Origin of the sequence: Ochrobactrum sp. EDr1-4 (assembly GCF_049199085.1) — a bacterium.
In the GTDB taxonomy this organism is placed as follows: domain Bacteria; phylum Pseudomonadota; class Alphaproteobacteria; order Rhizobiales; family Rhizobiaceae; genus Brucella.
In genome coordinates this window covers 1-111,855 of sequence record NZ_JBLZOF010000001.1, presented here as the reverse complement: position 1 = coordinate 111,855, position 111,855 = coordinate 1, and the positions used below count along the sequence as shown (strand labels likewise).

The following is a 111,855-nucleotide window of genomic DNA, read 5'->3' as shown; positions in this document are numbered from 1 at the left end:
GCACGATACGAGGCATCTATGCGCCGCATAGAGGCGTTGGGCCTCACATATCGTTCATCGCATGCGCTGGCTGCAAACTCTTCACTGGAAGAGATTGTGACGCGATTGGAAATGGTTGTCTCACAAAGGTTGCCGCAGGAGTTGGCGCAAGGTGTTGCCGGTATGGTGCCGGTGCCGCTTGTGACCGTTAGCAAGGCATTCGAAATTTATTGTGATGAGATCGTTCCGGATGAGCTGGTCAATAAAAGTGCTGTGCAGAAAGCGCAGTGGAAAAAGGTAAAGCTCCGCGCGGTGAATAACTTCGTACAGATCGTCAGTGACAAGGCTATGACCGACATCACACGCGATGACGCCATGAAGCTCTATCGCCACTGGCTGGAGCGGATCGCGCCGAAGGATGGCAAGATTACGCACTCTGCATCGTCTGGAAATCGCGACATTGGTAACATGCGCGTGCTGTATGATGCGTATTTTAATTACATTGGCGAGGAGGGAAAGCAGAATCCGTTCGCGCGTCTCAACTTCTCGAACAAGAAAAAGCGTTCTCGTCCTCCTTTCCCGCGTGAATGGTTGATCAACACGATTATGAAGCCAGGCAATCTCGAAACACTGAATGATGAGGCGAGGGGTATTGTGCTGGCGCTCATCGAAACTGGTGCACGGCCAAGTGAGTTGGCAAACTTGTCGCCTTCCTCGATCCGTCTGTCGCATAAAGTTCCTCACATAGCCATTGAACCGCGTGATGATCCGGATGATCCACGTGAGATTAAAACCTCATCATCGGAGCGTATCGTGCCACTGGTGGGCGTGGCGTTGGCTGTGTTCCAGAAGCACAAAGTAGGTTTTCCGCGTTACAAGAACCGCGAGAATGACCTGTCTGCGACCTTGAATAAGTATTTCAAGGAAAACAGTTTGTTCCCAACGCCAAACCATAAGATTTATTCGTTTCGCCATTCCTTTGAGGATCGCATGAAAGAGGCGAACATCGATGACGAATTGCGCCGGATACTTATGGGGCACACAATAGAACGCCCACGTTACGGAACGGGCGGTTCGCTTGATTGGCGTCGTGATGAGTTGAAGAAAATTGCGCTGCCTTTTAGTCCTTTAATTATTTAACCATCTCCTGATGATTGGGTTGACCCGTTGTGAATATTATTCAATTAATCTGATATCTATGGGGGTAAAATGGTACCGTTCTTAAAATGGGCTGGTGGAAAGCGTTGGTTATTTACCAGCGAGTTTATAGCGTCTCTTCCTAAATTTGATCGTTATGTGGAACCCTTTCTTGGTGGAGGTGCGGGCTTCTTTGCTTTGGAACCAAAGAGTTCGTTGTTGTCTGACGTTAATCCTGAACTCATAAATCTATACGAGGTTGTTCGAGATTATCCAGACAGAATAGAGGAGCTGTTAGCTTTCCATCAATCTAAGCATAGCAAAGACCATTTTTATACCGTACGAAAGCTTGTTCCGGACAACAAAATCGCATGTGCTGCTCGTATGTTGTATTTAAATAGGACTTGCTGGAATGGTCTCTATCGATTGAACATGAAGGGTGAATTTAATGTACCTATTGGAACGAAAACTTCGGTTCTATTGCCCTCTGACAATTTTATCCGAGCATCAGATTTACTGAAAGAAGCTGATTTAAATATCTGTGATTTTCAAGCCACGATAGATAGTTCAAAAGAGGGTGATTTACTGTTCGTTGACCCACCTTATACTGTAGCTCACAATATGAATGGTTTTGTGAAATATAATGAGAAAATTTTCACTTGGGATGATCAACTGCGTCTTCGTTCATCACTGGCTGCTGCCCACTCAAGGGGTGCATGCGTAATTCTTAGTAATGCAAATCATGCCTCGATATCCGAATTATATGCAAATTTAGGTGAACATTTGGAAGTAAGTCGACATTCTGTGATTAGCGGTACATCAGATGCGCGAGGTCGTACCACTGAACTGCTGGTGAGGCTGCAATGATATACTGGTTAAAAGTCTTTTTCTCGCAACCTGATAAACATAAAAAGGCCTTCACAGAGGTACTCATTACAACTTTATTTTCAATAATGCCGTTTATTTTTTTGTATTTATCTAATGCAGTAGAAAGGCAAGAATTTTTTAGTCCAGTATTTTACGACCTCTTTGGAAGAGGACAATTATTTCTATTAGCATACAGTTTATTTGGTACAGTATTCTGGTTAACTATTGTCCAGTGGGATAATAAAAGGCACGGTCCGCGAATAACAATTGGTGTTATTATGGTTATAATAGTTTGGCCCCTTGTAGGCTATATGGGATTTGATCCAGCATTTAACAATTTGTTAAATCCAAATTTTATTACTTTAAGCTATGTATATTATTCTTTTGTTATATTTATATACTACTTGTCTCTGTTTTTTTCAAAGATAGATGCACCTGAGCCTGGTTCTTCCATCAAGCGAGATAAGAATACAATGAGAAGCAATTACGAGGAACTCAAGAATGGCCAATAGGAAATCTTTAAACCTTGAGTTCGTTGAGGTTACTCAGAATGTTGGGCGCTTTTACTCCTGCGTTATTAAGGCACAAGAGTTACTGGAAATATGTCAATTTGATTTCCGTCAAATTCACGATAACAACGGCGTTAAAGAGTTTTTGGGAATTCAGAGGCCCCTCAATAACAGCCGTGTCAGTGAAATCCAAAAGTATATTTCTACTGAAGATGCTTGCTTCCCTACCTCGATTGTTATTTCCGTCGATGAGAGATGTGCTAAAATCGTAGGAACAGATGGTCTTCGGCGGCTCGAACTGTCAGCTTATGTTGATGATAATACCTCTGCCACGGAAGTAGCTTTTGATTCAATTGCACGCATTATCGATGGCCAACATCGACTTAAAGCATTCGAGGGACTTTCTATTAATTGGGATTTAACAGTTAATATTTTTGTCGGCATCGATGAGGGGACACAGGCCATGATCTTCTCGAAGGTAAATTTGGCTCAAACTAAAGTTAATAAAAGCTTAGTATATGACCTATTTGCACTAGATCGTGATCGCAGTCCCGAAAAGACATGTCACGAAATCGTTGTTAATTTAAACGATATAAATGAAAGTCCATTCTTTCAGAAAATTAAACGACTTGGTTCTGCTACCGAAGGTGTTTATGGGGAAACATTATCGCAGGCAACTGTGGTAAAAGGTATACTGCCGTTAATAACAAGAGACGCGATGGCGGACCGTGATCAGGGGCGGCGTTTTGGTATTTGGCCGGAGCGTGGAGATAAAGACTTTAGGTCTCGTATATTTTATCCATTCTTCCGAGATAATGAAGACCATAAAATACTGGCAGTAGTGATCAACTATTTTGATGCTGTTAGAGAGCGTTGGCCAGATGCGTGGGATTCTCGTGACAAGGGAGCAATTTTGTCACGCACAAATGGCTTCAATGCTCTGATCAGATTTTTAAAGGATGCATATTTAGTTCTTACGGATAAGCCGACTATCATCAGCAAGGGGGAGTTTCTAAATTTATTAATAAAATCCAGTTTGAATGATAATGATTTTACAACTGACCGATTCCCGCCAGGGTCAAGTGGCTCTGCGCTACTTTATCGAGAACTATATGACACAACGATTGCTCAGCAAAGTAATCTCACATTATGAATATCAACTGTTGAGTAACGATATGTGTAAGTGGTTTTTTACCATTGCTTCGGTGATTTTAATTTCATGTCTGCCTTATTTCTTTTATTACTTAACTGAAGAGGTGGAATTTAATTATGCATTAATGTTATCTGTTGCATTTAGCTTCACTTGTGGCGCCATATCTTTGATAAACCTCACGGGAATTAAAGACAGTAGATTACTATTTTACTCATCCGTGTTATTGGCTTCTAGTTTAATATTTATATCCTATATATGTTATAGAATATTACATTATGGAGAATATTTTTTTAATTGGATTAGTATTACAGTAATATTATCAGGTTTATTGGGTTCTCTTGGTTTGCACTTATATATTATCCGAAGTGAGGATCGGTTGAATGCACGTAGAGAAGTTATTGGAATTGTCTTTAGCGTACTGGGAGTAATAGGTGGATTTATTATAGGAATTTCTACTTAGATTAATTTTTGACATAAGTTAAACATTTTTAATAAGACGTTCAACGCGTTTGATAGCTTTTGCGACGATGTCATCTACGTCTCGCAATCCCTCCAGCTCGCTTTCCAGCCTTTGCCAAAGTGGGGCACCAAGGGCCGCTTCACCATTGCGCGCACCGGCCATGATGTTTGCCAGTATATCGAGCGCGTTTTCCACGCGCTCTGCTGTCATTGTTGGTTTCTTACGAGATCTGGCCATTAGTCAGTCTCGACAGGCTGTCCGCTTTTAAGCGTGTAGTATGTGTCGGCTTTAATGCCTTCGCGGCCTACAATGCCTGACCAGACGGAAACAATTTCCATAGTGTCATTGCGCTCGACCAAAAACAGGGCGCAACCTTCCTTGCCGCGCACCTTGCCCTCGTAACCTGTTGCGGTGGCAGCGCTCCGATTACCCGATGCCGTGGCATTTCCTCCTCGCCATCCGCCATTCGTTTAAGGGTATTGTGAAAGGGGCGAAGATAGATGACGAGCTGCGCCGGATAATGATTGGACACACAATAGAACGCACGCGCTACGGCACGGGCCGGTCGCTCGATTGGCGTCGTGATGAGTTGAAGAAAATTGCGCTGCTGTTCAGCCCGATGATTGTTTAACGCCATCAAAAGGCCGTCATAAAATGAAATGGAAATATACCTTTACATATTCTGAGGCACACTCGCATTTTATCGGATAATTTTTAAATGATGTTTTAATAGTTTCTTTGTCTATTTACTTAAATAAAACATTGCAGTTAGCTGGTTTTGGTAAATCGGTGTCTGTGTATAAAAACCCAACAATTATAAAAAAAGGGGGGGCTATGTTAAAGCGTTTTGTGCGTAAAATTCGTACCTTGCGTAAGTTGGCGGAGATAATTGCGGCGCAACCAAATAGACTGGATGAAGTGACGCAAAAATTGGATTTTGTTGCCGAAAAGATAAATGATCTTAATGCCAATCGAGGCGCTCATTATCGCGATGAAGTAATACCTAAATTAGATTTCGTTGTTGAACAAATTAATGCTTTAAATGTCAGTCACAGTGCTAATTATACTGAAATTTTAAATTACATTAATCAGGTTAACGGTAAGATTGATCAGATTACAGATGAATCAAGAGAAATAAAAAGTATTAATTTTGCTAATAATTCTAACTTTGAATCAAGTATAGATAGAGTCAAGCAAACGGTAAATATGATAGCTGCCAACCGCAAACCGGAGGGCAGGATTAAAGTAGTTTTTCTTATTCATAATTTCTCTGCATGGGATTCATTGAGTGATGTCTATGATGCCATGCTCTCTGCAGAAGATTTTGAACCCTTAGTAATTAGCATAAAGAGACGTTTTCCGGGGGATACTGAATACTCTTTTGAAGAAGAGACTCATGAAAAATTGACGCAATTTGGTATCAATCATATTCGTTTTTCTATGGATGATGACTTCGAAGGCCTCGATATACTGAAGGCAATCGCCCCTGATATAATTTTCCGCCAGTCTCAATGGGATAATGATATTCCGTCAGCATATCATGTACGCGAGTTACGTTTTGCTAAATTATGTTACGTACCGTACGCGATCTTAAGCCCGATAGAGACTAGAAGCAGCAATACCGATCATAATAACGATTCAATGCTGCATAGGTCAGTTTGGCGTTATTTCACTTCTTCATCAGAGGAAAAAAATAGACTTCAATATTATAATCGAACGGAGAAGAACAGGGTGGTTGTGACCGGGCACCCAAAGGTTGAGCGTCTTGTCAGAGTTGGTGTTGAAAATCCTCATTGGCCTATTGAGGCTAGAAGTTCTGAAGCTGCCTTTAGGCTAATCTGGTCACCGCACCATACTGTCGATAATAAATGGCGTCGGTTCGGAGTTTTCCACCAGATCTATAATGAGATGTTAGAGTGGGCTCAGTTTGATAAGTCGATAGACTTTGTGTTGAGCGCTCATCCTGCCACGTTTGCAAAATTGCGCGAGCCCGGCGGCGTGCTACCTGCTTCCGAATTTGACCAATTTCTAAATTCTTGGTCTAATTTAGAAAATACAGCAATTATTGAACCGGGAAATTACGCCGGAGTTTTTGCCGCTTCTGACGCTCTTCTTACTGATGGTATTAGCTTTTTGACAGAATATCAGTTTTTTCAAAAACCAATAATTTTTCTGGAAAGACCTGACCACGTTCCGTTTAATGAAATTGGCGAACGCGTAGTGCTTGGTACGAACAGGTTTTCCAAGTTCATCGACGCAAAAGAAATGGTATATAAATTGAAAAATGGATTTGATGATGAGCATGAAATCTACCAATTGCAAAATAAGCTATGGCTTTCGAGCAATGGAAACTCAGTTTCTAATATATTGAATTCCATACGTGATGGTATTCGAGCATCATAAATACTGTTGCTTAGATGTATTATCCATTACTTACATTTCTTGTTCTGAGGCTTGCGCTCGTGATTTGACACGCTGGAGGGCTTTGGTGACTATGTCGTCAACATCGCGCAGTCCCTCCAGCTCGCTTTCCAGCCTTTGCCAAAGAGGGGCGCCGAGGGCCGCTTCACCATTGCGCGCACCGGCCATGATGTTTGCGAGAATATCGAGCGCGTTTTCCACGCGGTCTGCTGTCATTGGAGGTTTCTTGCGAGATCTAGCCATTAGTCAGTCTCGACAGGCTGTTCGCTCTTAAGCGTGTAGCACGCGTCTACTTTGTTGCCATCGCGGCCTACCATGCCTGACCAGACGGAAACGATTTCCGTGCTGTCGTTACGCTCGACGAGGAATAGTGCGCAGCCCTCCCTGTCGCGCACCTTGCCTTCGTAGCCTGTTGCGGTGGCAGCGCTCCATTCACTTGTCACGGTCGCAATAGATCTGTCGCCGCTCACTTTGATAAGCTCGCGCTCTTCGGTCGCATGATTGCCGTCCACGCGCTTCGTCCGGTCGATGATGTAGCGGACGGCAGCGGCGACAAGCTCCGGGATTTTCAACTCACGCTTGATGGTGATTTCTGCGGTGGCGATCTTGGTATCGCTGCCTTCTTTGCTCGTTTCCCCCGAAAGCTCGACCTCGCCAAAGCGACTAGTCGAAGGTGGATAATATCCAAAAATATCAAGAGGATATTCGCAAGCGTGAAAGCCTTGCTCGCACGCGATGACTTGACCGTTATGCGTGTAGCTTTTATTCAATTCAAACTGGAAGTTGAGGCACTGAAGCTGAGCGTCAAAGCCCTTGAACGCCAATGTCTTGGTCATCACGGTTTAATTCCCTCTCGCGGGTGGATTTGAATGTCTGGATAAGTCTGTCTGCCGCTATTCGCGGGATTGCTTCGCGTCTGTTCGGCGCGACGGTGTATGTAATCAAATCCGCTGTGGCTCTCATTAGGCCGTCAATTAGGGCGTCTAAGATTTGCTCTGGCTTTAGCTCGACCTCGCGAGCATCACGCCATTGCAGATAGATCGTGTCTAAAAGTGCTTGCCTTACATCGTCTGAAACGCCTTGCTTCAGATTGGGCAGAGCCTTCCTTTTTGACACTTGATTTGATCAGCCGAAAATATTGACAGCTAAGATTGCAGCGCATGCGGTGCCAGAAAACAGAGTGGCAATCGCCAAAATCTGCTTTAGCTGTCCGTCATGTGACTTGTAGGCCGCTGGCAAGTGGAAACCGCCGTCAACTTCGGTGTGAAAACGGATCTCGTTATGCATGGCTGGCGACCTGACGCACAGAAAGGCGGCGGGCGAGTGCGACAGCGCGTTCGCCAAACTTCTCCACGATGTCGTGGGTGAAGCCATAATTGGCCAATGTATCGGGGGAGACGTTTTCGCCTGAATATGCCATTTCGCGCATCGCATCAGCCATTCTGACGACGACGATATCGCGGCAAGTCTGGGCAGGTTTTGAAATAGGCTTCTGTTTAAATTTAATCATGGCTTGCTCTCCATCGTGCATAAATTGGCAGGAGTGGATGCGCTGTAACTCAAAACTCAATCAGCGCATCCATCTGTTCGGGGTAAGCAAATAGTTATCGGTAAAATAACCGATATGCAATAGCATCCGGTAAAAAAACCGATATTAGAAAACGAGAACGTGCGATGAAAATTTGTAATTGATTGTTCTGATTTGAAAATTCGGTCAAAAAAAACCCCGCCGTGGCGGGGCTTATGGCTGTTGAAATCGATCACATATCAATAATCGATCTTTTAACTCGGCCTATTATTCGAATTGCACCTTCCAAATATGGCGGTTCTATTTCTTCGTAGGAAGCGGGCTGAAACTGAGGGTCTTCATTTGGGCGATATCGTTTGTAAGTCGCTTTTCCACTTTCATCGCAGATAACGTAGCACCCGTTAGCGACTAGCCGCTTATCGTTCATGTTTACAAAAATTATGGAATCCGGTGGGCTGATCTTATTCATCGACGGCCCGTCAACGCGCAGCGCTATCCAGTCTCCTTCGGGCAAATTAACTGCGGGAATAGTTGGATGATCATCTAAACGCCCGACAGGATCTTGGTGAGTAAGCTCACCTGCGCTAATCCATGAAATCATCGGCACGTCTGAAATTGATGTCGGCTCGACCGAACCTTCTTCGTTGCCGGTTCCTTCTAACAACCAAGTTACGTTTGTTCCTAAGACAGGCGCTAGCTTCTCAAGCGTTTTGATGGAAGCGCCTCTGTCCTTACCAGCCTCGACGGCTCTGCGCATGTTCCGAATAGCTGAATCGCTTAGACCTGCAATCGTCGCAGCGCGTGATTCTTTTAGCCCGACAGCGTCGAGTCTTTTTTGGATACGATTTAAAACTTCTGCTAACATAGTGGTAATATTACCGAATTTCAGATCCTGAGGGTATCGATAAGAAAACCGAATAGCTTGGTTGACATTATCGGTAAAATAACCGATTTTCTTTTCATGTTGGAAATCGAGCACCTTCTGATCCTCATTGATGGCTATAAGAACGCGATTGGCTTGCAGGACAAAACTGTCAGCAGTCGTATTTTTGGCGACAGCAAAAAAGTTACATCGCTTCGCAGTGGTGGAGACCTTACGGTTTCGCGACTTAATGCAGCGATGCGGTGGTTATCGACTAATTGGCCTGATGGTTTGGTTTGGCCGGTTGCGATTTTCCGACCTGAATCTGTATCGCCTGATTACCTCCCATCAGGCGTTGCTGGGGCGCGGCATTCTTCGGCTAGCTGCGCCCCAGCGTCTAATTCCGGCAATGCGGTGGCTCCATGAGTTCATCGTTTAAAGCCTCTCGTGTGCGTTGGGCCTGCGGTCCGCCCTTTTAGAGTTGATGGCTAAGCTGTAACGGCGCGGCCTGAGAGTTTCACCGAATCCTTTGTCGATATTTTTTCCTTGAAACTTTCAGGGGGTGTTTCGTGCGCACTATTTCCGAGCAAGAACAGCGTTCGCTCAAGTCTGCAACTGATGGCGCATATGCGTTGGCAGGCGGTATCAGCAATATACTTCCATTCACCCGCGTCGGGACTTCCACGCTGTCAAAATACGCATCATTCAATGATGAGCATCACGACAGTTTCATGCCTTTGGATGTGGTGATCGAAGTCGAGCGCAAGGCAAAGTCGCCGACAATCATAAAGCAGGCCGCTGAGCTTCTCGGATATGAACTCGTGCCGATGGCAGCGCGTGAGGACGGAGGCGACAACCACGCATTGACCGCGATGGATGCTCACCGCGTCATGTCTGAAACCATGGATGTTTCGCAAGCAGTACTCACGGCTCTTGAAGATGGTCGCATTGATGCAGGCGAGCGAAAACTCATCGCAAAAGAAGCACGTGAAGCGCTGCGCGCTTTGGAAGATCTGTTGCGCAAAGTTGAGGCGCGGCGATGAGAAAATTCATCCTTAAACACGACCTCTTTTTCTCACTCCTTCTCGCCGTGGTCTGTGTTCTGGCTGCGGCGTCTCCTTTTTTTGCTGTCGTCTGGCTCGCGGAGGCTCGCTGATATGGACACCTCAAGTTTTAAACTCCCTGTTCGTATGAATGCCAAAGCATATGCCAGCCTTTCGGCAATGGCTGAGCGCAAGGGCTATAAACCAAGCGTTTTTGCGCAGATGCTTTTTGATGCCGCATTTGCTGCTCGCGTCGGACAGGAGCGTGGTGCACCAACATCAGACCGTGAACTGGATCTGCATGTCCGCTTTGCCACTGCAATTGCAGATGGCGTCGGGCCTGAGACCTTGGAAAGGGCGGTGCTTCTACTTGAAAGCCATCGCGCCAAGGCTGCTTCATCTGCACGCAAGGTTCGGAAAAGTGAGGTGCGGTTATGAGTTATCCTGCGCACCCCCTTGCTGATATGTTTCCGATGATCCCTGAAGCGGAGCGGAAGCTGCTTGCCGACGATATTGTCACCTACGGGCAGCGTGATCCCATTATTCTGCTTGATGGCATGGTGTTGGATGGTCGCAATCGTCAATGGGCCTGCGGGTTCGCTGAAATTGAGCCGATCTATGAGCAATATGCTGGCAACGATCCTCTTAATTATGTTCTGTCCAAAAACCTGCACCGCCGCCACCTGACGGAAAGCCAGCGCGCCATGATCGCGGCGGCAATTGTCGATTGGGAGCGGGGTGTTAATCAGACGACTGCCGGGCCTGCAAATTTGCAGACCCGGCGCGCCGCCGAAAAGCTGTCGATCTCTGAACGCGCCGTTTATTCCGCCAAACGCATCCATGAAAAGGGTGCACCGGAATTGCTTGACGCGATCCGCGCTGGCAAGGTGACAATCCACGCAGGTGAGGCGATTTCGGAGCTGCAACATTCGGAACAAGCCAAGGTCATTCGCGAAGAAAAGAAAGCGATTGTCGCTAAGGCCAAGGCAATCCGTTCTGATCAAGCGAAGATCAAGCATGCAACCCGCATGACAATCGCTGTTGAGATTGCCAAGCGGGGCAGGGCGACCGCACCGGGTAGGATCCAGAAGCTCTATCCGATCATCTATGCTGATCCTCCGTGGAAGTTTGAAACCCACTCGGAAATCACTGGCGGCGAAAAGAGCGCGGAAAATCATTATCCGACGATGGAATTTGACGCCATTTGTCGTCTGTTCAAGGAAATTGGCGATCCAGCTACGCCCGATGCAATGCTCTATCTTTGGGTGACTACGCCTTTGAAGGGCCGTGTCATGACTGAGTTGCTGCCAGCGTGGGGCTTTGAATACGTAACGGAGCAAATCTGGAACAAAGTCGATATTGGTACGGGTTATCAGGTCCGAGATCAGCATGAAACTGTGTTGTTCGCCAAGCGCGGACGCGGATTTGCGCCACTCCTCGGCGAAGCTCCGCCTAGCCTTTACACCGAAAAGAAGGGACGGCACTCGGTAAAGCCTGCGTGGTTCGCGGAGCAACTCGAACGCATTTATCCCGATTTGCCAAAGCTGGAAATGTTCTGCCGTGATCCGCGTCCGGGTTGGGATGCTTGGGGCTATGAAGCTGCTGGGAGGGCTGCGTAATGCCAGCTTATCGCTCTGAAGCTGAGGGTGAAGTGCGTCAGGCTGTTGTGGAATATATCCGGAAACAGCGTCCTAATGCCCGAATTATCCATGAAATTAATACGTCACTTGGCGGCACGCGGATCGACGTACTTGCTGTTGATCGTGCAGAAATAATCGCATTTGAAATCAAGTCGGCGAAAGATAAGCTTGATCGCCTTCGCGACCAGATGGACGGCATGAAAGGCGTTGCTCAACATGCCATTGCAGTTCTGCATGAAAAATTCCTCTCGCAAGAATACGTCACGAACCGGTGGGCTGCACACTTCGAGAGCGAAGGCACTTACTATCAAATGGATCTGCCCGGTGAGTACCGGCATATGCATCGCACTTGGATTTATCCGCAACGCAACCGCGCCATGCATGAAGATGGCCACGACAGCCATGCACGTTGGCCGGATCTGGCTTCCAGCTTGCAAAAGCCGTTGCCTGACAGTGCTCTTTGGATGCTTCACCACGCAGAGCTGCTAGCCCTTTGCCGTAATTTGAATATTCAGAGCGGCAAGAGGCCCACTTGCGAGGGGATGATTACCGCACTCCGTTGGAATGCGAGTGGTCGCGATATTACCCGTGGATTGTGTGCAGCATTGCGGGCGCGGCACTGTATTGAGGCGGACGCACCTATCCTTGATTGTGTTGAGGAGGCTGCGGAATGACTGACACTATGTTGCCGATCCTTCGCGCCATGCACGACGCAGGTACCGACGCCGAGCGCGCCGAAATTCTGCTGACGTGCCCGATTTCGATCATGTTGAAATATCGGCAGGTGCTGGAAAGCTCCTGCGAGCGGCACGGCTTTAAAGCTGGCAGTGAGTATCTGACCTGTTTTTATGCGGCAATGCACCAGACACGCCATCGTGGCGCTGTAAAGGGTGCTGCGTTGACGCATGCGCAGGGTAATTTGCTGTTGTTATGTGGCGAGGTGTCGTCATGAGTGCAGAGGGGGCCGAACTTCGCCGCATCCGGCAAAAACTGGCAGCGCTAAACGGCGATGACTGGCAGCTGTGCTGTGAGGGCGATGTGTCGTTTGTGGAAGCGAAAACGCGCGACGGCGAACTCAATAGGATCGCCACGTTTCATCCCGGCACAACGCCTGATGAGATTGACATGGTCGTCGGCGCGCCGCGCATGGCGGCATTTATGCTCAAGCTGGTGGAGCGCGCGATTGTAGCTGTACAGCAGGGCACACCACGACAAAACACCCCGCGACAGAGCCGCCAGAACAAGAGGCGTGACTTTGCTGCTGAGGCGGCAATGAAATGTGAAGACGCTGTTTTCAAGGCGTTTCTCGAAGAACAGCACGGCCTTGAGCGGCCATTAACATCGGATCGAGTGGCACAACGGCTGCGCTCAATCCTCAATATCAAATCCAGAAAAGAACTGAACGAAAGCAGCGCTGCCGCTGAACGCTGGCAGAATTTCCGCGCTGCTTTCGAAGCATGGAAGAGGGCGGGGCGATGAGCGTTACCTTTTGTATTATATCGAGTGCGCAGCTGCGCTGGATTGGAGGCTTGGGATGAGTAATCCACGCCTATCAATCATCCCTGCACGAGCTGCTACCGATTCCGCCTTGAAGCCGCGAGATTTGCAGGTGCTATGCGTCCTTGGCCGTCATACAGACGAATATGGATGGTGCCGTCGCAGTCAGGTCAAAATGGCTACTGAGATGAATTGCGGTCGCGCTACGGTGTTTGATGCCATCAACCGCCTGATCGGTGCTGGATATTTGGAGCGCCACGAGCAGGAAAGTGACAGCGGGCGCGATAGTGCGCATGTCTATCGCGTCATTCTCGATCCGAAACATCCTGATGTCTCATCGGTTCAAGATGCTGATACCCCCTGCCGGTATATCGGCACCCCTGCCGGTATATCGGCACCCCCTGCCGGTCATGAACCGGCACCCCCTGCCGCCTCTGGACCGGCACCTATTAACGACCCTTATTTAACTTCCCCTTCTAACGAAGAGAAAAAAGAGCGCCCGAGCGAAAATGAGAATGGGAATGAAAATCTGAATTCGACATCGCAGGATGATGACCCGAAAACAGCCGCATTCGAGAAACGGGTGATCCATTTCGTCAATGGCGTCGGTTACCATGCAGGTATTTGGCCAAAATGGGACAACAACACGACGCTGGACTGGATCAAGCGGCAGTTTTCTGGATTGTCAGTTGCAGAGCGTAAGGAAGCTGAGCGCTGGCGAGATGCTTATTTGCTGGATGCTGCTGAGCGCAAAGTGAAGCCGCAGCCGGTGGGTGCGTTTTTCCGTGATCGCCTTTGGAATGCTCTTGATCCAGAAATTCTGAAAAAGGCCGAAAGTTCAAAGGCGCAAGCTGCTCGTGCTGATGAAGCTAAACCTGATGGTTGGGCGGCTGGTTATGGTCCGGTTGGTATGTCGAGGATGTTTGCACTTCTGTTGGATGGGCCTACTGATCCAGTATTGGCGAAGAGTTCATTCTTACCGCGCTCAATGCTCGCAAAAGCATGGCCAGCACTGATGCGGTACCGCGACGTTCAACAGCAACGATCAGGCGCTGTGCTTCCAAAACAGTGGCATTTGGCTGGTGAGTTGATGGAGCCGGTACCGCAGGGAACAATCATACTTGCAGCGTGGAAAGATGAGTTCAAGCGCCGGGCTTGGCCATGGCCCTCTGAGTTCGATCGTATGCAGGTTGTATTCTGTCCGCGTGGTGGACCTTCATCAATTTATGATTTTGAAACGGCTTTGAGGGGATTGGGTGAAAATGATGGCAATTGATCAACGTCAGATCGACCACGCTATAGCATCTGCACCCAGTGAGGAGCATTGCCGGGCGATTGATAAGGTGCTTGCAGAGCGTCGTCGCATCGAGCGCATGAGATCAGCAGCAGCGATTCGCATGAGCGATGATTCTCCTTGGCTGATCATCAGGGTATCTGGAAATGAATTATCCATACGTGATGCGATGCTGGCTGCTGGCGTTGAAGTAAATGTCCCCATGAAAATGGGGAAAGAAAGGCGCAGGAGGAACGAAAAAATACCAGCTCAACCTGAGCCTGTTTTGGTTGGCTACATACTTGCCAGATGCAATATTGTTGCTGAAGCTTTGGCGGGTTTACTTACATTTACGGGCACGGTTTCCATTCTTGGTGGTTATGAAAATCCATTTCTTATGAGTGCTGAAAAAGCAAAGCAATTCAATGAGAAGGCTGAAAAAGGTGAATTTGATCATGAACGCCCGGCGACACTGTTTGTTGGTGTGAAAAAGGTCAAGATTATCGAAGGCCCATTTGCGGGCAAGATTGGTGACGTTGTTTCCAGCATAGGGGTAGGAAAGGGGACTGCCGTCATCGAGATTGACTTATTTGGTCGCCCTGTTCCCATGATTATGCCTCTTGCATTTCTCTCTCGGTTATGACGGTAATCTGTCCACGGATGATCCGGCTAGTACAGCGAACCTCGTTACACGGTAGCACGTGGGGACATAGTCCCGAGGCGACGCGCTCGGACCCAGCTTTGACAGTCTCAATCGCGAGACACCGATTCAGGGCCAGTGCGTAAGCTATGTTTGCAATTCACTAAATACACTGAGCGCCCAATGTGGCGCTCTTTCCGTATCTGTAGGGTAGAGGCGATGAAGCTAGATGTTTCTAGTACTCCGGGCAGTTCGTCTGCCGCCTTCCTGAACTTCGACACGAGCAGCTTTGATGAGATGCTTACTTCGCTAGAGCGTGAGGTGATGCCGAATGCTGCTGTTGCCGCACTCAATCGCGTGGCAGCTGTTGGTCGGCTACAAGTGCAGGAAGAAATGGAGCTGAAGCTCGACCGGGTTACGCCTTTTGCAAAGCGCGGCGTCATCTTTGAGCGAGCAAGTAAGGATCGGCTGTCCGCTACGGTTATGATCTCCGGGCGATCTTGGGCATCAAAGAATGCGACACCTCCGGCAAACTTCCTGACGCCTCAATTCTTTGGTGGTCAGCGAAACTTGAAATCCTTTGAGCGTCAGTTCCAATCAGCTGGTTATCTCAAGGCTGGCGAATATGCTGTCCCTGCAAGGGAAACACCGCTTGATCAATATGGCAATGTTCGGGTGGCCCTTATCGTCCGCATACTTGCGGACCTGAGAGTTACGCCGAGAACCGAGGGGTATAACCGCAAGCGCAGTGAGGCTTCAACGAAACGCAATCGGAACTATCGCTTCGCTCGTTTCTTTGTTGCTGATCGCAATTCGCACCTCCACCCCGGAATTTGGCAGCGGGATCCTCGTGATAACAGTATCAAGGCGGTATTCCTGTTCGTTCGAATGCGGCCTTACGCGAAGCGTATCGATTTCTTTGGTGTTGTGAAGGGCGTGGCCGAAAAGCGGTTCGGTCAGTTCATGGCGGAAGAGATCGGCAAGCGGATGAGACGATGACCGACCCGAAATCGATCTGAGCCTCAAAATGTTTCGGGTCCTTCCCCGCCGGGTCTGACTGCGGGTATTTCGCACGGCTGCATCGGGTCAGTCTGAGCCGGAAAACAAAGCCTAAACTCAAGGCTAAACTCCTAAACTCAAACGCTAAAGTTGGAACATTGAGCGCGGGATCAAGCGCCGCCGCTGCTTTATCCCGAGGTTGAGAAATGACAGCAACGCAATCGTTGCCCACGATGACGAAGGGCGAGTTTGCCCGATTGATCAATGTCACGCCGGGCCGTGTGTCTCAGTACATTGCTTCGGGCCAGATCGGACCGGATGCCTTGGATGGCACAGGGCGCAGCGCGCGCATCATCGTTGATAAGGCGCGCCGCCATCTGAATGGTCGGTTGGACGTTGCGCAGCGGCTTGGTCTGAATGGGATCGCAACACGCGCTGCGCCTTCAGAAGAACCGAAACAGGAGCTTGATCTTTCAAGTGCGCCACCAGTCACGCTTCCTCGCACAGATGCGGTTGCGGACCAGATTGCACTCGAAAAACTTGAGCAGGCGAAAATGCAAACCGCGCGGGCACGCCGCGAGGAAGCGCTTGCAGAGGGCCGGTTCATTTATGCAGACGAAGCGAAAGCAGAAATCACACGTGCCGTTGCGATGGCCTATCGGGTGATGGAAGGCGGGCTGGCCGATATGGCAACATATCTGGCTGGTCAGTTTGAGGTGCCGCAACGCGATATCCTGCATCATTTGCAGAGGTCATTTCGCGATGTGCGCGCCCGCGCTGCCCAAGGCTTTCGCGAGGCTGCTGAAAATGAACCGGCCCATGTGTCTGATGGGGGCGCTGAAACGGATGAGGATGAGGAATGACACTTCTCTGCAATCCGCGCCAGCTGACCTATCAGGTGCTGATGCAGCAGACGGAACCGCCGCCGCCCGTTGATTATCTCAAATGGGCGAAAGGTAATATCGTCTTTTCAGATCGTATCACGCAGTTTCCGGGACCGTATAACGAAGCGTTGTTTCCGTTCTTCTCGGAGATACTTCGCGCACTCTCGCCGGAAGATGCTTGCCGTATGGTGACGATCTCAAAATCGGCGCAGGTGGGCGGCACGGTTCTCGCAAATATCTTCACGCTCGGCACCATGGATATGGATCCGTGCGATTTTCTATATGTGCATCCAACTGAGGAAAACGCCTCACGTTGGTCCAAGCAAAAGCTGATGCCGCTGTTGCGTGAAACGACTTCACTTGCAGCACTCTTCCCGGAAAAAAGCCGGGATGGCAGCAATTCGATCCACTATAAGGAACGCGCAGACGGTCGCGGGGCTATTCAGGCAGCGGGTGCAAATTCGCCGTCTGGCTTGTCGATGATTTCGCCACGTAAGCAGGTGCAGGACGATCTGTCTAAGTGGCAGAACAATGAAGCAGGCGATCCAGAAAGTCAGGCCGAAAGCCGGTCGAAGGCTTTTATCTCGGCGAAGATTCTTAAAATCTCAACGCCACTGATTGCTCCAGGCTGTCGGATATCGAGTAACTTTGAACAAGGTACGCAGGAACGTTACCATGTTCCATGTCCGCATTGTTCGCATCTGCATGCTCTCGAATGGGAGAACATGCGCGATCATATCAATGTCGAGCATCCAGAAAAAGCTGGTTTCTTCTGCCCGAAATGCGGCGGGGAAATCAGAGAGCATCATCGCGCTTGGATGGTTGATCCGGCCAATGGCGCAAAGTGGGTTGCTAAATATGCTGAGCGGGCGCGTTATCATCGCTCGTTTCATATCTGGGTGGCTTATTCGCCGCTTGAAAGCTGGGAAGCACTTGCACGCGCATATCTCAATGTGCAGCGCGGTGGGCCTGATGATAAAGGCAAGAAATCCGGTGCCGAGCAGGTGTTTTTCAACGACTGGCTAGGCCAGCCATTTGAAACCGATGGCGAGGCGATTGGCTGGGAATTGCTGCGCGACCGTGCAGAACTGGGCAGCGTCATTCGTGGTGTTATCCCGCCACGTGCTTTGATCCTCACCATTGGCATTGATGTTCAGGGCGACCGTGTTGAGTGGCAGCTTCTGGGCCATGGCAAAAACCGATATCGCGTTGTTATTGATCGCGGCATTTTTGATGACACGGCAGGCCGGTCATTACCGGGCTATGTTGCGCATTCCGGTCATATCTCAGAGCCGCAGGTGCAATATGCGCTCTCGAAACTGATCCAGCGCGAATGGCCCGATTCATGGGGCAATAAGCGCCGCGCTGATCTGACCGCTATCGACGGCAACGCCTACACTGAGGATGTCTGGGAATGGGCGCGCAAGCATCCGATTACTGATGTCATCATGGTGCGCGGTGATAATCGCGAAGCGGCTCCCATGCTGGCACAGGTCAAGAAGGAAAAGGACAAGCGTGGCAAGCCGCTTCGGTATCAGCGCCGCTTCTTTAACTTCAACGCGTCGGTGATGAAGGCTTCGCTCTATCGATCCTACAAAAAGGAAGATCCGGAACAGACCGGCTATTTCGAGTTTGCTAAAGGTCTGGGCGATGACTTCTTTCAGCAGGCAACATCTGAGCGACGTGTGCAGCGTAAAAGCCGCGCTGGCCATCCCTATTACGAATGGGAGTTACCTTCTGGCATCCGCAACGAAGCACTCGATATGATCAATCAGGCACAGGCCGCAGCCCTTCGCCTCGGCATCAATTATTGGACCGAGGAAGAATGGGACGCACTGGCAGAGCGCCTTGCTAACGAGCCGCCACCTGCGCAGCTCGACCTTGAAGAAATGATGTTTCAGCCGGTGACACAAGCGCCGTCTGTAACAAAGCCTGTAACTCAAGAAAACAACCCGCTTGTAGCGGCAGCAATTGCCAGAGCGCGGGCACGAGCCTCACGCCGAGGCTGACAGGAGAAGTCATGGCCAGTCGTGAGATTATTCAGCAACGTCTCACCGAGGCACAGAACGCGTTGCATCGGTTGCTGACTGGTACCGCCACCGTGCAGCTGAGCTATCAGGGTGAAAGCGTCACCTATACCACTGCCGATGAAGGCAAGCTGCGTGGGTACATTAGAGAACTTGAGGCACAGCTGGGTATTGCACCTGCACGCACACGTGCGCGAAGGGTGGTGTTCGGATGAGCGAAACAGTCATTCTGGATGGTTACGGCAACCCATTGCCCGCAGCCGTTCGTACCGCAGCCCGAAGGCGTTATGCTATGAGTGCTGCCTATAGTGCAGCAAGTAACGAACATGCATCCATGGCAGCATGGAGGCCCGGCACATATTCCGGTCATTCAGCCCTTGGCCTTAACCGTGATGTTGTTGTTGATCGCATTAATGACGCGGTTCGTAATAGTGGCTGGGCTTCGGCTGGCGTGACGCGGCTGGTTGACAATGTGGTCGGTTCTGGGTGGCGCCTGTCATCAAAGCCGAACGCCCGGACGCTCAATCTCACAGAAGATGAGGCTGATGAGATTGGCGACCAGATCGAGGCGCTCTGGTCTGATGTGGCAACGGATCCCCGTAACTGGTTTGATGCCGAGCGCACAAAGTCGGTTTCAGGCATTCTTGGTCTTGCTGCCCGACACCGCTTTACGGATGGCGAAGCCTTCGCCGTGCTACCCTATCGTATGGGCGGCAATGGTTACGGCACATGCGTGCATGTGATTGACCCAGCGCGTTTGTCAAACCCGATTGGCCAAATGGACACCGAGACGCTGCGCGACGGTGTTGAACTCGACGAGTATGGCGCGCCGATTGGCTATCACGTTCGTAAGGCGCACGCAGGTGATGTTTTTGGGCGCATGCGCGATACCTTCATCTGGGATCACATTGAACGTGAAGATGAATATGGGCGACCACTTGCGGTACATTCTTATGAGGCAACCCGCGCAGGCATGACCCGTGGTGCATCACGATGGGCACCAATCTTGCAGCAGCTGAAACAGGTGTCGGATTACAACGATTATGAATTGCAGGCAGCATCGCTCAATGCTGTGATGGCAGCATTCATCAAAACGCCGTTCGATATGGACCAGTTGGCGGATTCTCTGGGTGCTTCCGATATCGGAAAGTCTATCAATTCGCTGGGTGCTGCGCAGGCAGCAGCTTATGCGGCTGATCCGATCCGGCTTAAGGGTGCGCAGATCAACTTCCTTAATCCCGGTGAGGATGTCGTATTCACGAAATCCGAGCATCCGAATGCTGCTTTTGAAGTGTTTGTGAATGCTGGGCTTCGCAATATCGCCTCGTGTGTGGGGCTAACATACGAGCAGCTCACGATGGACTGGTCGAAGGTTAATTATTCCAGTGCGCGTGCAGCGTTGCTCGAGATCTGGCGCGGCCTTTCATCTGAGAAATCTAGTTTCGCTCATTCCTTTATGCAGCCGATTTATTGGGCATGGCTGGAAGAGGTGTTTGATCAAGGTCGCATTCGTCTGCCGGCACGCGCAGTTTCATTTGAAGCCAATCCGGCTGGCTGGGTGCGTGCTGCATGGATTGGTAGTGGTCGTGGCTGGGTTGATCCTGAGAAGGAAGCCAAGGCCGCAGCCATCCGCCTTGCAACAGGACTGACCACTCAGGAATCGGAATCAGCCGAACAGGGTCGCGACTGGAAGGAAGATACAATCCAGCGTGCACGAGAACTTCGGTTTGCTCGTAAGCATGGTGTCACGCCGGGCGAAGCCGCAAGTGCGGGGGTTGTTTCGCGTTTCGTCAATGACCCAAGCAAGCCGGGCGAAGGCGATGAGGAAGAAAACAAATGATGCCATATGCGATGCCGGAAGTTGCGGCGCGCCTCTTCAATACGCCGCTTATGCTGCATGAGGGGAAAGCCAACATCATAGCGCGGGCCTTTGGTCCGCGTGTTCTCGGAAATGAGGTGAATGTGCGGGCTTCACCTGAGATGGGCGTTCTCACACAGGACATGCGTGAATTGCGCGACGGCTGGACTGGTGAGAAAACATATAACGGCCCCAAGATGGTCGGCTCAGTCGCCGTGATCGAAGCTGAAGGCTCTCTCGTCAATAAGGGTGCGTGGGTTGGTAAGTCCTCCGGTGTCACCTCTTATGAAGGTCTGAACATTCAGATTGCAGATTGCCATGATCGCGATGACATAAAAGGGGCTGTGTTTGAGATCGACAGCTTTGGCGGCGAAGTGGATGGATGCTTTAACTGTGCAGAGGATTTGTATCTCCTGTCGCAGAAAAAGCCGACGATTGCCATTCTGACTGATCATGCGTGTTCTGCCGCTTATCTGATCGCCTCCGCTTGTCGTCAGATTGTAATCCCTGCCACGGGTTACGCCGGTTCTATCGGAGTGATCTCGATGCATGTTGATGCATCTGAATGGGCAAAAAAGCAGGGGCTTGGCGTTACGATACTTCGAGCTGGTGAGCGCAAAGCGCGTCCCGGCATGTTTGAAGCCATGTCTGATGAAGAATACAGCACCGCAATTGAGGATCTGGAATCCATGCGTGTGTTGTTTGCCGAAACCGTTGCCCGATATCGCAGCGGTCGCATTTCTCTTGATGCCGCACTCGCAACCGAGGCGGATACGTTTCGCGGCCAGAAAGCAGTTGATCTTGGCATTGTCGATGCTGTTGCTCGGCCCAAAGATGCCTTCAACGCTTTTCTGGAAGCGATAGGCGCGTAAGCGCAACGCCTGACCCACTCCTACAATCACATAAGGAATTGAGCCGATGTCGCTTTCACGCGCTATCCGGGCTGCCGTCACTGGCCGCTCCCTGAAATCACGTCTTGAAGAAGATAAGCCAGAGGAACTTGAGGACGATGAACGTCCGGAAGAAGCCGAAGGCGACGAAAACAACGATCCGGCAGCGGAAGGCGATGAAGATACAAAGCCTGAAGCCGACGAAGACGAACCGGTTGCGGACGAAGACAAAGACGAAGGCGAGTTTGCGCGCGGTCGCCGTGCTGAACGCAAGCGCATGTCTGCCATTTTGAGCTGTGAGCAGGCGGACGGCAATCCTTCGCTCGCTGCGCATCTCGCATTCAGCACCAATATGAGTGCTAAGAATGCGATTGCCACGCTGAAGGCATCTGGCCCGGCTGCATCGGCAAAGGCTCCATTATCTTCGCGCATGAATGGACGCGTTCCAGCCCTTGGCAGTGGCGGCGTTGTTACCCAGCCAAAGACCGCTGATGCGAAGCTTGTGGCCTTTGCCAAGAACCGGGCGGCGGCGCGCAAGGCATAAAGCCTAAGCCCGAGCTACCTTTCACACATTCATAGGGGAGAGCTGCAAATGCAGACCCAAAATTACACGCCGGGCGATCTGCTCGTTGGCGATTATCCTGTTGCTGTGCGCACGGCCACAATTGGTGCAGGTCAGGTTTTAAAACGTGGTGCCGTTTTGGGTGATGCCGCTGGCACATTCAAATTATCGGCATCTGCTGCAAACGATGGATCTGAAGTCCCGTCAGCAGTTCTCGCCGTCGATGTCGATACCTCTGCTGGTGCCGTCCAGGCCCGCATTTATGCATCTGGCGGTTTTGATAGCTCCAAACTCATTCTGGGTGCGGGTCACACTGTCGATAGTGTTGAGAAAGCTTTCCGCGAAGCATCGGCACCGCTCTTCACCCACAAGCTCGCTTAACCGCAGTAATCCACCACATGCGTTTTTGAACGCTAACTTCAAGGAATTTCCGGAATGGAAAACTATCTTTTCAGCACGGTTGCGCTGACTGCGGTTATCGAATCCCGCGACCGTCCGACCGCATGGATCCGCGATACATTCTTTCCGAATGGCTTCCAGTCAGATTCGGAAGAAATCGCATTCGATAAGCTCAAGCGCCGTCGCAATGTCGCGCCGTTTGTTTCGCCACTGGTGCCGGGCCGTGAGCGCGCCATTCGTGGTCGTCAGACCACAACGTTCAAACCGGCTTACGTAAAGCCAAAAAATACTATTCGTCCAGGCGAAGGTTTCCGTCGCCGTCCGGGTGAGCGTATCGGCGGCGAAATGAGCGCCGAGGATCGCTACCTCCAGACCGTTACCGATACGCTCTTTGATCAGGATGATGAAATCACCCGTCGCGAAGAGATCATGGCAGCGGAAGCCCTGAAGCTCGGCAAGATCACTGTGAGCGGTGAAGACTATGAAACGCAGGTCATTGATTATGCTCGCAAGGCAGAATTGACCGTTGCTCTGACTGGTGCAAACCGTTGGGGCGAAAACGGCGTTAAAGTCCGCACATCCATTCGGGATTGGGGCACGCGCGTGGCTAAGGCTTCGGGTGGCGCTGCAACTGAAATTATCCTTGGTGCGGAAGCCGCTGAATTGCTTCAGACCGATGAAGAAATGCGCCAACTGCTCGATAATCGTCGTCAGGCTGATGGCATCATGCAGCTTGGTCCTATCGCGGCTGGCAGCGAAGACATGGTTGCGGTTTATCTCGGCTCGGTCGGTCAGTTCAATTACTGGCAGTACACGCAGCTGTTTCAGGATGACGCCGGGAACGACATTGAAGTGTGGCCGAGCCTTGGTGTTGGCGTGATTTCGCCTTCTCAGTTGCAGGGCTTCATGGCGCACGGTGCGATTCAGGATGTTGGTGCTCGCCTGTCGCCGCTCTCACGCTTTGCCAAAATGTGGGAACAGCAGGATCCATCGGCAACGATGCTGATGACACAGGCCGCTCCGCTGCCGGTTCCCGGCGACGCGAATGCGTCCTTGTTCGCCTTGGTTCGTTAATCGAACCAGCTCAAACGGAGAATTAATTCCATGGCTAAGAAATTGATCACGCAGGCTTATGGCGCGACACTCGTTGTTGGGGGCAAAGATATTGCTCCCGGCACGCCAGTGCCATTGCCAGAAGATGAAGCCAACCGCATTGCGCAGCTCTTCGGCGTCGTTGAAGCTGTGAACGAGGCTGTCAAACCTGCCCGTTCGCAGTCTTCCTCGCAAAAGCCTTCCGAAATCGATCTGCTCGCCAAAGCAGTCGAGCAGGCGCAGCAGACCTTTGATGCTGCGAAGGCAGCATTAGAAAGTGAAACTGCGGGTGATGATGAGCTGAAAGCTTTTGAGGCAGCGGAAGCGGCACTCAATGTAGCTGAAAACGCGTATCAGGACGCGCAGGGCTGATGTCTCGGCCCGCTGTGTTTGCCGGTATGGGAGGCGCGTTTGTCGCCTCCCTCGGCAACGTCGATATCGAGCTGACGATTGGTGATGATGCACGCGAACCGATGCGAGGTATATTTCGCCGGGTTCGCGACACCGATCTTCTTGACCTTGAAGGGGTTGCGGCGGAAGGCATTCGTTATACGCTCGCCCTTGAAGGATATGGCATTGACGACGTGCGGCAGGGCGACACGGTTAAAATCCTTGCCAGTGATGACGGCAAGAACATCGGTGACGTGTTCGAAATTGCCAGTCATGTTGATGACGGTCGCGCTATGAAGCGCTTCTTTTTACGGAATTACTGACCATGCACCTGCGCTATCAGATCCTTGAAAAGATTAAGACCGATCTCACCCCTGTTGTTGCGGGTAAAGCTGGCAAAGTCTCCCTCATGCGCTCCAATGCCGTTGAGCAAGAGGATATGCCATTTTTCACGGTCATTCATACCGGCGAAACTTCGACACCTGATGGCGTCATTTACGACGATATTACGGGTCAGGAACTGGCACGCATCAACCGTCGTCTGATGGTCAATGTGATCATCCACTTTAAAGGGCGATCCAACCCGCAGCGCGAATTTGATGATCTGGCAGCGCTCGTTGAAGCCGCGTTGCCGCCCTCACATCTGGGTGGGCTGGTGATCGACATGCTGCCCACCGCTTCCGAAATGTTCATCGATCCGCAAACTGCGCAGAGCCTTGGTTCGGGGCGCGTCGTCTTTGAGGTGACTTATCGCACCTTCGCGGGCATTCCCGACCGGGCTGCCTAAACTTCTCGTTCAATTTACAGGAGAATTTGCCATGGCTCAGTACATGGGGCGTGAACTTGTCATCAAAAGATACATGAACGCCGATCAGGAATTTGTTTCAGTATGTGTTTCGGAAGCCCGTTCCATCGAAATCAATAACGAAGAGATCGATATTACGAAGCCGGATTGTGCAAATCCCGGCAGTAAGCTTGTTCGCTCGTTAATGTATGGCATGCAGAGCATCGGCTTGCAGTTGGATGGCGCGTATGTGGGAAACGCTGCACAAAAGGCAATGACCGCAGATGCAGTCAACCAGATCGTCACTGCTTATCAGATTGTCGTTCCGGGTGTTGGTACTTTTGAGGCAGATTTTCTTGTCTCAATGACACTCTCTGGTGACAAGACTGGCGAGTTGCAGGCGCAGGGACGGATGTCCGCAACAGGCGAAATTGGCTTTACGGCGGCAGTATGATGGACCCAATTTTTAATCCGGCACGCGGTGAGGCATCTTGCCAGATCGGCATGACAAAAATTGTCATGGTCGTTGAATTTGCGCGTCTAGCGCAGCTTTGCCAGTTGGCTGACTGTGATGACATGCAGACGCTCTATAAGCGTCTCATTGGCTTTCACCCGAAAACCGTAATGGCTGCGATCCGCGTTTTGACCACCCATGTCGATGGGGATGAGGAAGCGCGTAAGCTCGCCCATCAAGCCATGCAGCAGTTGAGCGGCGCAGACGAACCAGCATTTCGAGACGCAATTACCAAGGCGCTGTCTGGTCATATTGCTGAAGGTCGTAAGAACCGCGGTGAACCGAACCCTATCGCTGATCTTGATCGTGCTTTCGATAGCCTTGATCCGGGAAACGCCCCAAGCCCTTCAGTGTAAAAGATCGCATACGACATATGGAGCGCATCGCTACCGGCCAGCTTGGGTGGGAGCCGCGCTCATTTTGGCGATCAACTTGGCCTGAAGTACAGGCCGCAATTGAAGGGCGGACAGGTCGAAAATTCGATGATGTCATTACGCCAGAGCGGGCACGTGAAATTGCCCGTTCCCATCCCCCTACAAAATCTATCCGGAGTAAGCCTCAATGAGTACACGCGCCGATATTATGGCCTTTATCGGCGCGAATGCTCGTGGCTTTCACGATGCTATGCGTCGTGTGCGGGGCGATGCCAAAGACACGGCGCAAGATACACAGCGCGAGTTTGCAAGTCTCTCCGCTGGAATGGACCGCAGTTTCAATTTCCTGAAAACATCCCTTGCTGGATTAGGTGTCGGCATTAGTTTGGCCGGCGCGCAGCAGGTCATCAGCGATATTGCTTCGATTGATCGTGAAGCCCGGCGCGCTGGCGTCTCCATCAAAGCATTTCAGGAAATGCGATATGTGGCTGAGAAAAATCGCATTGATGTTGATGCGATGATCGATGGCTTGAAGGAATTAAGTCTTCGCGCTGATGAGTTTGCAGTGACCGGCAAAGGGTCCGCGTCAGAGGCGTTTAATCGCTTAGGCTTTGATGCAAGCGATGTTGCAAAAAGGCTGAAAGAACCGTCCGAGTTGTTTGTTGAAATCATCGGGCGTGTAAAGCAGCTCAACAAAGCCGCACAGATCCGCATCATGGATGAGCTTTTTGGCGGTAGTGCTGGCGAGCGGTTTGTTGAACTTATTGCGCAGGGTGAAGATGGAATCCGTCAAGCGATACAAGAGGCGCATAATCTGGGAATTGTGATTGAAGATGAGCTTGTCAAAAAAGCCGCCGATCTTGATCAGGAATTTAATACGGTCGTGACGACCGTTGGCAACAATCTTAAACAGGCTGTTGTTAGTGTCGCGTCTGAAGTTCGCTACATTCTCGACCTATTTAACAATATCGAAAATCGCAGTATCTCCACGCTTGAACAGCAGCTTGCAGAAAAGCGGCGTGAGCGCGAATCCATGGATGCAGGCGGCTTGCGCGGCTTTGTGGCTCGAGGACGCGATGGCGGGCGCATTCCGGTCATTGAAGAGGAAATCGCAGCCCTTGAAAAGCTGATTGCAACTAAGAAAGAAACGGTTAAGCCTCCGGAGCCAGCCTCTGGAAAGCTGACATTTGATCCCATTGAAACGCCGGAGAAGAAAAGCAAGGCCAGCAAGGCGGCAGTTACAGACGCTGAACGGCAAAAGAAGACCGCAGACGAGCTTATTCTGTCTCTTGAACATGAACTTTCCATCATTGGTCTGACAACAGAGCAGCAAAAGCTCTCAAATGAACTGCGCAAACTTGGTGCCGGAGCCACGCAAGAGCAAAAAGATCGCATTACAGAATTGATCACCGTCATCGATGCGCAGAAGGCTGCACAAGAGCGCTCTAACAAAGCGCAGCAGGATTTTATCGATGGCCTTGACCAACTTGGTTCCGATGCGGTTGACGCCCTTGGCAACGTGATTGCCCGTACTGAAGATGCCGCCGATGCCTTTAAGAAACTGGCCATTGAGATTGTGAAATCAGCTCTTACAGGTAAAGGCGCTTATGCCGATTTCTTCAACGGTTTATTTGGTGGCAGCGGTGGTGGTGGCTTAGGACTTGGTGGCATTGTCGCCGGACTGTTCGGTTTTGGTGGTCAGAAGTCCATTGCCATGAATGGCGGTATTGGCCTCTATGCCAATGGTGGCATTAGTGACAAACCTGCGATCTTTGGTGAGGCTGGTCCAGAAGCGGCTGTTCCCTTGCCTGATGGCCGCAGTATTCCTGTCGACTTGCGGCTATCTCAGTTGCCGACTATTCGCGATAATTCTTCTTCAAATAATCAATCATCCGGCCCCGTCACCATCATTGTTGATGTGAAGGGTGCCAACGGCAACTCGGAAATTCGCGAAATGGTGGCATCTGGCGTTCAGGAAGGTCTCACTCAATTTGATCGAGAGATTCTGCCACGACGCTTTAAACAAATCGCTCAAGATCCATATGCGGTAGGTTAAAATGGCAGATACACTACAGCTTTCTGAGCTTGCCGATCATCTGCCAGTGCTAAGCGCGCCTTGGGTCATTCAAGAGCAGATGGAATATTCGGGTCTTGGCACAGGGGAAGTGTTAGCGGCAAAACTTGCTCCAAGCAGATGGGCGGCTCAAGTTAGCTTGCAGCCGGTCAACCGTCTGGTTGCTCGCAGTTTGCAAGCTCGATTAGAGGCTTTGGGCGGGCCGATTGGTAATTTTTACTTTGCCAGCCCAACCAATCTCTACCCTGCGAAAGATTCTGGTGGTTCAATTCTTGGCTTAATAAAGCCCTCGATTGATCTTGTCGGCACAAACAATAAATCATTGTCGTTTAAAAGCCTGCCTGCGCACTATCAGCTGACAGCGGGTGATATGCTGGCAATTGATTATGGTTCGCAGCCCGTCCGCCGTTACCTCGGTCGTTTGACAGCAGATGGCATAGCATCGGCAAACGGCACCACGGCTCCAATCGGCATTTATCCTCATCTTCCTGCCGGTATCACATCTGGGCTGATTGTGAATTTCATCAAGCCAGCCGCCAAGGTGTTCATTGCGCCGGGAACTTTGCAGGTGCCTTCGACTGGTAACTTCCCAGCCATCACATTTGAAGTTGTGCAACGCCCATGAAAGGAAGCGGTATGGATATGTCGATGCAAAGTAGCGTCATGAAATGTGGCACCACAGTTATTGCGAGCTGTGGTGACCAATCGAGTGTTTTACTGTTTGCCGACGATGCTGGCGCGAGTAGCGCCTATAACGCCTTCAAGAACCTGAATGGCGACTCCAAAACTTTCCGCCTCCGTCTCAATGGATATGCCGTCGGTGACGAAGCTCTTGGCGTTAAACATTAGTTCTTTGCCAATGGTATCGAGCCATTCGACCCCTTGTTCCTCTGATGCCTTCTGCAGTGTTACGCGAAGTGCATCAATCATAACGGCGCTAATTGCTTTGTATGTCGGCACATCCTGCTTAATACGCAGATGTAAGAACGGTTCTTTTTCGCTCATTTCCAGCCGCCCATTGTTGAACTCAGCCAATCAATGCGAGTCTCAGGCGCTTGTCGATCATCCGAAGGTCTAAATCATGAAAGCTTACGATCAGGCGACACTTACGGCCTTGCAGAACCGTGAGGCAATCGCGCCGTTTAATCTGCTGTGGATTGAGGCCAAGAACCGCGACAATGGTGGGCTTGAAGCAATTGGCTTCTGGAATGGTTTGGACGTTCAAGACGTAACCGTAATCAATCCAGAAACCAATCTGCCTATTGTGCGGACTTATTACGGCGCAGGCTCATTACTGGATATTCCTGCCATCCCGCAGGAAAGCGATTTGACCATTCGCTCGATCCGCATTCTGCTTAGTCAGGTTGATGCTGTCACGCAGTTGGCCGTTCGCGGTTTTGAAGTGCGCCATGCACCAATCCAAATCCATCGCGGCTATTTCGATGTTGATACCATGCGTCCGGTCGCTCCTGCTCGATCCCGGTTTATTGGCTGGGTCAATAATATGAAAATCAATACGCCTGCTGCGGGTGGTTCGGGCAATATCGAGCTTACCTGTGTGTCTCACACGCGCCAGCTCACAAAGACCAATCCACTGCGCCGGTCAGATGAACAACAGAAGCGCCGCCAAGGTGATCGGTATCGTAGGCATACCGATGTGGCTGGCGAATGGCTGCAAAACATATTCTGGGGGGAGGCAAAGAAATGACGATCAAGCGTTATCACGACTGGCGCACGCGTCTCTCAGTCTATCTTCATGAAATCGCACATGAGCCTTTTCAATGGGGTGTGCATGATTGTGCCTTGTTTGCTGCTGGTGCAGTCGAGGCCATGACCGGCGAGGATTTTGCAGCCGGTTATCGTGGAAAATACAAAACGCTCATAGGCGGGCTTCGCAAGCTTAAACAATCAGGTTTTGACGATCATGCCGCTATGGCCGCATCGCTTTTTTATGAATGCCACCCTTCATCCGCTCATGTCGGCGATCTTGCTGCGATAGAGACAGATCAGGGCGTTGCGCTTGGCGTGGTGCAGGGGCAGCGCATTTATGTGCTTCGCCCTGATCAAGCCGGTATTGGCACGGTGGCGCTTTTAGACGCCAAGCGGACGTTTCACGTTCCATTTAACTGACAGGTAATCAGCATGAAAATCTTGCGCATTGCGGCGTGGGTGGTTTCACTCACGCTGAGCATGATGCTGCCTGCTCACGCGGGGCCGGTTGCCGCCGCTGTTGGTGCGGTAGTCGGATTGCTCAAGGCTGGTGGCATTGCTGCGACCCTGATTAAGCTTGCGTTCGGCATCGCGTTTCAGTTGGGTTCGAGCCTGCTTGCGAAAATGTCTGCAAAAAAGCAGACGCAGCCCGGCATTGTCGGTCAGGTCCAGATGGGTGGCGACAAGTCGCTGTCGTTTATCGTCGGGACTTATGCCACAGCCGGTCATATGGAATATGTCAATTCCTTTGGCAAAGTCGACGATGTTGAAAACGCTGTTCTGACGCAGGTTATCACGCTTTCTGACTTGCCCGTGCAGAGCATCGGTAATCGTGTGTTCGTCAATGGCGAAACATGCAATCGTGATCCGAGCATTGTTACAAGTTCGGAAGCTGCCAAGCTTGGCGCAACCAGCTACCCCATCAAGGAATATAAGTATTCGCGTTGGTGGTTTACGTTTCTCAAATACTATTTGGGTGACCAGACTACGGCTGACGCAAATCTTGTCGCAAAGTTTGCAGGTGATGAGCGTCCATGGTTCTCAGACATGGTCGGTCGTGGTGTTGCCTACGTCATCGCAACGGCTGAGTTTGAGCGCCACCTGATGACGGCTATTCCTGCTTTTCGTTTTGAAGTGCAGGGCATCAAACTTTATGACCCGCGCAAGGATAGCCGCGTGGGTGGCAACGGCTCACACCGTTGGGGCAATGAAGCAACATATGAGTGGACCGATAATCCTATTGTTATCGTCTACAATATTCTGCGCGGCATTCATTATCAGGGTGAGTTCATCTGGGGTGGAACGGTAAAGCTTTGGGGCTTGCCGCTATCCGGCTGGATGGCTGCAATGAACGAATGCGATATTCTCGTGCAGATCGAGAATGGCCAGTTCGAAAAGCAATTCCGCTGCGGCTATGAAATCCGCACTCTTGATCAAGATCCAATGGACGTGATCGAGGAGCTTCTTAAATCCTGTAATGGCCGTATCTCTGAAAGTGGTGGCATTTATAGTGTCCGCGTCGGTCCACCCGCATTGCCGGTAGCGTTTCTGAGCGATGACGAGTTTGTCATTACGAAAGAGCGCGAGTTTGACGCTTTCCCCGGTCTGGAAAACACCTTTAATGGTGTGACCGGAACATGGCCAAGCCCTGATGCTGCATGGGAAATGAAGGATGCGCCACAGCGTCGTTTCCCTGAATATGAAGCTGAGGACGAAGGCCGCATTCTGCTGGCTGATGTGGAGTTTAATGCTGTACCGTTCGCAAATCAGGTGCAGCGATTAATGATGGCGCTTGCAAAGTCAAATCGTCGTTTCCGCAAGCACATTGTGACATTGCCGCCTTGGGCTGCTGTTCTTGACCCTTTCGACGTGATTGCGCTGACCAGCCCGAAAGAAGGCTATCAGAACAAGCATTTCGAGATCATGGGGATAGATGATCAGCCGAATGTCACACAGGTGGCGTCAATCAACGAAGTTGACCCTTCGGATTATGATTGGAATGCCAATCGTGACACGTTGCCTTGGTCGGTCGGTCCACTTGTTCCGAATTGGCCTGCGCCGCAGATGATGTTTGGCTGGAATGCGCAGCCAGCAGAATTGAAAGACGCAACTGGAACTTCACGGCGACCAAGTATTGAGGTGTTTTTTGCAGCCAATTTTACGGACGTGAGGGCGGTCCGGGTTGTCGCAAAGCACGTTACTACTCAGCAAATCTCCTTTGACGGGGAGTTGTCTTATGGTGATCCAGACTATGACAATCCAAGTCGGTCTGTAATTCTCAATGGTGTATTCCTGAACGACGAGGAATACCTGGTTCAGGGCATTTATCTGCCATTTTCTGGTCGTCAGACGGAATGGTCGGAATGGATACCCGTTAAAACGCCTGATGTTCGCCTCGGTTCAAAAGATCTTTATCCATTCGATATTCCAGCGTTCAATCAGAGCCTTCAGGATCTGTGGCGCAATCAGAATGAGAATGTTCGACGTGTCGAAAATGAAGTGACGCGTATGACAACGGCTCTATCTGATCTTGGGGCTGACAGTGAGTTCGAAATGGCCGGTATCCGTGAGGAAATCGGTGTTCAGGGCGCAAACTATCGGCGCCTTGTGCTGGTGGAAGCGAACGAGCGAAAAGCGCAGGTTACAAGGCTTGAAGAGCTTGATGCTCAATTGGCGGGCAATATCGCCAATGTGCAGGAGTTTGCGCAGGCGACTGCAACCGAAGTGGAAGCTATTTCACAGACAGTCACGCAGACACAGGCGCAAGTCGGTGCTGTCTCGGCAAATGGCTATTTTCAGGTTTATTCTGAAGCTGCCAGCAGTGGCGCATTGTCACGTATCGTTCTAAGCGTTTCGACCTCTCAAGGCGGCGTAGCCGTTCAAGGTGCTATCTTTCTTGAAGCCATGTCGAATGGCAAATCCCGTGCCATCTTTGATGCTGATGAGGTTTATTGGACGAACGGGGCGGCTCGTGACCGTCCAATGGCCTACATTAATGGTGAGTTGACACTCACGGTCGCAAATATCGGCACTGCATTCGTGGACAACATCAGATCGCGCAACGGAGCTTTGTGGCTTCGGGGTTATGACAATTACGGCGATATTCGGATTTTCACAATATGAGCCACCTTGCAATCGGTCTTAAACCGGGCTTCGGCCCGGTGGTCGCTGTCGTGCGTGACGACAACGCGGAATGGACGGCGATACCTGTCACAGACTACTCGAAATTCTTCATCAGCACCGAAGGGCAAGATTTATCTTATATCTTTGATAAGTATTTCTTTTCGAATGGATTCAATGAGAGTGATTACCCAGTCGGGTCGTCAAGCGTTCAAGGAAATGCTTATTCCATTGATGGCAATCCATTAGCAACGTCAAAACGTGGCGTGACTGGTATGCCGGTACAGTTTGTTAGCTCGTCAAGAAATTGGGGCTATTGCGAAATATTCGAGCGGTTTCCAGAATTGGGCGGTATAATCCCTATTTTTGAAATCAAACTTATCGATCAAAATGGCCGAGTTAAGATTTTTGATTTCGACGGTGCAGATGGCAACAAGCGGCTTTTCTCAATCGGCACCATGTATAACTCAGTCATAAATTACGTGGAGCCGGTGAATAACAACGCCGTTTACGCAGGTAACGCTTATAATAAACTGCATAACGCTTTTAATTTTACTGGATGGTGCGGGAGAGCTACCAATTATTCCGGACCGGCCAACTCTTATGTAGTGCTCAATGTAGGCGACACTTATCGACTATTGTCATGCCAGTGGGATTTGCCTGCTAATAATGCGCCGTTACCTTTCCCCAACGCAGCGCCTGTACCGGGGCAAGAAGTTGTCAGAATATCTGGAAGTGAAGTTAAGATCGCGCGGCGCGGTCTGACGGTTGATACCACCAATCCGCGTGGATTACAGATCAATTCCAATAAAGCGCCAATCATGTGCGTCATGATGGGAACTGTGCCCGTGATGCAGCCTGGAGCGAGTTACTATTATCCAAATACATCGCCAATTCCGCTTCATGAGACGATGTTTCTTGACCCGCTCCTGAAGTATGACGGCTTTGAATATTCGATCCCGCCTGTTGATCCTTCTGTCAGCAGATCAGGCAAGGAATGTCGCTTTTACTATCGGATCGACCCGAATGGCATTACGTTCTGGAATGAAGGGAATTACGCTGTCGGCTGCAAATTCATGGTCTACGCCACGAGCATTGCTGGCAATACATCGGGCGGCAATCAGGTGCTGCGACGTGTCTTTAATGACGTGCAGATCAAGCGTCCCGGTTCGAATGATGTTAATCCGAGCAGTAATGACATTCTGCTTGATACCCGCTTCCCATCGGTGAGGATATTAAAACAAGATTGGATACCAATCTCTGCTTTCTCTCCTGCCAATAGTCTGAATAATCTATTCGGAACACATGCTGCCATCGTTCCATTTGAGAACCATGCGGGTATGTTTGTGTTTCCGAAGGTTGTCGGCAACTGGCCGAAAATGATGGCGCAGGGCTACTACAGATCGCTGCGACCGCCAAATGTCGTGCAATGGCGAACATCGAATTATTGCATGACAACCGTTGTCGAAGCTAACCGCATGGTCATCCACATGTCTCCCGGCGCTCCTACGGACGTTAGGGCCGACACTGGATTTGAGTACTCCATGCCTGATCCAACCGGCGTCCGATATTACGTCTTGGGCGCGACCCAAATCTAACCACTCAGGAAAATTAGCCATGACAGAAACGACGGTAACTCAACCGGCGCAACCTCAACTTATCCAAATTAGCCCGATTGCAATGGCGAATGAGGCGCGCGCGATGAATGACTTCCTGACTGACCGCAGTTTGCGCAACGCGAATGACGTGGTGATGCTCATGGGCAAAATACGCGAACTTGAAGCGCAGATCGCCGATCAATCGAAAGCTTATGCTGACGAGGTAGACCGGATCACAAAAGAACGTGACGAGACCGTTCAACGCCTTGCATCTGCCAATGCCAAGATCATCGAAATCCAGAACGCGCAGGCCTCTCCTGTCTCGCGATCCAAGGTGAAAACCAATGGCTGACAATTTTGATAAGTTCCTTCCTGACTGGCAGATCGGGACGTTGACGCTTGCCGCCAACTCAACTGGTTTTACTGCAACCAATGCGCTTCTGACATTTGGCAGTATTCAGCAAGGTGATTTCATTATCTCGCCTGATGGTCGTATGCTGATCATTGAGAGCATCACGGACGATAATAACGGGGTTCTGTCGTCGCCATGCCCGCCAGAGGCTGCTGGAACCTTCCAGACGCGCATTCGCTACCAGTCGGATAATTCGCGCTATACAGGGCAGACGGCAGCGTTACGACGCCTTATGTCAGGCGGCAATTTGTTTGCACTGGCAAAACTCGCTGGCGATGCAGAAAAGATTGTCCGTTTCTTAGGAAACGGTGCTTTTGATCTGGTTGACCCGTCCGAATTCGGCATCCAAGACCCTAACGGCAGTCTGGCGAAGCTGGCAGCGCTTACGTTGGCGGCACGGCAGATATTGCAGACAGATGAGAATGGTGCATTAAAAGCTATCGATCTGACCGCAAACAAAGCGCTTGTTACTAATGCCAGCAAAGACGTTGAATTGGTTGACCTTGGAACCCTTGGCCGCGCTCTACTGGCTCTGTCGAACGGTACATCATCGCAATATGTCCGCGCCGATGGAATATTGCAGACATTAAACGCATCTGCGGTTGGGTTGGGAAACGTTAATAATACATCAGACGCCAATAAGCCTGTTAGTACAGCGCAACAAACGGCACTGAACACTAAAGCGACGTTAAACTCTTCACCTACTTTCACAGGGATTGTGACCAGAACCGCACCTTCCACCGAACCGGGGGCGTGGGCGTTTGTTGCATCGGGAAACAATCAAAGTGTTCCCGCTGGGGAATATAGTGTAGCAGGTAAATTTGTATCACGGTTCACTGGCGTTAACGCATGGAGTGAGTTCTTCTTTCAGGATCGAGTTCAGAATTACTCTGAGGCGGCGATCCACCTTAACGGATATGGAACATCATTTTATTGGTTTTTTAGAGCGGGTGGCACGTTCCATTCGCCCGGATCGATTAACGCTCCATCTAAGAACTTCGAAATCGATCACACAGTAGACCCTGATAATTACGACCTTCGGCATTGCGCCACGGAAGCACCAGAGATGCTTGTCGAGTATCGCGGTATTGCAAAGCTCACAAATGGCCGGGTGACAGTGAACGTCGAAGATCATTACGGTGTAATGACAAATACATTTAAAAATCTTTGGGCTGATGCTCATGTCCACGCACTGCAAAATCAGGATGGATTTGCCCGTGTCAGGCCGTCTCCTGTCAATGGAGCGACATTTGACATCATCTGCGAGGACGAGACCTGTTCTGACAATGTGGCGTGGTTGGTGATGGCTAGACGCAATGACCCTTATGTTCGTTGGAATGGCTGTCTTTCCACTGGTGATGATGGTCGCTTAATCATTGAATTTGAAAAGCCGGAGTAACCAATATGAGCGAAGCTACAAAGGTTATCGTAGATAATCAGGCAATTGGACGAAGAGGAATGCCGCGTTATCCCGAAGCGCACGGGCGAGTGCTGCCCATGAAGACCGTTCCTGTTAATGCAGGCGAACCTGTCACCAGTCACCCCGGCCTTGATCCAGTTGATGTTTATCGTCTTGAAATTCAGGTGATGATTGACGCTAAAGCAAACGAACGCCAATACGACAGCGGCGCAACCTTGGCGAGCTATGTCAACTCGACAATCCCAGAATGGGCAATGGAAGCACAAGCGTTTGTCGCATGGCGTGATGCTGTCTGGCTATATGCGCTGGCTGAATTGGATAAAGTGCAGAAGGGTGAGCGCGTTCACCCAAGTATCGCTGACTTGTTGGCTGAATTGCCAGTGTTCGAGTGGGCTGAAACCCTGCAACCATCAAGATAAGAGTACTGAATTATTTATTTTGATCGGGTATTTTCTTAATCTGTAGTTGGTAACCGAGACGATGGAGAACCAATGCTGTGTATCGAATGGAAGGGTTAGTGTTAGGACCAAGAAGCTGAGTAGCGCGAACCCTTGATACTCCTAAAGACGCAGCTAAATCAGCATGTGTCATTTTTTTTTCAACTAACATTGCATTCAGAACCTTATGAAATTTATCAACTGTATTCTGTGCAATTCTTTCCTCTGTATCGCTCCATTCTCTCATGATTCTGGTCATTTTACGCCACTTATCGTTTAATCTCATTTTCCCATATCACGAATGCGAATTGAAACAGTTAACTTGAGCAAAATCTGAGTAACCAAAACCGCCTTTATGGCGGTTTTTAAATGGCATTTCACACCATGAAACTTGTCTCTGACTGGAGGCGGGTGCTTCGCTATGCGTGGAGCATCCGCTTATTGCTGGCTGCTGCAATTTTGTCCGGCTTCGAAGTGGTGTTGCCCTATCTGGGCGACTTTTTCCCTATCCCAACTGGCGCATTTGCAGCCCTCACTTTCATTGTGACGGTGTTGGCCTTTGTCGTGCGCATTACATCACAGAAGGTTTTTCGCAATGAGTAAACGTGCAAAGGCGGCTTTGGCGTCCGGTCTTGGTCTGGTTGCATTAACCGCCACATATCTGACGGAGCCATGGGAAGGCATGGAAAATCATGCCTATTACGACAAGCTTGGCAAGGTATGGACCGTGTGCCTGGGGGAAACCAAAGGTGTCAAAAAAGGCGATAGCTATACTGATAAGCAATGCCGGCAAATGCTGATCAAGCGTCTCGAAGCTGACTTTAGACAACCTCTCCGCAAGTGCATACGGACCTTTGATCAGGCTCCCATCAGTGTTCAAGCCTCGATGCTCGATCTCTCCTACAATATAGGAACAGGCGCTGCTTGTAAGTCTACCGCTGCGAAGCGACTGGCTGATAAGCAATGGCGTCTCGCTTGCAATGCTATGACCGCATTTAACCGCGCTGGCGGCAGGGTTGTGGAAGGTTTGCGCAAGCGTCGTGAGATGGGCGATGTACAACGCATCGGTGAGCTTGAGCTTTGTATGGCTGGTCTGAAATGACCCAGATATTTGACGCCATTAAAGTGGCAGCCGGTATCGCAATCGGAATCGTTTTTGCCTCAATCTATTACAACGGCGTTCCGTGGCTCAAAGATATTCCGGTTGTCGGCGTTGCCTTCGAGGGGCAGGCGAAAAAAGGCTTGGTGCGAGAGTTTCAGATCAACGCTCTGCAAGCCCAGTTCGACGCTGACGTACAACAGCGCCGTGCAAATTCACTAGTTATCGAATCTTACCAAGCCCAGTTGCGCAATGCTCGCGCAGCTGAAGCCGCACGCATTGAGCAAACTGAACAGGAGATAGTGGATTATGAAAAGCGGCTTGCTGATGCGGGGCGGGTTTGCCTGCTTGATCGCGATGATATTGAGTTCCTGCGCAAGTATTAGGCTTTTGCATGAGGCTGCACAACAGCAAGGGCAAGCTTTGGCTGATAGGTCGCTGCCAGTTTATCCGGATGACTGCCGGACAAAGGAAGCTCACGCGCCATTATCTGACGGTGTTGAAATTCGCTCAATCCTGAAGCGTGAACGGCAGGCTCTGGATCGACAGAATGCGCGTACAGATCGATGTATTGAATTCTACGAAGGTGTATCCAGGGGAGTGAGGTGATGTCAATGGATCCTGAAGCACCTGTTGTAGCCAAGATGATCGAGCTTCCAGAAGAAACCCGCGAGTTCCTCTCGCAGCTCGGCAAGGATGATATCGTGCTGATGAAAGACGGCCTCGATCTAATCCGTTCGTTACGCACGATTGGCCGCTTTATGCGGTGGTTGATCCTTGGCATTCTCGCCATCATGCTGGGCGTGGTGACGCTCTATGAAAATACAGTGAAGCTGATCAGCTACATCCAAAAATAAAGACACCTCAATTAGGCGGGGTTTTTTCATATGTGCGGTGGGGCAGCACTGGGCGCTGAGTTGGATTGATTGTTACACCTCATTCGCTCTTAATTAGGATTTAATAAAAGTACGAAAGGTCAATTTAGAAGGCGAATCGAGGGGGATAGTAGAGAAGGCACCTGCATTTTCCCCGATAGTGTTCCTAATAAGGTTTACTCAAAGGTGACTAGGATGTGTTCAAACTCTTTGACAAATGTTAACCTTCACTGTCTGCCGATATTATAAAGCGTCTCCAAAAGAAGTGCTTTAATCTGTGAGTCGAACTTGCTCTGAGGCGAGTCGCACAAATGCTGCTTCGCTTCCCGATCTATACTGTCAAGGATGGCTAACCTTGGTTTGGCTCTTTGATAAAAGTTTTCAGATTTTCTACTTAGCGATGAATCTAAGACTCTTCTATAATATATATCAGTTAGGGAGGGGGTTTTAACTGTTATAGGCATAAATTCATTAAAAACGCGGCGCCAAAATTGTAAATCTTCACTATGAGGAAGATCCTCCTCAAATTTTACACGTTTCAACATATAGGTAGGCGCCGATTTGATGGCGTTTAGGGTGTATGCACGATAGCAAATAGAGATATCATCTGCACTATGAACTAAAGAATCCTTAAATCCAGCTTGAATAACGCGCTGCGCATAATCTTCATGTGGAAGATGATCAATCATTTTTACGATGTTGGACACTACTACAGAGCGGTAGTCGCCAAGAACAAGGAACTCTTCAAGATAATTACGGGAGATAAAATCATCATGATCGATGAATGTGCAAAAACGAAAGGATGCTAGCTGAATTGCCGAGTTCCGAGCTTTCGCAACATTAGCGAAAGTGCTGTTAATAATTTTTGTACTAACGCCACTTTTAGCGGAAAATTCCTCAATTAGATTTAGCGATTCATCGTTACATCCATTAAGCGCAAATATAGCCTCATATAGAGATTTATCGATCGATTGATTGCGCAGTGAGATCAAAAGATCTTCTAATTCTTGAGCGCCGTTGTGGACTGGAACAATTACGCTGATCCCGTGAGGTTGAGATGAGAATTCCTTCTCAAACCGGTACAGATGTTTATACTCTGTGGAAGCGCGTTCTACAGCTACGATTACAGCTTGTAGAGCAATTATCTCTTTATGATGCAATGCAGCCTCCATTACTTCACGTACTTTCGGAATTTTGCCCGGATGCCAAACGCCCATCTCGCCGCTTTTGAATTAAGCTGACGAAGATATTCATCTTGCAACCGCAAAATACGGTCGCGTTCAGTGCGTAGCTTTTCATTATCAGAACGCAGTTTTACATTATCAGAGCGCTGTTTTTCATTATCATATCTGAGTTCGATGCTGAGACGTTTGAGCCTCGAAATTTCTGTCAGGCAGTATCCCAAGTCAGTATCGATATCCTGATTGTTATTCTGTATCGGATTTGAATTAGGTTCTTTACTCATTGTTGGTGTGTCCCACAATTTCCATGTTTGCACGCCGGTATTTGGTTCAATGCACGCCGCGCCCGGTTTTATCATACCAATGAATTTGACATGTTCGCGCAAAAGAGAAGAGTAAGCGTTTGGAGAAGCGATCCTCAACATCCAATGTGAGACATCATAATAGAATGCCCAAAATGTATCTTTTACACATTTAGATGGATGTTGCTCCACCAATTCAAATGTCTCACGGAGGGCGGTGAAGGCTTCGAGCCGTCTTTTATCTCCTGTGTTGCTGATCCGCCGACCCTTACTATGCTGTACTTTTGTACATTGAATAAATTTGCTTACCAAAATACGATTCGCACCGAGCAATGATTGCCAGTGTCCGTAAATATCATTCTGCGTCGCAGTGTGTGAAAACCGTAATCCCAGGCGTTTTATATAGTCCGTTCGATAAATCTTGTTCCAAGGATAGTTGGTAAATCTCAATAACGTCTCGTTGCCATCTATCCCGACCAAACTGTGCGTTTTTCCGCTCAGAATCCGACTGATGATGTGTATGTCTTTAGGGTTTGCACCAATTCTTACACCGTCCTGTTGAACATCATACAATGAGACTGCGAGATCTGCCGATGGAGCAGCATCAAGAAGCTTTATCAACTGATCGACGACACCCCAATCCATAAAATCGTCATCATCCAAATACAGAGCGTATTCTGTTTCGAGCAGCTTGGACCCAATATTTCGGCTGGCACCTGCGCCTTTTGGTGATGAGTTTCTTAAAATCTTCAGGTTGCTGTGTTCTGCAAAAAAATCCTGAATGGGTGTTTTAGAGCCATCATCAATGATTATCACTTTCCAATCTCTGCCTGAAACAAGCAGTCGATTGATCTGACCGATAAAGTATGTCTCTGGATTTCGCGAGGGAACAATTATTGTAAGTGACATAGGTTTTCCAGGTTATTCAAATGTAGAGTTCTGCATGCCGACCATTATAAAACTTGTCGAATAATTCAGCTTCGAAGCCTGGTAATAGAGATTTGACGTTTGCCCGCAGGCCTTCTTTGCCCCATACTTCATCAAAAGAACGGTATAAATTTATGAAAAGCGTAAATTGATAATCTTCCCGGACGCGCTTTAGGAACCAAACAAGCCTCCGGAAATAGAGCGCATAAAAATAAGGTTTCGACTCATCATCGAAGTTATTATTACGAACAAGGTTATCTTTAATGAATTCGAAGATATCAACTATCTCATTTCTTCGATTCTTAACATGTCTCGACGCGTCCTCTCTGTCGATGCGATACATATAGTAATGATCATTTAGCCAATAGTATCGAAGTCCATTGAGAAATGACAATGTCGAAAAACATGTATCTTGATATGCTGCGCCAGGTGTTTCGGGTAACCGAATTTTCAGTTGCTCAAAAGATGATCGTCGATAGACGCCCGCCCAAATCGCTGGTGGTGTGAAACAAAGCTCATCGTGGAGAAAGTCGGTTGGCTTAATTGATTTCGATTTATCATTCAAAACGTCTGATGCGGATAAATTAATGCGTGGTGCAGCAATTATCGGGTTCTTGCCCAAATCTGTGAATGGCTGGTAGGGCGTTTTAACAAAATCGACTGAGTGATCATTACGTAGAATCTCAACCAACTTGGTATATGCGTTATCTAAAATCACGTCGTCGGATTCTACAATTGTAAATAGAGATCCCGCGGCTGCATTTAGTCCTGTGTTAATCGCTTTCCCGTAGCCACCGTTCCTTTGATTTATTAATCTAAATTGTGGGTACTGGGCCGAATATTGTTCAGCAATCTGCCGTGTACTATCGGTGCTTCCGTCGTTGATGCAAATAACTTCTGCTCTGAAGTCAGGTTTTAATGAATTTGCAACACTATCTAAACATTCGCGCAGGTATAACTCCACGTTATACATTGGTATAATGATAGAAAGATCCATAGGTAACCCCAAGTTCCAATTATTCCAGCAGAAGTTATTTGGAATAGATCGTCAAACGTTCCGATGAGAGCTGTCCCTATAGGCTACTGAAACATAACTGGCAAGGAACAAACGATGGTCATTTTAATGCACTCGAACCCCGATTGGCTAAATCATTTAAGGTTTTTCAATTTTTCGTACGTAATGTGACACGAATATCAGTTTTGACTGGTAGTATGATTCAATTTTATTTCTATGCAATAACGGAATTCACGCGATTGAGTGATTCGTTATAGTCATACTTTCTATTGCTGGAAGCACTGCGTTCCAAAGCAAGTCAAATGGGAAATTGTTATGAAAATTGCCGTGGCCGGTTTGGGGTATGTGGGGCTATCTAATGCTCTGATATTGTCTCAGAACGATGAAGTGGTGGCTTATGATCCTGTTGATAGTAAAGTTGCTTTGATTAATCATAAGCAACTACCTATCGTCGACGCTGATGCCGCCGATTTTTTGACAACCAAAATCCTTGATATTCGGGCAACTAACGACAAGGTCGATGCATATCAAGGTGCGAGTTTTGTTGTCGTGGCCACGCCTACCGATTACGATATTGAAACGCAGTTTTTCGATACTAGCTCGATTGAACAGGTGCTTGACGATGTTCAGTCAATAAATCCGTTATCTACCGTCGTTATAAAATCTACGGTTCCTGTAGGCTATACAAACGAAATATCAAAGCGATATCCTACGTTAAAAATATTATTTTCTCCCGAGTTTCTCCGAGAAGGTAAGGCTCTCCATGACAATTTATATCCATCGCGCATAATTGTAGGGCCACCTTCAGACGAGGCGGAGGCGTTTGCAAGTTTGTTGTTAGGCGGATCGGTTAATCGAAATGCGCCTATCATCGTAACGGGCACGAGCGAGGCCGAAGCAATTAAGTTGTTTGCAAACACGTATCTTGCAATGCGTGTCGCTTTCTTTAACGAGTTGGATACTTACTCGGCCGTTCACGGATTAAATGCACAGCAAATAATAGAGGGCGTAGGTCAGGACGCCCGCGTTGGCAATTTCTATAATAACCCATCATTTGGGTATGGCGGATACTGTCTACCGAAGGATACCAAGCAGTTACTAGCCAATTATGCTAACGTGCCGCAAAGCCTAATCGAAGCTATTGTATCGGCGAACACAACACGCAAGGAATTTATTGCAAACGAAATAATTGCGCGAAACCCTAGGGTTGTGGGAATTTATCGGCTCACTATGAAAGCAAACTCTGACAACTTTAGAGTTTCGAGCGTTCAGGGAGTAATGAAAAGGCTTAAAGCCAAGGGTATCAAAGTGATAGTTTATGAACCTACGCTCAGTAGTTCATCTTTTTTTGGTTCTGAGGTGATTGAGCAGCTAGCAACTTTCAAAGAGCGCTCGGAAATTATCGTAGCAAATAGATGGGCTGACGATATTAGGGATGTAGCTGATAAAGTTTATACACGAGACCTGTACGGCTCCGATTGAAAATTTACTTGCACACATAGTGTGCCAGTACTTATGACGGCAATTGAACAAGGCGCGCAATAACAATGATGATGCCAAGAACGGCACTTATTGTCAGGCCAACTGGAGACAATCTTACCAGTGTGCTAACGATGCGTTGGTATCTTGGTCGCAGGTCAATGGTCATACGTTCTGTTTGACTGATATTGAGGAGCATAGATATATAATACCCTATCAACGTAACTGAAAAGGCATTGTTAAGAACAATAGATTTAATCATCTTTAATCATCCACTTAGTTCTCATAGCATCAGATTATTTGTAATAGATTTTGGCTTTTGCATGGCAAACCGATCCAGAAATCCTTCATCGAAAGCTTCGATGGACGGCTACGACACAAGCTCCTGAATGAAACGCACTTCTCGTCACTCACCATGCACGATTAGCGCTTTTAAACTGGCGCAGCGATTACAACGATCATCGACCACACTCTGGACTCGGCTGGATGACGCCTGCCGAGTTCGCTCAGACAATCAACCCGCGACGTGATGCGGTGCTGCGCAGCCGGAACGGCTCCGCACCGCATCCCGCCGCTACCGCCCCGAATACAGCAACCCAAAACCGCTGGAGCGAACACAAAACTGTATAAAACTTGGGGCAACGTCAGCAACGTCAGAATCTTTGGGACGTCTGAAGCTATGGTATGATCCGGTAATTCTACGTAGCCGGAAGTGTGATTTATGGCACTCTTATGTAGTGAAAAATCGGGGTTGAAAACGCTCTGTTTGATTACGATCTTGTCTTTTGGTCGTTGTAATTGTAGTAGGTGCCGCAACGTGTGATTTTGCAGCGCCTGATGTGCGTCACGCAATGTGACACAAAATGGGATACAGTAATGCCTTTTAGGTAGATATTGTGTAACGAAATCAAGACGAGGGGTTGGGTGCGGCTGCTCTCTATCCGCACCATCTGCCTCTAGGCAAAAGAATTTCTCTCCCGCAACGAGGCACAAACGCCAGTAACGGCGGGACAATGATAGAAGTGAAGGTTTGAACATGCAGGTTACCGAAACGCTTAATGAAGGACTGAAGCGCGAGATTAAAGTCGTGGTTCCGGCCCAAGATCTTGAAGCTAAGCTCTCTGAGCGGCTCGAAACTTCGCGTGGTCGCGCTAAGATCAACGGTTTCCGTCCAGGTAAGGTGCCAACATCGCACCTGCGTAAGACCTACGGCAAGTCCTTCATGGCTGAGATCGTGAACGAAATCCTCAACGATTCGTCGCGTTCGATTCTTGCTGACCGCAACGAAAAATCGGCTACGCAGCCAGTTGTTTCGATGTCGGAAGACGAAAAAGAAGCTGAAAAGGTTCTGGACGGCAAGGCCGATTTCGTTTTCTCGCTGACCTACGAAGTTCTGCCAAAGATCGAAGTCAAGGATTTCAGCAAGATCGCTGTAACCCGTGAAGTTGTCGATATTTCGGAAGAAGAAGTTGACGAACAGGTTAAGCGCATTGCTTCATCGACCCGTACTTATGAAGCGAAGAAGGGCAAAGCTGAAAACGAAGATCGTGTAACGATCGACTATCTCGGCAAGCTCGACGGCGAAGCATTTGAAGGCGGCGCGGACACAGATGCGCAGCTCGTTCTCGGTTCGAACCAGTTCATTCCTGGCTTCGAAGAACAGCTCGTTGGCCTGAAGGCTGGCGATGAGAAGGTTATCAACGTAACTTTCCCTGCTGAATACGGCGCAGCTCATCTTGCTGGCAAAGAAGCGACCTTCGACATCACTGTTAAGGGCGTTGAAAAGGCTGGAGAACTTGTTCTCGACGACGAAACTGCAAAGAAGCTCGGTATCGAGTCGCTTGAGCGTCTGCGTCAGGTCGTTCGTGAGCAGATTGAAAGCCAGTACGGCCAGATCACCCGTCAGAAGGTAAAGCGTCAGATTCTCGACGCGCTCGATGGCGATTATGCTTTCGAAACCCCTGAAAAGCTGGTTGAAGCCGAATTCAACAACATCTGGCAGCAGATCAACTTCGACCTGCAGCAGGCTGGTCGTACGTTTGAAGACGAAGAAACAACTGAAGAAGCTGCTCGCGAAGAATATCGCAAGCTTGCTGAACGCCGCGTTCGTCTCGGTCTGGTACTCTCCGAAATCGGCGAAAAGGCTGGTGTAGAAGTAACTGAAGAAGAATTGCAGCGCGCAGTTTACGATCAGGTACGTCGCTATCCAGGTCAGGAAAAGGAAATCTACGAATTCCTGCGCAAGACGCCGGATGCAGTTGCTAACCTTCGTGCACCGATCTTCGAAGAAAAGGTCGTTGACCATCTGCTCGCAAACATCAACGTGACCGATAAGAAGGTCTCGAAGGAAGAGCTGACTGCAGAAGACGAAGACGGTCTGGAAGCAAAGCCAGCCAAGAAGGCAGCAGCCAAGAAGAAGGCTGCTCCTAAGAAGAAGGCAGAAGAAAAGTCCGACGAGGCTTAATTCTCTCTTTGATATGAATATGGAATTGGCCGCGCATTGCGCGGCCTTTTCTGTTTGACCACGGCTGATTGACTGGCCGAAAAGCTTGCATCCTATGGGGGTTTGCTCTAGCCAGTAATCAATCAGTTTTTAGCTCAATCCGAATATTTGCGAGCCAGCATGACCCTTATTGATACGCGCACACCAGAACCGAAACGCTTTATCTCTGGCGCCACTGGCGACTGGGAAGTCGTCATTGGCATGGAAGTCCACGCACAGGTCACATCCGAATCGAAGCTCTTCTCCGGTGCTTCCACATCGTTCGGTGCAGAGCCGAATGCTAATGTGTCGTTGGTCGATGCGGCTATGCCGGGCATGTTGCCGGTTATCAATATTGAATGCGTCAAACAGGCAGTTCGTACCGGCATTGGCCTTAACGCGCAGGTCAATCTGAAGTCGGTTTTCGACCGTAAGAACTACTTCTATCCTGATTTGCCGCAGGGCTATCAGATTTCGCAGTTCAAGCAGCCGATTATTGGCGAAGGCAAGATCATGATCTCGGTCGGCCCCGACAATAAGGGTCAGTTCGAAGACGTTGAGATTGGTATTGAACGTCTCCATCTGGAACAGGATGCGGGCAAGTCGATCCATGATCAGCATCCGACCATGTCCTATGTCGATTTGAATCGTTCTGGCGTAGCACTGATGGAAATCGTCTCCAAGCCAGACCTGCGTTCGTCTGACGAAGCGCGTGCTTATCTGACCAAGTTGCGCACGATCGTCCGCTATCTCGGTACGTGTGACGGCAACATGGACGAAGGCTCGATGCGCGCTGACGTGAACGTTTCGGTTCGTCGTCCGGGTGGTGAATTTGGCACGCGTTGCGAAATCAAGAACGTCAACTCGATCCGTTTCGTTGGTCAGTCGATTGAATATGAAGCACGTCGCCAGATTGCTATTCTGGAAGATGGTGGCTCTATCGATCAGGAAACACGTCTATTTGATCCGGTGAAGGGTGAAACCCGTTCGATGCGCTCTAAGGAAGAAGCGCACGATTATCGTTATTTCCCGGATCCTGATCTGCTGCCGCTTGAATTCGATCAGGCATTCGTTGATGCACTTGCTGCTGATCTGCCGGAACTGCCAGACGTCAAGAAAGACCGTTTTGTCGAAAAGCTCGGCATCTCGGTTTACGATGCGTCGATTCTGGTGAGTGAAAAGGCGATTGCCGACTATTACGAAGTCGTTTGTGATGGTCGTGACGGCAAGCTAGCTGCAAACTGGGTCATCAACGATCTTCTTGGCGCGCTGAACAAAGCAGGCAAGGACATTGAAGAATCGCCTGTTTCGCCTGCGCAGCTCGGTGCGATTATTGATTTGATCAAAGACGGGACAATTTCCGGCAAAATCGCCAAGGAACTGTTCGAGATTGTCTGGAACGAAGGCGGTGACCCGAAAAGCCTCGTTGAAGAACGCGGCATGAAGCAGGTTACCGATACCGGAGCGATTGAAAAAGCTGTTGACGACATCATAGCAGCCAACCCCGAAAAGGCCCAGCAGGCCAAGGAAAAGCCAAGCATGGCTGGTTGGTTTGTTGGTCAGGTCATGAAGGCAACGGGTGGCAAGGCCAACCCGCAGGCTGTTAATGATCTGGTTAAATTCAAGCTTGGGATTGAAGAATAATGTGGGTTCGCAGCGCCAGTGAAGCCGATCTGAAAGCCGTGCACGAGCTGCTGGTTTTAACCTGGCATGCGACCTTTGATGATATTCTTGGTCAGGAGACGGTGAATGCCGTAACTGGCAAATGGCACTCGGTTGCAGCTCTTAAAGCTAATCTCAAGAAGCCATATTCTGAATTCATCGTTGCAGACAACGGCGAGGGCGGTATCGACGGTATGGCTTTTGCAAGCCAGACCGGAGAAGGCAAAGCGTCGCTGCATCAGCTTTACGTTCGGCCTGAGGCGCAGGTTCAGGGCATCGGTACGATGTTGCTTGCTGAAATTGAAATGGCTTTTCCGGGTGTGAGCACCATGCGGCTTGAAGTTATCGAGCGCAATGCAAAGTCTATTCGCTTTTACGAGCGTAAAGGTTATGCGCAGGTTGGCCGCAACGAAGATTGGGGCGATCCCAATTGCAAAGAACCTGTGCTGATTATGGAAAAGTCTCTCGAAGGCTGGAGCATGTAGCAACTCTTTGCTGTTGCATCATACTCTTGTGACAGCGGCAACTTGCCCCTTGCCTTGTGCCTTTGATGGGGCCATAAGCGTTCAAAACCCGGCAGTTATTCTGCCTGTGGCAATAACGGATCTGGATAGGTCATGAAAACATTTATTACGCAAGTCTTCACATGGTGGAATAGCCAGACGCTTGGCACCCGCCTTCATACCTGGCGCAAGGGCGAACGGGTTGGCGAAGATGAGTTTGGTAATATCTACTATCAGGGTGGTAAAGACTCTGAAGGTCGTACTCGTCGTTGGGTCATTTTCAATGGCTATGCAGAAGCAAGTGCTATCCCTCCGGGCTGGCATGGCTGGATGCATCACCGCGTTGATACACCACCGACCAAAGAAGATTACAAGCCGCGTGACTGGCAGAAGCCACATTTGCAGAACCTGACCGGCTCACCGCTGGCTTATCGTCCAAAGGGTTCGATTGCTATTCCTGGAACTACGCCGGGCGAACGCCCACGCGTTACGGGCGAATATGATGCCTGGACACCGGGCAACTAATTAAGCAGAAAAAACGGCATGAACATTCATGCCGTTTTTTGTTGCGCGCGGTTTTCTTAAAAGGGTGAGGATATTTGCCTCTGGAGTGCGACGATACGGCATTGTTGCTTGCGACTGGGCAACGAATCGTCACATTTGATCCCTAGGAATTACTAAGGCGCTATAATTAACCAGATTGATACGGATATCCGTTTTGACGAAGTACTCTCCCGGCACTGCTATTCGTGAAAAGAACTGGATCAAGAAGGCAGCGAAAGTGGCTTTTCTTACAGTTCTTGCCGGTACATTCAGCTTTAACGCAGCCTTTGCAGAACGTATTTCAAATCCCGTTGCAGAGTTTTCTGGTTTGGATAAGATCACGGGTCGTATCACGTCATTCGATGTCTATATTAATGAGACCGTGCAGTTTGGTGCGCTTCAGGTGACGCCGAAAGTCTGTTATTCGCGCACAGAAAATGAAGCGCCGCGCACAGATGCTTTTGTCGAAGTCGATGAAATCACGCTTGATCGTAAAATACGTCGTATTTTTACGGGCTGGATGTTTGCGGATAGTCCAGGTTTGAACGCCGTCGAACACCCGATTTATGATGTGTGGCTTAAAAATTGTAAGCAGGCATCTGATGTTCCGCCGCCGAGCCAGCGTAACTAATCAAGCTTTCAGAATATCGCGTTGCCCTGAAGCGCTTCATCAAGAAGAACTTCATATTTTTTGCGCTTAACTTCAATTGCGCCAAAACGCTCCAGATGCGCTGTCGTAAATTGCGTATCCAGCAGCACAAATTCCTGTTTCTTCAGATGCTCGACCAGATATGTAAGACAGACCTTTGATGCATCGCGCTTGCGTGTAAACATGCTTTCACCGAAGAATGCACGTCCGAGTGTCACACCATAAAGGCCGCCGACGAGCTGACCTTCATGCCATGCTTCAACAGTATGGCAGTGACCAACTTCAAAAAGCTTAGCATAGGCCTCGCGAATTGGCGCGTTGATCCATGTCCTTGCACGCTCCCCAGAGCCATTAGCGCAGCCGTCGATAACGCCCTCGAAATCACTGTCGAGCTTAATTTCAAAAACGGCTTGTCGGATGGTTTTTTGCAGGCTTTTGGGAACATGAAAGCCATCAAGCGGGATGATACCGCGCTTATCAGGTCGAACCCAGAAAATCTCGGGATCGTCTGCTTCTTCTGCCATTGGGAAAACCCCGGTGGCATAGGCACGCAGGAGCAATTCCGGGTCGATTGTATAGTCGTCCGGGGAAGCTCCTGCGGTCACTTTATTTATGCACCCATATTCTTATGCATTTGGGGTTTCTGACTGCTTGGCCAGATATTTTTCAAGCCAATGAATGTCATAATCGCCATTTGCAATGTCCTGATTGGAAATCAGGTCCTGAAACAGGGGCAGGGTTGTCTTGACGCCATCAACCACAAATTCATCAAGCGCACGACGCAGACGCATCATGCATTCAACACGGTTGCGGCCATGAACAATGAGCTTGCCGATAAGGCTGTCATAGTAAGGCGGAATGCGGTAGCCGGAATAGACGCCCGAATCCACGCGAATGCCAAGGCCACCTGGTGTGTGGTAATGGGTGATCAGGCCCGGTGAAGGCGTGAAATTGCGCGGGTCTTCAGCATTGATGCGGCACTCAATGGCATGGCCAGAGAAACGCACGTCATCCTGTTTGACCGAAAGACCGAGACCAGCTGCGACACGAATTTGCTCGTGAACAAGATCGATGCCGGTGATAGCTTCGGTGACCGGATGCTCCACCTGGAGACGGGTGTTCATTTCGATGAAATAGAACTCGCCGTTTTCATAGAGAAACTCGATCGTGCCTGCACCGCGATAGCCCATATCGGCAACAGCATTGGCACAGATCATACCGATTTTGTGGCGTGCTTCTGCGTTCAGCGCTGGCGAATTGGCTTCTTCCCAGACCTTCTGGTGACGACGCTGCAACGAGCAGTCACGTTCGCCCAGATGGATTGCATTGCCTGCACCGTCGCCCATGACCTGAACTTCAATGTGACGTGGCTTTTCGAGATACTTCTCGATGTAAACGGCATCATCACCAAAGGCTGCACCAGCTTCAGTACGCGCTGTTGCGAGCGCTACGGCCAGATCGTCTTCGGTCTTGGCAACCTTCATGCCGCGACCACCACCACCGGCGGATGCCTTGATGATAACCGGATAGCCGATTTCTTTTGCGATGCGCTTGGCTTCGCCTTCGTCGGTCACGCCGCCGTCTGAACCTGGAACGACTGGAATGCCAAGGCGCTTTGCGGTGCGCTTGGCTTCGATCTTGTCGCCCATGGTGCGGATATGTGCGGAGGTTGGTCCGATGAAGGTAATGCCGTGTGCTTCAAGAATTTCAGCAAATTTGGCATTTTCCGAAAGAAAGCCGTAGCCCGGATGAATTGCATCCGCGCCGGTGATTTCACAAGCGGCAACGATTTGATGAATATTCAGATAGCTGTCGCGTGAAGGAGGCGGTCCAATGCAAACGCTTTCGTCCGCAAGGCGAACATGCATCGCATCGGCATCTGCCGTCGAGTGTACTGCAACCGTCTTGATGCCGAGCTCTTTACAAGCCCGGAGCACACGAAGAGCGATTTCGCCACGATTGGCTATGAGTATCTTTTGAAACATTGCGCTTGTCTGCCTGTTCATTGAATAAGCCGAAATTCTAAAGCATGTCTCCCAAAAGTGGGAACCGGTTTTGGGATAAAGACATGCTTAAAAACAAAGAGATAGAGCGAGCGTTGTGGAAAGCTTCAGGTGCGACACGCTCTAATGACCAGATGGTCATCTTATTCGATGACGACAAGCGCTTCGCCAAATTCTACAGGCGCTGCATCTTCAACCAGAATAGCCTTGACCGTACCGGCGCGTGGTGCCGAAATCTGGTTCATGGTCTTCATGGCTTCGATGATCAGAAGAGTTTGGCCTTCTTTTACCTGCGTGCCAACTTCGATGAAGTTGCGTGCGCCGGGTGCTGGGGCCAAATACACTGTGCCGACCATTGGCGAAGGAACAGCATTTTTGCTGAGTTCTGCCTTGGTTGGCTCTGCTGCTACAGTCGCAACAGGTGCTGCAACTGCAACAGGTGCCGCCTGCATGACGGTGGCCGCAGCCTGAACCGTTACATTGCGCGAAACGCGAATGCGGAGTTCACCATGTTCGACTTCGATGTCGGTCAGGTCGGTTTCATTGAGAATGTTCGCAAGATCGCGAATTGTTTCTTTATCGATGACGGAAGTTTTGCTGGACATATAAGGCCCCTTTACGCTTGCCCGTTGTTTTCTTCTTCTTTGGCAATTGCCGCGAGTGCGCGCAGGCCGAGCAGGTATCCTTCCGCGCCAAAGCCGCAGATAACGCCTTTGGCGACTGCGGAGACATAGGAGTGATGCCTGAAAGCTTCACGCGCATGAATATTCGACAGATGCACTTCCACGACCGTGACCTTGGCCGAGCGGATGGCATCGTGAATAGCAACCGAAGTATGACTGTAAGCAGCAGGATTGATCAGGACATAAGCGTTTTTATCGCCCGCTTCCTGAATCCAACTCACCAGATCGCCTTCGTAATTCGTCTGACGAAAATCGACAGTAAGGCCCAGTTGTTCAGACTCGCGTTTGCAGCTCGCTTCGATATCATCGAGCGTTGCCACACCGTAGATGCCCGGCTCGCGCTTCCCAAGAAGATTGAGATTGGGGCCGTTTAGAACAAAAACCGTTTTTACCATGTTCATCCGTTATGGATTACGGGCCTATGACGAAATTTCGATTACACTTCGCATTCCATATAGAGAGGTTGGACGCAAGCTGAAACCCTCTAAATTAATGCTAATGTTATACCACAGCGTTTTTCCCGCTATTCTTTGTGGAATGAACGCAATTTGTGGCAAAAATAGTCACTTATTTGTTTTGATGAATTGAGTACGCTCTGATGGAAAATCACCAGAGCGCGCTCTCAATCCGTTCAGCCTTTGTCTGCTGTACGTGCAGCAGCGATTCTTTCGATCAAGCCTTCGGCACCAATTGCACCCGGAACCAGATCATTTCCGATGATGTAAGACGGCGTTCCAGTGATGTTAAGCTTTTGAGCGAGCTGATAGGTTTCCTGAAAAGCCTTGGTGATTGCAGGATCTTTCATCTTCTCGCGCAGCTGGGCTTCATCCGCACCAAGCTTGACCGCGTCTGCAATTGCCGAAGCCTCGGTTGCGCGCTCCTGTGCGCCCAAGAGAACTTCATGATACTCGACATATTTTTCTGGCATCAAAGCTTTGAACGCCTGTGCCACCACATGTGCACGCATGGAATCCGGGCCAAGGATCGGGAATTCCTTCATAACGAAACGAACATTCTTATCGTTTTTGAGGATAGCTTCCATATCGGGCAGGGCGCGTTTGCAATAGCCGCAATTATAATCGAAAAACTCATAAACTGTGACGTCGCCTTCTGGATTACCGAAAACTGCGTCATGTGCAGGGTTGAAAAGTTGATCCTGACTGGAAGCCAAAACCTGCTTCACCTGTTCCTGAGCCGCATCCGCCTGCTTGGTTTCAAGCGCAGTCTGCACTTCGACCATAATTTCCGGGTTCTGCAGCAGATAATTACGAACGATGCTCTCAATAGCTTGTTGGTTCAGCGCGGGAGCCGCAGCCGCCTCAATCGGAGCAACGGGTGCTGGCTGGTGCTCTGTCCCTGCATAATAGCCGAGTGCGAGCGCTCCAGCACCAATGACGCCGCCCGCTAATCCACCTAAAATCACATTCTTCATATCGATCACTTTCTTACGTTCTGAAAAACCGCTCAAACATTCTCAATTGGAATGTCCAGGGATTATTTTTTCTTCGCTTTGGCGTTGATGATGTCTTGCGCGCGCAGCCAGTCGGGCGTTCCCCGTTTCATCTGCTTTTGAGCGCGAATGGCAAAAATCTGAGCCTGCTGTAGGTTGCCGGAATAGTAGTTCATGTCCGCCGTTGCAAGATCAGCGCGCGCCATGTCGCCAGACTGGCCATAAGCCTGTGCGAGATAGCCATATCCTCCGGGAAATTCGGGGTCGGCTGCAATCCCTGCTTTTAGCTCCTTGATTGCATTAGGCATATTAGCTTTGGTGCCAGTCAGCATCAAAGCGCGACCATAGCTCATCCGCAGTAATGGTGACTTGCGCGTATCCAATGCAACGGCGCGCTGAAAGGCCTTTGCAGCGCCTTGCGCGTCATTGGCTTTAATCAGCACTTCGCCCATCATTTCATGGAAATACGGGTTCTTTGGCTGTTCTTTAATTAGCGCTTCGAACTTTGGAATTGCAGAACGCGCCGAGCCGTTCAGGTACGTCGTGATTGCACTGCCATAGCGCGCTGGCAAGCCACCGGGATTGGCTTTGAACATGCGTTGCAATGCGCCCATATTGTTGGAATAGGCAGCGATTTTAGCACGCGCCATATCATGTCTGAGTTGGAGAGCGGCTGAGTCCGTTTTGTTATAATTCGGACTCTTTTTTGCGAGTTCTTCCAGATTGGCTATGCGTTCGCGCGGCAAGGGATGGCTGATACGATACTGATCGATCTGCGTACCGGAAAGCGAAAGCGCGGAAGCAAACCGCTGAAATGTATCGAGCATTCCTTTGGTGGATTGGCCGGTTGCGTTGAGATAATTCACCGCAAGACGGTCGGCAGTAATTTCTTCGGTGCGCTGATAGCTTAACAAGCTGCGCATTGCCATTTCATTGCTGCCCATGGCAATACCACCGCCAGCACCCGCAGCGCCGCTGCTGCCTGACGCAGCACCCGCAACACCGACGCCAACGCCAAGCAACATGCCGATAACGGCCATGGTGCGCGCACGGCTCAATTGCTCGCGTAAACGGTCCTGATGGCCGCCCGCGATATGGCCAGTTTCATGCGCAATCACGCCGATGATTTCATTCGGTGTTTCAGACTGCATGATCGCGCCGGTATTGATAAAAATACGGCGTCCATCAACAAAGGCGTTGAAGCTTTGCGAATTGACGAGAATGACGCGAACACCGCGTCCACCAAGGTTCGCTGCTTTAAGGATTGGACCAGCATAATCGGCGACGAGCGCTTCAATTTCCGCGTCGCGCACAATCGGAACGCCGCCGCCACGTGACTGAGCCTGTGCAGGCAATACGCCAGTAACGCCAATAGCAAGAGCAGCAAATGCGGCCACGGAACGGCGCATCAGGCGGCGGAAAGAAAATGCTTCCGCCGGAAAAATTGCAGACATGCTCCCCATTATGCCTCTCATCCTGCTTAAAAGAAAATGATGCGAATCTTAAAGGTCAAATCTACTTTAAGGGCTTTATCTCAATCTTCATTGCTGTTTTTACCAAAGCCGCTGTTGCTTTACCAATCCGGCGATTATAGGGCGAGGGACGTACATTGTATTTCCAGCATTTTGGAGACTAAGTTGAATACTCTTTCAAACCGAAGCGCGGTCGAACCGTTTCACGCCATGGATGTTCTGGCTGAGGCCAATCGTCGTCGTGCGGCGGGCCATCCGATTATTTCGATGGCAGTGGGCCAGCCGGCAGACCCTGCACCGCAAATTGTCCGGCTGGCTGCGGAACGCGCCCTGAAAGATGGTAGCATCGGCTATACCGATGCACTTGGTCTCATCGAACTGCGTGAGGCGATTGCTGCACATTATGCGCAGAGCTATGGCGTATCTGTTTCGCCGCAACGTATAGCGATTACCACGGGCTCTTCGGCTGCCTTTAATCTGGCATTTCTGGTCTATTTCGATCCGGGCGACCGTGTTGCAATTACGCGTCCGGGCTATCCGGCCTATCGCAACATTCTGACAGCGCTTGGCCTTGAAGTGGTGGAAATCGCCAATGAAGGCGGCGCATCAGGCGCGCTTACTGCTCAAGCATTGGCTGCTGCGCATGCTGAAAGGCCACTCAAAGGTGTGCTTTTTGCAAGCCCGGCAAACCCAACGGGCGCCGTGATCGACAAGCCAGAACTCAAGGCAATCATTGAAACAGCGCATGAACTGGGCATTCGCGTTATTTCGGACGAGATTTATCACCGTCTTTCCTATGAAGCGGAAGATGTGACGGCATTGCAGATTTCTGATGATGTGACCATCATCAATTCATTCTCGAAATATTATTGCATGACCGGCTGGCGCATTGGCTGGATGGTTTTGCCGGAAGCTGATGTGCGGGCAATCGAGTGCCTCGGTCAAAGCCTTTATATTTCAGCCCCCGAACTGTCACAGCGCGCAGCAATTGAAGCATTCAATGCGACTGCGGAACTGGAGCGCGTGAAAGATCGCTACCGTCAGAACCGTAGAATTCTACTCGATCATTTGCCAGTCATGGGGTTGAACCTTGCAGCACCAATGGATGGCGCATTCTACGCCTATTGCGATGTTTCGCGCTTCACCAATGACAGCATGGAATTTGCGCAGCGCATGATTGCTGAAACCAATATTGCAGCCACACCAGGGCGCGATTTCGATCCAATCGACGGTCACCGGACAATGCGCTTTTCCTATGCGGGCAGCATCGAGGAAATAGAGGAAGTGGTCCGTCGTCTTGAAGCTTGGCTGCCACAGCAAAAGGCCTCAACATAAAACAAAAGAGCGTTTCGCACTTTTCGAGTTACGCTTTAAACTAAAAAGAAAACCGGCGTTTCCGCCGGTTTTCTCATATTTTACATCAAAGTTTGGCAGGGCTTAGAAAAAGCCCTTTTTCTGCCACCAGCCGCCGCGCTTCGGCTTCTTATCTTCCGTGTCACTTGACGTAACCACGGCCTCTGCAACTTTCTGCGGCTCGGCTGCTTTTTGTGGCTCAGCAACTGGTTTAGCTGCAACTTCCGCAACAGTTTCTTCCACTTCGGCCTTAACTGCGGCCTTGCGAGGTGCACGGCGCTTCGGCTTATCGGCTTCCGCATTTTCAGCGCTAGCAGCCACTTCTGCCGGCGCTTCTTCATCCGTAAGCTTCTTACGGCCACGTGGCTTACGAGCAGGCTTGGCTTGCTCTTCTGCGGTCTCGCTTGCGACCACATCATCAGAAGCAACTTCTTCGGTCTTCGCAGTGCGACGACCACGCGGTTTACGTGCTGGCTTCGCGGCCTTGTCGTCTGCTTCGACAACAACAGTTGGTTCAACTGCGACTGGCGCTTCAACCGTTACGGCTTCGACCGCCACAACTTCGCTGACAACGACTTCAGCGGCCTTTTCTTCAACACGCGCAGGAATGACAGGCGTATAGCCAACAAACTCAGGATCAGGAACTTTCTTAGCGTGAAAGTCGTCCTCACGACGGTTTTTGCGACCTCCGCGGCGACCACGACGACGCTTTTTGCGACGATCTTCTTCGCTCAGCGAGCCATTGCTCTGTGCGGATGTATCTTCATCATCATCTTCGTCAGATGCTTCCGAACCCGAATCCGTCTGTGCAGACTGCTCGCCACCTTCACGATCGCGACCACCACGACGACGGCGGCGCTTACGGCGCTTGCGATCACCTTCTTCGCTGCTTTCTTCGCGAGCAGGTGACTCAGCTGTGATTTCTTCTTCAGCTTCATCCTCATCCAGCGGGATTTCCGGATCGTTCAGATCGTCTTCATAAACGATTGGCGCAGCAGGATGAATGGTGATCGGACGCGTCGATGGCGCACCCTTATCGATGACAAAATGCTGATGACCCACGCTATCGTCGGCATCAATGCTGATTGAAGCGCCGAAACGACCTTCAAGCTCTGCCAGCAGTTCGCGCTTATTGTTCAGTACGTAAAGCGCTGAAGCAACCGGCGTGCGAACAGTGATGTCATAGCCTGAATGGCGTAGGAGATAATCTTCAATGCCACGAATGATATGCAGCGCCATGGACGAGTCGGAGCGAACATGACCGGTTCCGCCGCAATGCTGGCACACCTGCATCGTGCTTTCGAGTACTGACGCACGGATACGCTGACGCGACATTTCGAGAAGGCCGAAATGCGAAATGCGTCCAACCTGAATACGGGCGCGATCGTCTTTCAGACAATCCTTCATCTTCTTTTCGACAGCGCGGTTGTTGCGCTTTTCTTCCATGTCGATGAAGTCGACGACAATCAGACCGGCAAGATCGCGTAGACGAAGCTGACGCGCAACTTCTTCGGCCGCTTCCAGATTGGTCTGGAGTGCAGTGTCTTCAATCGAATGCTCACGGGTCGAGCGACCGGAGTTGACATCGATTGCAACCAGAGCTTCGGTCTGATTGATAATCAGATAACCGCCAGATTTCAGCGTAACCTGTGGCACGAGCATGCGATCAAGCTGTGCTTCCAGACCATAACGCGTGAAAACCGGAACCTGTTCGCGGTACGGCTGAACAACCTTCGCGTGCGTTGGCATCAGCATACGCATGAACTCTTTTGCTTCGCGATAGCCGGTCTCACCCGCAACGAGAATTTCCGAGATTTCCTTGTTGTAGAGATCACGGATCGAGCGCTTGATCAGACTGCCTTCTTCATAAACGAGCGAAGGAGCCGTTGATTGCAGTGTCAGTGTGCGGACATTTTCCCACATACGCATCAGGTATTCGTAGTCGCGCTTGACTTCCTGCTTTGTGCGATTGGCACCAGCGGTACGCAAGATCACGCCCATGCCCTGCGGCACTTCGAGTTCTTTGACGATATCCTTAAGACGCTTGCGATCCTGAATATTGGTGATTTTGCGCGAAATACCGCCACCGCGTGCAGTGTTCGGCATCAATACCGAGTAACGACCAGCAAGTGACAAATAGGTCGTGAGAGCTGCGCCCTTATTGCCGCGCTCTTCCTTAACCACCTGAACCAGAATGATCTGGCGGCGCTTAATCACTTCCTGAATGTTGTACTGACGACGATTGGTGCGAACATGCGATGGAAGCTCTTCCATAGCGTCTTCGGAACCAACCGATTCCACCATGTCTTCTTCGTTTTCGACTTCGTTATCGTCGTCATCATCGCTATCGTTGGCTTCAATAGCTTCTGAAACAACGTCGCCGGCCTGCTTCATCAAAGCGATGGCAGGTGTACCAGCGACATAATTTACGAACGCCGGACCGACTGGTTCTGCAGCAGGCACGCCGTTTCTTGCAACGTTTGCTGGCTGTCCACCGTTCTGACCGTCGCGGCGTCCACGACGACGATTACGGCGCGAACGATCATTGTTCTTCGCCTTTGGTTCGTCGTCTTCGTCCTCATCTTCGGCGCGCGCAGCCTTTGCTTCAGCTTCAAGAAGAGCAAGGCGATCAGCAACCGGGATCTGATAATAATCAGGATGGATTTCAGAGAATGCGAGGAAGCCATGGCGATTGCCGCCATATTCCACGAATGCAGCCTGAAGGGATGGTTCGACGCGGGTGACGCGTGCGAGATAGATGTTTCCCTTTAGCTGCTTCTTATGTTCCGACTCAAAGTCGAATTCTTCAATTTTGTTCCCGCGCGTTACGATAACGCGCGTCTCCTCCGGGTGGGAGGCATCGATAAGCATTTTGTTGGACATAATTGTCTTTCTTACCGGCACTAAGACGCAAGCCGCGTGCGCCGGACGAAACCCTGAAGGCTGTCGTCCTGGCTGGGGAGCATCTGCCGGATGATAATGGGTTCGTCGGAACAAAAGCTGCTGTGTCTGCGCGCGATGGCCAATTGGCGATCACGGTCTTCAGGCTTGCAATGGTCAGTCTTGCTTGACCCATAGCTGTTCCGTTCGAAACGACCTCATATATGGCCCGAAAAAGCCGGGCCGACCTGTTTGCTCTTTTCAGAGCGCTGGCGACAGCGCGTATCCATGCGCAGTCGGCCGATTAAAAAACGGAGGCGGCGGGGATGCCGTGTTCCGCTGAATTCTGTGCGGGCTAGGGGGTAGTGAATACCATACACCACTGTTTTAGCTATCTTTCGTCGCGATCCGTATTGAAAACCGGCAAACGATTCTGACAGCTATTCCAAAGCCTATTTAAGCTTTTATGGCGTCGTTCGCGCTATGACAAGTATGAATATCAGTTGACACCGTGATCGCAATTTTGCCGAAAGGTGATTATAGAAAGGGCAATGGCCTGTGCTGCCGGTCAAAAGCCGGGATCAAAGCCTTTGTTAACCATAATTCGATACGGTTTGATTGATCAAATGTACGCATCCATATGCTTTGGCCTAAACGGCCAACTTTCGATGAATTTTTAATGTTTAGATCGCGAACACCTATGCATTGTCTGAGCCTGCAAAATATTGCCAGAAATAAAATGAACGCGCGGAATATGTTCGCGCTTCTGGTGATACTATGTTCTGCGTTCTTTCACATCGGTTCGGCAAAGGCTGCAAGTGATGCGCCGCTGTCGGCGTTAACGTATCGTATGGCGGGCGATGATCTGCGGATGCGCGTTGTCGTTATGTTTGATCAGGAGCCGAAGTTTTCGACGCTTACTCTCGCCAATCCCCATCGTTTGGTTTTTGATCTTCCTGAAACGCGCTTTGGTTTCGACGAAAACAGCTTGGCGGCGAGGGGGATTGTATCGCGTGTCCGCTATGGTTCTGTTGGCAAAAACCGCTCAAGGCTCATTTTGACATTGCGCGGGCCGTTCGATGTAGAAAACGTACAGGTAATCAAAAACGAAACGACCTCAGGTTATCGTCTTGTTGCAGACATCGTTGCGACCTCAGATCAACAATTTGAAGCGAAACTTGCTGCACCACACGAGGTTACTGGATCGACTGGCGTGAAAGCCGTATCGCCTGCGACAGACAATGAAACACGCCCTTTTATCGTGATGATTGATCCGGGGCATGGCGGCATTGATAGCGGTGCTGAAAGCCTGAGCGGTATTAAAGAAAAGGATTTGACGCTCGCTTTCGGGCAGGAGCTGCGTGATCGTCTCGCTAAGGAAAGCAACATCAAGGTTTTGATGACACGAGATGACGACACTTTCCTGCGCTTGTCGGAGCGAGTGCGCCTCGCGCGCCAGCACTCAGCCGATCTTTTCATTTCCATCCACGCAGATACGATCAATCAGGGTGATATTCGGGGCGCTACTGTTTATACAATCTCTGACAAGGCATCTGACTCGGTCGCGCGCGCTATGGCTGAGCGTGAAAACAAGTCGGATAGCATCGGTGGCGCTGCTCCTGAAGAACTTCCTGAAGTCGCTGATATTCTGCTCGATCTCACACGTCGCGAAACGCATACGTTTTCGCTGAGCTTTGCTGAAAAAGTGATCGGCGCTTTGCAGGGTGAGGTTAACCTGATCAACAATCCGCATCGTTTTGCGGGTTTTCAGGTGCTGCGTGCACCGGATGTGCCATCGGTGTTGATTGAAATTGGTTATCTTTCCAACGCGGAAGATGAGAAGCTCATCAGTAATCCGCAATGGCGCCGTAAACTCGCTGATCGCATTGCAACGGCGATAAAGGCTTTTGAAATGCAAAAACACCCTGGGGCTTTGTCCCGGGGTTAAAATAATGTAATGTTTAGTGGGGGTTGATATTTCTCCCAGCTTATAAGATGCATGCATGCAACAGTTTTACGTATTTTTATGGTCGGTACGTGTTTGTATGACTTTAAATCGGTAAAAACATGGAAACGATCTTGCCTTTGACGCATTTGCTGGTCACTAAACCAGTTATTGCCAACACGGCACAGATTGATGAGCATAATTTTAGTGGCTCTTTAGTTTTTCGAACGATCTGAAGGCGGGAATCCGGATTCATGGTAAGGCTTATCGGATATTTCTTCGGTATAGGTACAGTTTTCGCGCTCATAGTAGCCGGCGGAGTGGCTGTTTATATCGGGGGCGTGACTAAGGAATTGCCTGATTACGAAGTGCTCGCAAAATACGAGCCACCAGTCATGACACGCGTTCACGCGTCTGACGGTAGTCTGATGGCAGAATATGCGCGCGAACGCCGGATGTATCTGCCAATTCAGGCGGTGCCAAACCGTGTGAAAGCAGCCTTTATTTCTGCCGAAGATAAAACCTTCTATGAGCATCACGGTCTGGATTTTGGTGGTCTCGCTCGTGCGGTTCTTACCAATGTGAAGAATCTGGGATCTGGTCGTCGCCCGGTTGGTGCTTCGACGATCACGCAGCAGGTTGCAAAGAACTTCCTTCTTTCGTCAAATCAGACTTACGATCGTAAGATTAAAGAAGCAATTCTAGCGATGCGAATTGAGCAGGCTTACTCGAAAGACCGCATTCTTGAGCTTTACCTCAATGAAATTTTCTTTGGTCTCGGTTCATACGGTATTGCCAGTGCTGCGCTGACCTATTTCGATAAGTCGGTTGGTGAGTTGAGCATTGCGGATGCAGCTTATCTGGCGGCTTTGCCAAAGGGGCCGAACAATTATCATCCATTCCGTTACCCGGACCGCGCGATGGAACGCCGCAACTGGGTTATCGATCGCATGGCTGAGAACGGCTATATTACGACGCAGGAAGCTGAAGAGGCCAAGAAGCAGCCGCTTGGTGTGAACACACGGACGGCTACTCATTATCTCTTCGCATCTGAATATTTCAGTGAAGAAGTACGTCGTCAGATTATCCAGAAATACGGTGTTGATGCGCTTTATGAAGGTGGTCTGTCTGTTCGCACGACGCTCAATCCGACGATGCAGACCGAAGCACGTAAGTCGCTGCAAACTGCTCTTTTGCGCTACGATGAAGCTCGTGGCTGGCGCGGTCCTTTGAAACATGCAGAGCTTGGCAGTGACTGGGCGGCAGCATTTGGCGACATGCAGTCATTTGAAGACGTACCTGAATGGCAGTTGGCTGTTGTTCTCAACGTCTCTGCTGCTGGCGCAGATATTGGTTTGCAGCCTGCTATCGGTGGCTCCGGTTTCCGTGGAAAAGAGCGTACGCGGGCGTTCATTGCTGCCGATGATATGAAGTGGGCTATGCGTGTTACGAATATCGACGGTAAGCGCGGTAGCGCCAAGTCGCCGGAAGGTGTCTTGAAGGCCGGAGATATTGTTTATGTTTCCAAAGCTGGAGACGGTGAATCTCGTTTCCGCTTACAACAGCCTCCGAAACTTCAGGGAGCAATGGTTGCTATGGATCCGCATACAGGCCGCGTTCTCGCGATGGTCGGCGGTTTCTCCTATGGGCAATCAGAGTTTAACCGCGCAACACAGGCTTATCGTCAGCCCGGTTCCTCATTCAAACCTTTTGTTTATTCTGCGGCTCTCGACAATGGCTACACACCAGCATCCGTTGTTTTGGATGGTCCGCTGGAAGTCAATCAGGGCGGTTCGCTCGGCGTATGGGCACCAAAGAACTACTCCGGTAAGTTCTCCGGTCCTTCGACACTGCGTTATGGTATTGAGCAGTCGCGCAACGTCATGACCGTGCGCCTTGCGCAGGACATGGGCATGAAGACGGTCGCTGAATATGCGGAACGTTTTGGCGTCTATGACAAGATGCTCCCGGTCCTGTCGATGTCGTTGGGCGCTGGCGAAACCACCGTTCTGCGAATGGTGACAGCTTACTCGGTCATCGCGAATGGCGGACAGAGCATAACACCTTCGATGATCGATCGTATTCAGGATCGTTACGGCAAAACCGTTTTCAAACATGACGGTCGTCAGTGCGAGGGCTGCAATACGCAGCAATGGTCTAATCAGGAAGAACCAACACTGATCGATAATCGCGATCAGGTGCTTGATCCGATGACTGCTTACCAGATCACGTCGATGATGGAAGGTGTGGTTCAGCGCGGTACAGCACAGTTGCTTAAGAGTCTTGATCGCCCGCTTGCTGGCAAGACCGGCACCACGAACGACGAAAAAGATGCGTGGTTTGTAGGCTTTACACCAGACCTCGTTGTTGGTGTCTTCATGGGCTATGACACGCCGACGCCGCTGGGTCGTGGTGGTACTGGCGGCGGTTTGGCAGCCCCGGTGTTCAAAGACTTTATGACTCAAGCTCTGGCCGGTACTCCGAAGGTTGATTTCCGTGTACCGGAAGGCATGACGCTGATTGCGATTAATCGGAAGACAGGGATGCGCACCAATCAGGGTGATCCAAACCTGATTATGGAAGCATTTAAGCCTGGAACAGGGCCGTCTGATACCTATTCAGTTATCGGTATGGATCAGTTCCGGGAGGGGTCACCCGTTCAGCCACAATCACCACAAGCAACCCGTGCAATCAATTCGGGTTCGGGCGGACTTTACTGACCTCTCCCTCTTTACACTGCGTCGCGTGCTAACTATGGTCCGCGGCGCTTGGATGGCTATTTGCCACTCCTTTTAAAAGTGTGAGGCTTGCTCTGATAGGGCTTAGGTTCTCTCCACATATATGCGGAATAATTGAAGGAACGATTTGCCCATGCGCGCGGAAATCGAGACGCTGGTTGACGAAATCCAGCAGGCCATAAGCCTGCTGAGGAGGCATCTTTGACTGGGATCAGGCAATCAAACGTCTGGGCTATCTGAACCAGAGAGCTGAAGATCCGACCCTTTGGAATGATGCACAGGAAGCCCAGAAGTTGATGCGTGAGCGTCAGCAATTGGAAGATAGCATAAACGGCATCAATGCGCTGAGACAGACGCTGAACGATAGTATCGAACTCATCGCCATGGGCGAAGAGGAAGGTGACAAGTCGATCATCACTGATGCGGAAAATACCATTCGCGAGCTGAAGTTGGATGTTGATCGACGCCAGATCGACATGCTGCTTTCGGGTGAAGCCGATGCGAATGACACCTATCTTGAAGTCCATGCTGGCGCAGGCGGCACCGAAAGTCAGGATTGGGCGTCAATGCTTTTGCGTATGTATACACGCTGGGCCGAGCGCAGTGGGCGCAAGGTCGAAGTGATGGAAGTGCATTACGGCGAAGAAGCTGGCATCAAGTCTGCGACGATCCTGATTAAAGGCCATAATTCCTATGGTATGGCAAAGACGGAATCGGGCGTTCATCGCCTGGTGCGCATTTCGCCTTACGATTCGAATGCGCGCCGCCACACATCGTTTGCTAGTATCTGGGTTTACCCTGTCGTGGATGATAATATCGATGTTCAGGTAACAGAAGCCGATGTTCGCATTGATACGTATCGTGCTTCGGGTGCTGGTGGTCAGCACGTTAATACTACGGACTCAGCGGTGCGCATTACGCATATCGCCAGTGGCGTGGTTGTGCAGTGTCAGGCCGAACGTTCGCAGCATAAGAACCGTGAAAAAGCCTGGGCTATGTTGCGCGCTCGTCTTTACGAAGAAGAGCTGAAAAAGCGCGAAGCTGTGGCGGATGCAGCCAATGCCAGCAAGACAGATATTGGCTGGGGACATCAGATTCGTTCTTATGTTTTGCAGCCTTACCAGCTGGTCAAAGATCTGCGTACCGGCGTTGAAAGCACCAACCCGCAAGAAGTTTTGGATGGTGCGGTGTCGCCGTTCATGGAAGCCGCTCTTGCACACCGTATTCATGGTGGCGCTGAACTTATCGAAGACATTGACTGATCTTCGTGTTGATAAAGATGCTAAAAACCCGGCTATATGCCGGGTTTTTTATGCAGCCTATTCTTGGATCACTCAGGAGTCTTTTGACGCTGCGCGCTCTACAATGGGGCGTGGCTTGTGTGTACGTGGGCCAGTGATGATCGTGTCGATTTTCTGAATTGTCAGCGCATCTTGCGGTGATAAACGCTCTGGCTGAACGGACATGCCGGGCGGTGATTCCGATGGCATCTCAGGCAGTGGTTGCATCACCAGTGGCTTTTTAAAAAGCGATGCGAGCTTGCTATTTGATTGTTGTGATTTTTCAGTGAGGTTTTCAAACGTCGTATAAACGCCGCCACCCACAGCGAGAACGAAAGCTACAGCACCAAAAACTGACGTTCGTACCCATTTCGTGGACCAGTGCCGGGCGGCCGGTTCATTAAGATGCTCAATGCATCCGTCGTTTCCTGGCTTGTTCCACTTTTTTATCATGCTGGTCGTCTTTGCATCCCAGATATTTGATTCTATTGCACCTTATCATGGTTAACAAAGCTTTTCCGAAGCTTTCGCAATACTCGCATATACGAGAATTTATAAGGGCAATCCTTTTACACGCATTGCCCTTATTGTCGGATCAAAGCGCGCGTGCAGCCTCTAATACAGCTTGCGCATGGCCATCGACTTTTACTTTTTCCCAGATTTTCGCAATACGACCTTCTGCATCGATCAGAAACGTCGTTCTTTCAACACCCATATATTTGCGGCCATACATGCTCTTTTCGAGCCAGACACCGTATGCTTCAAGCACGGTCTTGTCTTCATCTGCCGCCAGATCGACGGTCAATTCGTGCTTTTTGCGAAATTTAGCATGCTTTTCCGCGCTATCCGGCGAGAGACCAATGACACGTACATTCAACTTGTCGAACTCAGGTTTGAGCTGAGAGAAAGCTATGGCTTCTTTTGTACAACCAGAAGTATCGTCCTTTGGATAGAAATAAAGAACGACTGGATTGCCTTTGAGAGATGACAGACTAATGCTGTCATTATCTGATGGCAAAGTGAAGTCCGGTGCCAGATCTCCAATTTGGGGACGAGCCATATCTAAGCCTTTCTTTTGTAGATATACGAGTAAACTGCCTGTTACACTTAAAGCTATCGCACTCGCATCAGTCTTGTGCAACGTAGCGAAACTAAGGCAGCGACCGGTCTATCTTCTGGGAGAGGCTAAAGAAGCACAAGATCGGTCTACTGATCGAATATAAGTTAATAAAAACAGTATATTATTGAGTTCTCATGATTCATTTTATGAGATGTTTTAAATAGAGAAATCAGGTGGTCGGCTGGAATATTGACTGAGAAAGAGCACAAAATACGCTTTTCCAAGCGCGAGATGAAGAGAATCGAGCGTCTGGCAGCTGACGGAGATGATGGAGGCGTGTTCGTAATCGGACGTCGCAAACGCTCATTCGTTTCCTTGTGCTCTCATGCATTTCTGTCACTGTGTATTGTACTTGTTCTGATCGGCGGCGTCGGTTTTGTTGTTTTGCGTGGCGGCGTGACCAGCAATATGTTGCGTGAAGAAGCTCAGAAAACTTTGACCCGTGTACTCGGTGATCAAGCATCTGCTTCAATTGGAAGTGCTGGACTTTCACTTGATCAGAATAGTCTGGTGGCCTTAGAGGCTCGTGATGTCTCAATTTCTGATCCCAAGCAGCGCATTGAAATCCAGAATATTAAGTCTGTACGCCTCGGGCTTGCACCACTTCCACTTTTGACCGGCAATGTGCGGGTTGCGGAATTGGAAATCGATGGCGCAGCTTTTGATTTGCCAGAACAGGAAGGCGCAGGGTTCTGGAAGTCTCTACCCTATGACAAGCGCGGTTTTGTAGATTTTGACGCGCTTTCCGATGATCTTTTTTCCGCGATGCGCCGAAATCTTGAACTGTTACATGACCAGAATACACAGGCCCTGAGCCTGATGAATACAACGGTGCGGTTTAAGGCTGGAGATAATCAGCAGAGCATCGAAATCAGAAAGCTGCGACTGGTTGAAGATGCAGGCCACATTAAACTGGATGGCACTGTTGTCTGGAACGGCAAGGTAATTGCCCTTGATGGCAATATCGATCGTAAGGGCCAAGATAATGAACTTGATGCGTTCAAGGTCATTATTAGCAATATTCCCCTCGACTTGGGTTCACCTGCTGAAGTCGCGCCAATTATCGATGGCAATCGGGTTAATCCTGCCCACTTTGAACTCAAAGGCAATGCCAGTCTTTCGCTCTCTGGCAAAACGGCTCATGCTGAGGAACCAGATACAATCGGTGCTGAGTTAGCCGTTAATGGTATCGACATGCAGCTTGGACGTGTTGAGGATGTGCGTGGCTCGGCTGTGCTGAGGCTGGAACACTCCGTTGGTAGTCAAAAGATTGAAGTGTTGCCGTCGCGCGTTCAGTTGGGTGGATTGCAGGCTCAGTTCAATGGTGCCTTCGGCCCAGATTTTCAGGCCGAAAATGCAGCTTCGGACCCGAGTTATCGTTTTGAAATACTGACCACTTCAGCGACGAGTATGCCAGCTGAGTCGAACGACCCGCAGCTGTCGTTTGGAGTGCGTATTGCTGGAAGTTTCTTTTCGAAACAGCAGCGGATCCAGTTCTCAAATCTCGATGTTCAAACCGAAAATGGTGAACTCTACGGTCAGGGAAGTATTGGCTTTGGCAGCGGTTCGCCCGAAATGATTTTCATGCTGCGCATTCCGGATATGCTTGTCGCTGATGCAAAGCATCTTTGGCCTATCGACGTTGCTGACGGTGCACGTGCCTGGGTATTGAAGAATTTGTATGGTGGTCGCCTGAAAGATAGCCGTATCGACATATCCTTGGCGGGCGGTCGCTTTAATGGTCCCGGACTTCCTCCACCGCTCACGGGCGAAGAAATAAAAGCTGATTTTAATGTCGAACAGACGCGCTTTGATGTCATTGGTGAATTACCGCCTGTTCGCGATGTCAATGGAACTGTGAGCGTTCGCGGCGCACATACGACCATCAAGCTTGATAAGGGTGTTGCTTACACGCCCGACAACCGGAAGGCAGATGTTTCCGAAGGCACGCTGATTATTCCTTGGGGCCCACAACGTCCGGTTATTGCAACTCTTGATCTTCTTGTGTCAGGACAAGCCGCAGCTATTGCGGAAATCGCCGGAAAAAAGCCGATTGATGTTCTTAAAAACGTGCCTTTCATGCCGCAGGATGTCACTGGCGACGTAAAATCGCGTGTTAAAGTCAGTTTTGCAGTGTCGAAAGATCCGCCACCCGGAACCCTCAAGTGGGAAGCTGATATTGGCTTCAAAAATCTTTCTATCGATAAGCCGGTTGGCGGCTCGAAGGTTACTGATGCTGATGGCAGTATAAAGGTTGATCAGACGGCTGCGATAATTACTGCCGATGCAAAGCTTGATGGCATTCCGGCCAAAATTACAATGACAGAGCCAGTTGATCGTTCAGGTCCTGCAAAGCGTGACCAGAAAGTTCGATTGGAAATCGACGACAAGTCGCGTGACAAACTGCTGCCCGGCTTGAAGGACGTCTTCTCAGGACCAATTTCGATTGATCTTGGAATGGAAGAAAATGGCAAACGGCATGTTGTAGCGAACCTTGACAAGACTCAGGTTGATTTACCTTGGCTAGGTTGGCGTAAAGGCAGCGGTATTGCCTCAAAAGCGGAGTTTGACCTCGTTAAAAGCGCTGGCAGTGATGGCAAGATCGATATTCGCAACCTCGTGCTGACTGGTGATGCATTCGGCGCAAAAGGCAGCCTGTCTATCGCTGGTGGTGATCTCCAGTCGGCAGATTTAACTGATGTACGGCTTAATCGTTCTGATCGACTTGCCATAAAAGCCACTAAGGGGACGGGTGGATACCGCGTTAATGTCAGCGGTTCAAAGTTTGATGCACGTTCGCTGATCAAGCAGTTTTCTGATGTTGGCAAGAAAACTGGTGGCTCCAAAGGCGACACTACACGCGTTGTTGTGAGTGCGCAGATTGATCAGGTTACAGGGTTTAATGACGAGGCCCTGCGCAATGTTGCCGTTTCTTATGAAAGTGCAGGAAGCAAAATCTCTGGTGTGTCCGTAAACGCCCAGACGTCTTCCGGGGAGTCATTTGTCGCAACTAATAATGAACAGGGCGATGCGCGTTCTGTTTCGTTGCAGTCCAATGATGCTGGTGCAATCCTGCGCTTCTTCGATTTCTACGATAAGATGCGCGGCGGAAAAATTACCGTTGGCTTGGCGGGGCAGGGCAATGGTCCGTTGAGCGGTCAGATTGATGCCAGAAACTTTTCGATCATCAACGAGCCGCGCCTTGCAAAAATTGTTTCTTCTTCGCCATCAACAGGTGGCACAAGCCTTAACCAGGCCGTTAAGCGTGATATTGACGTATCCCGCGTTGATGTGGAGCGCGGCTTCTCACTGATAGAAAAAGGTATGGGATATCTGAAGCTTTCGAAGGGCGTGCTTCGGTCGCCAACTGTCGGAGCAACTTTTCAGGGCACGCTTTATGATCCGCAGGGAAATATGTCGATGACCGGCACATTTATGCCCGCCTATGGCGTGAACCGGATATTCGGTGAAGTGCCGATCTTTGGTGCGCTTTTGGGCAACGGACGTGATCGTGGTCTTTTAGGCATCACGTTCAAGCTTGAAGGCACTGCTAAAGCACCACAAGTGATTGTCAACCCGATTTCAATTATCGCGCCGGGTATTTTCCGCTCGATCTTTGAGTTTTGATGGATAATAAAAAAGCCCGGCTTAGCCGGGCTTTTTTATTACTGTTTTACTGCATTAAGCAGGGCGGATTAGCACGTGGCGCTTCTTGCCAAGCGAAACCTTGATAACACCTTGTTCGTTAAGCGCTGATGCATTGATCGACAAACGAGGGTCGGTCACGATTTCATCGTTAATGCGAACTGCACCGCCTTCAATGTGACGACGTGCTTCGCCATTGGTGGCGCAGAGTTCTGCAAGCACCATTAACGCAAGCACACCGATGCCATCATTAAGCGTTGCCTTGTGAACGCCGACGGTTGGAAGGTTTTCCGACAGTTCACCGTCTTCGAAAGTCTTGCGAGCGGTGTCAGCAGCTTCTTCTGCAGTGTCACGCCCATGCAGAATTGCGGTAATCTCGGTCGCGAGGATTTTCTTCGCTTCGTTGATCTCTGAACCGCCGAGAGCGGCAAGCTTTGCAATTTCATCCAAAGGCAGCGTTGTGTAGAGCTTCAGGAAGCGTTCTACGTCAGCGTCTTCTGTATTGCGCCAGTATTGCCAGAAGTCATAGGCACTGAGCATATCGGCGTTAAGCCAGATAGCACCGCCCAGCGACTTGCCCATTTTCTGGCCTGAAGCTGTGGTCAGCAAAGGCGAGGTGAGGGCGTAGAGCTGCGGCGTACCCATACGGTGACCGAGATCGATACCGTTGATGATATTGCCCCATTGATCTGAACCGCCCATCTGCAAGCGCATGTCATAGCGCTTGCTGAGTTCTACGAAATCGTAGGCCTGCAAGATCATGTAGTTGAATTCGAGGAACGAAAGCGACTGTTCACGATCAAGGCGTGTTTTGACCGAATCAAAAGACAACATGCGGTTGACTGAGAAATGGCGGCCCACATCGCGCAGGAATTCGAGATAATTAATATCGCGCAGCCAGTCAGCATTATTGACCATAAGCGCGTCTTTCGGACCTTCGCCGAAAGTCAGGTAGTTTGCGAAGACGCGTTTAATACCGGCGATATTATCCGCGATCGTATCTTCGGTCATCAGCTTGCGTGCCTCATCCTTGAAGGATGGATCGCCAACCATGCCGGTGCCGCCGCCCATAAGGGCTACGGCGCGATGGCCAGTCTGCTGGAACCAGTGCAGCATCATGATCTGGATCAGACCGCCAGCGTGAAGGCTCGGCGCTGTCGGATCAAAGCCAATATAGGCCGTCACGGTTTCCTTGACCAACAATTCATCGAGGCCGCTTTCATCAGACATTTGATGAATAAAGCCGCGCTCGGAAAGCGTGCGAAGAAAATCGGATTTAAAACCGGACATGCCCTTTTCCTGACTGATTAGGCGAGAATGGAAATAACGGTAAGTAAGTGCTTACCGCCTTATGATAATTTGCCTTTAGCATCATTCAAGCGGGAATAACAAGGAAAGTCCGGTATGGCCGATTTGAAACGCGCAATTGGGTTGATGAGCGGTACTTCGATGGATGGTATCGATATTGCTCTTGTGACCACTGATGGCGAGAATTTGGTCGAACGCGGACCGTCGAGTGCTGTGTCTTATTCTGATGGATTTCGCGCACGGTTGAAGGCAGCTCTTAATGATGCGCGTAGTATCAGTGATCGCAATGAGCGCCCCGGTATTCTAAAGCAACTTGAACGCGACCAAACCCTTCTTCATGCGATTGCCGTTCAAGACTTTCTCTATGAACATTCGTTGAAGCCGGAAGAGATCGATGTGATCGGGTTTCATGGTCAGACCGTGCTGCATCGCCCGCGTGAGGCGCTCACGGTACAGATTGGAGATGGAGCATTGCTTGCGGCAGAAACCGGCATTCCAGTCGTCTACGATATGCGTGCTGAAGATATGCGACATGGCGGCGAGGGCGCGCCATTGATCCCGGCCTATCACGCGGCACTCGCTGCCAACTTGCCTTCAGGTCTCGAAGGGCCGGTCGTCTTCGTTAACATTGGTGGCATCTCCAACCTCACTTATGTCGATGAAGCAGGTAGGCTGATGGCTTATGATAGCGGGCCGGGCAACATGCTGATTGATCAGTGGATGGAACTGAATGAGCAGGGCAGTTTTGATGCCGGCGGCATAACGGCCATGAGCGGTGTCGTGGATGACGCTCTGGCAGCTCGCTATCTCGATCACGCGTTTTTCAAAGGGAATCACCGTCGGTCCCTTGATCGTGGCGATTTCGTTGTTCCTGCAAAAGGCGCTACGGATTTGGCGACAGGTGCACGCACGCTCGCCTATGTGAGTGCTGCGGCTATTCTGCGCTCTGCATCGCATTTGCCGTCACAGCCCCGAACCTATGTGGTGAGCGGTGGCGGGCGTAAGAATGCGGCCATTATGTCTGAGCTGAGTGCGCTTGCTGAACGCGAAGGCGCGCGTGTCGTTGATGCGGATAATGTGGGTATCGACGGTGACGCAATGGAAGCGGAAGCATGGGCCTATCTGGCTGTGCGTTCCATGCGCGGGCTTCCACTGACATATCCTACAACAACAGGCTGCAATCAGCCGCTGTCGGGCGGCGTTCTGGTTTTTCCGCCAAAATAAAAGCCCGGTAGCAAAACGCACCGGACTTTCATAAAGCTAATTTATAGAGCGTTTAACGCAGGCGCTTCTGGCGCACTTCAACCAGTTCGCCAGCAAGACGGCGGTCCAGATATTCGGTGCACTCGTCGATCAGAAGATCACCTTGCCCAGTAAAGAAGTGGTTTGCACCCGGCATTGTGTTCTGGGTGATCGTAATGCCCTTCTGCGTCTTGAGCTTATCGACGAGCACCTGCACGTCCTTCGGCGGTGCAACCTTGTCCTGATCGCCATGGATAATCAGGCCTGACGATGGGCAAGGAGCAAGGAACGCGAAGTCATAGGTATTTGGCTGCGGTGCAACCGAGATAAAGCCTTCGATTTCTGGGCGGCGCATCAAAAGCTGCATACCGATCCATGAGCCGAAAGAATAACCAGCAACCCAGCAATTCTTGGAATCGGGATGCAAAGCCTGAACCCAATCAAGCGCGCTTGCTGCATCGGACAATTCGCCCGCGCCATGGTCGAACTCGCCTTGGCTGCGGCCGATGCCGCGGAAGTTGAAGCGAAGCGTGGTAAAGCCGCGGCTCTGGAACATGTAAAACAGATCATAAACGATCTTGTTGTTCATGGTTCCACCGAACTGCGGATGCGGGTGCAGGATGAGCGCAATCGGTGCGTTCTTTTCGCGTGAAGGCTGATAGCGGCCTTCAAGGCGTCCGGCTGGGCCGTTGAAAATGACTTCTGGCATGTGTACTCCGCTGGTGATCGGAAGATCGGCTCTCGGTTGGCGAACTTGACGTAACAGTGCGCCGCTTCTAGAACCGATTTGAAATTTCGTTAGACTGGACCGTAGTTCAGTACCTAGTGTGGCTTAATAGGCTTTTCCTGACTGAAAATTCAAGAAAATTGCGCTTATCGCCACTTAAAGGCTTCGCTTAGGAGATAGTATCGGTGATCGGAACCGGCAAGAGGCTCTATCTGGACTATAATGCCAGTGCGCCATTGCTCGATGAAGCACGCAATGCGGTCATCGAGGCATTAGGCATTACCGGCAATCCTTCATCCGTACATCGTGAAGGACGAGCCGCACGTGCGCTCGTCGAATCGGCGCGGCGCAGCGTGGCAGCGCTTGTGAATGCTAAGTCGGATCATGTCTTCTTCACATCGGGTGCTACGGAAGCCGCATCCACACTTCTGACGCCAGTTTACATGATGGGTCGCTCGCCGGTGCGTCTTTCACATCTCTATATAAGTGCGACCGAGCATCCATGCATGCTGGCTGGTGGGCAGTTTGCCCCGGAAAACATCTCCGTTATTCCCGTTGATGAAAACGGTATTCTGCGTCTTGAAGCTTTGGAACAAGCGCTCAAAGCGCATGACAAAAGCGCCGGCTTGCCGCTTGTTGCCGTTCAGGCCGCAAACAATGAAACTGGCGTGATCCAACCAATTCGCGATATTGCAGCAGTTGTCAAAGCGTCGGGCGGTATATTCGTTGTTGATGCGGTACAGGCCGCAGGTCGTATTAAATTAGATATTACCGATAATTGCGGCGATTACTTAATAATCTCATCACACAAGATTGGTGGGCCGAAGGGGGTCGGTGCAGTTATTGCGATTTCCGATCTGATGATGCCAAAAGCATTGGTTCGCGGTGGCGGTCAGGAAAAAGGTCATCGGGCTGGCACCGAGGCGCTGCCCCTTATTGCTGGTTTTGGGAAAGCTGCTGACATTGCGGCAGAACGATTGAATGGCGATGGCTGGTCTTCGCAATCGCGTGACAGGCTGGAAGCCGGGCTTATGGAAATCACACCCGATGCAACCATTCACGGCAAAGCTGTTGATCGCCTGCCGAACACCACTTTTTTTTCGCTCGATGGTCAAAAAGCCGAGACAGTGCAGATCGCATTCGATCTTGGCGGCATAGCATTGTCGGCGGGGTCAGCTTGCTCTTCAGGCAAAGTGGGGCCGAGCCACGTGTTGGCCGCTATGGGGCAGGAAGATGGCCCCGGCGCGATCCGCGTTTCGATTGAGCCAGAAACTTCGACGGATTCCGTTGACCGGTTCCTGGACGTTCTGCGCAAAATCGTCGCCCGTCACGAGCGCGCTAAAACAATTGATGGCCATGTGTGATTTTGAAGACCCCGGATTAGGCCGGGGAATTCAGCTACTTTAACTAGCTCAACTCCACTTGATGTCGTCTGAGCATTTCTCGCATAGAAGTCGTTCTCAAACAGGTCTGCGGATCAACCGGACCGCACTTGGTCCAAATATTATATTTTTCACGAAAGTAATCGATCACAAGCAAATCAGCCTCTACTCGATCATGACCTTCCTGAACGAGGTTCAAAAGTGCGTCGACCGAACTTCCTTCATTTTCAGGAAGATTTTTTCGCTTTCCGGTGTTCCATATCGCAATCCCCACGCGCTCCAGATGACCTGATATCCAGGGGTCATCGACGGTCCACATAACGTCAGGGATTTCATAGAACAGATCGTCAAACCATTCCGGACGTACTAAAACGCCAGCAAAACCGGAAATCTGATCAGCATACCCGCTTGAAGTAAGATTAGGTTTTGTCAGAAAAAGGCTTAGAATCCGCTTCATTCTATAGTTTAGATCTTTATTTTTCCACCGGCTTCGCGGCAGTCTATCTTTTGGGCGACAACTATCCGAGATATCCGGAAACGTTTCTCCAACTTCAATAATGCATGTATTTGGTTTCAGGGAAGCTTCAGTTTTGAACCGATGGTGCCATCCGCGATCATATATTTTATCATCGTCGCAAAACAAAATGTCGACGTCTTGGCCTTTAAGGTCTTGTGCTGCAGGGAGTACCTTTGTTGCAGGCCCATAATCCTTCTCGCAACGGTGAATTGTCACGCCCTCTGGCACCTCAGGAAGCTTTCCGTCCCAATCAGGAAATCGTCGATAGCTTGTCGGAATGTATAGCCTAACCTCTGAAAACTTCAGACTTTGCCGCAAAAGTGATTTGAGTGTTGGCTGAAGCAAATTAAACCGTGAAGGTATTGAAGAGAGGGTTGCTATAGTCGGGCAGCTCAATTGAATTCTCCAGCCTCATTTATATCTTGATCTTTGATCAACAATAATAATTCTGTCTCGGCTTATATTAAGGTGCCTTAATATAGATGCTCATCACAAAAATGGCAGATACTGACTTTGAGCTAAGTTTGCAATGGATACTTATTTAAGTGCCACTCACAGTTGGTATGAATGTGAATATGGGCTGTTTGCCAGACGAAAATAATGCCAAGAACCTGAGTAGTAGGTGCGATTGTGGTGACAATCCGCGCTGGGGCGATAAAGATTCCCAATTTCCTCATAATTTTATCAGCAAATTTAAAGCTGGGCTTGAAATTGAGTTTAGAAAGGTTTTAAAGAAGCGTCACGCACACTATATTGTGGCGACGATAACGGCTATCATCGCCCTGACGTTTGCAACTGTCGAACCTTGAATTCGACGAGGATGGAGAACGCCAATGCCTGCAGTGCAGGAGACCATTGATCAGGTTCGCGGCTTGGACGTGGACCAGTATAAATACGGATTTGAGACAACCATCGAATCCGAAAAGGCCCCGAAGGGTCTGAACGAAGACATCATTCGCTTCATTTCCGCTAAAAAAGACGAACCGGAATGGATGCTGGAGTGGCGTCTCAAGGCCTATGAACGTTGGCTTACTATGGAAGAGCCAACATGGGCGCGCGTCGATTACCCCAAAATCGACTTTCAGGATCTTTATTATTACGCAGCACCGAAGAATCAGACCGGCCCGAAATCGCTGGATGAAGTCGACCCGGAACTGCTTCGCACCTATGAAAAGCTTGGCATTCCTTTGCGTGAGCAGGAGATTCTTGCTGGCGTGCGCAAGCAGGGCGACCCAAGCGAAATCGACGGCAATCCATCGGACAATGTCTATGCATCAGGCCGCGTGGCTGTTGATGCGGTGTTCGACAGTATTTCGGTTGTTACCACGTTTAAGGCAGAGCTTGCCAAAGCTGGCGTAATCTTCTGCTCGATCTCCGAAGCTATTCGCGAGCATCCTGAACTGGTTCAGAAGTATCTCGCTTCGGTGGTTCCTGTTTCGGACAATTATTATGCGACGCTAAATTCGGCCGTCTTCACAGATGGTTCGTTTGTTTACGTGCCTAAGGGCGTTCGTTGCCCGATGGAGCTTTCGACCTATTTCCGTATCAATGAAAAGAATACGGGCCAGTTCGAACGCACGCTGATCATCGCGGAAGAGGGCGCTTACGTCTCCTATCTCGAAGGTTGCACTGCACCACAACGCGACGAAAACCAGCTTCACGCGGCGGTTGTTGAACTGATCGCGCTTGATGATGCCGAGATCAAATACTCGACCGTTCAGAACTGGTATCCCGGCGATGTCAACGGTAAGGGCGGCATCTATAACTTCGTGACTAAGCGTGGCGATTGCCGTGGCGACCGTTCCAAAATCTCCTGGACACAGGTTGAAACCGGCTCGGCTATTACCTGGAAATACCCGTCCTGCATTCTTCGCGGTGATGATTCACGCGGCGAATTCTACTCGATTGCTGTTTCCAACGGCTATCAGCAGATCGACAGCGGCACCAAGATGATTCACCTCGGCAAAAACACGTCGAGCCGCATCATCTCCAAGGGTATTTCGGCAGGAAACTCCAACAATACCTATCGCGGACAGGTTTCAGCCCATCGCAAGGCGACCAATGCCCGTAACTTCACCCAGTGCGATAGTCTCCTGATCGGCAACGATTGCGGAGCGCATACTGTGCCTTATATCGAGGCGAAGAACGCCACGGCACAGTTTGAGCACGAGGCAACCACCTCGAAGATTTCCGACGACCAGCTGTTCTACGTTATGCAGCGCGGTATTCCACAAGAAGAGGCAATTGCCCTCATCGTCAATGGTTTCGTGAAGGAAGTCATCCAGGAACTGCCAATGGAATTCGCCGTTGAGGCGCAGAAGTTGATTGGCATTTCGCTCGAAGGCAGCGTCGGTTAATCCGACGCTTGCCTGACTGCTTTATCGCATCCGATTTTCTGGCCAGCTCTTTAACTGGCTTATGCAGTTCTTCGCGAAGACTGCGCTGAGAGACAAGGTTTATACCCATGCTTGAGATCATCAACCTTCATGCAAAGATCGCTGACACGGATACTGAAATTATCCGTGGTCTGAACCTGACTGTGAACAAGGGCGAAGTCGCCGCCATTATGGGCCCGAACGGTTCAGGCAAGTCGACACTGTCCTATATCCTTGCAGGTCGTTCTGACTACGAAGTGACCGAAGGCGACATTCTTTACAATGGCGAGTCGATCCTCGAACTGGATCCTGCTGAACGCGCTGCCAAGGGCATCTTCCTTGCGTTCCAGTATCCGATGGAAATCCCAGGCGTTGCCACAATGGAATTCCTCAAGGTTGCGATGAACAGCCAGCGCAAGGCGCGCGGCGAAGCTGAACTGAAGATTCCTGAATTCATCAAGCGCGTTAAAGATGCTGCTGGCGGTCTTAACATCGACATGGCTATGCTGAAGCGTCCGCTGAATGTTGGCTTTTCGGGCGGCGAAAAGAAACGCGCTGAAATTCTTCAGATGCAGCTCCTTGAGCCAAGCCTTTGCGTTCTCGACGAAACCGATTCTGGCCTCGACATCGATGCGCTGAAGATCGTTTCCGACGGTGTGAATGCCCTGCGTTCGCCAGACCGCGCCGTGATCGTGATCACTCACTATCAGCGTCTGCTTGATTATATCGTGCCGGATAGCGTCCATGTTCTTTACAAGGGACAGGTCATCAAGTCGGGCGACAAGACACTCGCAAATCACCTTGAAGAAAATGGCTATGCTGACATTATCGGCGAAGTAGCCTAAGGAGGCGGATTATGAATATCCAGACCTCAAAGCCAAGGACACCCGCTGAAAGCGCGCTGATCGAAAGCTTTGCCACCCGTATGGGCGAGCTGCCGGGCAATGGCGATGTCGTCATTGCGCGTGACAATGCGCTGGAAGAATTGAAGATCAATGGTCTTCCTTCGCGCCGCATTGAAAGCTGGCATTACACGGATTTCCGGACGCTGCTGAAAAGCGTACCGGATTTCAATCCGACCGTTGGCACCAATGCGCTTCCAACGCTGCTTGCAGGCTCGACCGTTCTTGCTGCAAGCAATGGCGCGGCACTTGCTGCCAAAGCTCCTGAAGGCGTGACACTGACGGCTGTGCGCGATGCACTTGCTGATGGCTCGCTCGTTCCACAGCTTAGCGTTCGTGGCACTGACGACACTATTGGCCAGATCAACGCTGCTTATGTCAGCGATGGCTGGGCTGTTTCGATTGCTGATGATGTTGAGCTTGAAGCGCCGCTTGAAATTCAGAACATCCAGAAGTCGGGCCAGGGCCATACACGCTTTCCGGTCGAAATCGGTTCGAACGTCAAGGCGACGATCATTGAGCGTCAGACTGGCGGCGAAGGCGATGCGTTCTCGACCTCGGTAAGCCATGTGAGCGTCGGTGATGGTGCCGATGTCATCTGGGTAATCCTGCGCGATTTCGGTCATTCGACGCAGCTAGCGCAGTTCAATGCAACGATAGGCGCAGGCTCTAAGCTCACGCTTTACATCGTCAATGCCGGTGGCAAGCTGATCCGTCAGGAAGTGCATCTGACCGTTGCGGGTGAGGATTCAGATTTCGAACTCCGTGGTCTCAATCTGCTCGCAGATGATTCCCACACCGACATCACCATGACTGTTGCGCATCTGGTTGAGAACACACGTTCGACCCAGATCATCCGCAACGTGGTCAAGGATCGCGCACGCGGCGTTTTTCAGGGCATGATCCGTGTCGCACAGATCGCTCAGAAAACCGATGCGCGTATGGCCTGTAACACGCTGTTGCTGTCTGATGACGGCGAGTTTGATGCAAAGCCTGAGCTGGAAATCTTTGCAGATGACGTGGCTTGCGGTCACGGTGCAACGGTGACTGAGCTTTCCAAAGACTATCTCTTCTATCTGATGGCGCGCGGCGTTCCTGAAAGTGAAGCCCGCGGCCTGCTGATTAAGGCATTTATTGCCGAGATCATTGAAGAGCTGGAAAATGAAGCTCTGGTTGAGGCACTGGAAGAAGTGCTTTCAAACTGGCTTTCAGCCCACGCTTGATTGAACAAGGCGGAGTAAGATTTACTCCGCCTTTTCTGCCTCAATGGTAGAAGGAACGATCATGGATCAGAAGAATCCACTTATAGCGCGCTATGATGTCGAAGCGATCCGCAGAGATTTCCCCATCCTGTCACGACAGGTTCATGGCAAGCCGCTTGTTTACCTTGATAATGGCGCATCTGCCCAGAAGCCGCAAAGCGTCATCGACGCGATTACCCATGCTTATTCAAATGAATACGCCAATGTGCATCGTGGTCTGCATTTTCTCTCCAATGCTGCCACAGACGCCTACGAAAAATCGCGCGAAACAGTCCGCCGCTTTTTAAATGCCGGTTCGGTAGACGAAATCGTCTTCACGAAAAATGCGACCGAAGCGATCAATACGGTCGCTTATGGCTACGGCATGCCGAATATCGGCGAGGGTGATGAAATCCTTCTGTCGATTATGGAACATCATTCCAATATCGTGCCATGGCATTTTATCCGCGAACGTCAGGGCGCAAAGCTTGTCTTCACACCGGTCGATGACGAAGGCGTGTTCCATATCGAGGAATTCGAAAAGCGTCTGACCGAGCGTACCAAGCTCGTAGCAATTACCCATATGTCCAACGCACTTGGCACAGTGACGCCGATCAAAAAGATCGTTGAGCTGGCCCATGCGCGCGGCATTCCAGTTCTCGTTGATGGCAGTCAGGGTGCTGTGCATATGCCTGTCGATGTGCAGGATCTCGGCTGTGATTGGTATGTCTTTACCGGTCACAAAGTCTATGGTCCGTCAGGCATTGGCGTTCTTTATGGTCGTGCGGAAATGCTCGAAAAGATGCGTCCGTTTCAGGGCGGCGGCGAAATGATCGAAGAAGTGAGCGAAGAAAACGTCACTTACAATCATCCGCCGCATCGTTTTGAGGCTGGCACGCCGCCAATCGTTCAAGCGATTGGGCTTGGCGCTGCGCTTGAATATATGGAAAAAGTCGGCCGTCACGCGATCGCTGCGCACGAAGCAGACTTGCGAGACTATGCGCATGAGCAATTGGGCAAGATCAACAGCTTGCGCATTTATGGCAATGCACCGGACAAGGGCGCTATTATTTCGTTTGCGTTAGAAGGCATTCACGCGCATGACGTTTCGATGGTGATTGATCGGGCAGGGGTTGCGGTGCGTGCAGGCACGCATTGCGCACAGCCGCTCTTGAAACGTTTTGGCGTCACCTCTACATGCCGTGCTTCATTCGCACTATATAATACACGCGCTGAAGTCGATGCATTGGCAGAAGCCTTGGAAAAGGCAAGGAAGTTTTTCGGATGACCGAGATCGAACAAAAAGTTCAGGAACAGACTGAAACCAAGACGGACGATGCAAGTGCATCTGCGGAAGGAAAGTCAGTTTTCTCCGCCTCTGCTATTCCTCAGGAAGAATTGCTTCGACTGACTGATGACATCATCAGTGCATTGAAGACGGTGTATGATCCCGAAATCCCAGCGGATATTTACGAGCTTGGTCTGATTTACAAGATCGACATCGAAGATGATCGCACGGTCAAAATCGAGATGACGCTAACGGCTCCTGGTTGCCCAGTTGCTGGCGAAATGCCGGGCTGGGTTGAAAATGCCGTTGGCACAGTCGAGGGCGTTTCCATGGTCGAAGTATCTATGACCTTTGATCCGCCATGGTCTGCCGACCGTATGTCGGAAGAGGCGCAGGTCGCTGTCGGCTGGTATTAAAAAAAAAGCCCCGCATTGCGGGGCTTTTTATTTAGTGGCCGGTGGTATTGGCATAATGCATGGAATTTTTGCCAAAGCAGCCTTGTAAAAGACCAACCAATCCGCCGAGTGCTGTTGCGGAGGAAACAAGGCCCTGACCGCCACGGAATGGAATGGAAAGGCTAGCACCGATAAATTTAATCGCACGTCCTACAATCTTTACAGGCAGCTTTTTCAGTGTTTTGTTAGGGTTCTCCCGATAACGGGCGCCAAATTCTGTAATGTTATGATCACGGTTACGGCGATAATGATAACTCAGCGTCAATCTGGATGAGGGCACTGTTTCATAAACAATCGCATCACAGGCCCAGCCAGTTTTCGCTCCAAGCGATTTTGCCTTGGCCCACAGATTCCAGTCTTCGCCGCCTGTTAGTCCAAACTGGGAATCAAACCGTAAGCCGGTGTAGCGGAAGAAATCTAGTTTCCCCATCCAGCTACCCGTAGCCACCTTGATAGAATCGCTGCGTCCGGCCTCACATTTAAGCCGGCACTTGCGTTCCGATTTATAGCCACTGCGCTCAATACCCGACCAAACGAGCTTTTGCAGGAGCGTCAGATTTTCGTCAAAAGGTTTTGGTCTGACTGGCGAGCCAACAATATCAAGATCAAGACGATCCCGTTCAGCTAACAGATTGACCAGCCAATCCTGCTCGACGAATTCATCATCATCGACATAAACCAGAAAATCAAAGCCATGCTCAATCGAATGGTTCAGCGCACGATTACGTGCCGATGATATTCCCAATACCTCTTCGACAACATATTCGATATTATCATTTGGCATATTTGAACGGAACTGGCTGATAGTTGTTTCAAGTGTTGGAGAAGCGTTATTCTCGACAACTAAAAATGAAATATCAGCATTATTTGGTTTTTTGATCGTCGCAAGCGACGAGAACAACATGCATAGCATGTTTGGTCTGTTGCGTGTAGCAACTGAAATGCAGATTCGCCGTTGAGACATGATAGATTGCGCCCAGAAATATATCTAATATATTATGCAAGCTTAATATTTAATAATTATGAAGACAATAGTTGTGATGCATGATTAAATGCAACCCGAATTGCATCTATAAAATAAGTTCGCTTTTATTTAAGTAAGGATTGGTTTTTTTGTGCCGTGCACCAAAATAAATAGTGGTGCCCCCAGAGAGACTCGAACTCCCGACCCCCTGATTACAAATCAGGTGCTCTACCAACTGAGCTATAAGGGCAGCACAGGCGTGGAATTAGCATAATTTTCAGCTGTGTAAAGCGAAAATTCACATAAAACGGCAATGGTAAGCAAGTTTTGCATATGGTAGCCATTTTGCCTGTGGAAATTGCACCGGCTGGCGCATTGGAATGGAATAATATGGACGATAAATCCCTGGCGATTCACTTCCTTTCTTCTGGAACAGAGGAATCACTCGCAGCTCAGAAGGAGTTGGTGAAGCGTTATGGTCATGTAGCAGCCGAAGACGCAGATGTTGTCGTATCGCTCGGTGGTGATGGCACGATGTTGCAAGCGCTTCGCGATTTTATGAACAGTGGCATCCCCGTTTATGGAATGAACCGTGGGTCGGTCGGCTTTCTTATGAATGAGTTTAGTCTTGATGATTTGCCCGCGAGAATTCGTGCGGCTCAGAAAGAAGTGATCCGTCCGCTTGAGATGATTGCTGAAACAGAGCACATGGCTCCCTTCAAGGCGCTTGCGATCAATGAAGTTTCGCTTTTTAGGCAATCCTATCAAGCCGCAAAGGTTCGTATAACCATCGATGGTAAGGTGCGGCTTGAAGAGCTGGTCTGTGATGGTTTAATGGTGGCAACGCCCGCAGGTTCAACTGCTTATAATCTCTCAGCTCAAGGGCCAATTTTGCCGTTGGAAGCGCCTCTGCTGGCTTTGACCCCGGTTAGCCCGTTTCGGCCAAGGCGTTGGGGTGGGGCACTTTTGCCAAAGCATGTGACCGTGCGCATGGATTTGCTTGAAATTGAGAAGCGTCCAGTGAATGCCGTTGCAGACAATAATGAAGTGAAATCTGTTCGGGCTGTGACTGTGCGTGAGGCGGTCGATAGTCAGGTTGCCATCTTGTTTGATCAAAATCATTCTTGGGATGAGCGAATTTTAACAGAACAATTCAGACATTAGTTGGCTTTGCTTTTAGTAAAGCCTCACGTAAGACAGATGTGAAAGATAATAAAATACAAATAAATAGGCGTTTTTATATGTCTCAACCGTATTTTAGTTGACTTTTGTTCCATGTAGACGTAGGCGATGCTGCAAGAAAACGCTTTTTGCGTTGCAGACGCCTTTTCTGCCTTGGTTCCTGCGCCTGATGACGTGGCGGCAATGACAGGATGGGTGGAATTCATTTCCAAACAGAGAGCTGCGCCTCCATTGACAACATTTGCCGAACTCGGTCTTTCCCCGAAAGTGCTCGCCGCCGTTGAAGCTGCGGGATATGCCTCGCCTACACCTATTCAGGCTGGAGCTATTCCTCCTGCGCTTGAGCGCAAGGATGTGCTTGGTATCGCCCAGACGGGTACGGGTAAGACTGCATCTTTCGTTTTGCCGATGCTGCATCTTCTGGAAAAGGGCCGTGCACGTGCTCGCATGCCGCGCACGCTCATTCTTGAACCAACGCGCGAACTCGCAGCGCAGGTCGAAGAAAATTTTGTAAAATACGGCGTTAATCATAAGGTCAACGTGGCGCTTTTAATTGGCGGCGTATCCTTTGATGAACAGGAACGTAAGCTGGAGCGCGGCGCAGATGTGTTGATCGCGACGCCTGGTCGACTTCTCGATCATTTCGAACGTGGTAAGCTGCTTCTGACTGGCGTTGAAATTCTGGTTATCGATGAAGCTGATCGTATGCTTGATATGGGCTTCATTCCTGACATTGAGCGCATCTGCAAGATGATACCGTTTACCCGTCAGACATTGTTCTTTTCGGCAACCATGCCGCCGGAAATTACCAAGCTAACCGAACAGTTCCTGCATTCACCAACGCGGATTGAAGTGGCTAAGGCTTCTTCGACAGCAAAGACTGTCGCGCAGCGTCTGGTTAAATCGGGCCGTAAGGATTGGGACAAGCGCGCAGCTTTGCGTGATTTGATCCGTTCTGAAGGCGATGCGATTAAGAATGCGATTATCTTCTGTAATCGTAAGAAAGACGTATCGGAGCTGTTCCGCTCACTGGTCCGTCACGAGTTTGACGCCGGTGCTTTGCACGGCGACATGGACCAGCGTGCGCGCATGACCATGTTGGCGAACTTTAAGGAAGGCAAGTTGCGCCTTCTCGTGGCATCTGACGTTGCCGCACGCGGTCTCGATATCCCTGATGTGAGCCATGTCTTCAATTATGATATTCCGATTCATGCTGAAGATTATGTGCATCGCATTGGCCGTACTGGTCGTGCAGGCCGTTCGGGTCAGGCATTCACTTTGGTTACGACCGGCGACGCAAAGTATCTTTCGGCAGTCGAATCTTTGATTAATGAAAAGATTGAATGGCATGACGGCGATCTTTCAACCTTGCCAGCAGCTGACGAATCTGACGATACGTCGCGCAAGGGCAGAAATGCCCGAGGCAAAGGCAAAGATGCCAAGGGTAAATCGAAAGATAAACAGAAGGTCGAGGCACCTGTGATCGTTCAGGCCGATGAACCGCAGCCAATCATTCACGAAATTAAAGAGCGTCGTGACCCGATCCGCACATCAAATGATGAGCGTCGTAATAAGCCACAGCACGATCATCACAAGCGTCGCCGTGATCGCGATGATGATGATGGTCCGGCACCAGTTGGCTTTGGTAGCGAAATTCCAGCATTCATGCTGATCCCAACAGGGGTTCTGGCATAAGAAAAGAAAACCCGACCCGAACATTCAGGTCGGGTTTTTACTTTTGAGGTGTGGAGCGAACACTTGCTGCAAATGCAAGTTTTGCCCAATCTGTCATGATGTCAGGATCATCAAAAGCATCATCCGGCACACTCCAATAAGGCATGGCAACCGGCTTTCCGCTCTTTTTGCTATCATAAGCCCATTGTCGCGACCCAGCATCAATGAAAGCGGGCGCGCTTTGAGCATCAGCTTTTAAAAGCAACTCATCTCCAACGACGAGCGCTATAATAAGGCCCTGATGATAAATACCTTTGCCGCCGAACATGCGGCGAATGCTGATTGCACCTAAGCCCGCAAATAATTCTCGTAGGGTCTCGTCATCCATTGCTGAAAGCCAATTGGTTAAGCAGCACCCTGCATCTGGCGAAGGCTTTCTGGTGAGGCAGGAGTTAGTTCAACCGATTCACCGCAGCCACAAGCAGAAGTCTGATTGGGATTGTTGAAAACAAAACCAGTGCGTAGCGTTGTGACTTCAAAGTCCATTTGTGTGCCAAGCAAAAACAGAACGGCTTCCGGCGCGATATAAACCTTCGCACCGTCTTTTTCGACGCAATCGTCGCCAGCCTTTGGCTCTGTGGCGAGATCAATCGTATATTCCATACCCGCACAGCCGCCTTTTTTTACGCCAACGCGAATGCCGAGCGCACCTTCTCTGGATGCCATGATTTCACTCACCCGCGCTGCGGCTGCATCGGTAAGCGTCAAGACTGAGAAACGGCCCATTTTCATCTCTTCCGGTGTTCTGCTGGTCAGAGACTGAAGAATCATTCAGTCTGCTCAAAGCAATCGCTTTTTCGCGAGATTGCCACGTTTTTACTATAGTTAGTGTTGTAACATCATTACTGCAAGACACCAAATCGAGAGCGCATCCAAAGCCGCTGTGCAGATTTCTGGGTATTGCAAAAAAGAATTGCTGGAAGAGGAGATGCGAATGTCGATTGAGCGCATGAAGCCTTTGATGCTTGCAAGTGTTGCTGGTTTATTCAGTACAATAGTTTTGATGTCTGCCGCCGGTGCGCAAGACGCTCCGAAAAAGGCTGCTGCGACACAAGAAGAGGCAAAACCCGTCGAGGAAACAAAACCGTCTGAGCAGACGCAAGATGCGGCTGATGGTGTGATTGTTCCTGATTATCGCGATGACCGGTCAACACCGCAGGCGCTGATTGAATCTTACTACAACGCCATCAACCGCAAGGAATATTCCCGCGCTTATGGCTATTATTCGGAAGAGGGGCGGGAGCCCGATTTCAAGACTTTTGCCAAAGGCTACGACGGCACAAAGAGTGTGAAAGTGGCTGTTCGCAAAACTGAACCCGATCCGGGGGCAGGGCAGATTTACTGGAGTTTACCTATTGCCATTGAATCAGAAGACAATGATGGCAAAACTCAAGTCTATACCGGCTGCTACACGCTAAGGCTTACAAATCCTGCGATGCAGGAAGTGCCTCCCTATAAGCCAATCGAGATTATGACAGGTTCACTGACAAAATCGCCCCTCGACATCGAGAAAAGCGTCCCAGAAAGCTGCGATGCTCCATAACGCATAACATGCTTGACCTTACCACGATGGGAAGCTGTAAGGTCTTGGCAGAGTTTAGGTAAGGAGTGGTTTAATGGTTACGTTTTCAGTTCCCAAGATGAAATGCGGCGGTTGCGCTCAGAGCGTTACGAATGCTCTGCACAAGATTGATGAGGCCGCTATTGTCGATATTGATCTCGATAAAAAAGAGGTGAGGTTTGATAGCTCAGCTTCACAGGCTGATGCGCTTATTGCTCTTGCGGCTGCGGGCTATCCCGCGACCATCACGCAATAATGTGAACGGGGTGTTCTGTCTTTTGATGGCAGTTGTCTTGTAAGATATTTATTGAAAGCTTAATTGCCGGATGCGAATGCGTCCGGCATTTTTGCTTGCAAATTAAATGTGAGGGTCACGCAGAGGCGACCAAGTGTTGCAGTTGGGCTCGCAATTTCTGTGTCTGATTGACTGTAAGGTCGATTTTTGCCACATCAACGGCAAATCTCGTTTATGGTGCCCAAAATGGCAGTGAACTGCGATTGTCACGGCTTTGTCGTATGGTCATGGTTCTTGTTATCCGGGATGCCGAAAGCATAATAATCGCCTATGCGCGATATAGAAGGATGTAGGGCATGGCTATGTCAGCCGATTATCAAGATCTTCGCACAAAGATGGTCGACAATCAGATCCGTACGACGGATGTAACAGACCTGAGCGTCATTGACGCTTTTCTGGCTGTTCCACGCGAAGCTTTTGTTCCGGCAAACCGTCAGGTTCTTGCTTACATTGATGAAGATCAGCTGCTTGAGAGCGAAGGTAAAGCACCGCGCTACATCATGGAGCCATCGCCTTTTGCTAAGCTCGTACAGCTTGCCAAGGTGAACAAAAACGACGTCGTTCTCGATATTGGTTGCGCTACGGGCTATTCTTCGGCAATCTTTTCAGAACTTGCGGGATCGGTCATTGGCTTGGAGAGTGATTCCGCGTTGGCGGCTGTTGCAACGGCTCGTTTGCAGGAACTCGGCCATGACAATGTTGTGATCGTTTCAGGTGATTTGAATACAGGTTATGCTTCTGAAGCACCTTACGACGTGATTTTCATCGAAGGCGCAGTTGATTTTGTACCCGAAGTACTTTTCAATCAGCTCAAAGAAGGTGGCCGTCTGGTTGTCGTTGAAGGGCGTGGAAATGCCGGAGTTGCGCGACTTTACGTAAAAGAAAATGGCACGGCTTCCGGTCGTAGCGTTTTCAATACGGCAGTTCGTCCTCTGCCTGGCTTTGAGCGTATTGAGCAGTTCGAATTCTGATTTGGTGCGTGGGACAATTCTGCAACCCTACTAAAATTGTTTGTGATAGTGGCTGCGGAAAGATGGAAATAACGAAATTTACACGTTATTAAGTCCTTCCGAACTGATCGGTTCGATTAGAGATTCGTTTGTTCTTATATGAGGTATACGGTGTTCAAAGCGTGCAAAGGACTTATGGCGGCGGCAATACTCCTGTCTGGCACCGTTTTATCGGGTCAGGCTGCTTTGTCGGAAACGCTTAACGGCGCGCTCGTTAAAGCCTATAAGAACAATTCAACCTTGAACTCTTCACGCGCAGGCGTTCGCATCGAAGACGAAAACGTTGCGATTGCAAAGTCGGGTTACCGCCCTCAGGTGACAGGCTCTTACAATGTTGGACGCAGCAAAGCGCCGACATCGGGTTATCGGACGACTGGCACCTATGGCATTGAACTCAATCAGATGTTGTTCGATGGTTTTCAAACAAAGAATAATGTAGCTGCCGCTGAAACAACCGTTTTTGCGCAACGTGAAAACCTCCGTAATACTGAACAGAATACACTTTTTGCGGCTGTTCAGGCCTATATGAATGTTTATCAGTTCCGGCAAATCGCTGTTCTGCGTGAAAAAAACCTTGCTGCCATGAATGAGCAGGTCCGTGCCTCGCGTGCGCGCCTTGATGTTGGTGAAGGCACCCGTACGGATGTTGCGCAGTCAGAAGCACAGCGCTCGACAGCAATCGCCGCTCTCAATTCAGCGCGTGCTGATGTAAAGTCGGCGGAAGCTTCTTTCGTTCAAGTTGTTGGCACGCAGCCAGACAGGCTTGCGGTGGCGCCTGCCGCTAGAAATCTGCCAAAGAGCCCAGATTCTGCTTATTCGAATGCGGTTAATATTCATCCGGGCATTCTCGCTACACAATATGCAGTTAACGCGCAGGGTTATAACGTCAAGGCTAAGGAAGGTGCTTTGTTGCCGACCGTTGGCTTGACCGCAAGCGCGAGTCATCTTGATACCTATGCAGGTACGAGTGTTGGTGATGGCAATTCGGCATCTGTGGGCTTAGGCGTAAGCATTCCGATTTATACTGGTGGTCGCTCATCAGCTCAGGTCCGTCAGGCTAAAGAACAGCTTGGACAGGCACGAATTGAAGTCGACGTCATTCAGGATCAGGTGCGTCAGGCAATTGGTTCGGCATGGTCGCAGCTCGAATCTGCTCGTGCTTCTGTCAAGGCAAACCGTGATGGCATCTCTGCATCGCAGCTGGCTCTGGACGGCGTGATTGAAGAACGTAAAGTTGGCCAGCGTACAACGCTTGATGTTTTGAATGCGCAGAATAGTCTGGTCACTATCCAGATTGCGCTCGTTCAGGCTGAAGCTGATTCAATCGTCGCAAGCTATGCGCTTCTTGCTGCAAGCGGTCGTATGACAGCGCAGGACATGCAGTTGCAGGTTGCGCAGTATAAGCCTGAAGAGCACTACAATGCTGTTAAGGACAAGTGGTTTGGTCTGCGTACACCTGATGGTCGGTAATTGATCGACATAGAGTTTTGAAAACGGCGCCATTGGCGCCGTTTTTGTTTGATTCGTGCGTCGCGCATCAATTCTTAATAAAATGATAAAGCTGTGGGTTTGGAATACACTTGCCTGTGCAGGGATTCTCAAAGCGCTGCATGTCCGATACCCTTGAACCAATGATTCTCTGCCTGAGTGAGTTATTGGCAATAAGGGAAAGACGGACAGCTATGGCACAAACATCGAGCGCAGCACGCGAACCGTCAATGGAAGAGATACTCGCCTCCATTCGCCGGATTATTGAAGACAGCGATGTTTCACGTCATCCGATGCCTGCTGCGTCCGCTTTTCAAGCGCGTAGTGATGTAGCTAAGTTCCGGGCGCCTACTCATATTCAGGATGCGGCACCGAAAGCAGAAGAAAAGCCTGTTTTGAAACCTGTCGTCTTCAAGGAAGAACCAGTGTTGCGCGGCGCCGTTTCCGAGCCTGCTCTTGACGTGCCGGTTGCAGATGAGGAAACTGAAGAAGACGATGAAGATTTTTTCGTTCTGAATGCTCAGAACGATGATAATTTCAGCGAAGTTTCAGAACCTGTCGCCGAGTTAAACAGTGCGCCATCGCTTGAAACGCAGATTGCCAGCGAGTTGAATATAGCGCAGACTGAGCAGGTAGCTGTCGTGCCAGCAGAAGCACCGACTATTGCGAAGGAAGAGCCTGTTAACTTGAAACCTAGCAGCACAGATCATATTTTGTCTGAGGGTACTGAGCGGAAAGTATCAGCGGCGTTTCAGGATTTGAACCACGCCGTTCACTTAGAGCCGCGCCGGTCGTTCGATGATATTGCTTCTGAGATACTTCGCCCAATGTTGCAAAACTGGCTTGATACCAATTTGCCGCCACTCGTTGAACGTCTTGTTCGAGAAGAAATCGAACGTGTGGTGCGTGGCGAACGCTGATAGATAAGTGCCAGATTGGACCATTTGACCCGTCTGTCTCGCAGGCGGGTTTTCACTTTTAGGGTGATTTGTTGGCTGTTAGTTGCTATTCAGCCGTCAATCAATTCATTCCGTATTCAGACCGGATAGTTCCATGCTTGAAAAGACTTATGACGCCGCGGCTGTTGAGCCGAAAATCGCTGAACGCTGGGAAGAGGCTGGCGCATTTAAAGCGGGTGCAGGTGCAAAACCTGGCGCTGATCCATTTGCCGTTGTCATTCCTCCGCCGAACGTGACCGGATCGCTGCATATGGGCCACGCGCTCAACAATACGATTCAGGACATTATGGTCCGTTTTGAGCGTATGCGCGGCAAGAATGTTCTTTGGCAACCGGGTATGGACCACGCGGGCATTGCAACGCAGATGGTTGTTGAGCGTCAGCTTGCTGAACGCAAAGAGCCAAACCGTCATGCTATGGGCCGTGAAAAGTTCATTGAGCGTATTTGGCAGTGGAAGTCGGAATCGGGTGGGCTGATCTCTAATCAGCTTCGTCGTCTTGGTGCATCATGCGACTGGTCGCGTGAGCGTTTCACCATGGATGAAGGTCTGTCGCGCGCCGTTCTGGAAGTGTTTGTTTCGCTTCACAAGCAGGGACTGATTTATCGCGACAAGCGTCTGGTCAACTGGGACCCCAAGCTGCTGACCGCAATTTCTGATATCGAAGTCGAGTCCCGTGAAATTAAGGGGCATCTTTGGCATCTGCGTTATCCGCTGGAAAACGTGCCTTTCGACCCTGAAAACCCGCACACCTTTATCGTTGTCGCTACAACGCGTCCCGAAACGATGCTGGGCGATACTGGCGTTGCGGTTAATCCGAAGGATGAGCGTTATCATGCATCCATCGGCAACAATATCGTGCTGCCGCTCGTTGGGCGCCGTATTCCGATTGTAGCAGATGATTATGCTGATCCAGAAGCAGGCTCGGGTGCAGTCAAGATCACACCTGCCCATGACTTCAATGATTTTGAGGTTGGCAAGCGCAATGATCTGCGTGTGATCAATATTCTGACCCCAGAAGCGGCGATCACGCTGAAAGACAACGTTGATTTCCTTGAAGGTCTGGAACTTACACACGAGCTCACTGCACTCATCAAAGAGTTTGAGGGTCTGGATCGTTTTGCAGCGCGCAAGCGTCTGGTCGAAACGCTTGAAGAGCAGGGCTATCTGGAAAAGATCGAAGATCACACACATGCGGTCCCACATGGTGATCGCGGCGGCGTGCCGATTGAACCATATCTGACCGATCAGTGGTATGTGAATGCAGCCGAACTCGCAAAGCCTGCCATGGCTGCGGTTCGCGATGATCGCACGCAGATCGTGCCGAAGAACTGGGAAAAAACCTATTTCGAGTGGATGGAAAATATTCAGCCTTGGTGCGTTTCGCGTCAGCTTTGGTGGGGTCATCAGATCCCGGCATGGTATGGACCAGATGGCGAGTGGTTTGTTGAAAAGAGCGAAGAGGAAGCCAAGGCTGCGGCTCTTGCACATTACGGCAAAGAGGTTGCTTTGGAACGCGATAGCGACGTTCTGGATACCTGGTTTTCGTCGGGTCTTTGGCCATTCTCGACACTTGGCTGGCCGGACAAGACGCCGGAACTTGCAGCTTATTACCCAACCAGTGTTCTGGTAACAGGCTTCGATATTCTGTTCTTCTGGGTTGCCCGCATGATGATGATGGGCATGCATGTCATGGAAGAGATTCCGTTCCACACGGTTTATCTCCATGCGCTCGTGCGCGATAAGCACGGCGCGAAAATGTCGAAATCCAAGGGCAACGTTATCGATCCGCTTGAGTTGATGGATGAATATGGCGCGGATGCTCTTCGCTTCACGCTTGCCATCATGGCGGCTCAGGGGCGCGACGTGAAGCTCGATCCAGCGCGTATTGCTGGCTATCGTAATTTCGGCACCAAGCTCTGGAATGCGACCCGTTTTGCGCAGATGAATGGCGTTAGGCTTGATCCGAACTTCAAACCGGACGATGCCAAGCTTGCAGTCAATCGTTGGATTCTGACAGAACTCACCAAGGCAACCAGCGCAGTGACTGACGGCATTGCTAACTACCGTTTCAACGAAGCGGCAAGTGCTGCCTATCGCTTTGTCTGGAACCAGTTCTGCGATTGGTATCTGGAACTACTCAAGCCGATCTTCATGGGCGAAGATGAGCTTGCTAAGACAGAAGCACAGGCCACCGCTGCTTATTGTTTGGATGAAATCTACAAGATGCTGCATCCATTCATGCCATTCATGACCGAGGAGCTCTGGACGCTGACCGCAGGTGAGGGCACAAAGCGCGATACGGTTCTCGCTTTGGCAGAGTGGCCGCAATTGTCGTTCGCGGACGAAGAATCTGCGACCGACATCAACTGGCTGGTCGATCTCGTTATGGGCATTCGTTCCGTTCGTGCGGAAATGAATGTTCCAGCCGGTGCAGTGGCTCCAATTGTTGTTCTTGAAGCTAATGCTGCAACTCTTGATCGTTTCGCGCGCCACGATGCTGCAATCAAGCGTTTGGCACGCGTTGAGACAATTTCGTTCGCTGAAGAAGCTCCAAAAGGCTCCGCTCAGCTCGTCCATGGAGAAGCAACAATCTGCTTGCCTTTAGGCAGTTTGATTGACCTCAAAGCCGAAGCTGCTCGCATGGCCAAGGAAGCAGGCAAAATCGCTGCTGAAATGGAAAAGATCGAGAAGAAGCTTTCAAACGAAAAGTTCGTGGCGAACGCAAAAGAAGAAGTCGTTCAGGCTGATCGTGAGCGTTTGGCCGAACTGAAAGAAGCAGCTGCCCGTGTTGCGACCGCTGAAGCACGTATTCGTGAAGCCGGATAATTAAAAACCGCTTCAGGTTTTGCGCGAATCATAAGCATCCGCTGGTTTCATCAGCGGATGCTTTATTTATTGGAGTTGTATTCGGATCGCGTTTTTTAGACTTTAGCACTCATCGAACCAGCGTTTCGATTGTTTTTTGACGTTGTTGCGCTTTGGCAACAAGACGATAATTGGGCCGAAAAACGGCGAAAAACGGCTTAAATTTTGTGAAGTCAGCTTAGAAGTTTAGAAGTTTTAGAAATTGTACCTATCATTTTGGGATTTTCGTCATATCCATGTTTCGCTACCCAATCACACATAAATTAAAGCACCTTGCGGGTTTAAACATTCCTGATTTACGTTTGCGTCAAAGTAAAAATTATCGGGATCGCTACATTGTGTTTGGGAGGACATTTTATGAAGGTTAAGAGCCTGAAAATCGCCGGTATAGCCACTGCTCTGCTGGGGAGTGCGGTCAGCGCACATGCGGGTGGCTTCGAGCGCAGTTCGCAGGATTTTGATATTCTGTTTGAGCAGGGTACTGTCATTGATACGACGGGTACTTTTGTATCTCCACAGCGTAAGTTGAAGAACATACGTGGTTCCGCGGTAGGAACGTTACCCGCGCCTTATGGAACTGGTGGTATCAATCCAGTTACGAACCAGCCATATTCGACAGAAGTCGATGAGGCTAAAGGTTATTGGGTGCCTAAGTTTTCGGCTAAAGTCGATCTGACAGATGATTTGGCATGCTCCGCCCAATATCGTCAACCTTGGGGCATTCATACGGACGTCGGAACTGATACAGTTCGAATGTACACGGCGATTGAGCAGAAAATTTCATCAAACGATTATGGTTTGAACTGTTCGTACCGTTTTTCAGCGGGTGAAAAAGGCTTCTTTCGAATTCTTGGTGGTGTGAGCTATCAGGAATTGAAGGGTGAACAGACACGTATGATTCCTGGGATCAGTCCGCTTAATAACCCGACTAACTTCCCATTTCCTGGCGGACGTCGCATTGCTTCACTTGATGTAGAAGACAAAGCTGTCGGATGGCGCCTGGGTGCTGCCTATGAACTCCCTGAATATGCAATTCGAGCGAGTTTAGTTTACCAGTCAGAAGTAAAATACAATTTGTCGGGCTCTATCGACAACCTCGCCGTAAATCCTTTTACCAATCAGGCTATTTCCATTCCGGTTGAAAGTGATGTCGCGACACCGCAATCTGTAGAGCTTAAGCTCCAGACAGGCATAGCTCCTGATTGGCTGGCTTTTGGTTCGATTAAATGGACGGACTGGTCGAGTATTGAACGTGTTTCATTCAATGCGTCCACCAATGTTCAAGTTGTACCAGGTAGGGTGGTTCCGAAGGGAGCAAACATTACCAATTTGAATATGTACTATCAGGACGGCTGGACAGTGAGTGGCGGTATTGGTCACAAGTTCAACGAGCAATGGTCGGCGGCCGGAACTGTGACTTGGGATCGTGGCACCACCACAGGTCTTACATCACAAACCGATATTTGGCTGTTTGGCCTTGGCACCAATTATAAGGCGACCGATAATTTCGAAGTTCGCCTGGCTGGTGCGGCAGGTTGGCTGACGTCTGGCGAAATGGATGACACGGTTATCAATGGTGTGGCAAACCCTAGTGGTTCTAAAGGCGACTTTGGCAATGACTTTGTTGGGGCATTGTCACTGACTGCTAAAGTCAAATTTTGATCTTGGAATCGTAAAAAGAAAAGCCCGGCATTGCCGGGCTTTTCGCGTTTTGGACTGCAGACTACTTTTCGAGGCGTGCTAGCAGAGATGACGTATCCCATCGGCCACCGCCAATGTTCTGCACTTCCTTATAAAACTGGTCGACAAGGGCCGTTACGGGCAGTGATGCCCCGTTTCGATCAGCTTCATCAAGGCAAATGCCAAGATCTTTGCGCATCCAGTCAACGGCAAAACCGAACTCATATTTGCTTTCATTCATAGTGCTGTGGCGATTTTCCATCTGCCATGAGCCTGCTGCGCCCTTAGAAATAACGCCGATCAGCTTTTCGATATCAAGGCCAGCTTTCTTGCCAAAATGAATGCCTTCAGAAAGTCCCTGTACCAGACCCGCAATGCATATCTGATTGACCATTTTTGCAAGCTGACCTGAACCAACAGGCCCCATCAGTCCTACGGAACGGGCGTAAGCTTCAATGATAGGCTTCGCGCGTTCAAATACACTTTCGGATGCGCCAACCATCACGGTCAAGACGCCATTTTCAGCGCCGGCCTGTCCACCCGAAACCGGGGCATCAATGAAATGAAAGCCACGCTTTTGAGCTTCCGCATCGAGTTCACGCGCAACTTCAGCTGAAGCCGTTGTGTTATCGATGAACACGGCATCTTTCTTCATTGTTGAGAAAGCACCATCTGGACCCGTTGTTACCTGACGCAGATCATCATCATTGCCCACGCAGCAGAATATAAAGTCAGCATCACGCGCAGCTTCAGCGGGAGTAGCTGCATGTTTGCCACCGAATTGCTCAGCCCATTTGACAGCTTTCGCACCTGTGCGATTGAAGACGGTGACATCGTAGCCGCCCTTAACTTTCAGATGGCCAGCCATTGGATAGCCCATCACGCCGAGGCCGAGAAAAGCCACTTTAATTGCTGTCATTGTCTGATACCTCCAGAGGGGATTTGTATGCTTAGAAATAGGGATGAAAGTGTCGCGATCAGGTGAGGGGTGTCATCACGGCTTTGCGATAGGCATCGCGTTGCGTAAGGCGCTGATACCATTCTTCAAAATGCGGCAAAGAAGGACGCGTCATCGGAAATTCGAACCATGCATAGGCATAGCAGCCAAGCGGTATATCACCGATTCCAAAAGCTTCGCCTGAGAGCCATGGTTGAGTGGAAAGCATTTCCTCCACAATTTTGAATGATCGCGTAAGCCCATCAATACCGCGCTGCAAAATCGCCGGATCACGCTTGTCTTCAGGCAAACGGATCAGGTGCATGATGATGTCACGAAAATCGTTGTAAAGCGTCGTCGAAGCCCAATCCATCCACTTCTCCGCCTGAGCGCGCTGCGCTGGGTTTTCGATCCACAATCCACCATTGGGGTTGCTTGCCGCCAGATAACGCACGATGACGTTTGATTCCCAGAGTGTGGTGTCACCATCTTCCAAAAGCGGAATGAGTCCATTGGGATTACGGGCTAGAAAATCGGTATTCTGCAACCCGCCAAACTGCCCGCCGACGTCGATCTGTTCGTATGCGAGACCAAGTTCTTCGGCTGCCCAAAGCGCCTTTTTTACGTTGGTTGAATTAATTCGACCCCAGATTTTTAGCATTTTTGGCCTGTCATCTTACTATGGAATTGCGTTCATGACGCTTTAGATCAGCCGTGCATTTAAAGCAGATCGCCCCCGGTGGCTGCAAGGCTACCGGGGGCGATTAGTTTTCTTTTATTCTTTAATTTAGCGGACCAAATGTCTGGTTAATCGTCTTTCGAGGAAATCCCAGATGTGTCGCAAACACTCGACGATAAGCAAGTAGATAACCGCCGCCCAGATATAGGTCTGGAAGTCGAAGGTCCGTGAATAAGCGCGGCGTGTTTCGCCCATCAGGTCGAGGACCGTGATGATCGCAACGATTGCCGACCCCTTGATCATCAGAATGATCTCATTGCCATAAGGGCGAAGTGCAACAATCAAAGCTTGTGGAAGAATGACCTTCCAAAAGGTGACACGCTTTGAGATACCAAGGGCAGCAGCACCTTCCCATTGGCCGAGTGCTACACTTTGAATGGCGCCGCGCAGGATTTCTGCCTGATAAGCAGCTGTGTTGAGTGAAAAGGCAAGGATCGCACAGTTCCACGCATCGCGGAAAAACACCCACAGACCGATGCTCTCAAGGAAGGGCCGGAATGTGCCAAAGCCATAATAGATCAGAAAGGTCTGAGCCAGAAGCGGCGTACCACGGAAGAAATAGACATAGCCAAACGCGAGACTTCGCAGCCAACGGTTTTTTGACATTCGCGCGGCGGTGATTGGCAGCGATAAGAGCGCACCAATCACAATCGAAACCGCAACCAATTGTAATGTCACGAGCAGGCCAGACCAATAGCGTGGTCCGTATGTCTCGAAAAGATCGATGCGCCATGTATTGTAGAGGTAGAGTGCCAAGCCTATGAAGAGCAATGCCCATATTGCAACAATGATATGACCTGCAATGCGGGTCCGTGTCCATGTGCGCACAACTGGCGGTGGTGCAATCACTTCTGCGACGTTTGATGGAGCGGTATTACTCATGATCAAGCTCCTCGCGATGCGTTGTTACCGGCATCCGCCCAACGAGCGATACGGTTGATGAAGTAAGAGGAGATGATCGCAAGAGCGAGATACAACAGACAAGCGACGCCAAAGAACAGGAACGGCTCTTTCGTTACACGCGCTGCAATCGAGGTCTGACGCAGAATGTCGGAGAGCGTAATGACTGATACCAGCGAGGTGTCTTTCAGGAGCACAAGCCAGAGATTGGCGAGACCGGGCAAAGCAATCTTGATGAGCTGCGGCAGGATGACTTTGCGCATTGTTTGCCAATGCGAAAGACCTACAGCATAGCCACCTTCATATTGTCCACGCGGAATGGCACGGAATGCAGATAGGAAGACTTCACTGGAATAAGACGAAAAAACAAAACCCAGCGCGATCATACCCGCCACGAACGCATTGATTTCAATTCTCGCGCTGATGTCGAAATAAGCGAGCAACTGTTGAAGCAGAAGCGAAGCACCAAAATAGACCAAGAACAGCGTCAGAAGCTCTGGCAGTCCGCGAAAAATGGTCGTGTAAATATTGCTTGCAAGTCGCATTGAGGGTTCTGAGGATTGCTTTCCGATCGCAACCAGAAATCCCAGAACTAATCCTAGCGGTAATGTAGCCAGAGCAAGCGAAATGGTGACGAGAAGTCCCCAGGCGATGCTTCGGCCCCATCCTTCCGGACCAAAGCTCAATAAGGTGGCGTAATGTTCCATGCGCCTAATCTCTTCCCTTGGATCTGTTTGCTACGCCTGTTTTAAAGTCGCGGCTTCGCGCCTTTTACAGATCTTGAAATTTATGAACAGTCCAAATAGTCGCGCCGGTTTACTTGGGAGTAAACCGGCGCATAAAAGTTAAATTATCTTAGTTTTCTGCACCATATGCATCGAAATCAAAGTATTTGTCGTTGATTTCTTTGTATTTACCGTTCGTGCGGATTGCCTTGATCGCGTCATTAAACTTTGCAATCAGCTCAGGGTTTCCTTTTTTGAAGGCAACGCCTGCACCTGGACCGTGAATTTCAATCACTGGCGGGAAGGTGCCAACCATCTTACAGCAAGCGCCATCTGGCGACTTTAGCCATTCAGCCAAGGTCACGCTATCGTCGTTAACGGCATCAAGACGACCGTTTGCCAGATCAAGGCGATATTCTTCCGCCGTTGGATAAGCCTTGATTGTGCTGTCTGTGAAGGTCTTTTCAGAATAGTTGGAATGCGTGGTCGAAACCTGAACGCCAATTGTCTTGCCAGCGAGATCTTCCTTGGTCACGCCCTTGATGTCGGTGTCCTTAGGCGCTGCAACACCGGGAGGTGTGTTGTAATATTTGTTCGAGAAATCGACCTGCTTCTTGCGTTCGTCAGTGATTGACATGGATGCAATGAAGGCATCAAACTTGCCAGACTGGAGGGCAGGGATCGCGCCGTCCCATTCCTGCGTAACGAATTCACATTCCGCTTTCATTTCGTCGCAAAGCGCTTTGGCGATATCAACGTCGAAGCCCGAAAGTGTGCCATCTGGCTTGATGAAGTTGAATGGAGGGTAAGCACCTTCCGTACCAATTTTAAGCTTCAGGGGTTCCTGAGCATTGGCAATACCGGCGGTCATGCTGCCGAATGTGATTGCAAGTGCTGCAACGGATGCTGCTGCAGCTATACGCTGAATAACGCGCATTCTTAGTCCTCTCGTTTCGTTGTGGCTGGTTCCCTGATTCTTTTTCTGGTTCAGCCGCTTAAAAGGATGCTGTCGACATGTTTATCATTAGCAGGTCTGACAGTGATCCCTCATTCACTACAAATAGATGCTGGAGATAACAACGCGCAATATTTTTTCTTGTAAATGCCCAATCATCTACCCAGAAGCTGATAATCCCACCAATTCCCGGTGGATTGCAAGACGGTCCACGTAATTTAATTGTGCATGTTGAATAGCGGTTTAAAAGGGATTTTTGCGTTTTATGGCAATGTTTCCAATTTTAGCACTACCAAATCTGAAAAAATAAGTGAAATCCTCACAGCTTCATGACTTGCTGCACGAAGTCTGCAATATCTGCAATCGCGTCCAAATTAAACACGGGTAATTTAGCGTCGTGGTTGATGTGATCACTGGCGATAGCAACGATGGTTGGGTCGTCGTCCGAAAGTGCTGGACCTTCATGTCCGCCCGAACGCCGCAGCTCAATTTTGTAATGAGATTCGCGTTTATAGCCTTCTACGAGAATCAGATCACAGGGTGAGAGTTTTGCGACAATCTCTTCCAGTGAAGGTTCTTTTTCGCCCAGATTTTCATGCATGATCGCGTAACGCGCAGATGAGACGATTGCCACTTCACCGGCACCGGCGTTTCTGTGACGCCACGAATCTGTGCCGACGTGATCAATGTCGAAGTTGTGGTGCGCGTGTTTCACGGTCGAGATATTGAAGCCGCGCTTGGTAAATTCCTGCACAAGCTTTTCAGTGAGCGTTGTTTTACCTGAGTTTTTCCAACCTGTGATGCCGAATATTTTCTTGGTAACAATGTTTGCTTCGGTCATTGCAGCGCCTCATAGAGCTTTCTTGCGTTGTGCAGGTCTTCGGCTGTGTTGATGTTGAAAAATGGATCGAAGGTTTCGGTGGTCTTCGGCAATGCTTGGAGCGGGAAATCAACTGTCTCAAACCCGATGGTTCGCGCGAAAGCCAGTACACTGGCTTTTTCAGTGTGCTGCAACCACGCATTTAATGGCTGTAGGAGATCTGGCTTCCAAAGAGCGAAAATTGGATGAACCCGGCCCTTGGAACTTGCCATAACAATGCGCGCATCGTTTTTTTGTTGGCGTTCATAGAGGCGCGCCATCAGGTCGGACGGAATGAAGGGGCAATCTCCGGTAACGCTGAGCACAAATGAATAATTCTGTGCGTATTCGAACGCCGTTTTTAGGCCGATAAGCGGCCCGCCATAATGCGATTGAACATCGGCAATTATCGGTAAGCTCAAGTCAGGAAGGTCACTCTTGTCGGTGTTTGTATTGATAAACAGGTGATCGACCTGTGGTGAAAGCTGAGCGGCCACCCGTTCCAGAATTGACTTAGAACCCAGCAATTGCAGGAATTTATCACGAGCAATGCCATCTGCACGCATGCGACTGGATTGTCCTCCAGCAATAATAGCGCCTGCGATCTGCATTGCTTTAGGCATTAAATGGTTTCCAGCTTACGCAGTTTCTGTTCGCGTTTTTTACGGATGTTTTCGCGGTAGACCATGTAAATTCCACTTCCTACCACAAGAACCGACCCGGCGATTGTATAGGAATCTGGTGCCTGATTGAAAACGACGGTGCTTAGCATTATCGCCCACAGCAGGCTCGAATAACGGAATGGCGACACAAATGAGATTTCACCTTCCCGCATTGCCATGATGATAAAGTGATAGCCAACCAGCAAAAGCCCTGCGGCTAAAGCCATCAGAATAATTGGTTCAAGACCAACGGGTTGCCAGCCACCCATTGGCTCGATCAGCGCGCCGCCTGTGATCATTATAGATCCGGCGGTGAGTGTCGAGAGATAAAGCGTCGGGATATTGGCTGGAATCCGTCGCGTTGCAATATCGCGCATGGCCGTAAAGCATACGCTGGATAAGAGAACGCCAACCACTGCAAGGTCAGTGGCACTGTCTGCACCGGGACGGATAATTATAATGACTCCGATAAGTCCTACTGAGATACACATCCAGCGCTGCCAGCCGACTTTTTCACTAAGGAACAGCACTGCGCCGAGTGTTACAACGAGCGGCGTTACCTGAAAAACTGCTGAACAGAATGCCTGAGAAAGGTGGCCGAGTGAGTAGATATAAGTGATTGTCGCCAACACTTCGCCCAGCACACGAAGCATCGTCATTGGATCGAGTGAGAGGTTGCGAAACGCTCCGTTGCGCCATGCCAGCAACCCGATGGCTATCGTGGCAAATATTCCACGAAGAAACATGTACTGACCGCTGTTCATATGGACGAGCAAATATTTAGTTATGGAATCGCCGATGGTAAATGTACCCATGGCGAGAAGCATAAACATGCTTGCACGAAAATTTGCTGACTGCGGCACAATATGAAATCCGGTTTATGGTTTCATATCGCTAGCTTATCGTTTGGATTCGGTCCAATCGATACTTGTTGTGAACGTATTCAAATTATTTATCCGCCCGTGAGGCTCATATGACGTGCAACCGCTGGGCGGTTGTGGTCACGATCAATAATGAAATCATGGCCTTTGGGCTTGCGTGAGATAGCTTCATCAATCGCGTCATTGAGCACGCCATCGCTTTCGCTCGCACGCACCGCAGCACGAAGATCGGCCTCATCATTCTGACCAAGACACATATAAAGCATGCCCGTACAGGTGAGACGCACGCGATTACAGCTCTCACAGAAGTTATGCGTCAGCGGAGTGATGAAGCCAAGACGACCACCCGTTTCAGCAATCTTTACATAACGGGCAGGCCCACCAGTTTGATAAGGAATATCAGAGAGCGTGAATTGCTGGCTAAGATCAGCACGGAGCTTTGAGAGCGGAAGATATTGATCTGTCCGGTCAACTTCGATTTCTCCCATCGGCATTGTTTCAATGAGCGTCATGTCCATGTCGCGGCTATGCGCCCAGCGGATCAGCTCTGGTATTTCAAACTCATTGAATTCTTTGAGCGCGACTGCATTGATTTTGACACGGATGCCGGCTTTTTGCGCCGCATCAATTCCTTCAATAACCCGATTGACGTCGCCCCAGCGGGTGATCGTGCGGAACTTTTCCGGATCAAGAGTATCGATGGAAACATTGATGCGCTTCACACCACAGTCAGCCAATTCATCTGCATAGCGGGCAAGTTGAGACCCGTTGGTGGTGAGTGTCAGCTCATCCAGCGCGCCAGTTTGCAAATGCCTCGAAAGACCGCGAATGAGGTGCATGATATTTTTGCGGACCAGCGGCTCACCGCCAGTCAGGCGCAACTTGCGCACGCCCTTAGCGATAAAGGCGCTGCAAATCCGGTCGAGTTCTTCGAGTGTGAGCAGGTCTTTCTTCGGCAGAAAGGTCATATGCTCTGCCATGCAATAGGTGCAGCGGAAATCGCAACGATCGGTAACAGAAACACGCAAATAGGTAACCGCGCGTCCAAACGGATCGATCATCGGTCCATTCGGAGAAACATCAGGCAGTTGAAAGAGCCGTTGCGTAATATTTGCCATATGTTCCCATGTGTCGCGAAGTTTGCTCGCTAATTATGAATAGAGATAGTTTTCCGCTTTAAGTTTGTCCAGTTCGTGTTCAATCAAACCACCTTCAACAAAATGCGAATAATAAGAATAGACGCTAATGGACGGCATGTTTATTGAAGAAACATACGCTTTCGAAGCGACGGAGAATGAATATGAGTGATGTCTGGCCCACTGAACTGCGTGTCTCAAAGGATCGCAAGCTTTTGACGGTGGCTTTTGACGGTGGCGAACGCTTTGAACTGACGGCGGAATTATTGCGGGTTTTGTCGCCTTCTGCCGAAGTGCAAGGCCATTCGCCGGAACAGCGCGTGACCGTTGGCGGCAAACGCAATGTCGAAATCATGCGGATGGACCCGGTGGGTAATTATGCCGTTCGTATTACCTTTGACGACATGCACGACACGGGCCTGTTCTCGTGGACCTATCTCCATAAGTTAGGCACAGAGAAAGAAACGCTCTGGCAAACCTATCTGGATGAGCTTGCTGAAAAAGGTCTGAAACGCGATCCCAGATGAAGAAAAGGGCGGTTTCCCGCCCTTCACATTACCCTAGATTGAGTTCTTTGAAGAAGTCATTGCCCTTGTCGTCAATGACGATGAAGGCCGGGAAATCAACCACTTCAATACGCCAGATGGCTTCCATGCCTAGCTCTGGATATTCAACGACTTCAACTTTCTTGATGCAATCCTGAGCAAGGCGGGCGGCAGGTCCACCAATGGAGCCGAGATAAAAGCCACCATGCTTGCCGCAAGCTTCGCGAACTTGTCGCGAGCGATTGCCCTTTGCCAGCATCACCATCGATCCGCCGAATGACTGGAACTGATCGACGTATGAATCCATACGGCCAGCGGTCGTTGGGCCAAATGAACCCGAAGCATAACCGGTTGGTGTCTTGGCTGGGCCAGCATAATAGATCGGATGGTTCTTGAAATAATCCGGCATAGATTCGCCGTTTTCCAGACGCTCGCGGATCTTTGCATGCGCCAGATCGCGTGCAACGATAATCGATCCAGTCAGAGAAAGCTGGGTTTTGACCGGGTGTTTCGACAGTTCCTTTAGAATGTCTTCCATCGGCTGATTAAGGTCGATTTTGACCACATGCGATGACAGCTTTTCCTCGTCAATCTCTGGCATATATTGCGCTGGATTGGTTTCAAGCTTCTCAAGGAAGATGCCTTCTTTGGTGATCTTACCCTTTGCTTGACGATCTGCCGAGCAGGAAACACCAAGACCGATTGGCAGTGAGGCACCGTGGCGGGGCAGGCGGATAACACGCACATCATGGCAGAAGTATTTGCCACCAAACTGTGCGCCTACGCCGAGCGACTGCGTCAGCTTGTGAATTTCTGCTTCCATTTCAAGGTCGCGGAACGCATGACCTGTTTCCGAACCGTGTGTCGGGAGTTCATCAAGATAACGCGTAGACGCGAGCTTGACGGTCTTGAGGTTCATTTCGGCAGATGTGCCGCCGATAACAATCGCCAGATGGTAAGGCGGGCAGGCGGCAGTGCCGAGGCTGAGAATCTTGTCTTTCAGAAACTCAATTAGCCGGTCATGGGTCATCAGCGACGGCGTGCCCTGAAACAGAAACGTCTTATTTGCCGAACCGCCGCCCTTGGCAACAAACAGGAATTTATAGGCGTCTTCGCCTTCTTCATAAATGTCGATTTGCGCGGGCAAATTGTTCTTGGTGTTTTTTTCCTCGAACATTGAGAGCGGCGCAAGCTGCGAATAGCGCAGGTTTTTCTTGTTATAAGCATCAAGAACACCAGCGCCGAGCGCATCGGCATCGCCGCCTTCGGTCCAGACGCGACGGCCTTTTTTACCCATAATAATCGCCGTACCGGTATCTTGGCACATAGGCAGGACGCCACCAGCGGCGATATTCGCATTTTTCAGGAGGTCATAGGCCACGAAGCGGTCATTATCGGTGGCTTCAGGGTCTTTCATAATATTTGCGAGCTGTTGCAAATGACCGGGACGCAGCAGGTGGTTGATATCTGCAAAGGCAGCTTCCGACAGAATGCGCAATCCTTCAGCGTCAACGCTCAGAATTTCCTGTCCCTTAAATGTGTCAACAGAAACATAGTCAGACGTCAATTTGCGATAAGGGGTCTTATCTTCGCCCAAAGGGAAGAGATTGGCGGCGCTTGCTTCTGCCATTGTGGTACCTCGCTTGCTTGCCCGTATATAAACTGTCGGGCTTGTAACGCGATGCGGGATGAAATCCACTGCGGCACTTTGCGCAACCTCGCAGAAAACAGCGCGCGAAAGTGTATCCGAGAAATCGCTTTTCAATAAAAATTGATGGAGCCTGGCAAAAAAAAATAGGAAGATGCGTTAACGTTAAAAGATTCTATACGAGATTCATCAATTCTATGGGCAAAGATTGACGCGGCCTCACTCAAAGGTGGTCGCACTGAATTGGCGGTTGGAATGCAGTTCTCCAGAGAGTTTTATCGCGACACGAATAATCATCGCAAAAGCGGTCCTTATGTTCGTAGTGCATTGGCAGTTGCGTTAGCAGCGTCGACACTCTTCACGGCCACACAGGCACAGGCCGCAAATTCTTTGCTGGAGCTTTTCCAGCAGCGTCGTCAGCAACAGGCTCAGCCAGTTCAGCCACCTGTTCAGGCTATACCTGCTACGCCTGCGCAGAGCGGCACAAAGACCGTTTCTATCCCACGGGCCACCGTACCGCCAGCGCAGCGCGTGACTGTCAAAGGTCCGCAGATTTACAATTACAAGCCCGACGCACTGATCAAAGTTGATTTCAGCGCTCTCGATATGCAGGTGACTGCTGCTGTTGAACCGTCGTCGGTTGATCCGCTGACTTCGGGTATGTCACCGATTGGTCCGGTTAAGAGGACTAACGAGACGCGGGGCGAATTAGCATTCGATGCTACTTCTGATTATCTGAAGACAACAGATGTGCAGGCTGAGAAGCAGATCGCAGAAGCAATCGTGAGCTTCTATTCGCAACAGCGTAGTTTCATCTGGTCTGCTGATAACAAGGCGCTCGATAAAGCGCGGGACGTTGCGGCTTTCTTCGCTCAGTCTGATGAAGATGGTCTCAACCCGGAAGAATATGCGGTTGCTATTCCCGGTGAACACTTCGACGTGACACAGCTTTCAGAACATCAGCAGAAGCTCGCTGACTTTGAAATTAAAATGTCGGCGCGCGCTTTGCGTTATGCAATTGATGCGGGCGAAGGACGGATCGTTGCAGATAGGTTGAGTGGCTTTTATGATCTTCCGCGAAACCGCGTTGATCCAAAAGCTGTTCTTGAAAAGCTCGCCGCTGAAAGCGATCCGGTTGCTTATTTGAAAAGCTTCCAGCCAAATAACGAAGCTTATGCCACGTTGAAGCGTGAACTTGCGAACACGCAGGCACCATCCAGAGAGCCAATCCGCATCTCGCTCGATAAGGCTATCCGTCCGGGTGATACCAATGATGGGCTTGGTAAGGTTGTTGCGCTTATTACGCGTCACGCACCTGAAAAATACATGACTGAGCATCGTGATGTGTTACAGGCACATGCCGATGCAACCATTTATGATCCGGAGCTTGCGGCGGCAATTAAGGATTATCAGAAACTGTCAGGTAGCACCCCGGACGGCATCATCGGGAAGAACACGATTGCAGCCCTTCAAGGTGAGCAGAGTTCGGTGAAGCGTGATCGCATCCTCTATTCGATGGAGCGCCTTCGCTGGCTGCCACATGATTTTGGTTCGCGCTATGTGATGGTCAATCAGCCGTCTTATCGTGCAGAATATTTTGAAGATGGCAAAGAAAAATTGGCGATGAATGTGGTGATCGGTTCGCCGACACATCAGACCTATTTCTTTTATAACAAGGTTCAGACCGTTGTTTTCAATCCTTCATGGGGGGTGCCACGTTCGATTATTCTGAATGAAATGCTGCCAAAGGTCATGCGTGATACCAGCTATCTCGACCGCAATGGCTATGAAGTCTATGTCGGTGGTAAGAAGGTTTCGGCAAGTGCTGTGAATTGGAGCGCTGTTGCTGCAGGTAAGGCACATGTGGGTATTCGCCAGAAGCCAAGCCTCGACAATGCATTGGGCGAATTGAAGATTCTGTTCCCGAATGCGCATGACATTTACATGCATGATACTCCGGCGAAAGCTTATTTCAGCCGTGATATGCGTGCGCTGAGTCATGGTTGCATTCGCTTAGAACGTCCGCGTGATATGGCAGCCGCCGTGCTTGGCAAGCAGGTTGATGAGCTTGGAAAATATTTCGGCAAGGATGAGCGCGGCATTAAGGTTGCCAATCCAGTGCCCGTCTACATCGCTTATTTCACCGCCTGGCCGGATGCGAGCGGTAAGGTGCGTTTCTATAACGACGTTTATGATCGCGATTCAGGAATGCAGAAGGCATCTGACAAAACAGCTGAAACGCGATTGGCTGCACTTTAAATAGCTGTTGCATAGAACACTATTCATAAAAAGGCGGGCATTTTGCCCGCCTTTCGTTTTAGTTCTGAATGTAGCACGCTTTATCTTGACCGCGTGCTGGATCACCGAATGTACGGTTGTCGCATCGTACGCCATCACGGACAACGCGTTCTACAAAACGACCTTTCGCGCCGTAACGCACGGTTTTGCGGCCGTAAAAATCGCAGAAACCATTTTCTTTTGCACATCGCTGCCAGTCACCGCGCCTATCATCACGACGGTCGTCACGCCAATCGTTCCGGCGGTCATCGCGGCGGTTGTCGCGCCAATCATTGCGGCGGTCATCCCGTCTGTCTTCATAGCGTTCACGGACAACAAAAGAGCATGTTTTACTTTTGCCGGGTGCGGGATCGCCAAAAACTTGATTCGAGCAACGAACTTCTGGTCGGTCTACAAACATTGAAGTGGCTTGCCCATTAGCCCCATAAACTACTTCGGTGGGGTAAGGTAATTGGCAAATACCCTTTTCAGAAGCGCAGCGTTGCAAACGCGCCGCTTCTGCGGGTGCTGGCGCAAGCATATACATGGATGCGATGAAAGCTGATGCGCCTGCTATCAGGCTGAGTTTGTTAGACAGAAAAGCTGTCATGGTGAACACCATTGTTTGAGCGTTAATATGCTTAATTCTATACGTGGTAGACATTGAATATAGAATGAACGGCTCTCCACGTCTTTAATGATCTTAATTTGATGCAGTTATCGTTTATCTGAGCGTAAATGTCATAAATTGGCAGTGTCGTAGTTCCCTTTTTGCCTTGAATCCGCAAGAGTGCGCCCAGATGTTTCTCGTCAGCAAGGTCGTATGAAAATGCATGGTGAATATAAGGTCCACGGTGGTAAGCTGGTTGTTCTCGATCTGGAGGTTCTAGATAATAAACTGCACCAGGTTCAGGTTGCAGGTGATTTTTTCTTAGAACCGGCTGAGGCCCTTGATGATATTCGCGATGCTTTGAACGGCTTACCAGCAACTGCATCTGCCGAGGAGATCGCTGACGCCGTGCGCAAAGGACTGCGTCCTGATGCGTTCATGATTGGTTTCAGCCCTGAAGCCGTTGCAATTGCTGTTCGCCGTGCGCTTGGTGTGGCGCGGACGTGGCGCGACTATGAATGGCAGATTATCGATATTCCACCGCTAACGCCCACAATGCATTTGGCGGTAGATGAAGTTCTGGCGCGCGAAGTTGCAGCTGGACGCCGCGCGCCCACTTTGCGTTTCTGGGAGTGGGAGCGCCCATCGATTATCATCGGTGCTTTCCAGTCGCTGCGTAACGAAGTTGACATGGAAGCGACTGAAGAAATGGGCGTCGAGACAGTACGCCGTGTCACGGGCGGCGGTGCAATGTTTGTAGAACCGGGCAACTCGATCACCTATTCACTCTATGCGCCGGGTGAACTTGTCCGTGACATGAGCTTTGCCGACTCTTACGCATTTCTGGATGAATGGGTGCTGAAATCGCTTAATTCTCTGGGTATCGACGCCTTCTATAAGCCGCTCAACGATATTTCGAGCTCAAAAGGCAAGATCGGTGGAGCAGCGCAAAAGCGCTATTCAGGTGGAACCGTTCTGCACCATGTCACGATGGCTTATGACATGGATGCGGAAAAGATGGTGAAAGTGCTGCGCATTGGCCGGGAAAAGCTTTCAGACAAAGGTACTGCGAGTGCCGCCAAGCGTGTTGATCCAGTTCGAAGCCAGACAGGCTTGCCACGCCGCGAAGTTATAGACCGCATGAAAGATATGTTCGTGTCGCTGAATGGCGGTGTAAGTGGAGCGATCACTCCTGAAGAGTTTGCTGCCGCTGAAAAGCTCGTTGAAGAAAAATTCGCAACCAAAGAATGGCTGCATCATATTCCTTAACGGAGCTAATCGGCATTGTGCCCCGTGACAGCGCGGACAAGCCATGCCATAGGGAGGCCACGTTTTCACAAGGCCTCCCACGACCATGATCCGCATCGATAATATCAGCAAGTCTAACAGCCATCGTATCCTCTTCATCGAATCCTCTGCTGCGTTGAATCGCGGTGAGAAGATCGGTCTGGTTGGACCAAATGGTGCGGGTAAAACCACGCTTTTCCGTATGGTCACCGGCGAAGAACTGCCCGATGAAGGGCAGGTCAATGTCGAAAAAGGCGTGACAATCGGCTATTTCAACCAGAATGTTGGTGAAATGGGCGGACGTTCAGCTGTCGCCGAAGTTATGGACGGGGCAGGGCCGGTCAGCGTTGTTGCTGCCGAACTGCGCGAACTCGAAAGCGCCATGTGCGATCCTGATCGTCTTGATGAGATGGATGCAATTATCGAACGCTATGGCGAAGTGCAGGCGCGTTACGAAGAGCTTGATGGTTATGGTTTGGACGGTCGTGCGCGTGAAGTGCTGGCCGGTCTTAGCTTCAGTCAGGAAATGATGGACGGCGATGTCGGCAAATTGTCCGGCGGCTGGAAAATGCGCGTGGCGCTTGCCCGCATTCTTCTCATGCGTCCTGACGTTATGCTGCTTGACGAACCAAGCAACCACCTTGATCTTGAAAGCCTGATCTGGCTCGAATCCTTCCTCAAAAACTATGACGGCGCATTGCTGATGACCTCGCATGATCGCGAGTTCATGAACCGTATTGTAACCAAGATTATTGAAATCGACGGAGGCTCGCTCACAAGCTATTCCGGCGATTATGCCTTCTATGAAGGCCAGCGTGCACTCAATGAGAAGCAGCAGCAGGCACAGTTTGAACGCCAGCAGGCCATGCTTGCCAAGGAAATCAAGTTCATCGAACGCTTTAAAGCACGCGCATCCCATGCATCTCAGGTGCAGAGCCGCGTGAAAAAGCTTGAGAAAATCGACCGCGTGGAACCACCGCGTCGTCGTCAGACAGTCGCCTTTGACTTTCTGCCTGCGCCAAGATCCGGCGAAGATGTGGTTAGCCTCAAGGGCGTGAACAAGTCTTATGGCAGCCGCACCATATATGACGGACTGGACTTTATGGTCCGCCGTCGTGAACGCTGGTGCATCATGGGCGTCAATGGTGCTGGCAAGTCAACGCTTCTCAAGCTTGTTACCGGCACGACAGAACCCGATCAGGGCATTGTCAATCTTGGTGCCAGCGTAAAGCTCGGCTATTTCGCGCAGCACGCCATGGACATTCTGGATGGTGACAGCACTATTCTTGAATGGCTGGAACAGCGCTTTCCAAAAGCTGGGCAGGCACCTCTGCGTGCGCTTGCGGGTTGCTTTGGCTTTTCGGGCGATGACATTGAGAAGAAATGTCGCGTTCTTTCCGGTGGTGAGAAAGCCCGTCTGGTTATGGCGGCGATGTTGTTTGATCCGCCGAACTTCCTCGTACTTGATGAGCCAACGAACCATCTGGATCTCGACACCAAGGAAATGCTGATCAAAGCGCTGTCAGCCTATGAAGGCACCATGCTTTTCGTATCGCATGATCGCCGCTTTTTGTCCGCACTTTCCAACCGCGTGCTCGAACTCACACCGGATGGCATTCAGCAATATGGTGGCGGTTATACTGAATATGTTGAAAGCACCGGACAGGAAGCCCCCGGTCTGCATGTGGGATAAAAGAAAGGCGGGCTTTATGCCCGCCTGACTAAACTTAGCGACAACGAGCCGTGTAAATATGGCCCTTGCTGTTGCGGTATTGACAATTTCCATTGCGAAGATTGCGCACCAGCAAGCCACCTACAGCACCAGCACCAGCACCGATAAGTGCGCCGCGGCCACCGCCGGCAATTCCACCAATTGCAGCACCTGCTACTGTGCCAATGCTGACGTCTTTTTCAGTTGAAGTACATCCCGAGATCGCCATCAAAGCAATCAGGCAAAATCCAATTTTACGCATTTTCCGTCCCTTTATGTTGCCGATCAACAATGATGAGCTAGTTAAGGACAGATTGCCAGCTGTCAATGAAATACTACTAAAAACTTGTAGTTAATTGAAACTAATCGCTCAGTGATAGTAATTTGCGATGATTTTGAAATAGTATCAAATGCATGAAAGAAAGCGGATAGATTGAGCGACCTTAAACGAGCGTGGTTTCGAGGTCGGTTTTGTGCCGTCTTATCATTTCTGCTGAATCATAGCCTGATCAACGCGACAGGCGTTGTTTGATCAAACGAACCCATGTGTTGTTGAACATAACTGCACCAATGATAAAGGCTACTACGCCGAGAGCAATCATACCCCATGCAACGCCCTCATCACCAAATTGTTGGTAGAGCCAGCCAGAATGCTCAACGGCTTGCGCTGGTTTCCCAAGACGAAATGTGCCTTGAACGAAGGCACCCACGCCGACAATTAATAACATGATACTTCTAATCATTTTCACCAATTATCGGTCTTGGATTTTGCAAATCCAGATTATGCGAAGCTTTTTATGATGAGTTTTTGGCGCACCCGACTGGATTCGAACCAGTGACCGTAACCGGGGCAGATTTGTTGGGGGGGTCTTTTATTTTTGAGTCAAAGTCAGAAATGCTTTTTACTCAAGACTTGTGCATAACGCCGAAGTTCGTCGATCATTTTGAGCCCGAGGATTCCTGATTTT

115 protein-coding genes, 1 tRNA gene and 2 pseudogenes (1 of these 118 only partly in view) are annotated in these 111,855 nt (G+C 50.1%); 76 read left to right on the top strand and 42 right to left on the bottom strand.

Annotated features, from left to right (window positions below; translation table 11 throughout):
• From ACOZHT_RS00590 to ACOZHT_RS00575, 4 genes are all read left to right on the top strand, one after another.
• Positions 1 to 1,119 carry the 3' portion of a DUF6538 domain-containing protein gene (locus tag ACOZHT_RS00590; RefSeq protein WP_421565250.1) on the top strand. The gene continues 243 nt to the left of window position 1, outside the view, so only the last 1,119 of its 1,362 coding nucleotides appear in the window; its start codon lies beyond the left edge, outside the window; the stop codon is at positions 1,117 to 1,119.
• A gap of 69 nt (positions 1,120 to 1,188) precedes the next feature.
• On the top strand, positions 1,189 to 1,983 hold the full coding sequence (locus ACOZHT_RS00585; protein ID WP_421565249.1) for a DNA adenine methylase: 795 nt from the start codon (positions 1,189 to 1,191) through the stop codon (positions 1,981 to 1,983).
• Complete coding sequence (locus tag ACOZHT_RS00580; RefSeq protein WP_421565248.1) at positions 1,980 to 2,495, top strand: hypothetical protein; 516 nt, start codon at positions 1,980 to 1,982, stop codon at positions 2,493 to 2,495. The genes ACOZHT_RS00585 and ACOZHT_RS00580 overlap by 4 nt, the downstream gene beginning before the upstream one ends.
• On the top strand, positions 2,485 to 3,645 hold the full coding sequence (locus ACOZHT_RS00575; protein ID WP_421565247.1) for a DGQHR domain-containing protein: 1,161 nt from the start codon (positions 2,485 to 2,487) through the stop codon (positions 3,643 to 3,645). The genes ACOZHT_RS00580 and ACOZHT_RS00575 overlap by 11 nt, the downstream gene beginning before the upstream one ends.
• A 478-nt stretch (positions 3,646 to 4,123) precedes the next feature.
• Here the strand turns inward: ACOZHT_RS00575 and ACOZHT_RS00570 are convergent, their stop codons facing one another.
• Both ACOZHT_RS00570 and ACOZHT_RS00565 read right to left on the bottom strand, forming a co-directional pair.
• Positions 4,124 to 4,315, bottom strand: coding sequence for a hypothetical protein (locus ACOZHT_RS00570; RefSeq protein ID WP_421565246.1), 192 nt, complete (start codon positions 4,313 to 4,315; stop codon positions 4,124 to 4,126).
• 26 nt (positions 4,316 to 4,341) lie between these two features.
• Positions 4,342 to 4,494, bottom strand: coding sequence for a hypothetical protein (locus ACOZHT_RS00565; RefSeq protein ID WP_421565245.1), 153 nt, complete (start codon positions 4,492 to 4,494; stop codon positions 4,342 to 4,344).
• A 44-nt stretch (positions 4,495 to 4,538) separates the two neighbouring features.
• Between ACOZHT_RS00565 and ACOZHT_RS00560 the strand changes: the two genes are divergently transcribed.
• Both ACOZHT_RS00560 and ACOZHT_RS00555 read left to right on the top strand, forming a co-directional pair.
• Complete coding sequence (locus tag ACOZHT_RS00560; RefSeq protein ID WP_421565244.1) at positions 4,539 to 4,736, top strand: hypothetical protein; 198 nt, start codon at positions 4,539 to 4,541, stop codon at positions 4,734 to 4,736.
• A gap of 203 nt (positions 4,737 to 4,939) precedes the next feature.
• Positions 4,940 to 6,508 (top strand): CDP-glycerol glycerophosphotransferase family protein, encoded by a 1,569-nt coding sequence (locus tag ACOZHT_RS00555; protein ID WP_421565243.1) that lies wholly within the window; start codon positions 4,940 to 4,942, stop codon positions 6,506 to 6,508.
• A 30-nt stretch (positions 6,509 to 6,538) separates the two neighbouring features.
• Here ACOZHT_RS00555 and ACOZHT_RS00550 read toward each other — a convergent pair whose 3' ends face one another.
• The 5 genes from ACOZHT_RS00550 to ACOZHT_RS00530 all read right to left on the bottom strand — a co-directional run bounded on the left by ACOZHT_RS00550 (position 6,539) and on the right by ACOZHT_RS00530 (position 9,033).
• Positions 6,539 to 6,742 (bottom strand): hypothetical protein, encoded by a 204-nt coding sequence (locus tag ACOZHT_RS00550; protein WP_421565242.1) that lies wholly within the window; start codon positions 6,740 to 6,742, stop codon positions 6,539 to 6,541.
• A 26-nt stretch (positions 6,743 to 6,768) separates the two neighbouring features.
• Positions 6,769 to 7,362: a DUF7666 domain-containing protein gene (locus ACOZHT_RS00545; protein WP_421565241.1), complete on the bottom strand. Its 594-nt coding sequence runs from the start codon at positions 7,360 to 7,362 to the stop codon at positions 6,769 to 6,771.
• Positions 7,363 to 7,651: 289 nt separating this feature from the next.
• On the bottom strand, positions 7,652 to 7,813 hold the full coding sequence (locus ACOZHT_RS00540) for a hypothetical protein (RefSeq protein ID WP_421565240.1): 162 nt from the start codon (positions 7,811 to 7,813) through the stop codon (positions 7,652 to 7,654).
• Entirely contained in the window at positions 7,806 to 8,036 is a 231-nt protein-coding gene (locus tag ACOZHT_RS00535; RefSeq protein WP_421565239.1) for a hypothetical protein, read from the bottom strand. Before ACOZHT_RS00535 ends, ACOZHT_RS00540 begins: the two co-directional genes overlap by 8 nt.
• A 250-nt stretch (positions 8,037 to 8,286) precedes the next feature.
• Positions 8,287 to 9,033 (bottom strand): LexA family protein, encoded by a 747-nt coding sequence (locus ACOZHT_RS00530; protein ID WP_421565238.1) that lies wholly within the window; start codon positions 9,031 to 9,033, stop codon positions 8,287 to 8,289.
• Here ACOZHT_RS00530 and ACOZHT_RS00525 point away from each other — a divergent pair.
• The 25 genes from ACOZHT_RS00525 to ACOZHT_RS00405 all read left to right on the top strand — a co-directional run bounded on the left by ACOZHT_RS00525 (position 9,016) and on the right by ACOZHT_RS00405 (position 28,481).
• Complete coding sequence (locus ACOZHT_RS00525) at positions 9,016 to 9,342, top strand: hypothetical protein (RefSeq protein WP_421565237.1); 327 nt, start codon at positions 9,016 to 9,018, stop codon at positions 9,340 to 9,342. The genes ACOZHT_RS00530 and ACOZHT_RS00525 overlap by 18 nt on opposite strands.
• 143 nt (positions 9,343 to 9,485) lie before the next feature.
• Positions 9,486 to 9,959: a phage regulatory CII family protein gene (locus tag ACOZHT_RS00520; protein WP_421565236.1), complete on the top strand. Its 474-nt coding sequence runs from the start codon at positions 9,486 to 9,488 to the stop codon at positions 9,957 to 9,959.
• Positions 9,960 to 10,073: 114 nt separating this feature from the next.
• A complete protein-coding gene (locus ACOZHT_RS00515) occupies positions 10,074 to 10,397 on the top strand; it encodes a hypothetical protein (RefSeq protein WP_421565235.1) in 324 nt (107 codons plus the stop codon).
• Positions 10,394 to 11,578, top strand: coding sequence for a Spo0J and IME4 domain-containing protein (locus ACOZHT_RS00510; protein WP_421565234.1), 1,185 nt, complete (start codon positions 10,394 to 10,396; stop codon positions 11,576 to 11,578). Before ACOZHT_RS00515 ends, ACOZHT_RS00510 begins: the two co-directional genes overlap by 4 nt.
• On the top strand, positions 11,578 to 12,273 hold the full coding sequence (locus tag ACOZHT_RS00505) for an NERD domain-containing protein (RefSeq protein WP_421565233.1): 696 nt from the start codon (positions 11,578 to 11,580) through the stop codon (positions 12,271 to 12,273). Before ACOZHT_RS00510 ends, ACOZHT_RS00505 begins: the two co-directional genes overlap by 1 nt.
• A complete protein-coding gene (locus ACOZHT_RS00500; protein ID WP_421565232.1) occupies positions 12,270 to 12,551 on the top strand; it encodes a hypothetical protein in 282 nt (93 codons plus the stop codon). Before ACOZHT_RS00505 ends, ACOZHT_RS00500 begins: the two co-directional genes overlap by 4 nt.
• Positions 12,548 to 13,078, top strand: coding sequence for a hypothetical protein (locus tag ACOZHT_RS00495; protein WP_421565231.1), 531 nt, complete (start codon positions 12,548 to 12,550; stop codon positions 13,076 to 13,078). The genes ACOZHT_RS00500 and ACOZHT_RS00495 overlap by 4 nt, the downstream gene beginning before the upstream one ends.
• A 55-nt stretch (positions 13,079 to 13,133) precedes the next feature.
• On the top strand, positions 13,134 to 14,372 hold the full coding sequence (locus ACOZHT_RS00490) for a helix-turn-helix domain-containing protein (RefSeq protein ID WP_421565230.1): 1,239 nt from the start codon (positions 13,134 to 13,136) through the stop codon (positions 14,370 to 14,372).
• The gene (nusG, locus tag ACOZHT_RS00485) at positions 14,359 to 15,012 is read left to right on the top strand and encodes a transcription termination/antitermination protein NusG (protein ID WP_421565229.1); all 654 of its coding nucleotides are present in this window, start codon (positions 14,359 to 14,361) and stop codon (positions 15,010 to 15,012) included. The genes ACOZHT_RS00490 and nusG overlap by 14 nt, the downstream gene beginning before the upstream one ends.
• Positions 15,013 to 15,228: 216 nt before the next feature.
• Positions 15,229 to 16,008 (top strand): hypothetical protein, encoded by a 780-nt coding sequence (locus ACOZHT_RS00480; RefSeq protein ID WP_421565228.1) that lies wholly within the window; start codon positions 15,229 to 15,231, stop codon positions 16,006 to 16,008.
• A 206-nt stretch (positions 16,009 to 16,214) separates the two neighbouring features.
• Complete coding sequence (locus tag ACOZHT_RS00475; RefSeq protein ID WP_421565227.1) at positions 16,215 to 16,871, top strand: hypothetical protein; 657 nt, start codon at positions 16,215 to 16,217, stop codon at positions 16,869 to 16,871.
• A complete protein-coding gene (locus ACOZHT_RS00470; protein WP_421565226.1) occupies positions 16,868 to 18,901 on the top strand; it encodes a phage terminase large subunit family protein in 2,034 nt (677 codons plus the stop codon). The genes ACOZHT_RS00475 and ACOZHT_RS00470 overlap by 4 nt, the downstream gene beginning before the upstream one ends.
• 11 nt (positions 18,902 to 18,912) lie before the next feature.
• The gene (locus tag ACOZHT_RS00465; RefSeq protein ID WP_140905159.1) at positions 18,913 to 19,134 is read left to right on the top strand and encodes a phage head-tail joining protein; all 222 of its coding nucleotides are present in this window, start codon (positions 18,913 to 18,915) and stop codon (positions 19,132 to 19,134) included.
• A complete protein-coding gene (locus tag ACOZHT_RS00460) occupies positions 19,131 to 20,759 on the top strand; it encodes a phage portal protein (protein WP_421565225.1) in 1,629 nt (542 codons plus the stop codon). The genes ACOZHT_RS00465 and ACOZHT_RS00460 overlap by 4 nt, the downstream gene beginning before the upstream one ends.
• On the top strand, positions 20,756 to 21,649 hold the full coding sequence (locus ACOZHT_RS00455) for a S49 family peptidase (protein WP_421565224.1): 894 nt from the start codon (positions 20,756 to 20,758) through the stop codon (positions 21,647 to 21,649). The genes ACOZHT_RS00460 and ACOZHT_RS00455 overlap by 4 nt, the downstream gene beginning before the upstream one ends.
• A gap of 46 nt (positions 21,650 to 21,695) precedes the next feature.
• Positions 21,696 to 22,211, top strand: a complete 516-nt coding sequence (locus ACOZHT_RS00450) for a hypothetical protein (protein WP_421565223.1) — start codon at positions 21,696 to 21,698, stop codon at positions 22,209 to 22,211.
• 48 nt (positions 22,212 to 22,259) lie between these two features.
• The gene (locus tag ACOZHT_RS00445) at positions 22,260 to 22,610 is read left to right on the top strand and encodes a head decoration protein (RefSeq protein WP_421565222.1); all 351 of its coding nucleotides are present in this window, start codon (positions 22,260 to 22,262) and stop codon (positions 22,608 to 22,610) included.
• A gap of 54 nt (positions 22,611 to 22,664) precedes the next feature.
• Positions 22,665 to 23,702 (top strand): major capsid protein, encoded by a 1,038-nt coding sequence (locus ACOZHT_RS00440; RefSeq protein WP_421565221.1) that lies wholly within the window; start codon positions 22,665 to 22,667, stop codon positions 23,700 to 23,702.
• A 30-nt stretch (positions 23,703 to 23,732) separates the two neighbouring features.
• A complete protein-coding gene (locus ACOZHT_RS00435; RefSeq protein WP_421565220.1) occupies positions 23,733 to 24,092 on the top strand; it encodes a hypothetical protein in 360 nt (119 codons plus the stop codon).
• A complete protein-coding gene (locus tag ACOZHT_RS00430) occupies positions 24,092 to 24,433 on the top strand; it encodes a hypothetical protein (RefSeq protein ID WP_421565219.1) in 342 nt (113 codons plus the stop codon). The genes ACOZHT_RS00435 and ACOZHT_RS00430 overlap by 1 nt, the downstream gene beginning before the upstream one ends.
• Positions 24,434 to 24,435: 2 nt before the next feature.
• Complete coding sequence (locus ACOZHT_RS00425) at positions 24,436 to 24,897, top strand: hypothetical protein (RefSeq protein ID WP_421565218.1); 462 nt, start codon at positions 24,436 to 24,438, stop codon at positions 24,895 to 24,897.
• 31 nt (positions 24,898 to 24,928) lie between these two features.
• On the top strand, positions 24,929 to 25,348 hold the full coding sequence (locus tag ACOZHT_RS00420; RefSeq protein WP_421565217.1) for a phage tail tube protein: 420 nt from the start codon (positions 24,929 to 24,931) through the stop codon (positions 25,346 to 25,348).
• On the top strand, positions 25,345 to 25,764 hold the full coding sequence (locus ACOZHT_RS00415) for a hypothetical protein (RefSeq protein WP_421565216.1): 420 nt from the start codon (positions 25,345 to 25,347) through the stop codon (positions 25,762 to 25,764). Before ACOZHT_RS00420 ends, ACOZHT_RS00415 begins: the two co-directional genes overlap by 4 nt.
• 205 nt (positions 25,765 to 25,969) lie before the next feature.
• Positions 25,970 to 27,838 (top strand): hypothetical protein, encoded by a 1,869-nt coding sequence (locus tag ACOZHT_RS00410; RefSeq protein ID WP_421565215.1) that lies wholly within the window; start codon positions 25,970 to 25,972, stop codon positions 27,836 to 27,838.
• 1 nt (position 27,839) lies between these two features.
• Positions 27,840 to 28,481 (top strand): hypothetical protein, encoded by a 642-nt coding sequence (locus ACOZHT_RS00405; protein WP_421565214.1) that lies wholly within the window; start codon positions 27,840 to 27,842, stop codon positions 28,479 to 28,481.
• An 89-nt stretch (positions 28,482 to 28,570) separates the two neighbouring features.
• On the opposite strand, the gene ACOZHT_RS00400 is transcribed toward ACOZHT_RS00405, so the two are convergent.
• Complete coding sequence (locus tag ACOZHT_RS00400) at positions 28,571 to 28,861, bottom strand: hypothetical protein (RefSeq protein WP_421565213.1); 291 nt, start codon at positions 28,859 to 28,861, stop codon at positions 28,571 to 28,573.
• A gap of 76 nt (positions 28,862 to 28,937) precedes the next feature.
• On the opposite strand from ACOZHT_RS00400, the gene ACOZHT_RS00395 reads away from it, so the two are divergent.
• The 7 genes from ACOZHT_RS00395 to ACOZHT_RS00365 are packed head-to-tail and all read left to right on the top strand — an operon-like array spanning position 28,938 to position 36,535.
• Positions 28,938 to 29,564, top strand: a complete 627-nt coding sequence (locus tag ACOZHT_RS00395; RefSeq protein ID WP_421565212.1) for a hypothetical protein — start codon at positions 28,938 to 28,940, stop codon at positions 29,562 to 29,564.
• Complete coding sequence (locus ACOZHT_RS00390) at positions 29,561 to 29,986, top strand: DUF6950 family protein (RefSeq protein ID WP_421565211.1); 426 nt, start codon at positions 29,561 to 29,563, stop codon at positions 29,984 to 29,986. The genes ACOZHT_RS00395 and ACOZHT_RS00390 overlap by 4 nt, the downstream gene beginning before the upstream one ends.
• A 12-nt stretch (positions 29,987 to 29,998) precedes the next feature.
• Positions 29,999 to 32,689 (top strand): phage tail protein, encoded by a 2,691-nt coding sequence (locus tag ACOZHT_RS00385; protein ID WP_421565210.1) that lies wholly within the window; start codon positions 29,999 to 30,001, stop codon positions 32,687 to 32,689.
• On the top strand, positions 32,686 to 34,284 hold the full coding sequence (locus tag ACOZHT_RS00380) for a hypothetical protein (RefSeq protein WP_421565209.1): 1,599 nt from the start codon (positions 32,686 to 32,688) through the stop codon (positions 34,282 to 34,284). The genes ACOZHT_RS00385 and ACOZHT_RS00380 overlap by 4 nt, the downstream gene beginning before the upstream one ends.
• A 19-nt stretch (positions 34,285 to 34,303) precedes the next feature.
• Entirely contained in the window at positions 34,304 to 34,636 is a 333-nt protein-coding gene (locus ACOZHT_RS00375; RefSeq protein WP_421565208.1) for a hypothetical protein, read from the top strand.
• Positions 34,629 to 36,095: a hypothetical protein gene (locus ACOZHT_RS00370; RefSeq protein ID WP_421565207.1), complete on the top strand. Its 1,467-nt coding sequence runs from the start codon at positions 34,629 to 34,631 to the stop codon at positions 36,093 to 36,095. The genes ACOZHT_RS00375 and ACOZHT_RS00370 overlap by 8 nt, the downstream gene beginning before the upstream one ends.
• Before the next feature lie 5 nt (positions 36,096 to 36,100).
• On the top strand, positions 36,101 to 36,535 hold the full coding sequence (locus tag ACOZHT_RS00365) for a hypothetical protein (protein ID WP_421565206.1): 435 nt from the start codon (positions 36,101 to 36,103) through the stop codon (positions 36,533 to 36,535).
• Between the two features lie 10 nt (positions 36,536 to 36,545).
• On the opposite strand, the gene ACOZHT_RS00360 is transcribed toward ACOZHT_RS00365, so the two are convergent.
• Positions 36,546 to 36,812, bottom strand: coding sequence for a hypothetical protein (locus tag ACOZHT_RS00360; protein WP_421565205.1), 267 nt, complete (start codon positions 36,810 to 36,812; stop codon positions 36,546 to 36,548).
• Between the two features lie 110 nt (positions 36,813 to 36,922).
• Here ACOZHT_RS00360 and ACOZHT_RS00355 point away from each other — a divergent pair, with 110 nt between their 5' ends.
• From ACOZHT_RS00355 to ACOZHT_RS00345, 3 genes are read left to right on the top strand one after another with little or no spacing between them, the layout of a single operon-like run.
• Positions 36,923 to 37,156 carry a hypothetical protein gene (locus ACOZHT_RS00355; protein ID WP_421565204.1) on the top strand — a complete coding sequence of 78 codons (234 nt, stop codon included), beginning with the start codon at positions 36,923 to 36,925 and terminating at the stop codon, positions 37,154 to 37,156.
• The gene (locus ACOZHT_RS00350; protein ID WP_421565203.1) at positions 37,149 to 37,655 is read left to right on the top strand and encodes a lysozyme; all 507 of its coding nucleotides are present in this window, start codon (positions 37,149 to 37,151) and stop codon (positions 37,653 to 37,655) included. The genes ACOZHT_RS00355 and ACOZHT_RS00350 overlap by 8 nt, the downstream gene beginning before the upstream one ends.
• Positions 37,652 to 38,038: a hypothetical protein gene (locus ACOZHT_RS00345; protein ID WP_421565202.1), complete on the top strand. Its 387-nt coding sequence runs from the start codon at positions 37,652 to 37,654 to the stop codon at positions 38,036 to 38,038. The genes ACOZHT_RS00350 and ACOZHT_RS00345 overlap by 4 nt, the downstream gene beginning before the upstream one ends.
• Here ACOZHT_RS00345 and ACOZHT_RS00340 read toward each other — a convergent pair.
• Positions 38,035 to 38,166 carry a hypothetical protein gene (locus ACOZHT_RS00340; RefSeq protein ID WP_421565201.1) on the bottom strand — a complete coding sequence of 44 codons (132 nt, stop codon included), beginning with the start codon at positions 38,164 to 38,166 and terminating at the stop codon, positions 38,035 to 38,037. The genes ACOZHT_RS00345 and ACOZHT_RS00340 overlap by 4 nt on opposite strands.
• Positions 38,167 to 38,260: 94 nt before the next feature.
• Here ACOZHT_RS00340 and ACOZHT_RS00335 point away from each other — a divergent pair, with 94 nt between their 5' ends.
• Positions 38,261 to 38,509, top strand: coding sequence for a hypothetical protein (locus tag ACOZHT_RS00335; RefSeq protein WP_421565200.1), 249 nt, complete (start codon positions 38,261 to 38,263; stop codon positions 38,507 to 38,509).
• Positions 38,510 to 38,754: 245 nt separating this feature from the next.
• Here the strand turns inward: ACOZHT_RS00335 and ACOZHT_RS00330 are convergent, their stop codons facing one another.
• The 3 genes from ACOZHT_RS00330 to ACOZHT_RS00320 are packed head-to-tail and all read right to left on the bottom strand — an operon-like array spanning position 38,755 to position 41,934.
• Positions 38,755 to 39,744: a glycosyltransferase family 2 protein gene (locus tag ACOZHT_RS00330; RefSeq protein ID WP_421565199.1), complete on the bottom strand. Its 990-nt coding sequence runs from the start codon at positions 39,742 to 39,744 to the stop codon at positions 38,755 to 38,757.
• Positions 39,699 to 40,919 (bottom strand): glycosyltransferase, encoded by a 1,221-nt coding sequence (locus ACOZHT_RS00325; RefSeq protein ID WP_421565198.1) that lies wholly within the window; start codon positions 40,917 to 40,919, stop codon positions 39,699 to 39,701. Before ACOZHT_RS00325 ends, ACOZHT_RS00330 begins: the two co-directional genes overlap by 46 nt.
• 16 nt (positions 40,920 to 40,935) lie before the next feature.
• The gene (locus tag ACOZHT_RS00320) at positions 40,936 to 41,934 is read right to left on the bottom strand and encodes a glycosyltransferase (protein WP_421565197.1); all 999 of its coding nucleotides are present in this window, start codon (positions 41,932 to 41,934) and stop codon (positions 40,936 to 40,938) included.
• Between the two features lie 333 nt (positions 41,935 to 42,267).
• Between ACOZHT_RS00320 and ACOZHT_RS00315 the strand changes: the two genes are divergently transcribed.
• From ACOZHT_RS00315 to ACOZHT_RS00285, 7 genes and pseudogenes are all read left to right on the top strand, one after another.
• Positions 42,268 to 43,434, top strand: a complete 1,167-nt coding sequence (locus ACOZHT_RS00315) for a nucleotide sugar dehydrogenase (protein ID WP_421565196.1) — start codon at positions 42,268 to 42,270, stop codon at positions 43,432 to 43,434.
• A 322-nt stretch (positions 43,435 to 43,756) separates the two neighbouring features.
• A pseudogene (locus tag ACOZHT_RS00310) lies at positions 43,757 to 44,061 on the top strand (integrase core domain-containing protein); the annotation flags it as partial.
• 406 nt (positions 44,062 to 44,467) lie between these two features.
• A complete protein-coding gene (gene tig, locus ACOZHT_RS00305; RefSeq protein ID WP_421565195.1) occupies positions 44,468 to 45,895 on the top strand; it encodes a trigger factor in 1,428 nt (475 codons plus the stop codon).
• Between the two features lie 159 nt (positions 45,896 to 46,054).
• Positions 46,055 to 47,557: an Asp-tRNA(Asn)/Glu-tRNA(Gln) amidotransferase subunit GatB gene (gene gatB, locus ACOZHT_RS00300; RefSeq protein WP_339508506.1), complete on the top strand. Its 1,503-nt coding sequence runs from the start codon at positions 46,055 to 46,057 to the stop codon at positions 47,555 to 47,557.
• Complete coding sequence (locus ACOZHT_RS00295) at positions 47,557 to 48,060, top strand: GNAT family N-acetyltransferase (RefSeq protein ID WP_339508508.1); 504 nt, start codon at positions 47,557 to 47,559, stop codon at positions 48,058 to 48,060. Before gatB ends, ACOZHT_RS00295 begins: the two co-directional genes overlap by 1 nt.
• A gap of 132 nt (positions 48,061 to 48,192) precedes the next feature.
• Positions 48,193 to 48,603, top strand: a complete 411-nt coding sequence (locus ACOZHT_RS00290; RefSeq protein WP_339508510.1) for an NADH:ubiquinone oxidoreductase subunit NDUFA12 — start codon at positions 48,193 to 48,195, stop codon at positions 48,601 to 48,603.
• Positions 48,604 to 48,781: 178 nt separating this feature from the next.
• A complete protein-coding gene (locus ACOZHT_RS00285; protein ID WP_339508918.1) occupies positions 48,782 to 49,252 on the top strand; it encodes a DUF2155 domain-containing protein in 471 nt (156 codons plus the stop codon).
• An 8-nt stretch (positions 49,253 to 49,260) separates the two neighbouring features.
• On the opposite strand, the gene aat is transcribed toward ACOZHT_RS00285, so the two are convergent.
• The 6 genes from aat to ACOZHT_RS00255 all read right to left on the bottom strand — a co-directional run bounded on the left by aat (position 49,261) and on the right by ACOZHT_RS00255 (position 54,869).
• Entirely contained in the window at positions 49,261 to 49,830 is a 570-nt protein-coding gene (aat, locus tag ACOZHT_RS00280) for a leucyl/phenylalanyl-tRNA--protein transferase (protein WP_339508919.1), read from the bottom strand.
• Positions 49,831 to 49,896: 66 nt separating this feature from the next.
• Positions 49,897 to 51,255, bottom strand: coding sequence for an acetyl-CoA carboxylase biotin carboxylase subunit (gene accC, locus ACOZHT_RS00275; protein WP_339508920.1), 1,359 nt, complete (start codon positions 51,253 to 51,255; stop codon positions 49,897 to 49,899).
• Between the two features lie 161 nt (positions 51,256 to 51,416).
• Positions 51,417 to 51,878 (bottom strand): acetyl-CoA carboxylase biotin carboxyl carrier protein, encoded by a 462-nt coding sequence (accB, locus tag ACOZHT_RS00270; RefSeq protein ID WP_339508512.1) that lies wholly within the window; start codon positions 51,876 to 51,878, stop codon positions 51,417 to 51,419.
• Between the two features lie 11 nt (positions 51,879 to 51,889).
• On the bottom strand, positions 51,890 to 52,351 hold the full coding sequence (gene aroQ / locus ACOZHT_RS00265; RefSeq protein ID WP_339508514.1) for a type II 3-dehydroquinate dehydratase: 462 nt from the start codon (positions 52,349 to 52,351) through the stop codon (positions 51,890 to 51,892).
• A gap of 236 nt (positions 52,352 to 52,587) precedes the next feature.
• Positions 52,588 to 53,388, bottom strand: a complete 801-nt coding sequence (locus tag ACOZHT_RS00260; protein WP_421565389.1) for a DsbA family protein — start codon at positions 53,386 to 53,388, stop codon at positions 52,588 to 52,590.
• A 62-nt stretch (positions 53,389 to 53,450) separates the two neighbouring features.
• Positions 53,451 to 54,869, bottom strand: coding sequence for a M48 family metalloprotease (locus ACOZHT_RS00255; RefSeq protein ID WP_339508516.1), 1,419 nt, complete (start codon positions 54,867 to 54,869; stop codon positions 53,451 to 53,453).
• 174 nt (positions 54,870 to 55,043) lie between these two features.
• Between ACOZHT_RS00255 and ACOZHT_RS00250 the strand changes: the two genes are divergently transcribed.
• A complete protein-coding gene (locus ACOZHT_RS00250; RefSeq protein ID WP_339508518.1) occupies positions 55,044 to 56,213 on the top strand; it encodes a pyridoxal phosphate-dependent aminotransferase in 1,170 nt (389 codons plus the stop codon).
• A gap of 102 nt (positions 56,214 to 56,315) precedes the next feature.
• Here ACOZHT_RS00250 and ACOZHT_RS00245 read toward each other — a convergent pair whose 3' ends face one another.
• Positions 56,316 to 59,114, bottom strand: a complete 2,799-nt coding sequence (locus ACOZHT_RS00245; RefSeq protein WP_339508520.1) for an Rne/Rng family ribonuclease — start codon at positions 59,112 to 59,114, stop codon at positions 56,316 to 56,318.
• 2 nt (positions 59,115 to 59,116) lie between these two features.
• Between ACOZHT_RS00245 and ACOZHT_RS00240 the strand changes: the two genes are divergently transcribed.
• The 4 genes and pseudogenes from ACOZHT_RS00240 (at position 59,117) to prfB (ending at position 65,056) form a co-directional block, all read left to right on the top strand.
• On the top strand, positions 59,117 to 59,302 hold the full coding sequence (locus tag ACOZHT_RS00240) for a hypothetical protein (protein ID WP_310010311.1): 186 nt from the start codon (positions 59,117 to 59,119) through the stop codon (positions 59,300 to 59,302).
• A gap of 632 nt (positions 59,303 to 59,934) precedes the next feature.
• Positions 59,935 to 61,059 (top strand): annotated as a pseudogene (locus tag ACOZHT_RS00235) (N-acetylmuramoyl-L-alanine amidase); the annotation flags it as partial.
• A gap of 251 nt (positions 61,060 to 61,310) precedes the next feature.
• A complete protein-coding gene (locus ACOZHT_RS00230) occupies positions 61,311 to 63,776 on the top strand; it encodes a penicillin-binding protein 1A (protein ID WP_339508521.1) in 2,466 nt (821 codons plus the stop codon).
• A 151-nt stretch (positions 63,777 to 63,927) separates the two neighbouring features.
• A protein-coding gene (prfB, locus tag ACOZHT_RS00225) for a peptide chain release factor 2 (RefSeq protein WP_339508522.1) occupies positions 63,928 to 65,056 on the top strand; the annotation gives its coding sequence in 2 pieces (ribosomal slippage) (positions 63,928 to 63,996 and positions 63,998 to 65,056; 1,128 coding nt in all).
• A 72-nt stretch (positions 65,057 to 65,128) separates the two neighbouring features.
• On the opposite strand, the gene ACOZHT_RS00220 is transcribed toward prfB, so the two are convergent.
• On the bottom strand, positions 65,129 to 65,527 hold the full coding sequence (locus tag ACOZHT_RS00220; RefSeq protein ID WP_339508523.1) for a hypothetical protein: 399 nt from the start codon (positions 65,525 to 65,527) through the stop codon (positions 65,129 to 65,131).
• A gap of 142 nt (positions 65,528 to 65,669) precedes the next feature.
• On the bottom strand, positions 65,670 to 66,134 hold the full coding sequence (gene bcp / locus ACOZHT_RS00215) for a thioredoxin-dependent thiol peroxidase (RefSeq protein ID WP_339508524.1): 465 nt from the start codon (positions 66,132 to 66,134) through the stop codon (positions 65,670 to 65,672).
• A 291-nt stretch (positions 66,135 to 66,425) separates the two neighbouring features.
• Between bcp and ACOZHT_RS00210 the strand changes: the two genes are divergently transcribed.
• Complete coding sequence (locus tag ACOZHT_RS00210) at positions 66,426 to 69,821, top strand: DUF3971 domain-containing protein (RefSeq protein WP_339508525.1); 3,396 nt, start codon at positions 66,426 to 66,428, stop codon at positions 69,819 to 69,821.
• A gap of 54 nt (positions 69,822 to 69,875) precedes the next feature.
• On the opposite strand, the gene tyrS is transcribed toward ACOZHT_RS00210, so the two are convergent.
• The gene (tyrS, locus tag ACOZHT_RS00205) at positions 69,876 to 71,129 is read right to left on the bottom strand and encodes a tyrosine--tRNA ligase (protein ID WP_250039771.1); all 1,254 of its coding nucleotides are present in this window, start codon (positions 71,127 to 71,129) and stop codon (positions 69,876 to 69,878) included.
• 114 nt (positions 71,130 to 71,243) lie between these two features.
• Here tyrS and ACOZHT_RS00200 point away from each other — a divergent pair, with 114 nt between their 5' ends.
• Entirely contained in the window at positions 71,244 to 72,371 is a 1,128-nt protein-coding gene (locus ACOZHT_RS00200; RefSeq protein ID WP_339508526.1) for an anhydro-N-acetylmuramic acid kinase, read from the top strand.
• Between the two features lie 52 nt (positions 72,372 to 72,423).
• Here the strand turns inward: ACOZHT_RS00200 and ACOZHT_RS00195 are convergent, their stop codons facing one another.
• Complete coding sequence (locus ACOZHT_RS00195) at positions 72,424 to 73,098, bottom strand: alpha/beta hydrolase (protein WP_094507100.1); 675 nt, start codon at positions 73,096 to 73,098, stop codon at positions 72,424 to 72,426.
• Positions 73,099 to 73,301: 203 nt separating this feature from the next.
• On the opposite strand from ACOZHT_RS00195, the gene ACOZHT_RS00190 reads away from it, so the two are divergent.
• Positions 73,302 to 74,480, top strand: coding sequence for a cysteine desulfurase family protein (locus ACOZHT_RS00190; RefSeq protein ID WP_339508528.1), 1,179 nt, complete (start codon positions 73,302 to 73,304; stop codon positions 74,478 to 74,480).
• A gap of 43 nt (positions 74,481 to 74,523) precedes the next feature.
• On the opposite strand, the gene ACOZHT_RS00185 is transcribed toward ACOZHT_RS00190, so the two are convergent.
• The gene (locus ACOZHT_RS00185) at positions 74,524 to 75,411 is read right to left on the bottom strand and encodes a glycosyltransferase family 2 protein (protein WP_339508530.1); all 888 of its coding nucleotides are present in this window, start codon (positions 75,409 to 75,411) and stop codon (positions 74,524 to 74,526) included.
• A gap of 149 nt (positions 75,412 to 75,560) precedes the next feature.
• Between ACOZHT_RS00185 and ACOZHT_RS00180 the strand changes: the two genes are divergently transcribed.
• The 6 genes from ACOZHT_RS00180 to ACOZHT_RS00155 all read left to right on the top strand — a co-directional run bounded on the left by ACOZHT_RS00180 (position 75,561) and on the right by ACOZHT_RS00155 (position 81,237).
• The gene (locus tag ACOZHT_RS00180; RefSeq protein ID WP_421565194.1) at positions 75,561 to 75,824 is read left to right on the top strand and encodes a hypothetical protein; all 264 of its coding nucleotides are present in this window, start codon (positions 75,561 to 75,563) and stop codon (positions 75,822 to 75,824) included.
• A gap of 24 nt (positions 75,825 to 75,848) precedes the next feature.
• Complete coding sequence (sufB, locus tag ACOZHT_RS00175) at positions 75,849 to 77,372, top strand: Fe-S cluster assembly protein SufB (protein WP_339508534.1); 1,524 nt, start codon at positions 75,849 to 75,851, stop codon at positions 77,370 to 77,372.
• Positions 77,373 to 77,479: 107 nt separating this feature from the next.
• Entirely contained in the window at positions 77,480 to 78,235 is a 756-nt protein-coding gene (gene sufC / locus ACOZHT_RS00170; RefSeq protein WP_339508535.1) for a Fe-S cluster assembly ATPase SufC, read from the top strand.
• An 11-nt stretch (positions 78,236 to 78,246) separates the two neighbouring features.
• Positions 78,247 to 79,515 (top strand): Fe-S cluster assembly protein SufD, encoded by a 1,269-nt coding sequence (gene sufD, locus ACOZHT_RS00165; protein WP_339508536.1) that lies wholly within the window; start codon positions 78,247 to 78,249, stop codon positions 79,513 to 79,515.
• Positions 79,516 to 79,576: 61 nt separating this feature from the next.
• A complete protein-coding gene (locus tag ACOZHT_RS00160; RefSeq protein WP_339508538.1) occupies positions 79,577 to 80,821 on the top strand; it encodes a cysteine desulfurase in 1,245 nt (414 codons plus the stop codon).
• Positions 80,818 to 81,237 carry an SUF system Fe-S cluster assembly protein gene (locus ACOZHT_RS00155; protein WP_339508540.1) on the top strand — a complete coding sequence of 140 codons (420 nt, stop codon included), beginning with the start codon at positions 80,818 to 80,820 and terminating at the stop codon, positions 81,235 to 81,237. The genes ACOZHT_RS00160 and ACOZHT_RS00155 overlap by 4 nt, the downstream gene beginning before the upstream one ends.
• Before the next feature lie 31 nt (positions 81,238 to 81,268).
• On the opposite strand, the gene ACOZHT_RS00150 is transcribed toward ACOZHT_RS00155, so the two are convergent.
• Positions 81,269 to 82,240 carry a glycosyltransferase family 2 protein gene (locus ACOZHT_RS00150; RefSeq protein WP_339508542.1) on the bottom strand — a complete coding sequence of 324 codons (972 nt, stop codon included), beginning with the start codon at positions 82,238 to 82,240 and terminating at the stop codon, positions 81,269 to 81,271.
• 174 nt (positions 82,241 to 82,414) lie between these two features.
• Positions 82,415 to 82,490: transfer RNA gene (locus ACOZHT_RS00145), tRNA-Thr, on the bottom strand.
• Between the two features lie 140 nt (positions 82,491 to 82,630).
• Here ACOZHT_RS00145 and ACOZHT_RS00140 point away from each other — a divergent pair.
• Together ACOZHT_RS00140 and ACOZHT_RS00135 are read left to right on the top strand one after the other, a co-directional pair.
• Positions 82,631 to 83,404, top strand: coding sequence for an NAD kinase (locus ACOZHT_RS00140; RefSeq protein ID WP_339508544.1), 774 nt, complete (start codon positions 82,631 to 82,633; stop codon positions 83,402 to 83,404).
• Positions 83,405 to 83,653: 249 nt separating this feature from the next.
• On the top strand, positions 83,654 to 85,117 hold the full coding sequence (locus ACOZHT_RS00135; protein WP_339508923.1) for a DEAD/DEAH box helicase: 1,464 nt from the start codon (positions 83,654 to 83,656) through the stop codon (positions 85,115 to 85,117).
• A 37-nt stretch (positions 85,118 to 85,154) separates the two neighbouring features.
• On the opposite strand, the gene ACOZHT_RS00130 is transcribed toward ACOZHT_RS00135, so the two are convergent.
• Positions 85,155 to 85,484 carry a TfoX/Sxy family protein gene (locus ACOZHT_RS00130; protein WP_339508546.1) on the bottom strand — a complete coding sequence of 110 codons (330 nt, stop codon included), beginning with the start codon at positions 85,482 to 85,484 and terminating at the stop codon, positions 85,155 to 85,157.
• A gap of 17 nt (positions 85,485 to 85,501) precedes the next feature.
• Positions 85,502 to 85,882, bottom strand: coding sequence for a Fe-S cluster assembly scaffold SufA (gene sufA, locus ACOZHT_RS00125; RefSeq protein ID WP_339508924.1), 381 nt, complete (start codon positions 85,880 to 85,882; stop codon positions 85,502 to 85,504).
• 208 nt (positions 85,883 to 86,090) lie between these two features.
• Here sufA and ACOZHT_RS00120 point away from each other — a divergent pair, with 208 nt between their 5' ends.
• From ACOZHT_RS00120 to ACOZHT_RS00090, 7 genes are all read left to right on the top strand, one after another.
• The gene (locus ACOZHT_RS00120; protein WP_421565193.1) at positions 86,091 to 86,699 is read left to right on the top strand and encodes a hypothetical protein; all 609 of its coding nucleotides are present in this window, start codon (positions 86,091 to 86,093) and stop codon (positions 86,697 to 86,699) included.
• Between the two features lie 73 nt (positions 86,700 to 86,772).
• A complete protein-coding gene (locus ACOZHT_RS00115) occupies positions 86,773 to 86,973 on the top strand; it encodes a heavy-metal-associated domain-containing protein (RefSeq protein WP_339508550.1) in 201 nt (66 codons plus the stop codon).
• A gap of 341 nt (positions 86,974 to 87,314) precedes the next feature.
• On the top strand, positions 87,315 to 87,983 hold the full coding sequence (locus ACOZHT_RS00110) for a protein-L-isoaspartate O-methyltransferase (RefSeq protein WP_339508925.1): 669 nt from the start codon (positions 87,315 to 87,317) through the stop codon (positions 87,981 to 87,983).
• Between the two features lie 138 nt (positions 87,984 to 88,121).
• Positions 88,122 to 89,492: a TolC family outer membrane protein gene (locus ACOZHT_RS00105; protein ID WP_339508552.1), complete on the top strand. Its 1,371-nt coding sequence runs from the start codon at positions 88,122 to 88,124 to the stop codon at positions 89,490 to 89,492.
• Positions 89,493 to 89,704: 212 nt separating this feature from the next.
• Positions 89,705 to 90,430 (top strand): PopZ family protein, encoded by a 726-nt coding sequence (locus ACOZHT_RS00100; protein ID WP_339508554.1) that lies wholly within the window; start codon positions 89,705 to 89,707, stop codon positions 90,428 to 90,430.
• Between the two features lie 133 nt (positions 90,431 to 90,563).
• Complete coding sequence (locus tag ACOZHT_RS00095; RefSeq protein WP_421565192.1) at positions 90,564 to 93,296, top strand: valine--tRNA ligase; 2,733 nt, start codon at positions 90,564 to 90,566, stop codon at positions 93,294 to 93,296.
• A gap of 396 nt (positions 93,297 to 93,692) precedes the next feature.
• The gene (locus tag ACOZHT_RS00090; protein ID WP_339508558.1) at positions 93,693 to 94,997 is read left to right on the top strand and encodes an OmpP1/FadL family transporter; all 1,305 of its coding nucleotides are present in this window, start codon (positions 93,693 to 93,695) and stop codon (positions 94,995 to 94,997) included.
• 61 nt (positions 94,998 to 95,058) lie between these two features.
• Here ACOZHT_RS00090 and ACOZHT_RS00085 read toward each other — a convergent pair whose 3' ends face one another.
• The 9 genes from ACOZHT_RS00085 to moaA all read right to left on the bottom strand — a co-directional run bounded on the left by ACOZHT_RS00085 (position 95,059) and on the right by moaA (position 102,791).
• Positions 95,059 to 95,934, bottom strand: a complete 876-nt coding sequence (locus ACOZHT_RS00085; RefSeq protein WP_339508559.1) for an NAD(P)-dependent oxidoreductase — start codon at positions 95,932 to 95,934, stop codon at positions 95,059 to 95,061.
• 58 nt (positions 95,935 to 95,992) lie between these two features.
• Positions 95,993 to 96,613 (bottom strand): glutathione S-transferase, encoded by a 621-nt coding sequence (locus ACOZHT_RS00080; protein WP_339508560.1) that lies wholly within the window; start codon positions 96,611 to 96,613, stop codon positions 95,993 to 95,995.
• Positions 96,614 to 96,739: 126 nt separating this feature from the next.
• The gene (locus ACOZHT_RS00075; RefSeq protein ID WP_339508561.1) at positions 96,740 to 97,573 is read right to left on the bottom strand and encodes an ABC transporter permease; all 834 of its coding nucleotides are present in this window, start codon (positions 97,571 to 97,573) and stop codon (positions 96,740 to 96,742) included.
• A 2-nt stretch (positions 97,574 to 97,575) separates the two neighbouring features.
• A complete protein-coding gene (locus ACOZHT_RS00070) occupies positions 97,576 to 98,298 on the bottom strand; it encodes an ABC transporter permease (RefSeq protein ID WP_339508563.1) in 723 nt (240 codons plus the stop codon).
• A gap of 148 nt (positions 98,299 to 98,446) precedes the next feature.
• Positions 98,447 to 99,253 carry an ABC transporter substrate-binding protein gene (locus tag ACOZHT_RS00065; RefSeq protein WP_339508565.1) on the bottom strand — a complete coding sequence of 269 codons (807 nt, stop codon included), beginning with the start codon at positions 99,251 to 99,253 and terminating at the stop codon, positions 98,447 to 98,449.
• Between the two features lie 337 nt (positions 99,254 to 99,590).
• Positions 99,591 to 100,112 (bottom strand): molybdopterin-guanine dinucleotide biosynthesis protein B, encoded by a 522-nt coding sequence (gene mobB / locus ACOZHT_RS00060; RefSeq protein ID WP_339508566.1) that lies wholly within the window; start codon positions 100,110 to 100,112, stop codon positions 99,591 to 99,593.
• The gene (gene mobA / locus ACOZHT_RS00055; RefSeq protein ID WP_421565191.1) at positions 100,109 to 100,753 is read right to left on the bottom strand and encodes a molybdenum cofactor guanylyltransferase MobA; all 645 of its coding nucleotides are present in this window, start codon (positions 100,751 to 100,753) and stop codon (positions 100,109 to 100,111) included. The genes mobB and mobA overlap by 4 nt, the downstream gene beginning before the upstream one ends.
• Positions 100,753 to 101,619: a DMT family transporter gene (locus ACOZHT_RS00050; protein WP_421565388.1), complete on the bottom strand. Its 867-nt coding sequence runs from the start codon at positions 101,617 to 101,619 to the stop codon at positions 100,753 to 100,755. The genes mobA and ACOZHT_RS00050 overlap by 1 nt, the downstream gene beginning before the upstream one ends.
• A gap of 125 nt (positions 101,620 to 101,744) precedes the next feature.
• The gene (moaA, locus tag ACOZHT_RS00045; RefSeq protein ID WP_339508571.1) at positions 101,745 to 102,791 is read right to left on the bottom strand and encodes a GTP 3',8-cyclase MoaA; all 1,047 of its coding nucleotides are present in this window, start codon (positions 102,789 to 102,791) and stop codon (positions 101,745 to 101,747) included.
• 182 nt (positions 102,792 to 102,973) lie between these two features.
• On the opposite strand from moaA, the gene ACOZHT_RS00040 reads away from it, so the two are divergent.
• On the top strand, positions 102,974 to 103,336 hold the full coding sequence (locus ACOZHT_RS00040) for a DUF971 domain-containing protein (protein ID WP_339508572.1): 363 nt from the start codon (positions 102,974 to 102,976) through the stop codon (positions 103,334 to 103,336).
• 28 nt (positions 103,337 to 103,364) lie between these two features.
• Here the strand turns inward: ACOZHT_RS00040 and ACOZHT_RS00035 are convergent, their stop codons facing one another.
• Positions 103,365 to 104,984, bottom strand: a complete 1,620-nt coding sequence (locus tag ACOZHT_RS00035) for a fumarate hydratase (protein ID WP_339508574.1) — start codon at positions 104,982 to 104,984, stop codon at positions 103,365 to 103,367.
• 273 nt (positions 104,985 to 105,257) lie between these two features.
• Between ACOZHT_RS00035 and ACOZHT_RS00030 the strand changes: the two genes are divergently transcribed.
• A complete protein-coding gene (locus ACOZHT_RS00030; protein WP_339508575.1) occupies positions 105,258 to 107,261 on the top strand; it encodes a L,D-transpeptidase family protein in 2,004 nt (667 codons plus the stop codon).
• Positions 107,262 to 107,319: 58 nt separating this feature from the next.
• Here the strand turns inward: ACOZHT_RS00030 and ACOZHT_RS00025 are convergent, their stop codons facing one another.
• A complete protein-coding gene (locus ACOZHT_RS00025; RefSeq protein WP_339508577.1) occupies positions 107,320 to 107,889 on the bottom strand; it encodes a hypothetical protein in 570 nt (189 codons plus the stop codon).
• Between the two features lie 213 nt (positions 107,890 to 108,102).
• Here ACOZHT_RS00025 and ACOZHT_RS00020 point away from each other — a divergent pair, with 213 nt between their 5' ends.
• Entirely contained in the window at positions 108,103 to 109,158 is a 1,056-nt protein-coding gene (locus tag ACOZHT_RS00020; RefSeq protein ID WP_339508578.1) for a biotin/lipoate A/B protein ligase family protein, read from the top strand.
• Positions 109,159 to 109,243: 85 nt separating this feature from the next.
• Entirely contained in the window at positions 109,244 to 110,869 is a 1,626-nt protein-coding gene (gene abc-f / locus ACOZHT_RS00015; RefSeq protein WP_339508580.1) for a ribosomal protection-like ABC-F family protein, read from the top strand.
• 34 nt (positions 110,870 to 110,903) lie between these two features.
• Here abc-f and ACOZHT_RS00010 read toward each other — a convergent pair whose 3' ends face one another.
• Complete coding sequence (locus ACOZHT_RS00010) at positions 110,904 to 111,149, bottom strand: YMGG-like glycine zipper-containing protein (protein ID WP_339508582.1); 246 nt, start codon at positions 111,147 to 111,149, stop codon at positions 110,904 to 110,906.
• Between the two features lie 247 nt (positions 111,150 to 111,396).
• Positions 111,397 to 111,615: a hypothetical protein gene (locus ACOZHT_RS00005; RefSeq protein WP_339508583.1), complete on the bottom strand. Its 219-nt coding sequence runs from the start codon at positions 111,613 to 111,615 to the stop codon at positions 111,397 to 111,399.
• Positions 111,616 to 111,855 lie beyond the last annotated feature (240 nt).

What these genes read in the sequence shown, in the direction of transcription:
- ACOZHT_RS00455 (WP_421565224.1), top strand. Translation starts at nt 20,756, where the DNA reads ATGATGCCATATGCGATGCCGGAAGTTGCGGCGCGCCTCTTCAATACG.
- sufC (WP_339508535.1), top strand. Translation starts at nt 77,480, where the DNA reads ATGCTTGAGATCATCAACCTTCATGCAAAGATCGCTGACACGGATACT.
- tig (WP_421565195.1), top strand. Translation starts at nt 44,468, where the DNA reads ATGCAGGTTACCGAAACGCTTAATGAAGGACTGAAGCGCGAGATTAAA.
- ACOZHT_RS00095 (WP_421565192.1), top strand. Translation starts at nt 90,564, where the DNA reads ATGCTTGAAAAGACTTATGACGCCGCGGCTGTTGAGCCGAAAATCGCT.
- ACOZHT_RS00050 (WP_421565388.1), bottom strand. Translation starts at nt 101,619, where the DNA reads ATGCTTCTCGCCATGGGTACATTTACCATCGGCGATTCCATAACTAAA.
- ACOZHT_RS00120 (WP_421565193.1), top strand. Translation starts at nt 86,091, where the DNA reads ATGTCGATTGAGCGCATGAAGCCTTTGATGCTTGCAAGTGTTGCTGGT.
- ACOZHT_RS00105 (WP_339508552.1), top strand. Translation starts at nt 88,122, where the DNA reads ATGAGGTATACGGTGTTCAAAGCGTGCAAAGGACTTATGGCGGCGGCA.
- ACOZHT_RS00380 (WP_421565209.1), top strand. Translation starts at nt 32,686, where the DNA reads ATGAGCCACCTTGCAATCGGTCTTAAACCGGGCTTCGGCCCGGTGGTC.
- ACOZHT_RS00345 (WP_421565202.1), top strand. Translation starts at nt 37,652, where the DNA reads ATGACCCAGATATTTGACGCCATTAAAGTGGCAGCCGGTATCGCAATC.
- ACOZHT_RS00395 (WP_421565212.1), top strand. Translation starts at nt 28,938, where the DNA reads ATGAAAGCTTACGATCAGGCGACACTTACGGCCTTGCAGAACCGTGAG.
- sufA (WP_339508924.1), bottom strand. Translation starts at nt 85,882, where the DNA reads ATGGGCCGTTTCTCAGTCTTGACGCTTACCGATGCAGCCGCAGCGCGG.
- ACOZHT_RS00320 (WP_421565197.1), bottom strand. Translation starts at nt 41,934, where the DNA reads ATGGATCTTTCTATCATTATACCAATGTATAACGTGGAGTTATACCTG.
- ACOZHT_RS00580 (WP_421565248.1), top strand. Translation starts at nt 1,980, where the DNA reads ATGATATACTGGTTAAAAGTCTTTTTCTCGCAACCTGATAAACATAAA.
- nusG (WP_421565229.1), top strand. Translation starts at nt 14,359, where the DNA reads ATGATGGCAATTGATCAACGTCAGATCGACCACGCTATAGCATCTGCA.
- ACOZHT_RS00210 (WP_339508525.1), top strand. Translation starts at nt 66,426, where the DNA reads ATGAAGAGAATCGAGCGTCTGGCAGCTGACGGAGATGATGGAGGCGTG.
- ACOZHT_RS00490 (WP_421565230.1), top strand. Translation starts at nt 13,134, where the DNA reads ATGAGTAATCCACGCCTATCAATCATCCCTGCACGAGCTGCTACCGAT.
- ACOZHT_RS00220 (WP_339508523.1), bottom strand. Translation starts at nt 65,527, where the DNA reads ATGATAAAAAAGTGGAACAAGCCAGGAAACGACGGATGCATTGAGCAT.
- ACOZHT_RS00410 (WP_421565215.1), top strand. Translation starts at nt 25,970, where the DNA reads ATGAGTACACGCGCCGATATTATGGCCTTTATCGGCGCGAATGCTCGT.
- ACOZHT_RS00035 (WP_339508574.1), bottom strand. Translation starts at nt 104,984, where the DNA reads ATGGCAGAAGCAAGCGCCGCCAATCTCTTCCCTTTGGGCGAAGATAAG.
- ACOZHT_RS00505 (WP_421565233.1), top strand. Translation starts at nt 11,578, where the DNA reads ATGCCAGCTTATCGCTCTGAAGCTGAGGGTGAAGTGCGTCAGGCTGTT.
- ACOZHT_RS00200 (WP_339508526.1), top strand. Translation starts at nt 71,244, where the DNA reads ATGGCCGATTTGAAACGCGCAATTGGGTTGATGAGCGGTACTTCGATG.
- ACOZHT_RS00560 (WP_421565244.1), top strand. Translation starts at nt 4,539, where the DNA reads ATGCCGTGGCATTTCCTCCTCGCCATCCGCCATTCGTTTAAGGGTATT.
- ACOZHT_RS00110 (WP_339508925.1), top strand. Translation starts at nt 87,315, where the DNA reads ATGTCAGCCGATTATCAAGATCTTCGCACAAAGATGGTCGACAATCAG.
- accB (WP_339508512.1), bottom strand. Translation starts at nt 51,878, where the DNA reads ATGTCCAGCAAAACTTCCGTCATCGATAAAGAAACAATTCGCGATCTT.
- ACOZHT_RS00370 (WP_421565207.1), top strand. Translation starts at nt 34,629, where the DNA reads ATGGCTGACAATTTTGATAAGTTCCTTCCTGACTGGCAGATCGGGACG.
- ACOZHT_RS00420 (WP_421565217.1), top strand. Translation starts at nt 24,929, where the DNA reads ATGGCTCAGTACATGGGGCGTGAACTTGTCATCAAAAGATACATGAAC.
- ACOZHT_RS00500 (WP_421565232.1), top strand. Translation starts at nt 12,270, where the DNA reads ATGACTGACACTATGTTGCCGATCCTTCGCGCCATGCACGACGCAGGT.
- mobB (WP_339508566.1), bottom strand. Translation starts at nt 100,112, where the DNA reads ATGACCGAAGCAAACATTGTTACCAAGAAAATATTCGGCATCACAGGT.
- ACOZHT_RS00010 (WP_339508582.1), bottom strand. Translation starts at nt 111,149, where the DNA reads ATGCGTAAAATTGGATTTTGCCTGATTGCTTTGATGGCGATCTCGGGA.
- ACOZHT_RS00535 (WP_421565239.1), bottom strand. Translation starts at nt 8,036, where the DNA reads ATGATTAAATTTAAACAGAAGCCTATTTCAAAACCTGCCCAGACTTGC.
- ACOZHT_RS00550 (WP_421565242.1), bottom strand. Translation starts at nt 6,742, where the DNA reads ATGACAGCAGACCGCGTGGAAAACGCGCTCGATATTCTCGCAAACATC.
- ACOZHT_RS00430 (WP_421565219.1), top strand. Translation starts at nt 24,092, where the DNA reads ATGTCTCGGCCCGCTGTGTTTGCCGGTATGGGAGGCGCGTTTGTCGCC.
- ACOZHT_RS00040 (WP_339508572.1), top strand. Translation starts at nt 102,974, where the DNA reads ATGAGTGATGTCTGGCCCACTGAACTGCGTGTCTCAAAGGATCGCAAG.
- ACOZHT_RS00425 (WP_421565218.1), top strand. Translation starts at nt 24,436, where the DNA reads ATGCACCTGCGCTATCAGATCCTTGAAAAGATTAAGACCGATCTCACC.
- abc-f (WP_339508580.1), top strand. Translation starts at nt 109,244, where the DNA reads ATGATCCGCATCGATAATATCAGCAAGTCTAACAGCCATCGTATCCTC.
- ACOZHT_RS00075 (WP_339508561.1), bottom strand. Translation starts at nt 97,573, where the DNA reads ATGAGTAATACCGCTCCATCAAACGTCGCAGAAGTGATTGCACCACCG.
- ACOZHT_RS00115 (WP_339508550.1), top strand. Translation starts at nt 86,773, where the DNA reads ATGGTTACGTTTTCAGTTCCCAAGATGAAATGCGGCGGTTGCGCTCAG.
- ACOZHT_RS00390 (WP_421565211.1), top strand. Translation starts at nt 29,561, where the DNA reads ATGACGATCAAGCGTTATCACGACTGGCGCACGCGTCTCTCAGTCTAT.
- ACOZHT_RS00160 (WP_339508538.1), top strand. Translation starts at nt 79,577, where the DNA reads ATGGATCAGAAGAATCCACTTATAGCGCGCTATGATGTCGAAGCGATC.
- ACOZHT_RS00440 (WP_421565221.1), top strand. Translation starts at nt 22,665, where the DNA reads ATGGAAAACTATCTTTTCAGCACGGTTGCGCTGACTGCGGTTATCGAA.
- ACOZHT_RS00570 (WP_421565246.1), bottom strand. Translation starts at nt 4,315, where the DNA reads ATGACAGCAGAGCGCGTGGAAAACGCGCTCGATATACTGGCAAACATC.
- ACOZHT_RS00460 (WP_421565225.1), top strand. Translation starts at nt 19,131, where the DNA reads ATGAGCGAAACAGTCATTCTGGATGGTTACGGCAACCCATTGCCCGCA.
- ACOZHT_RS00325 (WP_421565198.1), bottom strand. Translation starts at nt 40,919, where the DNA reads ATGTCACTTACAATAATTGTTCCCTCGCGAAATCCAGAGACATACTTT.
- ACOZHT_RS00445 (WP_421565222.1), top strand. Translation starts at nt 22,260, where the DNA reads ATGCAGACCCAAAATTACACGCCGGGCGATCTGCTCGTTGGCGATTAT.
- ACOZHT_RS00025 (WP_339508577.1), bottom strand. Translation starts at nt 107,889, where the DNA reads ATGACAGCTTTTCTGTCTAACAAACTCAGCCTGATAGCAGGCGCATCA.
- ACOZHT_RS00545 (WP_421565241.1), bottom strand. Translation starts at nt 7,362, where the DNA reads ATGACCAAGACATTGGCGTTCAAGGGCTTTGACGCTCAGCTTCAGTGC.
- ACOZHT_RS00400 (WP_421565213.1), bottom strand. Translation starts at nt 28,861, where the DNA reads ATGAGCGAAAAAGAACCGTTCTTACATCTGCGTATTAAGCAGGATGTG.
- ACOZHT_RS00365 (WP_421565206.1), top strand. Translation starts at nt 36,101, where the DNA reads ATGAGCGAAGCTACAAAGGTTATCGTAGATAATCAGGCAATTGGACGA.
- ACOZHT_RS00335 (WP_421565200.1), top strand. Translation starts at nt 38,261, where the DNA reads ATGTCAATGGATCCTGAAGCACCTGTTGTAGCCAAGATGATCGAGCTT.
- ACOZHT_RS00435 (WP_421565220.1), top strand. Translation starts at nt 23,733, where the DNA reads ATGGCTAAGAAATTGATCACGCAGGCTTATGGCGCGACACTCGTTGTT.
- ACOZHT_RS00355 (WP_421565204.1), top strand. Translation starts at nt 36,923, where the DNA reads ATGGCATTTCACACCATGAAACTTGTCTCTGACTGGAGGCGGGTGCTT.
- ACOZHT_RS00585 (WP_421565249.1), top strand. Translation starts at nt 1,189, where the DNA reads ATGGTACCGTTCTTAAAATGGGCTGGTGGAAAGCGTTGGTTATTTACC.
- ACOZHT_RS00375 (WP_421565208.1), top strand. Translation starts at nt 34,304, where the DNA reads ATGACAGAAACGACGGTAACTCAACCGGCGCAACCTCAACTTATCCAA.
- ACOZHT_RS00415 (WP_421565216.1), top strand. Translation starts at nt 25,345, where the DNA reads ATGATGGACCCAATTTTTAATCCGGCACGCGGTGAGGCATCTTGCCAG.
- ACOZHT_RS00330 (WP_421565199.1), bottom strand. Translation starts at nt 39,744, where the DNA reads ATGGGCGTTTGGCATCCGGGCAAAATTCCGAAAGTACGTGAAGTAATG.
- ACOZHT_RS00255 (WP_339508516.1), bottom strand. Translation starts at nt 54,869, where the DNA reads ATGGGGAGCATGTCTGCAATTTTTCCGGCGGAAGCATTTTCTTTCCGC.
- ACOZHT_RS00475 (WP_421565227.1), top strand. Translation starts at nt 16,215, where the DNA reads ATGACAGCAACGCAATCGTTGCCCACGATGACGAAGGGCGAGTTTGCC.
- ACOZHT_RS00020 (WP_339508578.1), top strand. Translation starts at nt 108,103, where the DNA reads ATGAAAATGCATGGTGAATATAAGGTCCACGGTGGTAAGCTGGTTGTT.
- ACOZHT_RS00470 (WP_421565226.1), top strand. Translation starts at nt 16,868, where the DNA reads ATGACACTTCTCTGCAATCCGCGCCAGCTGACCTATCAGGTGCTGATG.
- ACOZHT_RS00140 (WP_339508544.1), top strand. Translation starts at nt 82,631, where the DNA reads ATGGACGATAAATCCCTGGCGATTCACTTCCTTTCTTCTGGAACAGAG.
- gatB (WP_339508506.1), top strand. Translation starts at nt 46,055, where the DNA reads ATGACCCTTATTGATACGCGCACACCAGAACCGAAACGCTTTATCTCT.
- ACOZHT_RS00480 (WP_421565228.1), top strand. Translation starts at nt 15,229, where the DNA reads ATGAAGCTAGATGTTTCTAGTACTCCGGGCAGTTCGTCTGCCGCCTTC.
- ACOZHT_RS00130 (WP_339508546.1), bottom strand. Translation starts at nt 85,484, where the DNA reads ATGGATGACGAGACCCTACGAGAATTATTTGCGGGCTTAGGTGCAATC.
- ACOZHT_RS00080 (WP_339508560.1), bottom strand. Translation starts at nt 96,613, where the DNA reads ATGCTAAAAATCTGGGGTCGAATTAATTCAACCAACGTAAAAAAGGCG.
- ACOZHT_RS00070 (WP_339508563.1), bottom strand. Translation starts at nt 98,298, where the DNA reads ATGGAACATTACGCCACCTTATTGAGCTTTGGTCCGGAAGGATGGGGC.
- ACOZHT_RS00085 (WP_339508559.1), bottom strand. Translation starts at nt 95,934, where the DNA reads ATGACAGCAATTAAAGTGGCTTTTCTCGGCCTCGGCGTGATGGGCTAT.
- ACOZHT_RS00510 (WP_421565234.1), top strand. Translation starts at nt 10,394, where the DNA reads ATGAGTTATCCTGCGCACCCCCTTGCTGATATGTTTCCGATGATCCCT.
- ACOZHT_RS00155 (WP_339508540.1), top strand. Translation starts at nt 80,818, where the DNA reads ATGACCGAGATCGAACAAAAAGTTCAGGAACAGACTGAAACCAAGACG.
- ACOZHT_RS00005 (WP_339508583.1), bottom strand. Translation starts at nt 111,615, where the DNA reads ATGTTATTAATTGTCGGCGTGGGTGCCTTCGTTCAAGGCACATTTCGT.
- ACOZHT_RS00245 (WP_339508520.1), bottom strand. Translation starts at nt 59,114, where the DNA reads ATGTCCAACAAAATGCTTATCGATGCCTCCCACCCGGAGGAGACGCGC.
- ACOZHT_RS00525 (WP_421565237.1), top strand. Translation starts at nt 9,016, where the DNA reads ATGTTGGAAATCGAGCACCTTCTGATCCTCATTGATGGCTATAAGAAC.
- ACOZHT_RS00350 (WP_421565203.1), top strand. Translation starts at nt 37,149, where the DNA reads ATGAGTAAACGTGCAAAGGCGGCTTTGGCGTCCGGTCTTGGTCTGGTT.
- sufB (WP_339508534.1), top strand. Translation starts at nt 75,849, where the DNA reads ATGCCTGCAGTGCAGGAGACCATTGATCAGGTTCGCGGCTTGGACGTG.
- ACOZHT_RS00150 (WP_339508542.1), bottom strand. Translation starts at nt 82,240, where the DNA reads ATGTCTCAACGGCGAATCTGCATTTCAGTTGCTACACGCAACAGACCA.
- bcp (WP_339508524.1), bottom strand. Translation starts at nt 66,134, where the DNA reads ATGGCTCGTCCCCAAATTGGAGATCTGGCACCGGACTTCACTTTGCCA.
- ACOZHT_RS00495 (WP_421565231.1), top strand. Translation starts at nt 12,548, where the DNA reads ATGAGTGCAGAGGGGGCCGAACTTCGCCGCATCCGGCAAAAACTGGCA.
- aroQ (WP_339508514.1), bottom strand. Translation starts at nt 52,351, where the DNA reads ATGGTAAAAACGGTTTTTGTTCTAAACGGCCCCAATCTCAATCTTCTT.
- ACOZHT_RS00195 (WP_094507100.1), bottom strand. Translation starts at nt 73,098, where the DNA reads ATGCCAGAAGTCATTTTCAACGGCCCAGCCGGACGCCTTGAAGGCCGC.
- accC (WP_339508920.1), bottom strand. Translation starts at nt 51,255, where the DNA reads ATGTTTCAAAAGATACTCATAGCCAATCGTGGCGAAATCGCTCTTCGT.
- ACOZHT_RS00540 (WP_421565240.1), bottom strand. Translation starts at nt 7,813, where the DNA reads ATGCATAACGAGATCCGTTTTCACACCGAAGTTGACGGCGGTTTCCAC.
- ACOZHT_RS00555 (WP_421565243.1), top strand. Translation starts at nt 4,940, where the DNA reads ATGTTAAAGCGTTTTGTGCGTAAAATTCGTACCTTGCGTAAGTTGGCG.
- ACOZHT_RS00450 (WP_421565223.1), top strand. Translation starts at nt 21,696, where the DNA reads ATGTCGCTTTCACGCGCTATCCGGGCTGCCGTCACTGGCCGCTCCCTG.
- ACOZHT_RS00100 (WP_339508554.1), top strand. Translation starts at nt 89,705, where the DNA reads ATGGCACAAACATCGAGCGCAGCACGCGAACCGTCAATGGAAGAGATA.
- tyrS (WP_250039771.1), bottom strand. Translation starts at nt 71,129, where the DNA reads ATGTCCGGTTTTAAATCCGATTTTCTTCGCACGCTTTCCGAGCGCGGC.
- ACOZHT_RS00065 (WP_339508565.1), bottom strand. Translation starts at nt 99,253, where the DNA reads ATGCGCGTTATTCAGCGTATAGCTGCAGCAGCATCCGTTGCAGCACTT.
- ACOZHT_RS00290 (WP_339508510.1), top strand. Translation starts at nt 48,193, where the DNA reads ATGAAAACATTTATTACGCAAGTCTTCACATGGTGGAATAGCCAGACG.
- ACOZHT_RS00515 (WP_421565235.1), top strand. Translation starts at nt 10,074, where the DNA reads ATGGACACCTCAAGTTTTAAACTCCCTGTTCGTATGAATGCCAAAGCA.
- ACOZHT_RS00090 (WP_339508558.1), top strand. Translation starts at nt 93,693, where the DNA reads ATGAAGGTTAAGAGCCTGAAAATCGCCGGTATAGCCACTGCTCTGCTG.
- ACOZHT_RS00315 (WP_421565196.1), top strand. Translation starts at nt 42,268, where the DNA reads ATGAAAATTGCCGTGGCCGGTTTGGGGTATGTGGGGCTATCTAATGCT.
- ACOZHT_RS00385 (WP_421565210.1), top strand. Translation starts at nt 29,999, where the DNA reads ATGAAAATCTTGCGCATTGCGGCGTGGGTGGTTTCACTCACGCTGAGC.
- ACOZHT_RS00030 (WP_339508575.1), top strand. Translation starts at nt 105,258, where the DNA reads ATGCAGTTCTCCAGAGAGTTTTATCGCGACACGAATAATCATCGCAAA.
- ACOZHT_RS00360 (WP_421565205.1), bottom strand. Translation starts at nt 36,812, where the DNA reads ATGACCAGAATCATGAGAGAATGGAGCGATACAGAGGAAAGAATTGCA.
- ACOZHT_RS00260 (WP_421565389.1), bottom strand. Translation starts at nt 53,388, where the DNA reads ATGAAGAATGTGATTTTAGGTGGATTAGCGGGCGGCGTCATTGGTGCT.
- sufD (WP_339508536.1), top strand. Translation starts at nt 78,247, where the DNA reads ATGAATATCCAGACCTCAAAGCCAAGGACACCCGCTGAAAGCGCGCTG.
- ACOZHT_RS00575 (WP_421565247.1), top strand. Translation starts at nt 2,485, where the DNA reads ATGGCCAATAGGAAATCTTTAAACCTTGAGTTCGTTGAGGTTACTCAG.
- moaA (WP_339508571.1), bottom strand. Translation starts at nt 102,791, where the DNA reads ATGGCAAATATTACGCAACGGCTCTTTCAACTGCCTGATGTTTCTCCG.
- ACOZHT_RS00295 (WP_339508508.1), top strand. Translation starts at nt 47,557, where the DNA reads ATGTGGGTTCGCAGCGCCAGTGAAGCCGATCTGAAAGCCGTGCACGAG.
- ACOZHT_RS00405 (WP_421565214.1), top strand. Translation starts at nt 27,840, where the DNA reads ATGGCAGATACACTACAGCTTTCTGAGCTTGCCGATCATCTGCCAGTG.
- mobA (WP_421565191.1), bottom strand. Translation starts at nt 100,753, where the DNA reads ATGCCTAAAGCAATGCAGATCGCAGGCGCTATTATTGCTGGAGGACAA.
- ACOZHT_RS00465 (WP_140905159.1), top strand. Translation starts at nt 18,913, where the DNA reads ATGGCCAGTCGTGAGATTATTCAGCAACGTCTCACCGAGGCACAGAAC.
- ACOZHT_RS00230 (WP_339508521.1), top strand. Translation starts at nt 61,311, where the DNA reads ATGGTAAGGCTTATCGGATATTTCTTCGGTATAGGTACAGTTTTCGCG.